Source organism: Nostoc sp., assembly GCF_036917355.1.
Lineage (GTDB): Bacteria > Cyanobacteriota > Cyanobacteriia > Cyanobacteriales > Nostocaceae > Nostoc.
In genome coordinates this window covers 1-115,343 of record NZ_JBALDP010000065.1, presented here as the reverse complement: position 1 = coordinate 115,343, position 115,343 = coordinate 1, and the positions used below count along the sequence as shown (strand labels likewise).

Here is a 115,343-nt window from a genome sequence, read left to right as displayed (position 1 = left end):
CCTGCCCCAACTGAATCACTAAATCTTGCCCCACAGCCAACTCCACCGCCGAACGAGCGATCGCACCATCTTCCCTTCTCACCACCGCATAACCACGCTGTAACACCGCTTTCGGGTCAAGACTAGCCAACTTTTGCCGCAATAATTCTAAATGCTGCGTTGCTTGCTGCGATCGCCCCGTCGTAATTTGCACCAAATGCTGACGCTTCCAAGCAAGCTTTTCCACTTCCTGCTGCACTTGCCGATCTAACCGCAAACGTCGCAAACGATTACGTAATACTTGCAGTTTATTCTCAGCATTTTCTCTAAAGTCATGCACCGCCTCATGTAAAGCGACAACTCGCTGCCGATGCTCAACATACAACTCTGAAAGTGCTGGCACAACCATTTCTGCTGCCGCAGTCGGTGTATGCACACATACATCTGCAACTAAATCTGCTAAAGATTCATCTCGTTGATGGCCGATCCCAGTAATTACAGGAATGGAACAACAAGCAAGCGATCGCACCACTCGTTCATCATTAAAGCAAGCTAATTCTTCCACCGCACCACCACCCCGCGATAAAATTAGCACTTCGGCGCGACCATCTCTTTCCACCCGCTCAATTGCCTTGACAATAGATTCTGGCGCTTGTTCGCCTTGTACGGTCGCGGGAGAAAATAAAACGTGTAAACCTGGATACCTTTGCTTCAGGGTTTTTTGAATATCACCCCAAGCCGCCGCAGTTGGTGAAGTGACGACAGCGATTGTTTGGGGGTGAGTGGGAAGCGATCGCTTTCTTTGCGCGTCAAATAACCCCTCAGCCAGCAAGCGATTTTTGAGTTGTTGATAGCGTAACGCCTGTAAACCCACACCAGCAGGTAGAGTCTGCCAAACTGATAACTGATACTCTCCTCGTTGCGGATAGACGCGAATGCTACCCAAAATGATTATCTGTTCGCCAGGAACAGGCATTTGGGCGAGTTTGGGCAATTGGCTATTCCATACTACACACTTAATTCCGGCGTTGCGATCGGGATCTTGCAGCGTGAAAAATAACCCACTGCGATGGTTGTTAGCGCTAGAAACTTCGCCAGTTACCCAAACTTGCCGCAATTGTTCATCTTGCTCTAACAGCAAGCGGATATAGTCAGTTAATCCAGATACCGAAAGCGCCGTATCGAGAATCAGAGAGTCGGGAAGGTCGAAAGTCATCAAAGATATACGAAAGCAAATGCCTGATCAAATCTTAGCAAATAACATTAATTGATAGCTATTTTGTTGAATAATCAAACTGAAAATATCCAAAAAATCTATTAGACTTAAATTAATCGCTAAACAGAGTTTAAAACCATAATGGAAAAAATAGAACTTGAACTAGACAGACCCACGTTTGAACGAGCAAAAACTCTGGCAATAGTCAATCAATCAACTCTATCAGAATTGATTAGTCACGTAATTGAACGTTTAGCAGAAATTCAGGAGAAAAACGATCCTTTAATGGGATTATATGCTGATGTTCCAGAAATCGTTGATGAAATTGTTGCTGAGGCGATGGAAAAAAGAGGATATACTAGATCGGATGAATAAAGTAGAAAAGTCCCTACTTGATACGGATATTCTTTCAGAAATTATTAAACGAGTAAATCTTCGTATTATTGTCAAAGCCAATAGTTACCTAAACCAGTTTGATAAATATACAATTTCTGCAATTACAGTCATGGAAATTGTAGAAGGCTGGCAAAAACGTAAGCAAGAAAAACGTCTTCAGCAATTTTTAACTATACTGACTTCACAGGAAATATTATCCTTTGACTTAACAGAAGCAGTATTAGCAGGAAAAATCTACGCTGATTTAGAGATAACCGGAAAAAGAATTGGTTATCCCGATTGTATGATTGCTGCAATTGCCATCAGTCATAATATAACTTTAGTTACGGGTAATTTATCTCATTATCAAAGGATTCAGGATTTAAATTATTCACTAAAACTAGATAACTGACGTTTATAGTAACAATGGTAATAGATGAAGTGCCATTAAGTTTTGCCATTAGCTGAATGCTCTAATGCAGATGTATTTTATCACTTAATTTTTATATCCTGCATTACAATATGGATGCGTTATCTGTCCGTTATCTACACTCGCCAATCCGCCATCTTCTTTACGCTGGATACGATCAATCGAATTCTATTTTTATCCCATTCGTTAGTTTCTCTTTGAAAATCAGGTTTTCTGATGTTTGAAAAGAAGAATGAGTCTATCTTAAGGTCTTCAATAGAAATTGTTTCTTTTTTCTTGCCCAGATTAATATTTTCTTCTACATCAAAATCCTCTCTTGGAATCAGAGCATCTAGATTAACTTTAGCCATGATGTTTTCTCCTGTATTGGTACAATTATACGTCAAGCTCATAGGCAGCAAGTACGACTGAGCATCATAGCTTCTCAAAGCTAAAAGTTACCTAAAGCATTGAAAATCCCTTTACTACTACCCTAAAAGCCTTCTACATCAATAGACCTCTTGCAAAAATATGTTTTTGCACTCTTAGGGAAAAGGGTAAAGGTTAATTGAGTTTCTTTACCCTTTCCCCCTTACCCTTTACCCCGACTTTTGCAAGAAGTCTAATCCCGACCCAATGAAGTCGCTCCCAATGAAGTCGCTGTAGATGATATGCTTATTGGAATGGCGATCGCTCCGAATTGAGCAACCTCCGCAAATGCTCACGAGTACGGTTCTACTAACAGTGTTGTTTAGGTAATTTATTTTTTCTTTGAAAACCCTTGCTTACCCAGCCAAAAAAAGCTATCTCTTAATGCAAGTTGGTATCATTGTGCAAAACTACCCTAATCTGGTAGCGATCGAGTTACGATCTTGTCACACCCTTTTTTTGATTTGAGAAGTCCTATTCCAGAATTTTCTGGTTAAAATAGTATATCTGTTCTACTCAAACTCCCAGAGCAACACTCCTTAAAACCATATATTAAGAGGCATTAGAGACAGGAATGGCTATCAACACCGATACTTCAGGCAAGCAAAAAGCACTGACTATGGTGCTAAACCAGATTGAGCGCAGCTTTGGTAAAGGAGCAATCATGCGCTTGGGCGATGCTACCCGGATGCGGGTGGAAACAATTTCTAGTGGAGCGCTTACCCTAGATTTAGCATTGGGTGGTGGTTTACCCAAAGGTCGGGTAATTGAAATTTATGGGCCGGAAAGTTCGGGTAAGACTACAGTAGCGCTACATGCGCTCGCCGAAGTGCAAAGAAATGGCGGTATTGCTGCCTTCGTTGATGCTGAACACGCCCTAGACCCGACTTATGCTGCGGCATTGGGTGTAGATATTGACAATTTGCTGATTTCCCAACCTGACACCGGCGAATCAGCTTTGGAAATTGTCGATCAGCTTGTACGCTCTGCTGCGGTTGATATTGTAGTCATTGACTCAGTAGCAGCGCTGGTTCCCCGTGCTGAAATTGAAGGCGATATGGGTGATGCTCACGTTGGTCTGCAAGCGCGGTTAATGAGCCAAGCCCTACGTAAAATTACTGGTAACATTGGTAAATCTGGTTGTACAGTAATTTTCATCAACCAGTTGCGGCAAAAAATCGGTGTTACTTACGGTAGCCCAGAAACTACTACTGGTGGTAATGCATTGAAATTTTACGCTTCGGTGCGTTTGGATATTCGTCGGATTCAAACCTTGAAAAAAGGTACAGATGAATATGGTAATCGCGTTAAGGTCAAAGTTGCCAAAAATAAAGTAGCGCCGCCTTTTAGAATAGCGGAATTTGACATTATTTTTGGTAAAGGTATTTCTACCTTGGGTTGTGTTGTTGACTTAGCAGAAGAAACTGGCATTATTATCCGCAAAGGTGCTTGGTATAGTTACAACGGCGATAATATCTCCCAAGGACGAGACAACGCCATTAAGTATCTAGAAGAAAAGCCTGAATTTGCTGAAGAAATTAAGAAACTGGTGCGTGAAAAGTTAGATAAAGGCGCTGTTGTTTCTGCTAACTCTGTAGCTAAAGCCAGTGAAGAAGATGAAGAGGAAGAAGTCGATTTAGAGCCAGAAGAATAAAAAATGTGGATTTATTAATCTGCAATTGCTAATAGATGGTGCGTTACCAAAACAGCTAACGCACCTTATTTTTTCTAAAACGAGATAACGAATTACGTCCGTGGAAAATATAAAGGTTTTGTATCCCGGAACGGGACTATGCACGTTTTATTTCCCAAATGGAAGTAGTTTTAGACTTATACTCCCAAGAGCATAGTCAAGAGGAACCCCTGATCTGTATGGATGAGGCTTCTATACAGTTAACTGACCATGTTTTTGAGCCGATTCCTATCACCCCTGGTCATGATACAAAGGAAGATTATCACTACACTCGTTCGGTGAGTTCAAGCTTTATTTATGTTCTTTGACCCCAATCGAGGCTGGCGAAGAGTCAGCAATCGTGACCATCGGACTCGTGTAGATTGGGCTAGTGAAGTCCGTCAACTATTAGATGAAGACTATCCCAAAGCTAACAAAGTTAAATTACTTTGCGATCATCTCAACACTCATAAAATTGCTTCTTTATATGAAGCTTTTCCGGCTCCTGTTGCTCATCGTTTAGCTCGAAAACTAGAGATTTATTACACTCCCCGTAATGGTAGTTGGCTCAATGTTGCTGAGATTAGACCTCTTGCAAAAATATGTTTTTGCGCTCTTAGGGAAAAGGGTAAAGGTTAAAGGGAAAGGATTTTGAGTTTCTTTACCCTTTCCCCCGACTTTTGCAAGAAGTCTATTGAATTAAGCGTCTTAAGCCAACAATGTTTAGATAAACGTATTCCTTGTATTGAAAAACTTTCTATTGAGTTGGCTGCTTGGCAAAAAGAACGCAACTGCACTGCAAGTAAAGTAATTTGGCGTTTTACTACTGAAGATGCTCGTGTCAAACTTAAGCATCTTTATCCGATTTTTGAAACCGATGAGCCAAGTGATTCTCACCTACATTCCACAACTTAAAATTTCACACTACGAATTGTTGGGTTTTGGGTTTTGTCCATAGGCGATCGCAATCCTGTGAGTATTCATTGTATTAGATATAACATTTTATTTCAGTGGATAACCAAAAAAAACGATTGCGACAGTAGAGTGCAGATGTGAATTCTAATGTAACAATCACTTTTACTAACATTTTCTTCCCAATCTGCACAATTTTCTCTTAATAAATTGTTTGAAAAGTATTTTTGGTAACATTAAAGCCTCGCAAACCTAACCTCCATTCCCTATCAGGGAATGGGGGTTTCAAAGCCTTACATATCTCCCTTATATTCTTCTAACAATTGCGGAATGTGATCGTACCCATCTACACCGATAACAGCAATAATTTTCGGGCGATGTTGCTGTAAGAACCTTTGGAAAGCTTCTGCCCCTATTTGTCCTTGTAAAATTGTCAGTAACCCGGCTGCTTGACGCCACTCATTAGAAGCAATTTGCTCTAAAAGATACATTCCCAAGCAACCTGTATAAACAGTTTTTTCGGAATTTTGCAGATGATAATAGGCTTCTGCTAAATAAGCTAAGTTCCGCCCTTGGAGATACAAATCACCGGAAACTTGCGCTGTTTTAAAACCATCTTCCAGATATTTAATTGCAGTTTGGTGTTCTCCGATTACTAAATAGGCAATTCCTAAGCTGCTGACACATAAGGCTTTACTTTGAAGATCGCCTAATTTTTCTGATAATTTTAAACCTTGTTCCAAATAGTTAATTGCAGCTTCATAGGTTTCGGGTTCTAGGTTTTCTAGTTCCTGAGCTTGCATGACCTCGCTGTAACCTAAATTTACCAGCGCATTTGCTTCTCCGGTGCGATCGCCTGCTTGCCGACTTAGTATTAATGCTCGTTGACTGTAGTTAATTGCCTCAGCATAATTTTGCTGTTGCACGTAGGTACGGCTGAGGTGATTGAGATTGGCAATTTCACAGGTGCGATCGCCTGCATTCCTGGCTATCTCTAGCGCCTGCTGATGAAAATCAATTGAGCGCTGGTATTGTCCCAAAGCACGCTGAGAATAACCTAAAAGGGTCAAAATTCGTGCTTTTTCTTGGGTTCCCTCACCTCTTCGCAGTGGTTCATCTAAATAATCTAGGGCATCGCGTAAATAAGTACCAGTAAAAGAGGCAAAAATTCCGCCGTAAAATGGAAAATACGGACGCTGGGCAAAGGTTCGTAAAATCTGGAGCATGATTTGAGAACAGGCATCGCTGTATATTGTCCCAACGCTCCTAAAACCACTTGCTAACTGACTCCAAATCACTGCAAAGGTCAAAAAAGTGGAAATGGACAACTTTGGCCCCGCTTTAACATCGTAAGCTTGTTGGTCAAACCAGTTAATTAGTCCCCGTTGCAAGAATTGTAAAATTAATGCCATTTCCACCCAATCTCTGAGGATGATACCACGCTGTCGCTCGGCAAACTCAATTGCGGATTCTTCCCTAGCTAAGGTGCGAAGTAGTGTTTTGGGTAACTCACTATTAAGTTGTTTAGCCCAACTTGCCCAAGGACCGCGTTCTCCCGGTACACCACCAAATCCCAAAGATTCTTTTTGCTCGTACATCCAACTGAGCAAGTTGTCTTGCAATCGCTGCCAAGAAGCTAAACCACGGGTAATCCCTTCGGAAAATTGTTCTAAATCAGAATTTGCCTGAGCAAATTGCTGCAATGCCTTTGATAACTGCTGTAACTGTTGTAAATTTAGCGGATACTTCTGATTCGGGTCAGTAACCCGGATAAATGTCGCTAGACGATCGCTAGCAGAGGCTGTAGTAATTTCTGTAGCGGCAAAGGCGATCGCTTCTGTGGCTTTATTTTGCTCTTGCCAGCGTTGCCATTGACTTTGAATTGTCTTAATGGCTCTCAAACTGCGAGTCGCCTTGGCTTTCTTGAGTTCGTCTTTTTCGCTATCTACTTGGCTTTGGAGAGAATTCAGGCGGTCGCTCAAAGCTAGCTCAAAGACTTCCCCTGTCCCGGAAGTAATACCTTTTAGCAGCATTTGATACACCTGTTCTACAGAGCTAATTTTGCCCTTGAGGGTGGTTTCGACAATTTCATCGATTAAGGCAAGATAGCGATCGCTTAATGGCAGAGAGTCTGGCACTTTGGCTACTAGGAGAATGTCACGTCAATTCTAATTCTAGTCTTGGCCGCAGAGGTAGGGGAAACAATTGGCCACTTTTGGGCAGTCATGGTCATAACAAATGCGAAATTTAGAAAAAATTTATTTAGCGATTTGTTATCATTCTTTGAGTGATTCGCTGTTTAACTACACGATAAAAAAATAATGGAATACCTAAAATATAACGGTCTGCTAAACGAGTAGGTTCAGTAATTAAGCGTGTTAACCACTCCAGACCATTATCAGTCAACCAACGCGGCCCGCGATATATAGAGTTAGTATAAAAATCTAGACAAGCACCTAAAGGTAAAAATACAGTAGTTTCAATTTTATTGAAGTTATCTAAAATCCAGCGTTCCTGTAATGGCATACCAAAACCAATATATAAAATATCTGGTTGGAATTTATTAATTTTTTCTATTACCAAATTATTCTCTTTTCCTGATTTATCAAAATAACCATGATGTCCCTGTATGCGTAAATTAGGCGCAATTGTTCCTAACTTAATAATTGCCTTATCTACTACGCCAGGTTTTCCTGCTAACAAAAATAAAGAAAGGTTTTCTTGTTCGCACTTTAATGCTAAATCTTCTATGTAATCTGGTGCTGTCATTCGATGTGCAGATTGCATTGAATAACCATTGAATCTAGCTCCTACCATTACACCAAATCCGTCACAAAATACTAAATCAGCTTTATTCAAAAAATCTCGATACCAAGACTTTTCATAAGCGAAATTCATTGCTCTGATATTCACATGCCCTATAACTGTCTTTTTTTTATTTTTTGCTGCTTCTATTAAATAATCAACTAATTCTTGTACTTGAATTTTATGAAATCTTGTATCAAACAATTTAACTTCCGGAAAAGTTTTCATTTCTGCACTCCCTCACTTATTAGCCAGTATACCAAGTTTAGAAGAATCAGAACAACAAAATAATAATACCTTTATCGCTACCTTAAATTTTCCTAATCTTAAATTAAATTCCTACCTTTGTAATACCTATTCTCCTTGCATACAGAATATATTATGTCGTTTTTAAATTTGGTGTTTAATACATAGGCTATGTAACTTAAACCTACTTTCATCAAGATGGTTATCAATTGATAACTGCTGTATAAATACCTCTTAAAGACGTAAGATATTTGTTAATGTCCAAGTGTTTAACTCTGACTCGTGCATTATTTCCCAAAGATATTCTCAGATTTTTGTCTGCAATTAAAGATTGCATTGCCTCTGACAATTGTTGAATATCCCCTGGATTAACTAATAAACCATTCTGATTTTGAGTAACTATTTCGGGTATTCCTCCTACTGGGGTAGTGATAACTGCCAAACCCCAACTCATTGCTTCTAATAGTGCCATAGGCAGACCTTCGTTGTAGGAAGGTAACACAAAGACATCAGCTTTAGTTAAAAGCTCGTCACGTTTTTCTCGATCTACCCAATCAAGAATAGTGATGTAGTCAGTAAGATTTAGAGTTGGTATCAAACTACGAGCTTGTTCTATATCTCCATCCCCCGCTATAACTAACTTGGCTTGGCTTTGTTGAGCAACAGGCATAGAAGCAAATGCTTTAATTAAATCAAAAGTACCTTTGCGCTCACCAATGCGCCCTAAAAATAAGAAAAATATCTGTTTGGAATCTATTCGCTGTGGAATTTGTGCGGGAATTTTTACTGGATTAGGCAGAACAATAACTTGTTCTGATTTCAAGCCAAGATTCTCAATGTAGAATTTTTTCCAGCTATCTGATAAAACAATGAAACGGGTACATTTACAAAACGACCAACTTAGCCACTGCTTAAGCAATTGGGGTAGTTTAGAGTAAAACAAATGAAAATCAGCACTATGAGTATGAATAATTACTGGTTTTTGAAATAGCCAACCAATAAGAGTAGTGATTGAATGACGAAAAGCGCTACCTCTATCTGAAACATGGATGTGAATTAGGTCAGTTCTTTGGTTTAATAAGTTCCAAAATAACTCACCTATTGCCTGCAAAAAAACTAACACTTTATAGACAGTAGAACCATTCGGTAAAGTCGTAATGTGTTTAATTTGAATATCAGAGTTAGTTTCTTCAAGAATGAGCTTTTCCACAGAAACTATTCCACCTTGGCGCTCCAAGCTTTCGCCCAACATAGTAATTTTTATGGGATTCATAATTGCTATTAATATGTTTTGGAAATTGAGTACACGGCTATTTATATAAACTATTGAACGAATTTCTTCTAGTTTATATTCAAAGGCGTACTCCAAGAGCATTTTGAGAATTAATCCTAATAACTCTATCTACTTGAGCGCAGATCCACAAATTTATTCAATGTACACTTTTATGATTTTACAGGATGATCTCCATAACAAAATTTTGTCATGGGAATTGTTATGAGGATGTTTAAAATATTGTTGTTAATAACAGCATTCTAGCACTATCTCATAACTAAAAGCTAAGTAACAATTTTTTGTTTAAGCTAAATCATGTATTTACAAGTCAGAAAAATTAATGAATTTATTTGAGCTTTTAGTAGGAGAAGACAATCATCCAGCCCTAGTTACGTCTGAGGGGCGATCGCTAACTTATAAGCAATTACGCGAGAATGTTATTGGACTGGTATCTCAACTCAACAGCTTTGGATTGAAACAGGGAGAACGCATTGCCATTGCCATGACTAACGGTTCACCAATGGCGATTACCTTTTTGGCTGCTGCCTTATGTGGCACTGCTGCACCCTTAAATCCCAAATACAAACAAGAAGAATTTGCCTTTTACTATCAAGATACCCAAGCAAAAGCACTGATTACGTTGTCTGAGGGGCCAGAAGCAGCCATTGCTAGTGTCACACCCGACATGATGCTGATTAATGCCAAGGTAAATACTGACGGTACATTAAGCTTTGAATTAGTCAAAACAGTCTCAGAACCAGCAGAATCCGCGAATCCCACAGCCCCCAACGCTGATGATATAGCGATGATTCTCCACACTAGCGGCACTACCAGTCGTCCCAAGCGTGTGCCGATTCGTCATCGCAACTTAATTGCTTCAGCCGGCAACCTGATTAGTGCTTACTCACTCACAGCAGCTGATACTACACTTTGCCTAATGCCCTTGTTCCATGTTCACGGATTGGTGGGCTGTTTGCTGGCAACTCTGGCTTCGGGTGGTACATTAGTTTGTCCCAATGGTTTTAATGCCTTGGAGTTTTGGAAACTGGTAGATACCTACAAACCCACCTGGTACTCCGCAGCGCCAACCATGCACCAGACAATTTTGGCGCGTGCTAGTCGCAACCCAGAAATTGTCAAAGCAAACCGCTTTCGTTTCATTCGCTCTAGTAGCGCTTCTTTGCCGCCGATTATCATTGAACAGTTAGAGGCAACTCTGAATGCTCCTGTGGTGGAATCTTACAGTATGACTGAAGCATCTCACTTAATGACCACCAATCCCCTACCGCCAAAAGTCAGAAAACCAGGTACTGTAGGTTATGGCTTTGGCGTAGAAGTGGGCATTATGGACTCCGAAGGCAACCTGTTATCTCAGGGAAGCTTGGGCGAGGTGGTGATAAAAGCACCCAACGTTATAGATGGCTACGAAAACAATCCAGAAGCTAACGCCACTGCTTTTGTGAACGGTTGGTTCCGCACAGGGGATCAGGGTGCAGTGGATGCAGACGGCTACCTCCGCTTGACTGGACGGATTAAAGAATTGATTAACCGGGGTGGAGAAAAAATTTCTCCTTTAGAAGTGGATGATGTCTTGCTGCGCCATCCTGCCGTCGCCGAAGCCTTAGCCTTTGCCGTCCCCCACAAATCTTTAGGAGAAGATATCCACGCGGCTGTGGTTCTGAAAGCGAAAGCTGGCGAAAAAGAACTTTTAGCTCACTGTGCAACTATGCTGGCAGACTTCAAAGTTCCCAGGCAGATTCACATTTTAGATCAATTACCTCGTGGTGCTACTGGTAAACTGCAACGGTTGGCGATGGCGAAATTGCTGAATATAGGAGAGTAGGGAGTGGGGAGATAACGACACAATCTACAAAAACAGAGATTGAACAGTCAGATCCTTCTGGGTGATGCTGAAGTTACGCTGTTCTGCTGTGGCAATAAATGAAACGATCGCTTCACACGCCACAGCAATAGTTAAGATCACCAGGTTTCGTGCCAACGGATAATCACAGACATCATCATTAACCTCCGAAGGAACGCGATAAACGTCATTCCAAATCACTTCTGCATAATCAGCCGATAGCCCAGCATGAAGGCAGGGTACGCTTAATTTTTCAGCATAATCTTTCACTGCTTGACGTGCCACGCTATTGTCAAAGACATCGATAATTAGCTGGCTGTCTTGAAGTAATTGATTTGTATTTGCTGGTGTCAACTCCTTTGTTTTGGCATCAACTTTAGTACCAATTGCTCGATATAAATTGTTCGCCAAGATTTTCGCTTTGAACGCTCCCACATCGGAACGGTAGTAAGGCTGAGTCGAAAGATTGCGCTCCTCAATGCGATCGCGATCTATTACTGTAAGTTTATCAAAACCAGACCGAGCTAAGTTTTCCGCAATGTTAGCTCCTAATGCTCCAGCGCCACAAATTGTTACAGGATAATTTTTTAGCTTTGCCATCACAGCATTGCTGCGGTAAAGCTGTTCGTGAAAAAAGATACTCATAATAATTCTTAATTCGTAATTCGTAATTCGTAATTAACTACTCTTGTTTTGCCATGACACCTACTAAGGATTGCAAGTCAAAATCGCGATCGCGTCCACTCAGACAAATGCCAGAACTGACAACAGTCAAGTCAGCTTTAGCGATCGCACTACTATGGCGAACGCCATCAGCAGTTGTCCAATCGACTGTCCAATAATCGTTGCGATCGTGGAATTGATTTAATTCACCGCCACCCATTTGCAATGCCTTTCTCAATCGCTTTTCATCCTGTTGGGGTTGAGTAAATCCCTCAATGCGCCGCGTTGCTAATTCATACACTGTGCGGATTTCTGGAGTAATGCCCTTAAACTGTAATTCTTCAGCAGGAATGAGTTGCTTGACGGCAGATTGCAGAGTTTCAGAAATTGCCGGATCGGTACGGCGATCTACTTCCTCAAACCAGCATGAATGTCCATTCCATCGGGCAATGATTTGCTCAAAGGTAACGCCCTCGGTAACTAAGTGGACTGCGATCGGCTTAACTACCTTTAACCGTTGACGCATATCTACTTCATTCACGGGGTATGCTAACCAAGTTTGTTTCCGCAGTTGATGTGCTAACCGCAGCCGTATTTGGGGAAAGTGTTGCAGGTATTCTGCAATTTGGGGTAAGTCTGCTTCTTCTACAACCGTTGCTGTTTTCTCATTCACAGGCTGAAAGATGCCCCAACCTTCAAATTTATTAGGCTTTGGACTGAAGGTATAGATCATCCCGGCTACCCGTGTGCGAACTCGTCCACCTTTGATGCAGGGCGCAAGGAATTGGGTTGTAGACAATTGTGCTTCTGCGATCGCAATTTGGTTGATTAGCTTAAATATGTTAGTCATAACTAATACCAATTTTCCAAAATAAGGCTATAAATACAACCCTAAAAACCTTGAGTAAATCTAACTTTATTAATTACGAATTAATATAATTCTGCGTGCAAGTTGGTGGAGCATTGCGTGTTCTAAGTTACTAGAGGGACTCTGCTGGTGAGTTGTTACACACTCTTTCAAGGATGGCTACTTTTAAGCCTACCTCCCAGGTTCTTCGCACTCCCCGTTCACACACGCCCACTGTATTTGACAGTGTTACTTTTCCTCTCGTACTAGTATGTAGGCTCCAAGAGTTGGGGCACGCAGGATATTAATATAATACAATATACTACATAAAATTGGAAGAGATGAAAATAGGGATTTTGGAGTAGAGCGATCGCTGCTAATTTATACGCCTTCTTTATGTCGTTCATCAGTATCACCTGCTTGGGTTGAGCGATCGCTAAATTAATAACAACAGTTTTTACTACAATAAACTACATAACTTAAGATAAAACAATTTAGACTAAGGAGGGAATACTAAATTTTAGTATTGATATCTTTAAGCAGACAGTTATGGGTGAAGCAAAAAGACGTAAGAAAAATGATCCTGATTTTGGTAAACCTAAAGGAGCCAGTGTGCTAGAAAGGAAACTAGATTTGCTTCAAAAACAAATGGAATTAAGGCTACAGGAGATTAGAGCTTCTTATCAACACAAAGGCAACATGGGGAGCAATGTAGAAGAAGTGATCCGTGAGTTCTTGCGAGAATTTTTACCACCTCATAACAGAATTGGCCAGGGAGAAGTAGTAGATTTTGATGGTAATTCATCTACACAACTGGATTTAGTAATTACTAATGAGTATCATCCCTATCTAAACGATTTAACAAAACCAAGTGTTTTCTTCATAGAAGGGATAGCTTGTGTTGGTGAAGTTAAAAGTGTTCTAAACAGCAATGATTTTGATAGCATACTTAGAAATTGTTTAAATTATAAACAGCTTAAAGTAAATCTCCAAGATGGAATGCGTACTTTTATAAATCCATCTGATTTAAAGAGATTTGTTGAAAAGCGCCCATACTTTTTATTTGCATTTGAATCACAGTTGTCATTGAGTACACTCTTAGAGAAAACAAAACGCTTTAATGCTGATAACAATCTTGATTTCTGGCAACAGCTTGATGGTATATTTATATTGAACAGAGGTCAAATTATTAATTTCGGAGATGGTCAAGGTACCTTTCAGTTTGCGGATCATAAAGGCAATACTATACCAGGATTAATATCCATAGATATAGAACATGATCCCAAAGTACTGTTTGGTTTCTTATCCTGGCTAAACTCGGCAATGCCCAGAATTGAGATTCAATTTCCCATCCTAATGAGCTACCTTATGAAAGGGCAAATACCAATTAATGCAGGTAGATAGTTCAGATTAAGCTTTATTGAGGACATTGCCCACTACTTTTGATGAGCAATGTCACAAGCTAAATCTACTTATCCTCTCGTACAGGCAACGGCATATCCAAAATCTCCATTAGCAAATCCAGACGAGAGGGGCGCGTCAGGAGTGGGACGATGTTCGGCAAACTGTAGTAGTCACCCGCGAAAGTGAACGTATCTACAGGTGCTTGCTGCTGCTTCAGTTGACTCTCCACCCAGTTGTAATGAGTACCCACGCGGACAATCACCACATTGGGCATTATCGCCAACTCCCGGCAGTAGTTCTTGTAAACTTCACCAAAGTAAGGAGCAGCATTTTCGCCCTCATCCGTCACCAAAATTATCTGGTCAACTACCTGCTTCTTCTTCCGCATTGCTTCCAATGCACAGCCGATGCTAGTACCACCGCCTGCATTGATATGCTGGAAGGCACGCTCCCAGTCGCTCAACTCCTTGCCTTTTGCCGTAACAGCGTAAGGGATGGTATCGAAGGCGTAGACAAACAGTTCTGCCTTAGTGATACCAGAGATTAGGGCAGCGAGTTGCTTACCGATCGCGATCGCATTTTCCATTGAACCAGACTTATCCACCAATAAAGCAGTTGGACGAGCGATCGCACCACGCCGCTTCACCTGTTCGTTTGTCACCTTTTCCAGTTGGGCAACGGTGTCTGCGTCAAAATCTCCTGCGTCTGTGGCAATCTGTGCTTTGAATGCTGAGACACGCCCACTCTTAGACGCTGCTTCCAGCTTGGAATCAATCAGCTTCTTAACTTGTGGGTGATCCATTGCACCTCTATTCTGGAGAGACTTGAGGTTGTTGATCGCTTCTTGTGGAGACATGCTATTGATTAACGCCACCAATACAACTGGTGTAAGTTGCACGATCGCACCAACTGCGATCGTATAGGGAATTTTGAACTCCACAATCAGCCGTGCCTGTTCTGCGGCATTTTCTGCCTTAGCAAGCTGCTTCAGCACATTTGCTAAGGAACCCTCTGGAGGAGTATCGCGGAACAGAATCGCATTTGCCCGCTCATTTGGCTTGATGTGCAGTGAAGCATATAAGTGCTTCATTGCTTTACGACCTCGCAAAGCGGCGCGATCGAACAGAGCCGGATTGCTTTCTCGTGTCTTCAAGTAACGCCGTACCGCAGTGCGAGCGGAACGAGGCAGTTTATTCTGCTGCTGCTTCATGAAGTCCACCACACGAGCCACCTGATAGGGTGGAAACTCTTGCAGCATCATAAATCCAGCATCTCGGTGTTCAGTCAAATTGCTAGTTAACAAATGAGCAATAAACACCTCCTTGTGGTCGCGGACATCACCATGAAGCTGATACCAAACTGCCAGGTGTCCGTAGAAGATGGGATCGAGTTCAACAATCAACTGATGAATTTCTGCGACTTGCTCAAGCTTGCGGTGAGGAGTTGTGAGCAAACTGTTGAGCATTTCCAAACGCAGGTCACGTTCTGCGGTATTCATTATGAACCTCCTCTAGTTGTGATGGATGAGGAGGCAGATGTTGCACGCGAGGTGATATCACCGCGCAAGTTGTAGAAGCATTGTGTATAACTTGTGCAGAGTTATGTAAGCTTCTGCGATCGGGGCGCGGCAACAACTGCCAATTAAAAATTTGATGTAAAGTATCGAAATCATTGGTACTACTCCCTAAAAGTAGTAGCTGCGTAAGCTGCCATCATATCTGCCGCTATTGCGACAGCACTTTTTGAAAGCAGCGACCAGAACCACAAAGACAAAGGTCATTGTTACCAAGCTTTTCTTGTAGTTCCTTGTCGCCACGAACAAGGCGATTGCCACGTTTAACAGCTTTTTCAGATGGGTAGCCACGACGACGTTTGCTCGATGGTTCAAAAGCAGAAATCGTCAAATTCGTCGAAATCTTCAGGCTCGATGTTGAAAGAATTAATCTTTTTCATCGTTCTCACCTCCATATTGAAATGAAATAAGATCGCTTCGTGCAAGTCGAAAAAGCTGTTGATTCACACACGGGATTTGAACCCGTAGTTGCTTGAGCTTCAGTCAAGTGCCTTACCATTCGGCTAGTATGTAAGCTTTTTCAGTTAGGGCACGAAGTGAAAATTTTAGGTTTTAGAAAGTTGATTTAAAATAAATCGAATTTCTTTCTTGTTACACTGCTGTTTCTTAACAGCGTAAATCATTCGACCTGTATATGCCACAGAACGATGAATTATACCTTTGACAGCATCCGTCACATAATGAATGGGTGGTGATGGCAAATCTTCAAAGGTAATTAAATACCAAATTTCGTTTAGCTTTTGGTATTGATGATAATTATCAATGATGACAATATCAGTTTGTTCCTGCTTTTGCTTCTGCTTTCGAGGTACTTTTTCGGCTGCACAAAGAATTCCAGTTTCAGGATGGATATAGAAGCGATCGCGATAGCTTGTATCTAGCTGATTTGGATACCCTTGGTAAGGCTTGCTATAAAAACCACCATCAATTATTTCTACATGCCGTTCAACATAGTCCCAGACATGATCGATAACATGCCGTCCTGCCATTGTACTGGGATCTAGTCGTTGACACAGTTGGCTGTAAACCTCATTCCAAGGTTGTCCGACTTGCGATCGCAAAAACCGACGCAGAGGGCCGAGATGGTCTGAAAGATACTTAGATTTATTTATTGGTTTAATCAGGTAGGGATTCAACAATCCATCCTGAATTGCATCCTGGGTGATTTTGTATAATTGCTTCTTAAAGCCAGTCACCTTTTTGAGGCTAATTCTTCTCCCACCGCGAGGACGCTCAATCACAATCTCGCTCAAACGATGTTCGCTCATATCTCACGTTCTTTAAATGCAGTTGTACTAATTGAGTTGTTATTAAACATGAGTTAGCTAACATCATTGAACTCACCTCCGTATTGAGTAAAGGTTATAGATAAATACAATTCAAATAATTGAAATTCCGCACAAGTTAGCAAAGCAGTTTTCACAATTGCCTATACCAATTTGGCTACGCTCCCATCAAAGGGAGCGGCAGGATTTGAACCTGCATTCCGTTGCCGGATGGTGTGTGTAGGCTTTACAAGTTAGGGCGCGGAATTAAGTCTTAAATCATTCCGTGCAAGTTCAAGAAGCTTTTTACAGCTACGGCCGCTCTTACCAAATATTGGCAGTGGGCACGCACGCTAAATCTGCGAGAGACTTAGAAATCATGCTTCGCTTAGTCCGATCGCTCGAACTTCACTACCTTAGGGCCGTTATCAATGTGTATGTATGCTTCTTCTGTTAAGGCACGGATGACTCTGGAACTTAACCATAGACAGCTTCAGGGCGAACGATCAAATCGCCACTAGGACGGCGATCGATTACGTAAGCAGAAAGGCGATCGCTATTCACATCTAAATGCCGAGCAACGCGCTCCTTCACTGCCAGATCGTTCATCCCTGCTGCAATTCCCAATTGTGTTTTTGGCACATCAACAGAACGTCCTTCAAATCGAATATGAACCATTACAATCACCTCTTGTTTTAATTACGAATTGATATTAGTGGATCTGATCGGGATTGAACCGATACCCTCCCCGTGAGAGTTACACTCACACCTCGTGCGAGTCGAAAAAGCTGTGGTTACACCGCAGGAATTGAACCTGCAACTTATCGTTTTAGAGACGATCGCTCTACCATTGAGCAAGTATGTAAGCTTTTTCTGTCAGGGCACAAGTGACATCCGGGAACTCTACCGTTAGAGCTACAGACCCAAGGAAAGCATTATTGCAATGCTTTTGAGGAGGCTTTTCTTTTATACTACATTTATACTACATAATTTGCATAATGTCAAGTGTCGGGATGGATCGGGCAATTATCCTTATAAATCAAAAAAAGAACCCCACCCCGCCTTTGACTTACGTCAAATTCTCCCCTCCCCGCCGGCGGGGAGGGGTTGGGGGTGGGGTGTTAGGGGACTTTTGCAAGAGGTCTATTCCATTGCTGTAGGCAAATCGCTCAGTGCCCACCTGCCCCCTGGCTCCTGCCTCCTTCACGACTTTGTTTTTAATTAAAAAGTATTGAATGCGGTTGACAAATTCTTCTAATTCTAAAAGTAAATTAGTAGTACCTTTAAGGTCTCGATCGCTAGCTAGTTGTTCTAGTTTGTCAGTTGCTAAGTACATAGCTGTGGCTCCAATGTTGGCACTAGCACCTTTAAGGTGATGAGTTTCTCGTGCTATTTGCTCAAATTCATTAGCGGCGATCGCTGCTTTAATTATTTCTAAACGGGGTTTAATATCTTCAATAGATATTTGCAATAAATTTAATTCAAATTCTTGATCGTTTCCCGATATCCGATGCAAGTGTTCCCAATCAATTGCTAAGTCAGTGGAAACTGTCTGTTCATACACACCTGCCTCTTGCTGGGAAACAATCACACCTGTCCAATGCTCTAAAGTCTCAGCCAATTTTTCTTTAAATACTGGCTTACTCAAATAGTCATCCATTCCGGCATTTAGACAGGTTTGTTCGTCTTCTTTCATCACATTAGCTGTCATCGCAATCACCACAGGACGATGACCCAATGCAAAAGCATCCTCTTGCCAACGATGAATTTCTTTTGTGGTTTCCAAACCGTCGAGAATTGGCATTTGGCAATCCATTAAAATCAAATCGTAAGGAATTTTTTCTAATAGCTGCAAAACTTCCTTTCCATTGGCAACGACATCGGCTTTATAGCCCAAACTCTGGAGTTGGTTTAGTGCTACTTTCTGATTCACCAAATTATCTTCGGCTAACAGAATTCTTAACTTGGATTTAGTAGAGAGGTTAGAGGAAGAAGTCAGAATATCTGAAGTTTCTGTACTCGGAATTTCTTCTGTAGCCTCTAGCCTCCTGCCTCTAAATTCTTGTTCTGATTCCGGCTGAGTTTCTAAAATATTTATGATGGCATCAAGGAGTCGTGATGGCTTAATGGGTTTGAATAAATAAGTAGCAAATCCGATTTTGAGCGCCTGTTGCACTTCATCGCGTTGATTAGTACAGGCGAGCATAATCAAAGGGATCTTAGCAATTGCAGAATTGGCTGGAATTTGTTCTTTTATTGTCATACCATTTGTTTGGGCTATTTGCATATCAACCAAGGCAACATGATATGATTTACCCTCCTCGCTAGCTTGCTGAATAACTTTAACGGCCCCAGCAATACTGTCAGCTCGATCTACCTCCATTCCCCAATGAGTAGCTTGATGGGAGATAATTTTATAATTAGTAGTGTTGTTATCCACTACCAATAAGCGGCGATTTTGCAAAAGTCCGCGTTCGCATTTTGGTTCAACAGGCTCAACTTGTTTGGTAAAAAGCACCTCAAACCAAAACTTAGATCCTTTGTCCATCTGACTTTCTACCCCGATTGCTCCTCCCATCAAAGTTACAAGTTGTTTACAGATGGCTAATCCCAAACCGGTACCACCATACTTGCGAGTGGTCGAAGCATCCACTTGGGTAAATGGGGTAAAGAGTTTGCGTTGGTCTTCAGGGCTAATACCAAGCCCTGTATCTGTAATGGCAAAATGGATGGTGGCTGTAGTTGAGGAAAGCGATCGCAATTCGGCTTGCACTAATACTTCGCCAACGCTGGTAAACTTGATGGCGTTGCTGATTAAGTTCATCAAAATTTGCCGCAACCTACCAGTATCTCCTTTGAGTTGAGTGGGGACGTTGCGATCGATTAGTGCAGCAATTTCTAATCCCTTGTTATGGGCTGAGGGAGCCAATAATTCCACCACTTCTTCCACACAAGTGGATAGGTTAAAATCTAAAGTTTCCAGAGCCATCTCTCCAGCCTCAAGTTTGGAAAGATCCAAAATCTCGTTGATCAAACTTAAAAGAGCGTCTCCACTACTGCGAATTATTTCAATAAAATCTCGCTGTTCTTCGTCTAAGGGAGTATCTAAGACCAAACTGGTCATCCCCAACACAGCGTTCATCGGAGTGCGAATTTCATGACTGATATTTGCCAAAAAAGCACTTTTCGTCTGCGAAGCTAATTCAGCTTGGCGACGGGCAATTTCAAGTTCTTGTCGCTGACGAGTTTCTGCTGCTAATAGTTGGGCTTGGGTTAAAGCAATACCTACTTGGTCGGCTATTTGCCGCAAAAGATCGGTTTCAAAGTTAGACCAGTGATGGGAATCGTCACACTGATGAACTATGAGCAAACCACGAAGTTCTTCTTTAACAAGAATGGGTACAACTAAATTGACTTTGACCCCAAACTGTTGCATTAATTCCAGATGGCTTTGTTCAACTTCCAGGAGATCCAAGTTATCCAGTCCGAAAATCTTGCCTTGACGGTACTGCTGTAGATAGTACTGTTGGAGATATTCTGCTTCAAAGTAGGGGGCGGTGTTGTTTTGCTCTTTGATTGCTGGTAAGCCAGAAACTACTGCTTCAATAACGGTATTTGCAGACTGATCTGGCAAAAGCTGATAAATTAAAACTCGGTCAGTCTGGAGAATCTTTTGTACCTCTTCGACAGTGATTTGGAGAATTTCTTGGATGTCCAAAGACTGACGAATCTTCAGGGTGATTTCGGTAAATAGTTGCGATCGCAAATTTTGGCGTTGTATTTCTTCTTCAGCCTGTTTACGCTGGATAAATTGCCCTACTTGCTCGCCGATAGAATTCATCGTTTTTACTAAATCTTCGTCAAGGGGCTGGATTTCCCGGTTGAAGCAGGTAATCACACCGAGGATTTTGTTACCGCTGCGGATCGGAAAACCAAAAGCTGCATGCAGTCCTACTTGAGCAGCTATTTTGAAGTTAGGGAAATTAATATCTTTAGCGATATCAGCAATCCAAACCGATTCAGAACTAGCCCAAACCCTTCCAGGTAGTCCAATTCCGGGTGCAAAGGTGGTTTGCCGCTTCAGTATTTCAAACTTTTGCATCTCAATGGATGCTTTATGCCAGATATCGAGAAAATGCAGCACATTTGCTTGCTCATCTACCATCCAAATTTCACCCAAATCCCATACCAAACTCTCACAGATTCCTTGCAATATTTGGCGAGTAGCTTCGCTAATGGTGGCGGACTCTGCTAGGACGCGGGTTGCAGCATATTGTGCAGTCAGATGATGTTGTGTTCGTTTGGCATCGGTAATGTCAATGCCAGTACCAACGATGTATTCAACACAGCCCTCATAGTCTTTTAAGATGGTATTCGACCAGGCAATCAGCCGCCGACTACCATCTTTCATTACCCAATAATTTTCATAATTATTGGAAACTTGACCAGATCGTAACTGCTCAAAAACTGCTTTAACTGGCTCCACTTCTTCAGGAGGTAGAAACAAATTCCAGCTATGCCTACCCCTCACCTCATCAAAGGAGTAACCAGTTATTTGCTCACAGGCTTGATTGAAACGAACGATTTGCCCTTGGGAATCGAGAACTATTACCAACGCACCGACTGTATCAAGAACTGCTGAGATAAAGTTGTGTTCTTGATTTAAGCTTTCTTCTGTCCTCTTCCGCTCAATAACCTCACGATAGATCGAGTAGTAGACTACAGTAAGAACGATAAAACTTAGACAAATAGCGATCGCCAATGTGAGAATTGTGTTGCGAGTCCAAGTCTTTGCTGCTTGTGACTGCTGTCTAATTCGTCCCCTATCCTCGTTTTCCATCTCATCGATCGCCTTGCGGATATCATCCATGAGATTTTCTCGATCGTTTTTCAGCAGTACCTGCAACGCCGCCTCTAATCCCTTGTTCTGGCGCAAATAGATAGTCTGTTTTAGTTCAGTAAGTTTAGCCGTTATCAGAAATTCAAGCGTTGCCATCTGCTTTTGTTGTTTCGCTTGAGCTGCTGTTAAATTCCTCAGCTTGGCAATTTCTCCATCGACGTTATCAAATGCTGTTTGATACGATTTTAGATAAAGTTTTTCTCCAGTGAAGATGTAACTACGTTGTCCAATTTCAGCATCCTTTACCTGGGACAGTATTTTCTCTAGGGTGTTAATTTTTTTATAAGTATGTTTTACTATACCGCGATTAAAATTAGTAAATACTTTTGTATTTTGATAAGAAACCACCCCAATCAGAACCAAAATTATTGACGACAAACCAAAACTTGCTGCAATCTTTTTGAAAAGTTGCTTGCGTACCCTCTGTACTTGGTTGCTTTTCTTGGAAGGAAGTACCAAACTTGCTAAATTTCGGCGCAATTCCAGTTGCTTAATGACTTGACGACCTAAAGTTCGTAATCCCTCTATTTGTTCTGGAGTAAGTTCTCGTGCTACGTAGTCAATTACACACAGGGTTCCGAGGGTGTATCCTTCAGGGTTAGTTAAAGGTACACCAGCATAAAACCGAATATTTGGGTCAGATGTCACTAGTGGATTTGTTGCAAACCGTTCGTCATTTTTTGCATCAGGCACGACCAAAACATCAGACTGGAGAATAGCATGGGCACAGAATGCGAAATCTCGGTGCGTTTCTGGGGAATGCAAACCGACTTTTGACTTGAACCATTGGCGATTTGTATCAATTAGGCTAATTAAGGCAATAGGAGTCTGACAAATATACGAGGCTAAACGAGTCAGATCGTCAAAGGTGGCTTCCGATGGCGTATCGAGAATCTTATACTGCAAAATTGCCTCGATTCTCTGGGCTTCGTTATCAGGTAATGGTGCTTTCATCCTTGAGCCTTATCTACATTCTGGGGAGTGGGGAGTGGAGGGATAAGGGAGCATACTTCTCTACGAGAGGCTGCGCCAACGACTACGCAGTTCGACTGCGCTCACCGTAAACTCAGTAACCGGAGGAGGAGAGGGACAGAAAAGAGAGGAGAAGTTGCAGTAAGTTTCCCCTTTGCCTCTTTGCACCTCTGCCTCTTGTGCCCTATGCCCAATTTGGTCAACAAACTTACCTTTAATTAATGACAATAGTTTACTTAAAAGCGTTAGCGTAATTTTACTGAGTTATATGTTGTTAAATAATCGATCAAATGATTAAGTCCCTGCTGTATTTTTTGTGGGCTGGTTTATTGGAAATTGGGGGCGGCTACTTAATCTGGTTGTGGTTGCGCGAAGGTAAGCCGTCCTGGTTGGGCATATTGGGGGGAATTGCTTTAGCCTTCTATGGGGTTATTGCAACTCTCCAACCAACAAATTTTGGCAGAGTCTATGCGGCTTATGGCGGCGTGTTTATTGCAATGGCAATGCTTTGGGGTTGGAAGGTAGACGGGGTAACTCCAGACCGCTACGACTTAATCGGAGTATGTTTAGCTTTAGTGAGTGTTTTAATTATCATGTTTGCTCCCAGAACTTAAGTAAAATTTCTAGATTATTTTGAACTTTTATAGTGTTCCCTTTTAAACAGATAATAATCTCACGCAAAATTGCAAAAGTTTTTTCGCAACTAACCTGTTAAAAGCAGTCATCTGGATATCTACGTGTTGATGCGGGAGATATGAGAACTCATGATGCAGCATTTGCCACTACATAAGGTATATTTCTCCCAACCCTCATGCTACTTGCTTCTCCCTTCTCTAAAAGAAGATCGCGATCGCACGAGTAAGATATTTCTGTACCTCATATTGGCATAGCCTCTGTCTTTAACAGGGTGTTCGCGTTCGTAGAGAAGTTGAAATCTGCTGCATATTTGGGCGAATTATCTGAAAATACTGACAATAATTTACAATGCTCGTCAAATATCACAATTATTTTGGTTTGTAACAGTAAGTAACTAAAAATTCGTAATTTTGTCCGGTTTGAATAAAGTACTATTCTTCTATTCTTCAAAAAAAAAGATGCAATGTAATGATTGCGTGTTTATACGCTAATTTAAATCTTGGCAACTACAAATCAGGATTATATTTTTGTTAACATTTCAAGAAAATTCAGGTTAAGTAACTTTCAAGACAAAAATGTGTCAATAAAAGTAATCAAATGTAGTTAAGGATACAAATTGTTGGTGCTTAGGAAGAAAAAAAAAGTGTTGAAGAAAGTTGTGATGATTGGAGCTATCACCCTACTATTTTTAGGAGGGCCGTTGATGGGCAATGCTTTTGCCCAAACCCCAACTGCTGCCCCGCCTACTGCTGATACCGGAGACACAGCATTTATGCTGATTTCAGCAGCACTTGTGCTGCTAATGACACCAGGATTGGCGTTTTTCTATGGTGGATTTGTGCGATCGCGCAACGTCCTAAACACATTGATGATGAGCTTTGTGTTAATGGCAATCGTCGGAGTTACCTGGATTCTGTGGGGCTATAGTCTTTCCTTTGCGCCAGGTTTACCGTTTATCGGTGGATTGCAATGGCTGGGGTTGAATGGTGTCGGGTTAGAGATAACCGATTATCTTAAAGGGTCAAACCCGCCGGAAGTCGTCTCTTATGCCGGAACAATACCCCATCAGGCATTCACGATCTACCAGGCCATGTTTGCCATTATCACCCCAGCTTTGATTTCTGGAGCGATCGCAGAGCGGATGAGTTTCCGCGCCTATTCGCTGTTTGTGCTCCTGTGGTCAACCTTTGTTTACGCTCCCCTGGCCCACATGGTCTGGGCGAAAGGTGGATTTTTAGGTTTGTATGGTGGATTAGGTGCCCTGGACTTTGCAGGTGGCACAGTAGTTCATATTAGTTCTGGGGTTTCAGCCCTGGTAGCTGCGATCGTCCTTGGTCCTCGCAAAACCCATCCCGATCGCCTTAGTCCGCCGCACAATGTTCCTTTCATTTTATTGGGTGCTGGCTTGTTGTGGTTTGGTTGGTTCGGTTTCAACGCTGGGAGCGCCCTATCTGTTGCTAGTGGAACCTCTGGTAACTTAGTTACAAATGTGGCAACAACAGCCTTTGTCGCCACCAATACAGCGGCAGCAGCAGCGGCTTTAATGTGGCTAATTTTGGAGAGTGCTTTACGGGGTAAACCAACCGCCGTGGGAGCAGCTACAGGAGCCGTTGCTGGTTTAGTGGGCATCACTCCCGCCGCCGGATTTGTCACACCGCTATCAGCGATTTTAATTGGTTTCATCACCGCCTTTGTTTGCTTCTATGCCATCAGTTTCAAGCACAAGCTACAAATTGACGATGCTTTAGATACCTTTCCCGTGCATGGGGTTGGTGGTACGATAGGGGCAATTTTAACGGCTATCTTTGCCACTACTCAAGTCAATGGAGCAGGTAAAGACGGAGTGCTGCGTGGTAATTTTGGTGAATTGGGAGTTGAACTAGTAGCAATTGCCGTTGCTTATGCGATCGCAGGTGTTGGTACGTGGATTATTCTCAAAGTTATCGATGCTACAGTCGGGCTGCGAGTCAAAGAGGAAGCAGAATTGCAAGGTTTGGATATCAACGAACACGGTGAAGAAGGTTACAACTCCGAGTTTGGCGATCGTCCTACTTAGTAATTAGTGCTGAGTTAGGAGTTAGGAGTTAGGAGTTAGGAGTTAGGAGTTAGTCTGTTTGCTTCCCCTTCTCCTCACTTTCCACTTGAAGATTGGGTAATTTGCGATCGCTAGCGTTAAAATTTGATTCAAATAATTGGTAAATTTCGCTAGTCGTGTCTACATCTGCAAAAACCTTTCCTATCTGGGCATTTTTCTCGCTGTTAACCAACGGCATCTTAATGTTGGCGGTCATTCTGCTAATTTGGCAACAGCAGAGATTGGCCGCTTTTTTTGGGATAATCGCATCCCCACAGCCAATCAACCTGAACAACTCACCGCAAATTGCTACACCTGATTTAGGTCGCCGTCACCAACTCACTTATCAAGAGTGGGTAGATATCCTCAACCAAGAAGCCAAGGTCGCTGCTGACCAACATCCTCCGCATTTAACTATCCTGGCGGGAGATTCCCTAAGTTTGTGGTTTCCCCCTGAGTTATTACCCGAAGGTAAAAATTGGCTCAATCAAGGAATTTCTGGCGAAACCAGCAATGGACTCTTAAAAAGATTAAAAATATTTGACCGCACCCAGCCAGAGGTGATTTTTGTGATGATTGGCATTAATGACCTAATTCGGGGCATGGGCAATGGAGAAATTTTAGATAATCAGCGACAAATTATCAATTACCTACAAAAGACGCACCCCACAGCACAAATTGTTGTCCAATCGATTTTGCCACATGGGGCAGAAGCAGCAACTTGGAAAGGACGAGATAAACTTCTGGCTGTTGCCAATAGTCGTATTCGCGAGTTGAATCAGCAGCTGCAAAGCATATCTACCAAAAAAGGTGTGAAATATCTCGATTTACATCCCCTGTTTACCAATAAGCAAGGAAATCTCCGCCGCGAATTTACTACTGATGGCTTACACTTAAGTCCTGAAGGCTATATGGTTTGGCGTTCTGCATTGCAGATTTATAGTGAGATTGAATTAAAACCCCAGCAAGAAAAAGAAGGGAAAAGGTTAAAGGGTAAAGGGTAAAGGCATTAAATCCTTTTCCCTTTGCCCCTCTCTGATAATATCTTTGAATACAACTCTGTATTAATCGCGTCTAGGCGCGAGAAAATAAGAAATAGTGAGTTTAAGTAGAAAATCTAATGGATACAAAAGCTTTTAAGCGCAGCCTCCAACATTCAGAAAATTACAATCGCAAGGGCTTTGGTCATCAAGCAGAAGTTGCCACCCAGTTGCAATCTGAGTATCAGAGTAACTTGATTCAGGAAATTCGCGATCGCAATTACACTCTGCAACGGGGTAATGTGACAATCCGACTAGCACAAGCCTTTGGCTTTTGCTGGGGTGTAGAACGGGCTGTGGCTATGGCCTACGAAACTCGTCAGCACTTCCCCACAGAACACATCTGGATTACTAACGAGATTATCCACAACCCTTCTGTAAATCAGCGGATGCAGGAGATGGAAGTACAATTCATCCCCATTGAAGGAAAGAATAAAGACTTTTCTGTTGTCGGAATTGGTGATGTGGTCATATTACCCGCTTTTGGGGCTAGCGTTCAAGAAATGCAGATACTTCACGATAAAGGCTGCAAAATTGTTGATACAACTTGTCCTTGGGTATCTAAAGTTTGGAATACAGTAGAAAAGCACAAAAAAATCGATTATACATCAATAATTCACGGTAAATATAAGCACGAAGAAACAGTTGCGACTAGTTCTTTCGCTGGCAAGTATTTAATTGTGTTGAATTTGCAAGAAGCAGAATATGTTGCTGACTATATTATCAATGGTGGCAACCGTGAAGAATTTTTAACAAAATTTGCGAAAGCTTGTTCAGCAGGATTTAACCCCGATCGCGATTTAGAAAGAGTTGGCATTGCTAACCAAACTACAATGCTTAAAGGCGAAACTGAGCAAATAGGCAAGCTTTTTGAGCGGACTATGTTACAGAAGTATGGGCCCACTGAGTTAAATCAGCATTTCCAAAGCTTCAACACCATTTGTGATGCCACTCAAGAACGGCAAGATGCCATGCTGGAATTAGTGGAACATAATTTAGATTTGATGGTAGTAATTGGTGGGTTTAATTCCTCGAATACTACTCAGTTGCAACAAATTGCCTTTGAGCGAGGAATTCCTTCTTATCATATTGATACTGTTGAACGCCTGAAATCAGCATATTCTATTGAACATCGGCAATTAAATGGGCAGTTAATAACTACAGAAAACTGGTTGCCTGATGGGGAAATTGTTGTAGGTATTACTTCTGGCGCTTCTACCCCAGATAAGGTAGTAGAAGATGTAATTGAGAAGATTTTTAGATTAAAAGCAACGGCAGCACTGGTTTAAAAGTTCTCAGAGGGACTTTCAAATAAAAAGCATCCAATTACTTATGAGGTGGGCAGCATTCGCCTGAACGTAGCCGAAGTCTTGCCCGCCTTACAAAAGTATTTTTGCTGTAATAATCCCTGCTTTGAAATAAATTTACTGTGTCTTGGCAGCTGGTTATTTTGGATGATTTACTGCACAGAAAGCATTACTGAGATTGTTAAAAAGTATCAAAACAATTATGGAGATTATTTGTTTGCAATTGCCAAGATAATGAGTGAGGTACAAGAACTGCATCCTTAACCTTTCTTCGCAAGCGAGGAAGGGAGTCTAATGTACCTTCACCATGACGAGGAAATGCTATATATCTTCACACATCGCGCGCTTTGAAAAAATTATAGATAGCAAGGCCAATAGCTATAAGTAGCACTGCATGAATGAGATTTCCGGCAATATGAAGTGCCAGTCCTAATGCCCAAAAAGCAACGAGTATAACAACAATACCCCAAAGTATACTCAACATATTATTTGTTCTGAATTAAATCAGTTTTAATTTATTCAAATATTTTACTCCCTAGCTTCACTTTTATCTATTTGCCTTAAGAAAGATTCCTTTGAGTGAGGCGCACAGTCATTTGCTATGCTTAATCTTTCGTTACTATTTAATTAGATAAAGATAACGGTTCTGAACTGTCAGTTAACTGTCCCCATCACTACAGACTTCTTGCAGAAGTAGGAAAAAGGTGAAAGGGGAAAGGGTAAAGGTATGGAATTTTCCCTTACCCTTTAACCTTTAACATCCACCCCAACATCTTGGCATTTGCTACTTTTGCAAGATGTCTTACCTCAAGCGACAGGATTGCTCTATAGTCAGAGTCTCTGGGAGTCAACTGCAATCGTATAATTGCGTTGTTCCCATTTACTGCTTTCAATCCAGAAAAAGGTAAAGCTGATTGTCTGTTGCTGCTTATCAGAAACAGAAATATCTACAAAATTCACTCCTAACTTTGTAGAAGTAGAAAGCGTATCTTGTGTGGTTTGCCAATCATCATCTGACCAGTGCAATTGAAAAGATGCTAAAGCGTGAATTCGCAATATTTGACCTTTTTTAACTTGGCTGATTTGTCGGTTAAACTTCCAAATTTCCAATGATTTACACTGCTTTCTTTCGCCTAAATAGCGATTTGCCACCTCTGGAATAAAATCAAACACCTTTCCGTCATCAGTTGACCGTAGCAGCTTGATATACTCTGCGTGCGCCCACATTAAAGGCATCGCTGAACCTGTTGGTTTTCCTAAATACATATAGATATCAGGGATATCTGCCTCATCCCAAACCTGTTCTGGTAGCAAACAAGTGTCTGAAGCAAATCCTTCCATCGCCTTGATATATGTTTTGACATCGCCGCCAACAGCTAGTTCATAATGTCCTCGTTCTCCTGTCAACAGAGGCCAAGCGCGTCCCTTACCATAACCAGTATAAGCACTGCCGTCTTCTTGCTGTCCGTAACCGTCGTGGTTGTAACGATGCCAACAAGGCCCAGCAGGTGTATCTACTTTTAAAACTGCGTCAATTACTTTGACAGAATCAACAATAATCGGGTCATCAGGTTTGCGAATTCCATAACGTACTAATTGGAGAAATCCGCCATCGACAATTTCCTTGGCTGGAAATTCTGCTGGTTCGCTAGGTGGTTGACTGCTGATAAAAAGAGTTCCTTGGTTAGGATTTTCGTTGGGGTGAGGATTATTAATATCTGTAGGAGTAATTCGGATATAGTGCCGTTTGATCCCAGGAACTAAAGTTCCTTCAGTAGTAACTGTCCAAGCTTCAATGTGACATTCTAAAAAATCAGCGTATTCTTCTATAAACTTTGCTGTTGCTTCATCGCCACGTTCGCGAACAAATTGAGCAGCACAGATTAAGGCGGCAATATTGGATGCTAGTGTTGATGGTGAATAACCACTGTTTTCTTCCCAACGTTCTTGTTGGGTAGCGGGGCCGTGACGAATTAAATAACCCGCCGCCCGCAAAACCATCGGATAAATATCGAATTTTAAACAAGTCTTCTGCTGGTGCAATAGCCATGCTAGAAGAATCGGAAATGCCACCTCATCTAGTTGAATACCTTGCCAGTAAGGTTTACCATCAACCCAGAAATTTTGGGCAAAACCGCCATCTTCCTGCTGGCTGGTTGCAAGATAAATTAGCGATCGCACTGCTGTTTCTGTTTCACCAGCAGCCACTAAACCTGATACACTGCTAACCATATCCCGCGTCCAGACAAGGTGATATCCTCCTTGGTCTTGGTCGTTTTTGGCTTCACCCCAAGGGATCGCCAGGGATGCAATCAACGCACCGGGATAAGTTTTGTCTTCATGTGCTAACAACAAACTAATGCTGTTGTGATACAACTTTCCATCATTGTATGAAACACATTCTAGCGGTCGGATATTGCGGCGCGATCGCTTCCACTGTTCGTTGTATTGCTGCTTCTGCTGCTCAAAAGGAATATTAAGCGACTGAAATAGCGTGGAAATTGCATTATGCAAGTTCGTACCAAACGCCAGTCCTAAAGTAAACTCTTTAGTGCTATCTAAATTTAATTTTCCAGTCAAAGCAAGATTGCCATCTACAGCATTATCAAACTCCCAATCCATCTGGAAATTATCAGCTAAATCTGTCCAACCATCACTTTCACCGACGTAACCACAAGAAAGGCGGGTAAAGGGAACTGTTGCACCCAGCGCTAGGCATGTTCCTTGTTTCTCGGCTATCAAAATACGATGCCCAGCAACCTCTACAGCGTAACCATTATTACCCATACCTTCAACATCCAGATGCGGCGCACACAAAGCATATAAATGGAGTTGGGAGATAAAATCGCTCTCTCCTGTTAATGTGGTGTGCTGTAAGATACAAGGAAAATGCGGGTCGGCAATCACTTCTTTGATTACGGCATAACGTCCTTGGGGATCGGAATTAGTAATATGGAATCCTAAACCATGAGTCCACATCGGTTCTACTTTGGATTCGAGATGGCGTTTCTCTTCGTGGAAAAAGCTTTTGCCATCAGAAATTAGATACTGCAAATCCCGAATTTGGGGTTTGTCTACTGTGGGATGGTAGATTTCAGTGACAATACCGTTCCAAAGAGTAAACCAAATATTACTAGAGGTAGAGTAAGCTGTTCCGACTCCATCTTTATTAGCATGAGTCCATCGAGGCTCAATACCGGGTGAGCCAAAAGCTTCTGCTTGACTAATAATCTTTACCATACTGCATTTTTGTGCCGATAAGCTTTGAGTGCATTTGGAAAATGCTGTGTTTGATATTTATGTGATTAAAAATTTATTGAGGAGTTGGCGAAAATTTACGAGCGGCAGTTAAGGATTTTGCTTCAATAAAAATTTGTTTGATTTCAGGATGCTTTTGGCGAATTTTTACTTCTAAACTTTCTACAGATAAGGCTATTTCCTCACCTGTAAGATTTTTAGAAAATTGGATTTCTAAGTTGAGTAATACTTCCTGTGGAGCAAGCTGCATTGTTAGTACACGTACAACTTCTTGCACTCCTGGTTCTGTTTTTGATAGAGAGCGGATATTGGCTATGGTTTGAGGATTAGCACTTTCACCAAGTAACAATCCTTTACTTTCTCTCGCTAGTACCACTGCTACTATAGCCAAGATAATGCCAATAATAATTGAGGCAATGCCATCAAAATAAACATTATTAAATAGATGTCCTAAGAAAATTCCGATTAAGGCAACAAATAAACCTAAAATTGCAGCAGTATCCTCAAATAATATGGTAAATACTGTGGGATCTTTACTGTTTTTGATTGCTTGCCAGAAATTTTGTTTCCCCTTGGTCGGCAAAAACTCTTTTAAAGCTACAGTCCAAGAATAACCCTCCAATAATATTGCCATACCTAACACAATATAATTCCACATTGGGTCTTCTAAAGGGCTAGGTTTAATTAAATGAGTGATTCCCTCATAAATTGACATCCCGCCGCCAAGGGCAAAGATCAGGATAGCAACGATGAAAGTCCAGAAATAAAGTTCTTGACCATAACCAAAGGGATGGCTATCATCTGCTGGCTTTTGGCTTCTCCGAATTCCCAGCAAAAGTACTAGTTGATCGCCAGTATCTACCACCGAATGAATCCCTTCAGATATCATGGCGGAACTGCCAGTAATGGAGGCGGCGATAAATTTAGTAATAGCGATCGCTAAGTTAGCGCCCATCGCTGCAAATATAGTTTTATGAGATGAATCAGATGCCATGAGAGTCAATAATAATTATGCAGAAACTTCTAATTCACCATCCAGATGGGTAATTTCCCATTAGGTTTGTTCGACATTGTGCCAAAACGTCTCCTACAGCCAAATTTAATCGTTGATTGTTATCAAAGCAGGATTAACAGTAACTTTTGTAGGCATTATCAATTAACCATTGTCTGCAAAACCTGGATACAAGGTCATACCACCGTCTACAAAAAGAGTTGTACCATAGACATAATCAGAGTCATCAGAAGCTAACCAAACCGCTGCTTTAGCGATATCTTCTACATCACCCACACGTTTTGCTGGAATCAGTTTTAATAACTTTGCTTCTGCCTCTGGAGTATCCCAAGCTGATTTATTAATGGGAGTTTTGATTGCACCAGGGGCAATACTATTAACGCGAATTTTATGGGGTGCAAGTTCTTGAGCAATACTTTGCATCATCATATTTATACCACCCTTACTCGCAGCATAATTAACATGACCTGCCCAAGGAATTACCTGATGTACTGAACTTATACAAATAATCTTACCTGCGGCAGATGAAATATCGGGCTGTACACCCCTGCGTAAGAATTCCTTTGCAGCTTCCCGCGCACATAAGAATTGTCCTGTCAGATTCACCTCAATAACTCTATTCCATTGATCGAGGGTCATATCTACAAACGGTGAATCTTTTTGAAGACCTGCATTGTTTACCAAAATGTCAATAGTGCCGAATTGCTCGATTGTCTGGCTAAACATCGCCTTTATTTCGTCTTCTTTGCTGACATCAGCTTGAATAGCAAATGCTTCACCATTAGCCGCTTTGATCTCATCAACAAGTTCTTGGGCTGACTCAGATCCCGAATGATAATTGATCGCGACTGCTGCACCTGATAAAGCTAAATAACGAGCGATCGCTTGACCAATGCCAGAACTAGCACCAGTCACAAGTGCTTTTTGACCTTTGAGCAGGTAAGGGGAATAGCTCATAATGCTTTCGATATTTTTAAAACTTGTATTCGTTGTGAATATCTCAATATTTGCAAGACCTTCATGATATTTTTGCTTTTTGCGCGTAGCCTTACCCTGACGATTTTAATTTTCTTTCAAATCAGGAAATTCTGGATTAAAAAAGTTTTGCTTCCTTATGATTTTAAAAATCTTTAGTATTTTTCTAATCTATCTAGAGAAAGATAACCAGCATGTTTTTTACTAAAAAATATTGAAATCATTTGTCATTTCTGTGACAAGAGTATGTTTTTATTTTTAAGATTTGTAAAAATATGATTTTCAAGCTTATATCAATCTCAAGAAAAATTTATGGTATATTCAAAACAAGTTTGATTATTGATTAAAGTAAATTTTTTAGTTAATAAAGCTAAGATTTAAGATGACCTAAAGAAGAGAACCATATAAGAGGATGTTTGAAAAGTCCTCTTGTCGGTAGCAAAATGTTCTAGATACCCCTAAATCCCTCTTGTAAAGCTACGGTGTACACATAAGTTATGGAATTACCCCTCCCTAACCCTCCCCTTATAAAGGGGAGGGAACTAGATTTTCCGGTTTCCACCCTTTATAAGGGGGCATTAAGGGGGGTAAGAGAGGATCTAAAAGTGCCCTAAAATCAAAGTGAAACACTTTTCAAACAACCTCTAAGACGTTAAAAAATTTTTAGCCGTCTCTCAAGCCTTTGATTAGATTTGCTATTAGCAATCCCAGCCAATAAAAATAAAATGTTTAGTTTTTGTAAATACCAATCAAGATATGATACCAAGCAGAAATATAGTGGTTTTAGTGAGTTTTGACCTTTGGAGAAAATAATTACTGAAAAATAGTAATTATGTATTTTTGATTTCAAAAGCTACTTAAAAAATTGCAGCGCATCGGAAATTGTCAATGTTTTTTAATTGGTTGAACTGTGACGTTAGCACAGTATTCTGGAAAATATGAATGGTGCGTTAAGCAGATGGCAATTCCATGCAACGCATATATATTTAGACCCATGAAGGAGAAAGCGATGCCTGCTCTGTCTCTGAATAACCAAAATTTACCATACCCTGACCCTCTACATCCGATCGTTGTTCATTTCGTAATCGCGATGGTGCTTTTTTCTTTCGTGTGTGATGTGCTGGGTTATTTTACCCGTAACGTGCGGTTGTTTGAAGTGAGTTTCTGGAATATGTTTGTGGCCTCAGCAGCTATCTTTTTAGCGGTGATTCTTGGTCAGTTTGAAGCAGGTCTGGCGAACATTTACCCAGCAGTCCAACCAACACTGAATTTTCATACGGTGATGGGTTGGTCGCTGGCGGCTATTGTTGTTGGCATTACAGCTTGGCGTTTCGTGATTCGCAAACGCACTCCACGGAAAGTACCGCCAGCTTACTTGGGTGCTGCAACGTTTTTAGTATGCTTAGTGTGCTTGCAAGTCTATCTAGGAAGCAAGCTAGTTTGGGTGTATGGGTTACACATCGAGCCAGTTGTGCAAGCGATGAAGCAGGGAGTTGCACCATGAACTGGCAACTGATTGACCAGTTGAGATTGAGGCTGAATGCCAACGGATTACCTTATGAGATTCCAATACATCCGCAATTTGTGCATCTAACATTGGGTTTATTCATTCTTGCGATTATTTTTGATATTGCCGGAGCGCTTTTTGCTTTAGAAAAACCAATCTTCAAATTTTTGGGTTTGCCTACCCTGCGTTCTGGTTTTTTTGATGTCGGCTGGTATAACCTCATAGGAGCAGCTTTTATCAGCTTTTTCACCGTTGCAGCTGGTTTTTTCGAGCTACTGCTAGCCAATCCACCAATCGATCAAAAGAGCGTTTGGGGGTTAACTGCTGGTTGGACGATGCTTTTGCATGGTTTAGGTGGCGTTTTGCTGTTGGGAGCGATTGCAGGCATGACAATATGGAGAGGTTTGCAACGCTATCGCTGGCGCAAGGATGCTTCTAGGCAGGTGCAGTGGAGTTACTTATTAGCAGGTATTGCAATATTGGGCATCTTGTTTGTCCACGGAACTTTGGGGGCGCAATTGGGAGAAGAGTTTGGAATTCACGTTACTGCTGCGAAGTTACTCCAAGAAGGTAAAAACCCAAATTTACTACTCAAATAATCAAGTGGGAAGTACTCTTAGATGAAATTATTATGTTTAGTTTTTGGGAATATGTACTAATAGCGTTTTATGTAGCAGGGCTGCTAATTGTCAGTCGATGGATTGGACAACAGGCATTTTCTTGGATGCCTCCCCAGGCGACAGCAGAAGCACAACGGGTAGATGATTTATTTAGCTTTTTAGTCTCAATTGGAGCATTTATCTTGCTGGGGCTTGTTGGTGTTATCGTGTATGCGATCGCCTTTCATCGCGCCCGTCCAGAAGACTACAGCGAAGGACACCCTTCTAGAGGTAATGGGAAGTTAGAAATATTGTGGACAGCGACCCCAACTTTATTAGTAATATGGATTGCCTTTCAAAGCTTCAATATTTATCAGCAATTAAATATTCTCGGTTTAAACCAAATTGTGCATTTGCACGCGCCCCTAGAATCTGCACCCGCCTACGCTGCAACCGTTAGCGATGTCCCCAAACCTGCATCTGAAACAATTGATGTTTTTGCTAGGCAATGGGATTGGTCTTTCCACTATCCAAATAATCTTACCAGTAAGGAATTACACTTGCCGCTCAATCGCAGCACTCGGTTAAAGATGCAAGCAGAGAAAGTAATCCACGGTTTCTACGTTCCTGAGTTTCGCTTAAAGCAGGATATTGTTCCAGGGCGGAACATTGACATTGTGCTAACACCCATTCGCCCAGGTAAATATCGGCTGAAAGATTCTCAATTCAGTGGTACTTATTTTGCCTTGATGGAAGCAGATGTATACGTTGAATCCCTCGATCGGTATAACCAGTGGCTCGCGCAAACAGTGTCTAACGAAACTACAAATACTAAAAATCAGGCAATTGCCGAAAATATCCAACCACCAAAGACATTATTCAAAAGCGGCTGGTACACAGTCGCACCGGCTCAACCTGCTGTAGCGAATCAAAGGAAGATAAATAATGACACATGATTTGAGTGAAGCTATAGCCAACAATAGAGAACCTGAGAATAACTGGCGGGAATATTTCAGCTTCAGTACTGACCATAAGGTAATCGGCGTTCAGTACATGGTGATGACCTTCATTTTCTTTCTACTTGGCGGGCTGTTGGCGATGATTATCCGGGCTGAATTGCTCACCCCGGAAGCAAACTTAGTTGACCGCCCCCTTTACAATGGTTTGTTCACCATGCACGGGACAATCATGATTTTCCTGTGGATTATTCCCTTCAACGCAGGTCTTTCTAACTACCTAGTACCGCTGATGATTGGTGCGCGGGATATGGCTTTTCCCCTGCTCAACGCCATCTCTTTTTGGATTTTGCCACCAGCCGGTCTTCTGCTACTGTCTAGTTTCTTACTACCAAGCGGGACTGCACAAGCTGGTTGGTGGTCTTATCCACCAGTTAGTCTGCAAGTTCCAGCCGGTCAGTTGATTAACGGTCAATTTATTTGGATAGTTAGCCTAGTACTAATCGGCATCTCTTCAATTATGGGGGCTGTCAACTTTGTTACTACTATCTTTTGGATGCGATCGCCAGGGATGACATTTTTTAGAATGCCCGTCTTTGTGTGGTCAGTTTTTAGCGCCCAGTTGTTGCAGCTAATTAACTTACCTTCTTTGACAGGTGCATTGATACTCCTGTTGCTTGATCTCTCCTTCGGTACACAATTTTTTAAACCGGAAGGAAGTGGCGATCCCATCATTTACCAACATTTATTTTGGTTCTACTCTCATCCCGCAGTGTATATCATGGCGCTACCAGCCTTCGGTATTATTGCGGAAGTTCTCCCAGCCTTTTCTCGCAATCCTCTATTTGGCTATCGGTCAGTTGCTCTTGCTTCTTTAGGTATTGCTGTAGTCAGCATCTTCGTTTGGGTGCATCACATGTTCACCAGTGCAACCCCCGGCTGGATGCGGATGACTTTCATGGCCACCTCAATGTTAGTTGCCATACCCACAGGTGTTAAAGCATTCGCTTGGACTGCCACAATCTGGAGGAGCAAGTTGCACCTAGAGACACCAATGCTATTTGCGATGGGAGGTGCAGCAATGTTTATTTTTGGCGGTGTCACTGGTGTAATGCTTGCCGCTACGCCATTTGATATCCACGTCAATAATACTTACTTTGTCGTGGGTCACTTCCATTACATCGTTTTTAATACCATCACAATGGCAATCTTTGCCGGAATTTACTTCTGGTTTCCCAAAATAACTGGCAGGATGTACGCCGAGGGTTGGGGTAAGCTGCATTTCTGGTTGACCTTTATTCCTGCCAATATCACCTTTTTCTCTATGCATCCGTTAGGTTTGCAGGGGATGTTACGGCGAATATCCTCCTACGATCCCCAGTATCAGGGATGGAATGTTATCGCTAGTCTGGGATCGTTCTTACTGGGAGCATCCACACTGCCCTTTATTGCTAACATTGTCAGTTCTTGGCTATATGGAGCGAAGGCAGTTAATAATCCCTGGCACGCGACAGGTTTGGAATGGACAACTTCTTCACCACCTCCGCGAGATAACTTTGAAGAGATTCCTGTTGTCACCAGACCTCCTTACGACTATGGCGATCCAAAATATTCATTCGTGGAAAATTCTGATAATGGTGAGTAATTTCGTTTCTTTATAAAGCCGCGCTAAATCCTAGCTTTTTTTTAATGCAAAGGTACGCGGAGGTTTTTGAAAGATAATTCGCTATGTCCGAAAAATCAGATACAACCTGAATTTATTAATTACGAATTACGAACTTGTACTGAGCGACTTGCCTTGAGCGAAGTCGAAAGGAGCCGAAGTATTACGAATTATGCAACATCGCAGCATCCATATAGATGAAAGTCCGATCCGTTTCGATCGGTGGCGGCGACGCTTACCGAATTGGTTACAGCGCTTTCTGCCAAGTGGTGGCGGGAGTCATGAAGATCATCATGGCAAAGGAATGTTCGGGTTTACTGTATTCCTATTGTCAGAAAGTATCATTTTTTTGAGTTTTATCTTTACTTATGTTGCTTTACGACTGAATACCAATAACTGGCTACCACCTGGTGTTTCTGGCCCGGAATTATCTAAACTCGTGATTATTAATACAGTAGTTTTACTTTCTAGTAGCTTTGTGATTCAACCAGCAGAAAATGCCCTCAAACGAAATCAATTGAGTAAATTTCGCGGGCTATGGCTGATAACGATCGCAATGGGAATTTACTTTTTAATTGGTCTATTAATTGAGTGGAAAAATCTCGATTTCAAGCTCACTACGGGATTAGTTGGTTCCACATTTTATTTACTAACAGGTTTCCACGGTTTACACGTTCTAGCGGGTGTTGTGCTTCAGATAATTATGCTGATTCGCTCATTCATTCCAGGCAATTATAATAAAACTCACTTTGGTACAAGTGCGGCTACTCTATTTTGGCACTTTGTTGATGTAGTTTGGGTCTTCCTTTTCTCGCTTCTCTACCTTTGGCGGGCATAAAGATTTTCAGTTCACTAAATATTTTCAGGAGTAACTTTATGAATTTATTCATCCAAGAATTACCAGCCTCAGAACTCGCGCCAAAAGCAGTTCAAGAAACTCCCGCACCAGGTAAAGATCCGCTAATTGCACAAGGGTTACAAAAAGAGCAATATATTGGCATTATTGGGCTAGCGATCGCTCTCATTGCTGCTGTGGGATTTTTTAGCCGCAGAGTCGAATACGCTATTGGTTTTGCTTTATTCCTCAGCGTCTTTTTAATTGCGTTATTTTTATTTATATAGCGAATTTGTCATTGGTCATTGGTCATTAGTATTTTCGTAAAAGTCTAAACTTAAGACTTTTTCTTTCCACTTCTGCGCCTTTGCGTGAGACGAAAAATCTGGATTTAAATGCGTAACATCCTAGAAAATTCCTGAGACTTTGGAGAATATTTTATGAACAGCCCAGTTTATCAAACTGTGATTCTTGGTGGTGGCTTCACTGGCTTATTTACAGCCTTACACTTAGCTCACGAACATTATCCTCGCTCTGTAATTTTGATCGATCGAAATGAAAGCTTTTGCTTTAAGCCATTACTCTACGAATATTTCAGTGGCGAGATGGATGCTTTTCAAGTAGTACCGCGTTTTGCAGAATTGCTTAAAGGTAGTGGTGTAATTTTTGTTCAAGATGCAGTGGAATCGATAGACTTGCATCAACAACAAGTCAAATTAGCTTCGGGAAACTCATACAACTATAGTAACTTAGTCTTAGCTTTGGGTAGTGTTACTGGTTATCATCATCTTGAAGGTGCTAAAGAATACGCTTTTCCTTTTTGGACAGAAGCAGATGCGATCGCTCTCGACCGGCATTTAGGCGATTGTTTGCAAAAAGCAATCAAAACTGAAGATGTAGAACAACGTCGTCAACTGCTAACAGTAGTTGTAGTTGGTGGTGGTGCAAGTGGTGTAGAAATGGCAGCCACCTTAGCTGATTTACTCCCACATTGGTATAGCGCTATGGGAGGAAATTCTAGTGAAATCCGGGTGGTATTGCTCAATCACGGTGAAGAAATCCTCAATGGTGATATTAACAATCCTCTGCGCACAATCGCTGAGAAAGAATTACAAAAACGTACGATTCCAATTGAAATACTTACGGGAGCAGAAGCTACTACTATTCATGCCAATGCCATTGAACATAAGCGCAATGAGCAAATTGAGACATTGCCAACATACACCGTAATCTGGACAGCTGGTACTTCTATTCACCCATTAATTAAAGATTTACCAATTTCTCAAGAACATCGCGATCGCCATAACCGCCTCCTAGTGACTCCTACAATGCAACTACTCGACTTTCCAGAAGTATTTGCAGGCGGGGATTGTGTAGCAGTTCAAGATAATTCACTACCGCCAACAGCCCAAGTTGCTTATCAGCAAGGAGCCAATATTGCCCAAAATTTGAAAGCATTAGCTTTAGGTGAAGACCTCAAACCAGTAAAAGTAAATATACGCGGAACTCTCTTAAAATTAGGTTTAAATGATGCTGCCGCTAACCTTTTCAATATTTTTGAAGTTGCAGGAGAATCCGGGCATTTAATTCGTCAAGGCACTTATTTAACGCTATTACCAACACCAATTCATGACTTTAAAGCAACAACTGAATGGGTGGATGAAGAGATTTTTCATCACCACCTCGATCCTCATGATGTTGGCAAAAAAGTTGTCCAAGCAGTGGAAGTGGTTGGCGCAGGAGTTATGGGCGTTTTAGCTGCCAGAAAATTATTGAAAATGTTGGGTTCGGAGGATAAAAGAGACTAGGGATTAGTAATCTATCAAGTTTAAATTGATGGGTAAATAAGTTCGTAGAGAAGGGGGTTTCCCCGATGAGCGACTAACGATAGCGTAGCGTTAGCGAGGTACGAGCGTCACCCGTTAAGTAAGGACTTTAGTGCTTAGAAAATAAGGACTAAAGTCCTTACTACAAACTCTTTATTACTAGCACAATTTCGTGCGACATAAATTTTAATACATTTAGTCATGGTTTTGTCACAATTTCGCAATAGCTTTGTCAATACGACGTGTGATGCTATAGCTCTGGCTTCGGAAATAGTCTCAGACTAAACCCACACACCAGAATCTACAGAGGAGAATCTCTTAAGGCACAGTACTTTATGAAGATGACTCTTCAAATAGAAATTGCAAAATCTCATACAGTTGAAAGGAACAAAAAAATGAATTGGAAAGTACTTGCTTTGCTCCCTGCTTTGACTCTAGCTACTGCTGTACCTGCTTACTCTTTAACTAATAATAAAAACCAAAATCCGAATACTGCTACCCACATTGCCCAAAGTACTCAGCAAAGCAACACTGTCAAAAAAGCTAATGCTGTACCAAAGCTTAATGCCAAGCACAAGTCTAATCATCTGGCAAAGCGTAGTACTGGTACTGTACTGACAGTAGGCAGCAGAGGAGAGACAGTGAAAACTGTTCAGAATTCTTTAAAGCAACAAGGATTCTATACAGGAAGTGTGAATGGTGTGTTTGATAACAAGACTCGTGCCGCTGCGATCAAATTTCAGAAGTCTAAGGGATTAAGAGCAGACGGAATAATTGGACGCAGAACTTTAGCAGCTCTTAAATAAAATTGTTGTCCCCTCCTCGCTCACTTGCGGCAGGGTGGTTTCATACAAAGAAAGAAAAAACCTTTTGGATTTGATTGACTAAAGCACGTTGAGCTTGAGGGATAGTACGAAAACCAAGAAATCTGGCAAGAGTGATGAAAAAATTATGTAAGATTGCCCAGTTAATTAGAGCATTACCACCTCTTCGCAGTGGAAAATCTTCTGAAAAAGTCACATCACGAACCCAATGGAGTCGGTTTTCAATTCCCCAATGTTTCTGGGTGTAGGTTAAAGCATCTTTAGCCGACACGATCTGACTACAAATATAGAACTGACGCTCTTGAAATGATTGACCATCACGGATACCAGAACGTTCAACTTGGACAAAACTTTTAAGTCCAGCCCATTGACTTTGTAATTTTTCTGGAGCCGCGAATACCTTACAACAACGCAAAACTTTGCGATCGTGAGTATCGTCTTCTATTGTAGTAGCGCTCAAAGGTTCCTGTGTCTGTGACTAAGTTTGAGCCATTTTATAGAGTGTCGGTTGATTTTCTTTTAATCCAATCAGGTAATCATTGCCACTAGTGACGATCAGCGATACAGTTTTTTTTGGCAGTGTAAAGCATCAAGAGTAAAAACAACTTGTTGACCACAAAACTCGGATGTTAATTGTTTTACGATCGCCACTTCACTAATTTTTTTGTTGGACATTGGTTGCATCCTAAGTACAATGCCTCGCTTATGACTATAAACTGATACTGTAATGATAAAGCCTTTTTCTGTTGCTGTTAGTTTTACGTTTAATTACCTCGATTTAGTTTATAAGTTAATCAAATGAATTTGCTTTAGGGCGGGCAAGACTTTCCTGCGGAACGCTACGCGAACGGCCTGAGCGCTCAGTCGAACGCTGCCCACCCCACAAAATTGGATAAGGCTTACCAGTTACCTACAGGTTGAGCATCATGAGAAAACATTGAGGGATCGATTGAAATGCCCAATCCTTCAGCTACACGACGACCATAAGAAATATCTGCCCGGAAGAAGTGGCAAAGTTGGCGCATTTGGATGTCCTCCCTTGCTTGAGAGAGACTACCGACAATATTTTTAGCAAGACGCTCCTGCTGCTCAGGAGTTAGTAACCGATACAGATTACCTGCTTGGGTGTAATCGTCGTTTCCTTCACGATGACTGTAACGATCGACTGTGACATCGCCCAAATGACTAGGTGGTTCTGCATAAGCTGGATTTTCTTTGGGCGTACCCTCAGCACTATTCGGTTCATAGTTAGGAACGCTACCGCCGTTGTTCCCCGATGCCATAAAGCCATCTCGCTGATAATGCATCACTGGACATTTGGGCTGGTTAACGGGTAGTTGCTGATAGTTACCACCCAAACGATACCGTTGAGCATCTGGGTAAGAAAAGATCCGAGCTTGCAGCATTTTATCTGGAGAGAAACTAACGCCAGGAACCACTGCACTAGGGCTAAAAGCGGCTTGCTCTACTTCGGCGAAATAATTCTCTGGGTTACGATTTAGCTCTAATATCCCGACTTCAATTAAAGGATATTCTCCTTGTTTCCAAACTTTGGTCAAGTCAAAAGGATTGTCAGGATGTTTTTCCGCTTGCTCCTCGGTCATCACCTGAATACACATCCGCCACTTAGGATAGTCTTTGTTAGCGATCGCTTCAAACAGATCGTGAGTCGCATGATCTGGATCTTCGCCCTTAATCTTAGCGGATTCTTCCTCAGTCAAGGTTTGATGCCCTTGCAGAGTCTTAAAGTGAAATTTGCACCAAACGCGATCGCCCTGAGCATTAATTAAACTGAAGGTGTGGCTACCAAAACCGTCCATGTGTCGATGGGTTTTGGGTATTCCCCGATCTGAAAAGAGGATCGTCACCTGGTGAAGCGATTCTGGACTGAGTGACCAAAAATCCCACTTTGCATTCTGGTCTTTGCAATTGGTTTGGGGATTGCGCTTTTGGGTATGGATAAAATCAGGAAACTTCAAAGGGTCGCGGATGAAGAAAATAGGGGTATTGTTACCTACAAGATCCCAGTTACCCTCCTCAGTATAAAACTTGAGGGAAAAACCTCTAGGGTCACGCTCGGCATCTGCTGAACCCTTTTCTCCGCCGACTGTAGAGAAACGCAAGAGAACTTCCGTTTTCTTGCCAATTTCAGAAAAAAGTTTCGCTTTACTGTAGCGGGTAATGTCATTGGTAATAGTCAAAGTACCATGAGCAGCCGCACCTTTAGCGTGAACAACCCTTTCAGGAATACGTTCTCTGTTGAAATGAGCCAGCTTTTCTATTAGGTGGAAATCCTGCATTAATACAGGGCCACGCGCTCCAGCTGTGAGTGAGTTCTGATTATCGCTAACTGGAATACCGTCAGCAGTTGTCAAATTTTGGGGTTCAGTCATGGGTAAAGAAGCTCTCCATGTAAGTTACTCAGATTGCCCACAGTACATTTTAGTCAGTAGATGGATGCCTACTGATAGAACAATCTAATTCATAGTCATAACGAGTTTATATAAAAATCATACTCGATATGACTATGAATTACAAGGAATTTTTTTGTATTTTGGTAAGATGTAGAGACGATATATCGCCTCTATACAGCCTTTCAGGTATTTAAATGTTTGAGAATCAACGAGCAAACATCTGTCGCCTCAATTTGATGTGTATCAATTAGGTGACTTTGATGGGTGATAAATAGAGGCCCTTCATCTGGGGAAGTGGTGATATTACCGTGAGAGCCACGCACCAGGGAAGCATCCAAGGGAATTACATCCATTAAGTAGCGAAAACCTAGTTGTTTCTTAAGTAACTTGAGAGCAATTTTTCCTTGAGGAAATTTGATTTGCGGATCGAGAAAAAGTTCTACAGGATCGTAACCCGGTTTGCGGTGGATATCTACAGTTCTAGCAAAATCAGGCGCTTTCGCATCATCGACCCAATAATAATAGGTAAACCAAGCGTCAGATTGTGCGATCGCTACCAACTCTCCCGATCTAGGATGATTGAGATGGTAGGCTTGTTTCCCCTCTTCATCCAACACCTGCGCTACACCTTCAGTCGCTTCTAAAAGCGATCGCACTTTCGGGATGTATGCTGGATCGTTCACATACACATGAGCAATTTGGTGATCGGCAACGGCAAACGCAATGCTAGCACCAAAATCGAGCAGTTCTCGCCCTAATTCTTCCCGCACAGCAATTAAACCATTTTCCCGTAATACGCGGTTCAAATCCACCGCTTTAGAAACTGGCGTAATGCCATATTCAGAAAGAATAATTACTTGAGTATCACGTGCTTGATAATATTCAATTAAATCGCCACAAACAGCATCAATTTCTCGTAAATCTGCTTGAATCTGTGTTTGATTGTTACCAAACTTTTGCAGACAGTAATCTAAATGTGGTAGATAAACTAGTGATAATGTCGGGCTGTAGCGTTCCTCAATCCATTTTGCGGAATTGGCAATCCATTGGCTAGAACTAATGGAAGTTTTTGGCCCCCAAAAATCGAACAGAGGGAAGTTTCCTAAATCAGATTGAATTTGCGATCGCACATCACTAGGATGGGTATAAATATCAGGTAATTTTCTCCCATCTGCGGGATACATCGGTCGCGGCGTAATGGCATAATCTACAGAAGAGTACATATTGTACCACCAAAAAAGGTTGGCACAAGTGAAATTTGGATCGATTGATTTAGCTATTTCCCAAACTTTGGGAGTTTGTACTAGTTTATTAGATTGTCGCCAAAACTTTACTTCACATTCATCACGGAAGTACCAACCATTAGCGACAATTCCATGTTCATCAGGCAATTTTCCTGTTAAATAAGTAGCTTGAACTGAACAAGTTACAGCAGGTAGAACTTTTTTAATGGGAGCCACTTGCCCTTTATCAGCCCAAGAAGATAAAAACGGCGTATTTTCTCCTAGTAAACTGGGCGTTAATCCTACGACATTTATAACAACTATTTTTTTCATAAACTTAGTTTCTTCTTAATTTGCCACGAATTCTTTTAACACCCACTCATATTCACGCTGAATAGAAGTCAGCATATCTATCTTCATTTTTGACGGCAATACATCCCAAGTGTAAGTTTCAATTTCTAAATGTGAACAAGCATTATTTGTCTTAAGTAGATGTAAAACAGTAGCAATGTCATCTTGGGTAGATTGCAATATTTGATAATCATGAATAAAAATTGGGACATGAAAGTGAGTGCGCCATTCTTCAGCTAGAGATTGCTCTAAATGTGGTAATGCAGTTATTAAATCAGGATAGTGATGGAGTGTACCATCGCTGCGACATTCTATTACCTGGTGAAGATAGGTAGACTCAGCAAAAGGACGTAAACGCTCAACTATTAAACTCCGCTTCTCCACCTCAGCAGGTATTTTTACTTTAATTGCAGCGCTGATTTGAATTTTCCCAATTTTAATTCCTGCCGATTGCAAACGTGCAAATACAGATTGTGGTTCCTCATATTCAACTGAAAAATGGCAGGTGTCATAGCAAATCCGAACGTGTTCTAGCAATTTAGTCTCTGCTAAATCCTGCTCAATATTTAATTTTTCTGATAAATAACTACCAGCGATTGGCAATAACCAATTTTGATAAAAATCAATTACCTCTGAGGTATTTTCAATTAAACCATCAGGCTCAGGTTCTAAATCAATATGAAGTATCTTGCCTGTTTCTTCGCCGATGCGAATCATTTTTACAACAACAGATGCGATGTTCAAACAACTCTTTTTCAGAACAGTCTCAAAAGTTGTTTGGTCTTTTACCCACCAAGGCTTATAGGATAATGGTAGTGTAGAAATTCCACCATCAAGTCCTTGGGGTAATAGACTAGCTAAAATATATGCTAAGTTTAATGTATAATTAACCCGTTCTTGTCTAGACCAATCTGGTGCATAAACTTGATCTTTTACTACCTGTCGATGAAATCCGCCATAAGGGAATCCGTTTAAGGTGAAGACATATAAATCTTGTTGAGTTAGCCAAGTTTGAAATTGAGCCAAGTTATTACTTTCTAAAAGTTCTTTTGCAGCAACATCTGCTAACCTCAAGCCAATACCAAAAGGTTCTGTAGGCGATAAACGTGATTTGAGTTCGGGAATATACTTCTGTAAATTGGCAAAAACCTCTAGCCAACTTTCACCAGGATGAATATTGCTGCAATAAGTTAAGTGAAAATTATTGTTTTTTGTAATTTTCATTTTTTTGCTCTATCCCTTGTATATGTAATCTGTTTTCTTTGGCTTAAACTATTTCACAAAATACTTGCTACGTATTCATGGGTAGGGGCGCATATATGTGCGCCCCTACAGCCAATTAATGGTATTACTGCGTGTATACATCCAAATTTAAGTAACAGCAAATACTTTTGCTAACTTCATCGAAATTGGTAGCAAGATTAAAACGAATAAACCGTAATACAAACCAGCAAAACCAGATGCAACTGTTGCATCTAAGACTATTAGAGATAAAACACCTATTTTTACAGCATTTCTGATATTTTCAGCTATCGGTTCCCGCGCTGCTTTAATAAAGTTAGGCAAGATTCTGATAGCCAGGAAAATAGCGAATGGTAGGGCTGCGATCGCTCTATACTCTTCTAATAATCCTAAAGCTAAAACTGCTGTCAAAACTATTGCAATTAGCAGTACTGCTAAAACTCCTGTAATCTTCTTACCTCCGTGAACTTCACCCTGACTAATTGCGGTGATAGCAGCAATATAAAGAACAGGAATCAGTGCTAAATACCAACGTTCTCTGATTATTTCGGGTACAGCACTTACACCTAATAATAAGTTACTGCCACGGCACAAACCCATATTTAAAGGGCCGAAAAAAGGATGATGTTTGGCAAGTGAGTTATAGAGGAGGCATGAAAGAGTTATAAAAATAGCGATCGCAGCACTCAAAAACGATACTTGAAAAGCAGCTATAATCCCGATTGCAAATAGTATACTCCCCAATAAAGTAGCATTTTCACGAGATACGCGACCACTGGGAATTGCTCTATTTGGGCGCTCTTTTGCATCTAATTCGGCATCGAAAACATCGTTAAAAACTATACCGCCACCGTATAAGCCAGTTGTAGCCAATAACAACCAAGCTAATGGAATTAGTATGGAAAAACTTGCTTCTCCATTCATTAATTGAACAAAAATAATTCCAGAACCAGAAGCAGCAAAACCTAGAAGAATATCCGCCCAAGCAGTAACAATATTAGCAGGACGCATCAATTCCAGATAACCCCGCCAGCTTTGAAAATTTAAGCTTGCAACATTCACTTATCTGCCTCCGTGCCTAGTATTTCTCAAAATAAACCGCATATTACATATTAACCAGATATTTATACACTCCTCACCGCCAATTTTCTATTCAATCAACACAAAATCTGCAACTGATTTGATTCCTGGTTCTTGTCCCCGTAGCACAGAATTACCACTGAACATTTGACGTTGATCGATAGATTGAGGATTGAGCCAATCTGAAGCTTTCATCTGCCCAGTTTGACTGTAAGCAGCTAGGGCATTTTCATAACAAACTGCTCGCACATGTTCTTCAGGAATGCCCCTCTCTAACATCAATTGAGCCGTTTTTGGGACTGCCAAAGGATCGCTAATACCCCAATCAGCACTACTATCTACAATGATGCGATCGCATCCATACTTACGGACAACTTCTACCATCCGGGCGTTACCCATCTTCGTTTGTGGGTAAATCGTGAAAGCTGCCCAAAAACCTCGTCCTAATACTTCTTCAACGGTTTCTTCGTTGTTGTGATCGATAACTACTTGTGAAGGATCTAAACCATATTCAATACAGCGATCCATACTCCGACTAGCACCCGCCTTCTTATTACGGTGAGGAGTATGAATTAGTACCAACGTATCGAGTTCTTTGGCTAATTCTAACTGTTGACAAAAGTACTTATCCTCTGCTTCTGTCATATCGTCATAGCCAATTTCACCAATGGCAACAACTCCTTCTTTACAGGCATAAAGTGGTAGCAGTTCCATAACTTCAGCTGCTAGCGCTTCATTGTTAGCTTCTTTCGGGTTTAGTCCGATTGTGCAGTAGTGTTGGATGCCAAACTGGCTAGCACGAAACCGTTCCCAGCCGACAAGACTACTGAAATAGTCTTTAAATGAGCCGGCGTTAGTTCGGGGTTGTCCTAACCAAAAGGCTGGTTCAATAACGGCGACAATTCCATATTCCCGCATTACTAAGTAATCGTAAGTAGTACGGGAACACATGTGAATGTGAGGATCGATAAACATCATGGTTTTAATAATTGGGCATTGGAAAAGAGGAGGCAGAGGCAGGAGGCAGGAGGCAGAAGTACTTTAATTTTGAATTGATTTCTCCCTCATCCCCACTCCCTACTCCCTTTTATTTGTAAACAAAGAGGCGTTAGCGTGGCTCGCCGCAGGCATCGCGACTAAAACTGCTCCAAGTCAGATTACCTTGTTGAATGGATGACTGTAAATCTGGGTAATGCGAAAGTAATGCTTGCGCTTGGGGTAAAGGAGACTCAGCACAAGCTAAGGCTGCTGCTTCTTGCTCGTGTATATCCCCATTAGCTAGTACTTTTTCCAAATCTGTGATGATGGCGCTATCAGCAAACCGTCCTACAGGTCGCCAAAGTTCTGGCGTAACTGAGCGTTTAGCTGCCCAACGTTCATGGGCATAATCTGCCAACATCCTCGCTAATTCTGGATTAGCACGCCGATCTAGACCCCAAATTAGATGCAACGGACTGCCGACAAACACGGCCTTCAGTACCATCTGATTCCAAGCAGCATTATCTAAGTAATTTGCTGGATGAGGGTTACGCAGTGCTATAGCTTGAAATACATTGCTCATATTGCTGCGAATTCCCTCAGCAGTACGATGGCGATGTAACTCTGGATGTGGTAATAACGGCAAACTTTGATAAAGGGCAACTAACTCCCCCATATCGGCAGTGGAGAAGACTCGATCGAGCGATCGCACATAGACCTCAGCATCATCGTGGGGCAAAGCTAAAAGCAAGAGTGTGCGACCTGCTTGATCTACACTCCAATTACCAGGATACCAGCCGGGAATCAGATCCTCTGCTGCTTCCAAGTCTTGGAATGTTAGCTGCAAATCCTGTTTACCTAGATAACGCGGCACAGCACTAAAAGCCGTAAAAAACACTCGTTCAGCAGCGCCGCTAGCAATCTGTGCCTGCTTCTGTTCCAACCAAGTAAAAGCTTTCTCTGAAACAGACTTTAACAGCCAGTGATGCAGTAATTTGTTTACTTTACTCATGATAAATTCAGGATAAGTTGCCCAACTTCTTTGTGACAACCAAGTATAAAATATAGCATTAAACTTGAAATTTTGGGTTTGAAGCAGTTAGATAATATCTTACTGGGATCGTAACTTCATTGAATCTATAAAAATCTCTTGATTTTAAATAAGATACTGTAAAGATACCATTTTGATTAGATAAATCCTAAAATTATCTTACGGAAAAAAATTAGAATTTTATGTAATAATGATCCCCATTACTAACCTCACATATAGAGCATAGGCATTAATATAAATTGTGAATTCATGTTATTTGGAACTTTATATGTTAGGAAAATACACTTGAAAAGTATGATTAATTTAGTAAATAAGTTTGTTTAGTATTTCATTGAAATTTTGAATTACGTAATGGATTTATTTTGTTTATTTTAATTTCAATAGTGTATATATTTACAATTACTTAAAAAGTAATAATATTCAAATGGCTATTCAACAAAAAAGCGCTCTTAATCTACAACCAATTAACCAATGTGTTCGTGTTACCTTCAATTATGATATTCACTTCACTAGAGGTTTGTTTCAGTTAGATAATCCTTTACTTGCACAAGCGATCGCCGCAGATGGGGAGACAACCCCAAAACAAGTACTAGCAGTGGTAGATGGAGGATTTTTACAGTACCAGAATGGGTTGCTAGAAAAATTATCAGCCTATGCCCAATGTTATGAAGATATATTAACACTGAGCAGTGAGCCAATAGTAGTTCCAGGTGGAGAAACAGTCAAAAACGATTCTAGATTTATAGAGCAAATTCATCAGCAGATCAATGCATCTGGATTGTGCCGTCACTCCTACGTCTTAGCAATTGGAGGTGGAGCCGTCCTAGACATGGCAGGATACGCAGCAACCACGGCTCACCGAGGAATTCGGCTGTTACGAGTACCGACAACAGTATTAGGGCAAAATGATTCGGGTGTAGGAGTAAAAAACGGAATCAACGCCTTCGGTAAGAAAAACTTTTTGGGTACATTCATGCCACCTTATGCTGTCTTGAATGACTTTGATTTTCTTACTAGCCTCGACGATCGAGATTGGCGATCGGGTATTGCAGAGGCGGTGAAAGTAGCGCTGATTAAAGATGCATATTTCTTCGATTTCATTATGACTAATGCCGATAAATTGGCTAATCGAGACATGGACATAATGGAAAGACTGATTTATCGTTGTTCTCAGTTGCACTTAGAGCATATTGCTGGTAGTGGCGATCCATTTGAAATGGGTTCATCGCGTCCTTTAGACTTTGGACACTGGGCTGCTCACAAACTGGAACATTTAACTAATTACAGCCTACGTCACGGTGAAGCTGTAGCGATCGGCATCGCTTTAGATACAACCTATTCATATTTAACAGGGCAACTCTTGCAATCAGAGTGGCAAAGGGTTCTAACTACACTCAAAAAATTAGGCTTTACTTTATACGTATCAGCACTGACAGAGCAATTAGATCGACTAGATCATCCGCATTGTATATTTAAGGGGCTTACCGAGTTCCGCGAACATTTGGGAGGAAAATTGACAATTACCCTTCTACAAGGAATCGGAGAGGGAATAGAAGTTAACCAGGTGGATTTGTCTTTGTATAGAGATGCTATTTTGATGCTGCAAGATTGGGAACTTTTGCATTGATTCTCCATTGGCTGCAATTAGCATAAGCGATGTTTAACAACAAGCCTAGAGGTGGAGAGTAAGATTTCCTTCACCTTTGCCTAATTGCGATTATTTTATGCAAATATACTGCTTAATTTTTAAAGCGATCGCTACTTCGTGCTTCTAAATTGCAAAATACTTTTTAGTTCCTCTTCTTCTTCCTTAAGAACGTGGTAAAATTCCCAATTTTGTTGGAGGTTTAACCAAAACTCCGAGCTATTTCCGAAAAATTTTGATAACCTTATTGCCGTACTAGGTGTAATACCTCGATTTTGATTTACAAGCTCATTTATTCGCTGATAAGGAACATGAAGTGCATCTGCAAGTTCTCTTTGGGTTATTCCCATTGGGTCTAGAAAATCTTTAAGTAATATTTCACCTGGATGTGATGGAGGTCTATACTTTGGAACTCTCATCTGTTGTTATCTCGCAATGGTAATCGACTATTTCAACTTCTGATGCACCTTGGAGTGTCCATATAAAGCAAATTCGATATTGGTCAATCGATCAAGTTGCACAGGGTAAACCTGTGATTATTCAAGGCGATCGCGGTAATGCAATTCTGCTTGCAGAAAAAGATTGGTTTGCAATTCAAGAGACTCTTTACTTATTATCTCTCTCTGGAATGCGAGAATCTATAAAAGAAGGACTAGCAACCCCGATCCAAGAATGTGATGGGGAGTTGGATTGGTGAGTTAGCAAGCTTCAGAGGAGCCACTTGCAAACCCCGAAGGAACGAGTTGGAGGTTGATTTACACAAAACAAGTTATTTCCTCAGCCCCCCTTGGTGTTCGCAATGAAAACCTCGAATCTCCCAAGCTTGCATATCTACATCAGTAAGTTTTGTGACATTTGAGCATTGCGGTTGAATAATTTGACTTAAAATCGCCCACAACAAGCTGCGCGTTATATCTAATCCAGTTTTAGTCCAAGATTCCCGATTACCAGGAATACCCAATTCTTGAACAATTTCTGGCTCTACCCAAATACCATGAGCGCCAAAAAGAATCTGTGCCATCCATTTAGCTCTGGGTAAATGACTTGGCGAGGTAATCAACATGACTTTATGCACTCCCCAACGACGCAGAATTGGAATACCATAATAAAAATTTTCAAAGGTAGAATTCGCGCAGTTCTCTAACCAAACGTTTTGTAACTCTGCTAATTCCGCCTCAAAAATTAACCGTATACAGGGATCTGGGGAACCATGAGAAATTAAAATTGGGGTTTGTGGGTATTGTTTTGCTAGTTGGGCAACATAAGTTTCTCGACGAATACTGCCACCTAACACAAAGAAGGCATCTATCGGCTGCGAAGAAGCAAAAACTAAGGTTATAGTAGTAAAAATCAGCCAAACACCCAGGACAACGTACAATCCACCACTGAGTTTTTGTAACAATTGCCACAGATTAGTAGATTTTTTTTTAATAGAAATTAATGATTTGATGGTAAATTTGCGTTTCATGACTTAAGTAAGAAAAACTGATTTTATTGCTGTATAACAGTACTGCAATTCAGTAAGCAAAGTGCTATCTTATAAAAGTAATCTAGAATGCAAAGATGACGCTAATAAAAGTGTCACACGCTCAGTATAGCCTTCCGGAGAAGCCTAACAAACTGAGAAATGATTGTTAATAACTAATGCGGAATTTTTGGCATCATTTAAGGATAAAAATGATGAAGGAACATAGTTGATTCTGGGGTATAAAAACTTAAAAATTTCTGGAAAGCCTGATTGCTAAACTGTCAACAACACAATTATTCCAGCTAAGTATACATGAACCAATCTGCGAAAAGTTACTCACCGCTCCAAGTAGCCTTGATTGGTGGAGCGATCGCCACAACTGCTACCATATCCGTGTTCGGTCTCGCTTGGACTCGTGGTGTCCGTGCTGCTCTAGCCCTACAAGACAGCCCAAAAGTGATAGTTGACCAAGTTTGGCAACTGGTAAATCATGAATACGTTGATGGTAAATTTAATCAACAAGATTGGCAAGCAACCAGGCAAAGCCTGTTGAGCAAAGACTACTCTTCTAAGGAAGAAGCATACACTGCCATCCGCGAAGCTTTACAAAAATTGGGAGATCCTTACACTCGGTTCATGGACCCCCAACAATTTGAAGCCCTGACGAACCAAACATCTGGGGAAGTCTCCGGTATCGGCATTCGGATGGAAGTGAACGAAAAAACTCAGCAGCTCACGGTTGTCGAAGCCATAGAAAACTCTCCGGCGCTGAAAGCTGGAATCAAAGCAGGCGATCAAATTTTGGCAATTGACGGCAAATCCACTCTCAAAATGAAAGTGGATGATGCTTCTAAGCTCATCCGTGGCAAAGCGGGTACTCCCATTAAGCTACGATTGGGACGTACAGGGCAAAATGCTTTTGATTTGAAGCTGACAAGGGCAAGTATTGAAGTTCCAACGGTACGCTATACCCTCAGACAAGAAGGAAATCGCCGCGTTGGCTATATCCGTTTGCGGGAATTTAGCGCCCATGCCGCAGACCAAATGCAGCGAGCCATCCGCGATTTGAACACTAAGAAAGTTGATTCTTATGTCTTGGATTTGCGGGGAAATCCTGGCGGTTTGTTGCAAGCGAGCATTGAAATTGCTCGGATGTGGTATGATAACGGCGGAATTGTCAAGACAGTAGACCGTGTGGGCGGCACTGAGGAAACTAAAGCTAATCGCACTGCTTTGACAAATCGTCCTTTGGCGGTCTTAGTAGATGGGAATTCAGCTAGTGCTAGCGAAATCCTTACAGGGGCACTCAAGGATAATAAGCGGGCGGTAGTCGTAGGTGGTCAAACTTTTGGCAAAGCCCTAGTGCAGTCAGTTCATGAACTCGCAGATGGTTCTGGCTTGGCTGTCACCATAGCCCATTACTACACTCCAGCGGGAACAGATATTAACCACAAAGGGATTGCCCCAGATATCAAGCTAGACTTGACAGAAGCACAAGAGCGTCAATTGGCTTCTAATCCAAATTTAATCGGAACTAAGAGCGATCCCCAATATGCTCGTGCGATCGCAATTCTGTCAAATAACAACTTTGCCCAGCCGCCAGCAAATCAACCGACTCGACCCATGAGCCGCGCCGATAACCTGAAATTTTAGGTGAGTGATTTGTTACCGGGTGTTCATATATTCCCAAATCCAGATTTTTGGAGTTATGGAAACTGCTTGATACTATATCATTCCAGGATTTTGGATTGGGAATACTAGCTAGTAATCCCATCCCCAAAATCTTAGATTTATGAATCATCAGCCATTTGATGCAACCACTGCCACCAGCTTTTTACCAATGGTGTCGGTGGTTGTTCCTATTTATAACGGTGAGGCAGATTTACCAGAGTTAATCAATTGTCTGTTGTCTCAAACTTACCCAAAAGACCGGGTAGAATACTTGTTGGTGGACAACAACAGTAGCGATCGCACTCTCGCCATCCTGAAAACATCTGCCGATAATTGCCCAATTACAATTCGCCCTTTGAGCGAAACCCAAATTCAAAGCTCTTACGCTGCTCGTAATACTGGGATTCGCGCCGCTACAGGTGAAATTATGGTTTTTACCGATGCAGATTGTCGCCCACAACCGCAATGGTTAAACACACTAATTCAGCCTTTTGTCAACGCAGAAGTCGTAATTGTTGCTGGTGAAATTGTGGCACTACCAGGCACAACTCTGCTAGAACAACACGCAGACCGTCAAGAAACTTTATCGCAAAAGCATACCCTGAACCATTCCTTTCGTCCCTACGGTCAAACGGCTAATTTGGCGATTCGACGCATTGCCTTAGAAAAAGTGGGTTTATTTCGTCCCTATCTAACTACTGGTGGCGATGCCGACATTTGTTGGCGGATTTTGGGGGAAAACATCGGGCGTTTAGAATTTGCCCAAAATGCGATCGTTCAGCACCGCCACCGCGCTACACTTCAAGAACTGCAAAGTCAATGGCGGCGTTATGGACGTTCAAATCGCTATCTGCACGAGCTATACGGTGTAGATTTAATGCGAGAGATGACACCCAAAGAATACGGCTATCGTTTGGCGCGTTGGTTATTGAAAGAAGTACCAAGAGATATAAAAAAGGCGTTGGTGCAGCAAGCCACACTTGTCGATTTATTAAGTACTCCCATTGGTTTGTTCACAGCTAAGGCGCGTACTGCTGGACAAAGAGACGCCAAGCTACCAGAGAATGCCAAGATAATTGCTCGACTGTAACGAAGAAAAGAGGGTTGCTGATTTAGATGTGTAAATCTTAGTAGAGAGACGTTGCAATTGCTAGTCTCTACAAAGGTTTTGAAATTACGCAAAATCATTTTCATACCTGAATTCAGCAACGCCTAAGCAAAAACGTTCTTGTCAGTCCACAAGCATTGACTACAAAAGCGAATGTATCTTAAGAAGTATTTTCAAAAATAGGTAAAGCAAATATGCTGTTATTAATCTTTTAACTTTAGTACCTTCTATTTAATAAAATAAAAATTCCAGTAGGTAGGGCTTGTTGCCACATAGCATTTTAGTCGTTATTAGACAAGCTTGTGGCACTAAATAAGGCTAAAAGTTGATTGAGGCTACACAAATTTGATTGCTTACTCATTATTAAGAAATAAGTTAGTAAATCAAAAAACCAAGTTCTGTCATATTTATTTATAGAGTGTCCGCTCTTTCAAGTAACCTTCTCTCCTTACCTGCTCAATAGCGTCTGAAGTCTTGAAGAAAGCATGGGGTTTGCTTAGCCTGCTCTTTTCATTCACAGCTACGCTTCATAGTTTTGTGAGTTGAGCAACATGAAAGTGGATGGATTTAATCAACAGATAGATAAATTATGCTCACAGATACAGGGACTATTAAAATGCGATGGAACTAAGCTGAACTCACCACAGGAGATGATAACAGAGGCTTTCGAGGAACTTAACACCGCAATGGAAGAACTATTAACAGCTTCCGAGGAGTTAAAGATAACACGAGCGGCAGTAGAGAAAGAGCGCCAGCGTTACCAAGATTTATTCGAGTTTGCTCCAGATGGTTACTTGGTAACTGATATCAACGGGACAATCCAAGAGGCTAACCATGTAGCAGCAACTTTGCTTGGTGTCCAACAAAAGTATTTAGTCGGTAAACCATTAATTCTTTTTATTGCTCAACAAGACCACCAGTCCTTTAACTCTCAAATAAACAATTTGCAGGAGATACTGAACTGGGAAATTCACCTACAGCCACGGAGAGGAAAGCCTTTCCCTGCTAATGTGAAAGCGTCTGTAGTATACGACGTTGACGAGAAGTACGTTGGCTGGCGTTGGCTGCTGTGCAACATCAGTGAACGCAAACAAGCTGAAGAAATGTTGTACCGAGCTTACAGTGAGTTAGAAATACGAGTGGCGGAACGGACAGCGGAACTGGTAAAAGCAAATCAGAAATTGTTAAATGAAATTACAGAACGTAAAAGAGTCGAGTCACAACTACTGCACCTTGCTTTTCACGATACACTGACGGGTCTGGCAAACCGCGTTGCATTTATGAGCCGCCTAAAACATGCGATAAATTATTCAAAACGGCATTCAGATTATTTATATGCTGTGCTATTTATCGACCTAGATCGGTTTAAGGTGATCAATGACAGTCTTGGACACATAAATGGAGACCAACTGCTGCTTGCTATTGCAAGTAGACTAGAAATATGTGTACGCTCCATAGATACAGCGGCACGGCTTGGGGGAGACGAATTTACAATCCTGCTTGAGGGAATCCAGGATGTGTCAGACGCCATCAAAGTAGCTGAAAGGATTCAGAAGGAACTGGCATTACCTTTTAAACTTGGCGGACAAGAAGTCTTTATCACGGCAAGTATTGGCATCTCGTTGAGTTCGACAGTAGATTATCAACACCCAGAAGAACTATTGAGGGATGCAGATACAGCAATGTACCGAGCCAAGGTGCTAGGCAGAGCGCGTTATGAGTTATTCAACTCAGATATGTATGCTGATGCTCTAGCAAGATTGCAGTTAGAAACTGATTTGCGCCGAGCAATTGAACGCGAAGAATTTCGGGTTTATTACCAACCGATTGTTTCGCTCACTAGTGGGTCTATTATAGGTTTTGAGGCTCTACTGCGCTGGCAGCACCCAGAGCGTGGTCTGCTGAATCCAACAGATTTTATTCCCCTAGCAGAGGAAACTGGACTAATTTTCTCCATTGGCAAATGGGCCTTGCATGAAGCCTGCCGCCAGATGCAAGTTTGGCGAGTATGCCATTGTTCTAAATTACTAGAGAAAATTAGTGTTAATCTCTCCGTCAAGCAATTTTCTCAGCCGGATTTGATAGAGCAGATTGGGCAAATTTTGCACTCAACTGGCCTTGATGCTGGCACTTTAATCCTAGAGATTACTGAAAACGCAATTGTGAAAAATGGCAATAAGGTAACTGCCACAATCTTACAACTTCGAGAAATGGGCATTGAGTTATCAATTGATGACTTTGGTACAGGCTACTCTTCATTAGGTGGTCTTTATAACTTTCCGATTAGTGTATTGAAAATTGACCGTTCTTTCATCAGCTTGATGGGCACTAATAGTAAGAATTTAGAAATTATTGAGATAATTGTCACCTTGGCACACAAGCTAGGTGTGTATGTTCTTGCCGAAGGGGTAGAGACAAAAGAGCAACTACTACTTCTAAGAAAGTTAAACTGCCAATATGCCCAGGGACATTTTTTCTCAGTTCCGTTAAATAGCTCGGCAGCAGAGGCATTAATTATGGAAAATCCTCAATGGTAAGGGTTATTTAATTAATTCACTCAAGTCGAAATAATAGCGATCGCACAAAATTATCGGGTTATAGAAAGTGCGATCGCATCACAGTGTCAGCGATATTTAGTACTGTTACTTATTGATATCAAACGCTGATTCTTCTGTGGAAAAATCATTAATTTTCAACAACGGATCAATTTATCAAAATTTTAGTTCAGTCTTTACTAAGAGAATAATTTTGCTAGCTTAGGAGCTGCTGTAATCATTGAGGGAACTGCTTTCTTGGCATTGCCATCTTTCAAGTACTTGAAGGTATCTACCAGTTCGCTGACTCCATCTACTAGCGATAGTCCCTCGTAGAAAGCATTGATTGGATCTCCCTGCCTTAGTGCCAAAGCTGCCTTCGCTAGATTCTCACCCTTCTCAAACCCAGCTACTTTGAAACCTGTTGAAAGGGCGCTGAAGTAATCATCTCGCTGCAATGCACCTGCCATGGCTGTTTGGTAATTGTCATCCTTGACACCCCAAGCAATATCTACAAACTGATTGGCGTTGCTAAAGCCAGCACTGCTCAACCCTTCATCTAGAACATCTTTAAAATTGCCGTCTTTCAGCGCCCAGGCAGTCTTTACAAACGTGTCTGCCACTTTAGGCTCTACATTGAAGTTAGATAATGCAGCTGCGATCGCACCTTTGTAGTCTTCGTCTTTTAGCTCCCAATAGATGTCCACAAGCAACGAAACTAACGGCATTAGAGCCACCATAGAATGCCAGTGCGCTATCGATAGAATTCTTGAGTGTTTCTTTCCAGTCTCCTTGAGAAGCGTAATAGAGTCTCTCTAGTCCACCGACTGCCGTACCCAGCATCGGAACTCTCTTGAGAGTATCGAGTACAGGCCCAACTTTGCCCTCTTTAACACCATCAATCAGTCCCTCTGCAATTGCAACACCGATCGCAGCCCCCAGATTGACCAAAATCAAGTACTGCTGGTTCTCATCGTACAGTTGCTTAAGCTCTTGCGTCGCAGTTTCTACGCGATCGCCCACATTTCGCGCTTCATCGCCGATGCTCGCTGTACTGTTTGAGGTTGTCGCCGATTCGACTAGACGTTTGAGTAATGTCCGTCGTGGAGTCACTGACTGCGTTACGAGCGATACGAGTTGCTTCATTGATTGCACTTGTCGTACTCTTGATCTGATTCTTCACATTAGTCGCACCTGTTGTCACCTCGGAGATAAGTCGGTTCTGCTTTTCTTTGAAGTAAGCTTTACCATTTTGATAGGCACTAGAAGTGTCTTGATTAAGTTGTTTCAATTCAGACTTTCTCTCAGAGAAGAACTTTCTACCACTGCTAATCAATCCTGAGAAGGGATTACCACCTGAGTTGCCGCCACCGCTTCCAGATGAACCGCCAGCAAACTGTGTTGGAGGGTTAAAAAGTATAGCTTTAGCGCCTTGACCAACAGCATTACCGAATTGCTGAAGTCCATTACCGACGGATTTTAGAGAGAAGGCTTCTCGTTCGGTCGCCACCGCATTTACGAGTTCGGAGCGAGTAGTTACACTGCCATCTGCGTTGGTTTGAGTGAGGTCAAAGCTGAGGTTAATTACTGCATTAGGCTGTTTGGAAGCGATCGCCGCAATCACAAAATCAATCAATGACTGTGCCCAATCCATCGATCCTACGGCACGCCCTAACCATAAGGGAGAACGATCGTTGATGCCATCAATGCCAATGCCATCATTTCGGGTTGCGGCAATTACCTCTAGAATCTGAGATCGCTTGATTTACATTCGTCTCGTTTCCTGGGGAATTGATTTGCCCCTTGTAAGGCTTTTCACTTGCTGTTTCATTGAGTATCTCTAACACGCGCTCGTACCTTTTGTGCATCTTTAAAGACTTTCTTCTCTACAATCGCCCTTTCTAAACGCCGATAACTGAAGTGCGACGCATCCCAATTCCAAACCACTAGTCATAAAAAACCAGCGAACGAATGAGTATCGTCGCTCACAACTGCTATGACTCAACTAGCTGAAAAATTTATTGCACTCGAAGTTTTTCAGTATTTGGATAAATACTTTACCTGTGTTTAATCATTGAGCAAATTTATGTACTACAACTGAGTGACATAAATACTCTACAGCCTTATATAAACTTTGACGGTCGAAAAAGGTAGGCAAAAGGTCAGGAAAAAGTCGCATCTTTTTGGTATTTTTACCTAAACTTCAAGAAAAAATAAAGATTTTAGTGAGAATATCGTAGTTTAACTAGTATTAATACATATATAAGTGACGGTAGAAGATGCGATGCCTACGGCGTAAGCCTACGCACTAGTTGAGCAATTATTGAAACGGGGACGCTTAACAAAAGTTCAAGGAATTGTGTTCCGTTATTCTTGGGAAGGGAAAACTTACTTAGAAATGGCCAAAAAATTCAAGTATGACCCAGGTTATATCAAAGATGTTGGTTTGCAGCTATGGCGATCGCTCTCTCAAATTTTAGATGAAAAAGTTACTAAGAATAATCTGTACGGAGTCGTGAAGCGAACCGGACAGGAGCAGAATGCTGAAGGGGTGACAAAGAGGTGACAAAGCAGACTGGATAAAAGCGATCGCTTTTAGCTCAGACGGCAAAACTCTCTTCACCTCAGTGGTAGCCAGGATGAAGCCATTAACAGTTGGGATCTGGCGATAGGGAAATGTTGGACAATTTTGCGGGCAACCCGTCCCGATGAGGGCACGATGGTTAATTCAGCAACAGGGTTGACGAAGGCAGAGATGTCAACTTTAAAAGCTTTAGAGGCGGTAGAGGTGAATTCAATCAAGTTGCTCAATGCCTACCAACTTTCGCTAAATTGGAAAAAGGAAAACTCAAGGGAATTTTAAATGTCAGCACAATTGTTACTGGTGGATGATGAACCAGGGATACGGGAAGCCGTGAAAGACTATTTGCAAGAGAGCGGTTTCAGCGTTCAAGTCGCCAGTAACGCCCTTGAAGGTTGGGAATGGATGCAGATGAATACACCTGACTTAGTGATTTCCGATGTGATGATGCCTCAAGTGGATGGCTATCAGTTCCTGAAGCAACTACGGGAAGACCCCCGTTTCCAAGCACTACCGGTAGTATTTTTAACTGCTAAGGGTATGACAGGCGATCGCATTCAAGGTTATCACGCTGGTGTTGATGCCTATCTACCCAAACCCTTCGATCCAGACGAGTTAGTGGCTATAGTCGAAAATTTGCTAGCCCGCCGCGCCGCTAAGGCTGCAAATACGGGAGATGACTCTGAAACCCCCGATCTTGCTGAACTAGCTAATCAGATTGCCCAAATAAAGGCATTGTTAACTCAAAGAAATGCTATTTCCCAATCGCCAGCCCCTTTTAAAATTGATTTGACTCCCAGAGAACAAAGTGTTTTAAATTTGGTTGCAGAAGGGTTGATGAACAAAGAAATCGCCCGTCGCTTAGAAACCAGCGTCCGTAATGTAGAAAAATACGTCAGCCGTTTGTTTAGTAAAACCGGTACCAATAGCCGTACAGAGTTAGTTCGTTTTGCTCTCGAACACGGTCTTGCTAAATAGGGATTGGGAATTATTGTACTGAGCGTTTGTGTCGTAGCGTCCCGTAGAGAAGCCGTTGGCGCAGCCTCTCCAAGAGTTGTATTGGGTATTGAGAAGATGACAAGGTGGACAAGGAAGAAGGGAGAGACTTGTCCCCTTGTCTCCCTCATCTCCTTTGCCTATGGGTAATCGGTAATAGCTAACTGGCTGCTAAACCATGACCTATTACCAGTAATAGATAAAACATAAGTATTTCAGCAAATCAGGCACTTAGCTTAAGCAAAAAGCTAAAAGAAAGGTTATTTATTTTACTTTTGTCTTTTAGATTTTCATTTGATTTGCGCCTGTTATCCGATTCCCCATCTGTAAAGACACAGGGTTTTATTATTCTGCAATGTTTTGATAAAAACTCGGTAAAATGCACCCGGCTGAATTTGCTTTCAGATTCTACCAGTACCCTTTGCTACAAAGTTTTTAATAGCGGAAACTGTTCCTGGGACTTTGTGCTGCTAAATAAGACTTTCACAAGGTAGAAATCAAAATATTTGATGAAATCTACTGACTGCTTAGTTTTTATGGCAACGGGGGTATGGGATCAACATTTGATTTGATGCCCAATTCACGTTTTTCACTACTTAAATTACACCTTTAGGTTGGAGAATTTTCCGCTACATTACGCAAACGCATTAGCTGACGTCGCATTTGAGGCGAGGCTTTAAACTCAGATACTTCCTGAGCTTTAACGGACGCTTGGAGCGTTTCTAGAAAGTCATCAGAACCTTCGGTTAAAGCATCAAGTAGCACCTGTAAGAGTTGCTCGCGATCGCTCAATAGACTCTTTTCCTCAATCAACCGGAATTTGAGATGTATTTCACACTCATAAACACCTACTTCGAGATTATTTATCTGGCGTGGTAATGCTTTGGAGTTCATAACTATTGAGATTCCTTTACTTGGTTGTCATGAGGGTAAGGAGGTAGATGTCCAGCAAAATTCTTTATATCTCTTTTGAATCCAAAGTGCTTGAATTAAGAATTTTTCTTCATCAATCACCTTTGTATTCCATTTCACTCTCCTGTGGTGTATTTTCAAGCTAGATTTTCAGTGTCTAGATTTTGACGTTTCTGTGCCAGATGTAGCTTATGGTAAGCCATAACTATTATTCAGTTTTTAAGATTCTACACAATAAAGTTTCTGTAAGAAGTTGTTCAACCTTTTTAAAGGTTTTTACATCAACTTTATGTGAACGTCAATAACAGTTTGACTTGTTACTCTAATTTTGGTGTTTATACGTAAGTAAAACCGCTTAACTTTTTTGAGTTTCTTAAAGCCAGCAGTCGATGTAGCGCTATTCAGTGAAATTACTTGATGTACGTTTTTTGCGATAGAAAATTCAGGATAAATTGCTCGGCATAATTATTAATTTCAAAACTTTTGTTCTCTACAAAAAAAGTACACAGATCAAATTATTCCTGCTGAGTACCTTGTTTTACTGGCATTTGGGATTGATTGAGTCCAAAAATCTTAGCAGTAAGTCAGATTTGTAGACTAAATGAAAATACTATATCAATTAATTTTTACAGAAAAATAATTCGACTACTGTCAGTACTAGCAGTTAAATATATCTTCAACTCATAACAGTAGTAGCAAACTCATCAGTAAAGGTGATATTTTTACTTATGACCATTCAATGTACCCTTTTAAAACAGCATTCAAAGCTTTTAAATTGAGAGCATTCAAGCTCGGATATAACGTCTACAATAATTTCAGTGTAATCCACGCAAATCTTACACCTTTTTATGGATAACCCGATGCTGCTCAAGTCCACAACCCGGCATATCCGCATTTTTGCAGGTGAAATTGACCGGGATGGCGATCTAGTTCCTAGTCAACAAGTCTTAACCTTAGATGTTGACCCAGATAACGAATTTAATTGGAATGAAGATGCACTGCAAAAAATTTATCGAAAATTTGATGAACTAGTAGAAGCATCTAGTGGCGCAGACCTTACGGACTATAACTTGCGCCGTGTAGGGTCAGATTTAGAGCATTATCTGCGATCGCTTCTGCAACTCGGCGAAGTAAGCTACAATCTTTCTGCCCGTGTTACTAATTACAGCATGGGAGTCCCTCAAGTTGCCATTGACGACAAACAATAAGCCAGTGAGTTGGTAGCGGGCTGCCCAAACCCTTCTGTACAAAGAGTGCTGAGTTAAAAGTGTTTCGGCTTAGAGTGGAAAAATTCATAAGTCTACTTCTTAACTCAGCACTAGCTAACCCCGCCGCTGCCACTAACAGCAGTCCTCAAGAGCTTCTTAGAGTCACTGCATTTATCAGGTACTTTTGCCAAAATTAATATTTGCTATTCTTAATTATTAAATTAAAGTTAATTCTTGCTATCCTACTTATAAACTAAATAAATACCAATATTCTCTGCCTGTTAATGATGGGGTAATTTCGCAAAAACAAATCGCGCAGTTATGCTTGGGTTATGCTGTGGTGACAGGGTTGGAGTTAGTTGCTTTGGCGATGGAGAGTCACAGGGCAATAGAAGCTATGATTAGGCTGTAGGGTTGAGTTAGGAGCGTATTTTTTGGATTCGGATAAGTATTAGCACCTGCTGATATCCGCCAGCTAAAATCATCATCTAAAGTCTGGGTATGTCAAGTTTAAGAAAGATGAGCGGTCTAGATTGTCCCTACTAATGCTATTAAAGAAATTGCCAATCGCTGATCGGTGCGAAAAATATGGAAAATGACGCGGCAACGCTCTACTGTCCAAACGAAAATTGTCAGGCTGCCAACCCCCTGACTCACAAGTTTTGCCAGCGATGTTCGACGCCTCTACCCAAAAATTATCTCTGGGCTGTGGTAGATAGCCCAAGCGTGGGTAGCCCTGGAGAAATATTAGCCGATCGCTATTTAATCCTTGATAAATTTCTTCTTTTAGATACGAAGCCTGGTTTATTAGCGCTAACGCCTGAGTTAGATAATTTGCAGCCTCTAAAAGCGTACCTGAGACTGATTCCCTACCGTCTACACGTACCGCAGGTATATGGAGTGCTTTTTGTTGCTGACGGGTCTTCCCACCGAGAAATATTACTCTTAGAAAAACCGCCACTATTAGTAGATGACACTATCCAACAAGTACATTTAGGCAGCGAGTTAACCACCGCTTGGCGTGATGCAACATCAATGCGCCAACTAAATTGGTTATGGCAAATAGCTCATCTGTGGCAACCTCTGGTAAGTGAAGGTGTCGCCTCTAGCTTACTTGACTCTGATGTATTACGGGTAGAAGGCTCGTTAGTCCGGTTGTTGGAATTGCGTTTTGACAGCGCCACATCACCAGAATTGCCCCAATTAGGTGAATTTTGGCAGCAGTTGGTCAGCACTGCTAAACCAGCGATCGCGGAATTTGTCGATCGCGTTAGCTTGGCTTTAATTCAGGGAGAGATTAATTCCACCGATCAATTAATCGGTGTTTTAGATCGGGGACTGGCTGGGTTAGGGCGATCGCAAACACCCACGATCCAAATTATCACCAAAACCGACACCGGGCCCAGTCGTCAACGTAACGAAGATGCCTGTAGTCCCCCCAGTGGAACTCCAGTGAGCAAGCCACCCCAGCCAACAGCCTTAGCAATTGTCTGTGATGGCATCGGTGGACACGAGGGTGGCAATGTCGCTTCAAATTTAGCCATTGAAACAATCCAACAGCAGGTACAGCAACTAACAAAGGTTCCTTACGACCACATAGACCCTGCAATGCTGCTGAATGACCTAGATAAGGCAGTGGCAATGGCCAATGACAAAATCAGTCAACGCAATGACAGTGAAAATCGCCAAGGGCGTCAACGCATGGGCACGACTTTAGTCATGGCATTGCCTGTTGCTCATGAAATGTATATTACCCACGTTGGCGATAGTCGTGCCTACTGGATTACACGCCACGGCTGTTATCAAGTTACTCTCGATGATGATGTCGCCTCACGTGAAGTGCGGCTAGGTTATGCCATTTACCGCGAGGCAGTACAACAGAGTGCCGCTGGCTCTCTCGTCCAAGCTTTGGGGATGGGTTCTAGCACTTCATTGCATCCCACATCGGGAAGGTTTATGCTCGATGAAGATGCTGTTTTCTTGCTCACATCCGATGGTTTGAGTGACTTCGATCGGGTAGAGGAGTACTGGGAAACAGAAATATTGCCGATTTTAGCTGGAGAAGCAAATATAGCAACTGTTGCCGATCGATTAGTCGAAATTGCTAATACTAAAAATGGACACGATAATGTCACCGTCGCTTTAGTTCACTATCAAGTCCAATATTGGGAACCAGAAATCACCATCCAAGCAGTGATTCCCCAGAGTTATTCTGCCAAAACTGTTGATTTAGCATCCAGAACCACAGATGCGACCGTTTTAGGCAGCCCAAACCACAAAACTCAGGTGATTCCAGACACTGAACCTGCTAAAACTCGTCAATTCCCCCTACAGTGGATAGTTCCATTAATATTTGTGGTGGCAGCAGGTTTTTTAGGATTGTTCGTCAGGCAACTGCGAGGGACCTCTCCAATTTTTTCCAATCCCTTACAAACTCAAAATCCTACCAGCGAAGCGACACCTACACCGCGATCGCTTGATAACCTTTCTCCTGGTTCGGTAATTAAAACCAACAAGCAAATATCCTTTGGAAACAACCAATTTATTCCCCCTGAGACTTATTTAATTCTTGAGAAAAAATTAAATCCCCAATCGGCTCCTGGGAATTTTCTAGTGCCTATGCGAGTCTGTGCTGATAAAAGCACGCCAGGTTCAGCTAATACTAATAAATCAGCAGTAACTACCTCAGTAGCACCAAATCCCAAAGCTTTGCCAGCAAAACTATCGCTAGACTCCTCCAAAATAAACCCTTCGAGCTTCTCTGTTTTACAACCAGACGCACCAAATCCATGTAAAGCTGTTATTACACAACCGCCAGCGACTCAATCACTTCCACCCGTCATCAGCCCAACTCAATGAAATACTCGATAAACTTGTAAAAACCTGGAATAATAACAGGTAACAATTAGAGTAAGAAATTTACAAGGTCAAAAAAATAGAAAATTTTCACCTTGAAGAATTTTTATTTGAAATTATTTGTTTTTAGCTTTTAGTTTAATGAATCCATGCCATCCCTGAATTTGGCGATCGCCCGTCTCTTAAACACTGGCACTGACAACTTCGCCATTTGGGTGGTCAAGGCTCCGTATCCCAGTGGCTACGTTTTACGTGACTGTGTATGGCCTGTTGAACTCACCCAACTCTGGCACGAATGGCAGCAGATGTTTGCTGGTCATGGTCGCCTAGATATTTCCCCTAACTCAACATCTCAAAAGAGCAACCCATTCCCCATAGATTGGATTTCACCCCCTTCAGGTCAACCTACTGGCCCCTACAGCAGTCGTCTGATGCAATACTTGGGAATGAATTTATGGCGCTGGGTATTCGACGGGCAAATTCTTGGTAGTCTAGAACGCAGTCGCGGTATTGCTATGGGTCAGCATACACGTTTGCGCTTTAGACTAGAAATTCGCGACCCGGATCTGATCGCTTTCCCTTGGGAAATTATGCAGCGTGAGCCTGGTCAATCGGCGATGTCTCTCTCGCAAGATTTGTTATTTAGTCGCACCAGCACTGAAGTTGAGCCTTTACCGCATTTGCGAACTGACCAGGCTTTAAGTATCTTGCTGGTTTTAGGTCATGATGACAAGCTGCAACTAGAACAAGAAGCCGCTATCTTACAGCAAGCTCTTGCAGATACACCTGGTAATTCCCAAAGATATGCACCTTGCGTAGTGAATCAACTCATTCAACCAACTCCACAACAGTTGATTGATGAATTAGAAACCAAAGAATACAATGTTTTCTTTTACGCTGGACATGGTTTGCCAGACCCAGACGGAGGGTTACTATTTTTGCGATCGGATATGCCCCTCAATGGGATAGAATTGGCGCAAGTATTGACCCGTACAGGTGTGAAATTAGCGGTTTTCAATGCCTGTTGGGGCGCACAACCAGCCGCGATCAATCATCAAGCTATCCCTGCCAGTAGTTTAGCAGAAGTATTGATTCGTCATGGTGTGCCTGCGGTTTTAGGGATGCGCGATGAAATAGCTGACCATGAAAGCCACAGTTTTATTCAAGCCTTTACCGAAGCTTTACGATCGCACAAGCCAATTGATGAAGCCGTAGCACAAGCTAGGCAAGAGTTGTTAACACTGTATAAATTTAATCAACCTGCTTGGACTTTGCCTGTTCTCTATCTGCATCCAGATTTTAATGGCGAACTGATTAAAAATCTGGATGAAGGTATTACCGAACTTCCAGATACAGCAATTCCTGAGGTCGGTTCCTCGCTTCCGACTGCAAGTTTACGATCGCTCACTCCAAAAGGTAAAACCTGGCTACTGCGTTATGGAGTTACCCGCATCGGCCGCACGAAAGATAATGATATTGTCATCCCCGAACCATCTGTATCCAAACGCCACGCCGAAATCTTCTGCCGCAACACTCTTACAGATGCTACACTAATGCGAACTTATTACTTGCAAGATTTTTCCACCTATGGGACAACCTGGTTTTTAGGCCCTAATGGCTGGCAACAAATCCTCCGAGAGGAAGTCCCTTTGAAATCGGGGATGCAGTTAAAGTTTGGAAGTGCTAGAGGGGAAACCTGGGAGTTTGTGATTGAAGACTCCTAGCAGAGCTATTGCATAAATGAATTTGAGCCTTTAGCATTAGCTTTTAAAATCTGTTTTTTTAGAGAAAAAATCAACAGTTTTTGCGGAAATCTCCTCTTAGAACTTGTAGCTGTCAATACCACCAAATAATCATGAGGGAAGAAAATATGGCTCACAAAATTAATGGCTCAGACACTTTCTCATCTTTACCATCTCAAGTAGATTTAGAGTTATTAGAAGCGTTACTAGAACCAGAGGATGCTAACTATCCCTGGAATCCAGGTGATGAGGAATCAGAAGCTTATTTTCAAGAACTGGAACAACAGTTCGGAATGGAAGATTTGCAGGGCGTTGAACTAATGAGGCGATCGCAAGATTTTTACGGACATCTAGATACACTTTGGTCTAGTATTACTCCTACATACGACCACAACGATAACCTACAACAGGCAGTAGTGCTTAACCTTCAAGAAACATTACGTACTAATTTCTCCGCCTGCGTGCCCCAAATATTGCTCAACACCATCGCTACCAAAGCTGCTGAGATATTTGCTGCTCGCCAATTAATCAGCGAGCAACTGGTTGAGTGCGTTCAGACAGTACTACCAGCTTGGGGAACAGAGGATCTGATCGTTTTGGCTCGTCCTTTTGCTTATGCTATGCGAAGTAGCGAATCGCAAAACGCGGCATTTGCACTCAGTAATCTTCAAAATAGCGAGTGGACAGGTTTATCAGAAGTAGATAAAGCAAAGGTTAGTTTAGCGATCGCTTCTTATGCTTTTACTGAACTTAACAAGTCTCAGCCAGAACTATGAAGGGTGAATGGGGAGTAGAAAGTAGGGAGTAGGAAAAGTTTTCATTATGCGTTGTGTTCGTGTAACCCGCGCTTTGCGTTCACTCAATTTAGAGGTGTTTTTTGCAAAGATGTTGGTTTCCCTTACGCAAGGATATAGAGTCGAAAATCAAGACTTTTTGCAAGACGTTTAATGATTTTTATTTTTATAAATACATTTACCCCACAATAAATTAACAGTACGCTGATTTTCAAATGAGGACATCTATCCCAAGAGGTAAATACTCAAGCATTGGTTGTTCTCCCCCTGCTCCCCTGCTACCCTGCTCCCCTGCTACCCTGCTCCTCTATTTTGGACCAAGAAATCGGGTAGCAAAATTTTGCGATCGCGTCGGTGACAGCGCCCGTGCCTTAAGAATTGCCGCCATCAAAAAGGCGTAAGATAACACTCCAACAACTACCAAAAGCAAGGCATTGATTGACCCTGTAGCATTCCAGAGAGCGTGGAGCGCAGAGGCGCTCAGATAACCAATAGATAGAATTTGCCAACTTCTACTAGGTTTGAGGACAGCCAATCCGATAAAATAACCCAGGTAGCCACTATAAGCCATGTGTCCAGCTACAGAGCCTAAAATTCGCGGAATGAGCAGTTGTAAACCTGCCAGTTGGCCAGCAGCCCCGATACCCACCTGTTGCGTAACATTTTGAGTGATATCAGGTACATACTGACCGAGGGTTTCCAAGAGAGTAAAGCCAACGGCAGAAGCCGTACCCAGGAGAATACCATCTAGAGGTTCCCAGATGCCGATACGTTCTCGCCAAGGTGAAGACAACATTCTACCGATGGCAAAAGCTGCTAGTACAGGTAATGCCTTGAGTAATTCCTCCATCAGCCCAGCGCCAAAAAACATCCGCACCAGCAACTCTGTGAAGGTGATAGATTCTTGGGGTGTGGGCAAGCTTCCAGGCAGGATGCCACGAAAGACGAAAATAAATAGATCCAACAGCGGACTGAGCAAAACCAGGATTGTACCCAATGACGTAGCCATTAGCACCCACCAAGGTTTCTGTTTACCGCAAAGCTGGTAAACAAAATAGTAGGCCGCGAAGGCGATGTAACTTGCGACAATCACTTGATTAGCTTGGGGCCGACCGACTGTAGCAAACATCAGCACCACAAAAATTACGGTCAGTATTCCCGGTACGAGGTAAGCTTTACTAGTTAAATCTTTACCAGTGGAAATAATTGGAAAAAGCTGGGTGAAGCTAACAGAATCTGGCTGCTTTAGTTGCGTGTGGTTGTGGTAGTTCGTCGCCGAAGGCAGTGGTATGACTTGGTTTACTGTTGTCGCCGGAGTCAGTGAGGTATACTCGTATTCAAAAATGTATTGTGGCCCATCAGCACCTAGAGAAATGCGATCGCCTGGGTGCAATTCCTGACATTCATATAAGCGTTGTCCATTCAAATAAGTGCCATTAGCACTATTCAAGTCACAAAGCACCCAGCTAAATTTGCTATCTGGGGATAGAGAGAGGGGACGAACCACTGCATGACGACGAGATACCATTCGGTACATCATGGCATCCAAGACAACTTGGCAGCTGGGGTCGCGTCCAATTACCATCTCTTTACTGGGGGGCAGCGAGTAGCGAGATTCTGCTCCCAAAGCTGCCCCATTACCAGACACTAGCCGCAGAAATGCATTATGTCTTGCGTTTTTGCCTGTCATCGAGTTAGAGTGCTTTTCTAAACTAATTCTTCACATAATTTGGCAGCAGGACTAACCTTAGCCACATTAGCAGCAGCATTGCTAAATCCACTATAGCTTCACTTACTGCTAAGAAATTTAAAATTATTGATGCAAAATTTCAAATTGTTTCACCTCGTGTCAAGAAGTATTCCATCTGCTGAGAGTTTGTCCTAAAACTGGCTTGTTAGGCAGATAAATCAGATTGTCTCGATGCTGTACTTTTGACATCGTAGCTGTAAATTAAACCCACTGCAATTTATTAAAAAATAGTATTTTTTACTGCATTTAGTTCCATTTCAAAAATATATAATTTTCAGTCGTCTGTTGTCAGTTGTTTTTGCCAAAGCTCTTTTGGAGTAGGGAGTAGGGGAAGAAACTATTATGAAATGAACCAAAATATTGCCGGTATCTTGCCTCAAACAACTGTAGTCAGTTCTGGGTGTTCAATCTTAGTTCCAAGTACTTTGAGGAATTCTGCTAGCCAATGTGGGTGAGCAGGCCAAGCTGGTGCTGTCACTAAGTTACCATCAACTATTGCCCGATCGACAGGGATATCAACATAGATTCCTCCAGCACTCTTGATATCTGGGCTACAAGCAGGATAGCCTGTACATCTTTTGCCTTGCAGTACATCAGCAGCCGCTAATAACTGCAAGCCGTGGCAGATGGCGGCAATTGGTTTATTCGCTTGGGCAAAGTGACGGGTGATTTCTAGTACTGGCTGATTCAGGCGGATATATTCTGGTGCCCGTCCTCCAGGAATGACTAAGGCATCGTAGGTTGCGGCTTCTACTTCTGCAAACGTTGCATTTAAAGTAAAATTGTGTCCGGGTTTTTCGCTGTAAGTCTGGTCTCCTTCAAAGTCATGAACTGCTGTCCGCACCTTATCGCCAGCTTTTTTGCCGGGGCAAACTGCATGGACAGTGTGTCCCACCATTTGCAACGCCTGGAAAGGAACCATCACTTCATAGTCTTCTACATAGTCGCCAACCAGCATCAAAAGTTTCTTTGCAGCCATATATTTGTTACCCTCACTTATTAGTCATCAATAGTTGTTTCTAAAGTAAATATTAATTTAGAGTCAGCTTTTTTCGGCGTTAGTTTATATACGAGTTTTTGATACATGACATCAATAACTGTGCTGTCATGTATAATTTCAGAGCGGCAAGTTAACAAAATGTAATGCATTTTACAAGAATCATAGTTAACGCCGTTAATATCATAGCCTCCACAATCCAGCAGCGCTGCCTTAAGTGGGCTTGGCTGCAAAGCAGGTCGGATACCAAGCTTGTCTGCATAGACGGGATTCGCGCTCAATGCCGCAATTTATGACGCAATCTGAGCGCCGGAGGAGTCACCTGCTAACACCATACGGTTCGTATTTTGTTGAAGATAGGCGATCGCAAACCAGTACTGCCTATAATCAATAAATAAATTTAAATATCTGCCTCAGTTTTAGATGAAAATTTTATATTTATAGGTATGTTCTATTTGTATAAGATTAATTATTAATTTTCGGGTTATGGAGCGCCTAAAAAAGTTTCTGGAATCAGGTCACGCTCGAAATTAATATTTTATACTGATTCAGTCAACAATTAACTAGTTGAAGAGGTAAGGATATAGCTGCAAAATATTGGAGACACATAATGGACGTACTCCTACCTTGAGAATTGTCCTCTTTTACTACGATTTTCAACAGATGGATATTCTCAGAAAGAGGAATGTTACATTATCTAAAGAATAGGGAATCCTAGATTTAAGAAGCAAACAAATCTATTAGTCAGTTAGACAGGATGAACTTTCAACAGCAAGGTATTCAATCCGATAATAATTGTTCTGTAAACCAAGTACTAAAAGTTGATGAAGTCAGTAGAAATAGTCAAGAAATTGAACATCAATTAGTAGAGCCAGATTTGAAACAGTTGCAAGATAAAATTTTATTACTTATAGAACGTAATCCTTTACCTTTAATTGAGTGGAATACAGCGTTTCAAGTAATACAATGGAATCCGGCTGCTGAACAACTATTTGGATACAGCAAAAGTGAAGTACTCGGTTGTCAGGTACCAGAAATAATTGTGCCAGAAAGTGAGAGAGTACAGGTCATCAAAAGAATGGAGTTATTAATTGAAGAGAAAGTGGGAGGTAATAATCTCAGTAAAAACCTGACAAAACATGGAAGCGTGATTATTTGCGATTGGTGTCACACTCCGATAACTAACGTTGATGGCAAGGTAATTAGTATTGTCTCAACAGTGCAGGATATTACAAAAGTAAAGTCTTTTGAAAGCGCTCTGCGCGAAAACGAAAAGACCTATCAGCAAATTCTTGATGCAATTACAGATATGGTGCTGGTTAAAGGTGCTAAATCTCGAATTATTTGGGCAAATAAGGCATTCTGTGATTATTACGGTATGAATGAAGAACAGCTTCAGAATATGATTGATGCACCCTTCAGCGAAGCAGATCATACCCTGCAATACATCAAAGATGATGCTTACGTATTTGAAAGTGGACAGACCCTAGAAATTCCCCAAGAGCCAGTAACTCGGTACGATGGCGAAGTACGCCTATTCCATACAATCAAATCTGCTATTCGTAACGAATTAGGTCAAACGATCATGACTGTTGGTGTATCTCGTGATATTAGCGAGCATAAACAAGCTCAGAAAGAACAGGCGAAGTTATTGGCAATTCTAGAAGCAGCACCAGACTTTATCAGCACTGCTGACTTAACTGGGCGAGTTCTTTACTTTAATAAAGCAGCTCGCAAAATATTAGAACTGGGGGAAAAAGAATCTTTTCAGGAGAGAAATTTGTGCCAAAATCATCCGAAATGGGCAAATGACATTATCCAAAATGAAGGATTACCAGAATCAGTTCGAGTCGGTGATTGGGTTGGGGAAACGGCTCTTTTAAAAGCAGATGGACGAGAAATTCCCATATCCCAACTTATTATTGCTCACAAATCACTTGATGGAAAAGTTGAATATTTTTCGACAATTGCAAGGGATATTAGCGAACTCAAAGCTGCGGAAGAAACTTTAGTACAAAAAGCGGAAGATTTAGAGTGCGCTCTGAAAGAACTCCAAAGCACCCAAGCTCATTTGCTCCAAAGCGAAAAAATGTCCTCTATTGGTCAATTGGTTGCTGGAGTTGCTCACGAAATTAATAATCCTACAAGCTTCATCTACAGCAACATTCAACCTGCTAACGAATACATTAACGATTTGCTACTTTTGATTGAGCTTTACCAAGAACATTATCCGAATCCGGTCAAGGTCATTCAAGAACAGATGAAAGCCATTGACCTAGAATTTTTAATGGCGGATTTGCCCAAGTTACTCTCGTCAATGAAAATGGGGGCAGACCGAATTAAACAAATTGTTCTTTCATTGCGAAATTTCTCCCGTATGGATGAAGCGGAATGTAAAGCCGTGGATATTCACTTAGGGATTGACAGTACTTTAGTAATTTTAGAACATCGCCTCAAGGCACAACATAACCGTCCAGCAATTGAAATTATCAAGGAATATGGCAAGCTACCTTTAGTGGAATGCTATGCAGGGCAGCTCAATCAAGTTTTTATGAACATTCTGGTTAATGCTTTAGATGCACTAGAACAACGGGATGCAAAGCGGTCTATTGAACAGATGCAAGAAGCACCAAGTACTATCCGTATTTGTACACAAGTATCTCCTGATGGGAAGGTCGTGATTCGGTTTGTTGATAATGGAGCAGGAATACCAGAGAATGTACTAAAAAGATTGTTTGATCCCTTCTTCACGACTAAGCCAGTAGGGATAGGTACAGGGTTAGGGTTGTCAATTAGCTATCAGATCATAGTAGAGAAGCATAAAGGAAAACTTACGTGTTTATCAATACCAGAACAAGGGGCTGAGTTTCATATTGAGATTCCTATTAGCTTGCCTTTAGGAAACTAAGAAGACGATAATTCAACAATTACGATCGAATGGTAAATTAAAGCAGATGAAATTCTGCGATCGCTCTAGGAAAATTTTTGTTTTCATGTCCTGGATGGCTGAGTTTAATCAAAGCAAAACGCTGTAAGGGTGTTAAAGCTGCCCAACTTTGCTGTGTCAGGGTTACACCTATTTCTTGAGCTTTTTCCTGAAGGCTAGCTGGTACAGTGGCAGAGTCTAGCCATGCAGGATGAGGCTCGATGGGCAATTTTGTAGCTGGTACACCTGTGCGTTGTATGATTAATTGCTCGATATGCTCGCGGTAAGACTGAATTTCTGTTTCTGTAGTGCAAGGTAATTCTACTAAAGCTTGCCGCTCGGTTGTAGTCATTTGATTCCAGTCAGGCAATTTTAGCTTGATGCCACAGGTATCTAATTTACAACGCACCTGCATGGGGATGCAACGCAGAGAATCAACAAAGTCTGCTTCAAATTCAAAGAAATCTGTCATTGTTCGACAAACCCAAAGTTGATGGGGGAGTATGGGGAATAGGTAATGGAAAAAGTGGCAAGTTTTGTGGTGGGGTATAAATCACCATTACGAATTATGAATTACTTCAACTTCCATCTTTGGAATTACTGAGACGAATTATCAAATAACTAATTGATAAGGCAAGAATAGCTACACCTAGACCAATTATATCAAGACCTCCAATTTTTTCTAAGTCAAGAATAATAATTTTTCTAGCAACAGCAATTAAAGAAGTGACAATCACTAATTCAACTTGAAAAACGTGTCTTCTTAAATAGGCCGTAATATTTTCTAGAATTTCTAAGGCTATTAAAATATTTAAAAATAAACCGAAAACCTTATATAGGGTTGTGTTAAACTTGCCATAAGGTATTGTAAATAATTCTTTAAAAATAAATATTCCTAAATCTGCGATCGCTACCAAAATTACGATCACCATAAAAATAGATAGAACTTTAGAAACTAGCACTTCTATGTTTTCAATGATGTGCATAAAGTTCTGATCTTTGGTAGCTCCTAGAATTCGCCTAACTAGCTTTTTCATCTGCTGCACCCGATTCTAAAATAAAATAAAATCCCATAGATAAATCTAGAGGATTGAAAAAAGATTACTTGCTGATATTTTGTAAGTTTTCTATCTTTGTTTTATTCTTCATCCATAGCTAAAATTAACTCTAGTAAAATTTATTGTTACTAAAAATTTACCTCTTTAGATATAGTAATTGGTAACAGTCAAAATTAGAGAGTTATAAAAAATGATAATAACTATTGACTATTGATTATTGACTAAATTACCTGTTGCTGGTTATAAATTACCAGTTTCGAGCTACACTTTGCGACTTTGCGGCTTACCATAGTGAAGACTGGAGTTGATGATTTTTGATGGGAACTTCCACCGAAATTGGTATCAGCTGCACAGCACAGGCTTTTAATTCTGGTTGTAGTGAATCGGGGCACGATTCTGGATGGGTGAGGGCGTTGGCTTCGGCATTATCTGCCCATAGCGAACCCCAGTGCATGGGGACAAAAACTGTACCAGGTGCGATCGCTTTTGTTACTTTAGCAGGAAACTTGGCTTTACCACGACGCGATCGCACTTCCACATCCATACTATCGACAATACCCAACCGAGCAGCATCACGGGGATGAATTTCGATAAACGGTTCGGGATGCATTTTGCAAATTTTTTCAATTCGACCGGTGCGTGTTTGCGTATGCCAATGTCCGTAAAGTCTTCCATTAGTTAGCACAAACGGATAATTTGGGTCTGGCGGTTCTGCCAATCCCTTGGAGTAATATGCCCCAAATCGAGCACGTCCATCAGGGGTGTGGAAGCGGAGATTGGTGTAGAGGCGTTTGGAGTTAGGAGTTAGGAGTGAGGAGTTAGAAGTTGAAGATTCTAATTCATAACTCCTAACTTCTAACTCAGTACTTTTTTCTGGATGAGGCCATTGAGTTGGGCCTTCTGCTTGTAATTGCGTGTGACTCAGACCTGTCATATCGCAGGGGCGATTTTTAGTTAGTTTGACAAACTCAGCGTAAACTTCAGCAGAGTTAGCAAAGGCAAATTCTCTCTCAAAACCTAATCTACGTCCAACTTCGGCAAAAATTTCCCAATCGGCTTTAGCTTCTCTTGGCGGTTGGCGAAATGCTGAACACAGAGTTACTACCCGTTCGGAGTTTGTCATCACGCCAGTTTTTTCACCCCACTGGGCTGCTGGTAGTAGAACGTGAGCGTAAGCAGAGGTTTCTGTGGGATAATATGCGTCTTGGTAAATAGTGAAAGGCGATCGCAACAATGCCTTTTTAGTCCGCTCTAAGTCTGGCATACTCACAGCGGGATTGGTAGCTGCAATCCACAGTAACCCTACAGCATCATTTTCTAACCCAGTAATCATGTCCCAAGCAGTCAAACCGGGATTCGGCGAAATCTGTCCCGGCTTAAGTCCCCAAAACTCTTCAACTTCTGCACGGTGCTGCGGATTTTTCACTGCCCGATAACCCGGTAATAAATGTGCCAAACCTCCGGCTTCCCGTCCTCCCATCGCGTTCGGCTGACCAGTGAGGGAAAAAGGACCAGCTCCAGGTTTGCCAATCTGTCCAGTCATCAGGTGCAGGTTAATAATCGTTCTGACTTTAGCCGTCCCTTCTGAGGATTGATTCACACCCATTGACCACAAAGACAGTACCCGCTCAGATTTACCCCAGTAATGTGCTGCTGTTTCTAAATCTTCAATACTGATTCCACATTGACGAGCCACTACTTCTGGCGGATAGTGGCGAATTACTTCAGCATAAGCGGGAAAATTGGTGGTGCAGTCGTCCATGAACATGGTTTCAATGTAGTTCCAGCGCATCAACAAGTGGGCGATGCCGTTCAATAAATCGATATCTGTACCGGGACGAATGGCTAAATGCAAATCAGCGGCTTCTGCGGTTGGTGTGCGCCGGGGATCGACCACAATCATTTTGACTTTGCGGTTCTTTTTGTGATATTTCTCTAGTCGATTAAAAACGATGGGGTGACATTCGGCTGTATTAGTACCAATTAAAAATGCACAGTCGGTTAACTCCAAGTCTTCGTAACAGCATGGAGGCCCATCTGAACCAAAGCTTTGAATGTACCCAGCCACAGCACTAGACATACATAAGCGAGAGTTGGCATCAAAATTATTAGTACCCAGACAGCCTTTCATGAGTTTCTGGGCTATGTAATAATCCTCAGTTTGGAACTGACCGGAACCATACATACATAGGGCTTCTGGTCCTTGGGTGAAGCGGATAGTTTGAATGCGTTTGGCGATCAGATCGAAAGCTTCATCCCAACTAACGCGGCGAAACTCTCGATCTAAGGAGTCTCGCACCATTGGGTAATGTAATCTATTTTTATCTAAAGATTCTGCGATCGTTGCACCTTTGACGCAAACCATACCCTTACTAGATGGATGGGCTTTATCACCGCGCACCCGCCAAGTTGGATTTCCTTGGCTATCTCGATTAGTTGCTTTGCCAAGTTGGGCTGGAGGTGAAACTTCTAAACCGCAGCCAACACCACAGTAGGGACAGAGAGTTTTGGTAAATTCACTCATGGCAGTTGTACCATTTTGTTATTTTGATTGTGCAACCTCAGATGTAGCGGCAGGTTGAGGGTTTGTAGTAAACAGTGGAGGCTCAGATCCCCGACTTCTTGAAGAAGTCGGGGATCTTTTTGATGACTGCAAGGATTGCTATAGTGAGTTTCCTATTTCATCCTTGAATTGATTATTCTTCAGTTAACAAGATAGGGTTTTTCGTTGCGGTTTCTGGTAATTCACCCTCAAATGTAGCGGCAAAGGAACCTTTTGGTTCTTTGAGGAAGAAGGCACACATAAAAGCACAGACTAGTGCAGCTAAACCCATTGTGGAAAATAGGGTTGGGGCGTCGGTTAAGCTGAAAATTGTCAGGTAAACTACGCCACCAAAATTACCGTAAGCTCCGACGTTACCGGCGATTTGTCCAGTGGCTTCTTTTTTAATTAGGGGGACGATGCTATAGGTTGCACCGCAGCCAGCCTGAGCAAAGTAGGCGGCTAACATTGTGACTGCGATCGCTACCGGAATCGGCCAGCTACTACTAATAAAATGTGCCATCAAATAACTAACACCAATGCCAGCACTGATAATTGTCATTGTCCATTTCCGGGAGCTAAATTTATCAGAAATTAAGCCACCACTAGGACGAGAAATCAAATTTAAGAATGGATAGGTAGCGGCAATCATCCCAGCGGCAACATGTTCTAAAGCAAAGGTTTTTTCAAAGAATGCTGGGAGCATAGAAACGGCTGCCAGTTCGCTGCCAAAGTTAGTTATATAAGTGAATTCAAGTAAGGCTACTTGACCAAATTGAAAGCGCTCTGATGGAGCATAAGTTTTTTTACCAATTAAAAGTTCTCGGTTTACTTCCCAGGCTTTGTAACTTTGGTAAGCAAATAATCCTGCTAATAGTAACCAAGTCAAATACATTTGGCTCAAAGTTAGGAAGTGAATGTTCTTTTGTTCCAAACGCCAAGCTAATAAACCTAGAGCGAAAATTAAACCAAAATTCGAGACAATCATCGCCCAGAAGCTTTTAACACTGGTTACTTCTAAAGAACCATTTTTCTTAGGTTTTTTGTAGACTTTACCTGTGGGTGTATCTTGGACGTTGTTGTAATAAATTACGCCGTAGATAGCTGTAATAATCCCTGTAAATGCGATCGCAAATCGCCAGTTAGAAGCACCACCAGCAAAAAAGCTCGTAGAAACTGCAATCATCGGCAAGGCAAACTCTGCACCAAAAGCCCCAAAGTTGCCCCAACCTCCATAAATACCTTGAGCAATTCCCATCTCCTTCGGCTGGAACCATTCGGACACCATACGGATACCCACAACAAACCCAGATCCGACAATCCCCATCAGTAAGCGACTGATGACTAGTTGATTAAAGTCTTGCGCTAGCGCCGTCGTTAAACAAGGAACTACCGCAAACATCAGCAGCATTGAGTAGGTGATTCTGGGGCCAAAACGATCCAGAAGCATCCCAATAATTAGTCGTGCGGGAATTGTGAGAGCAAGGTTACAGATGCCTAAAGTTTTGATTTGCTCTGGTGCTAAATGTAGTTCTCTGCCAATGGTTGTAGCGAAGGGGGCAAAGTTAAACCAACAAACAAAGGTGAGAAAGAAAGCAAACCAAGTCTGATGTAAGATGCGGTAGCGATCGCTGAATGAAAATAAGTTTTTAAGCATTGCAATCTTTCTAATTAAATAAAACACCGAGAAGAGGTAGCCGAAGTTGAGCCTTTAAGGTCGAAAGTTGAGCCTTTAAGGTTGGAAGTTAAGTCTTTGAGGTCGGAAGTTAAGTCTTTGAGGTCGGAAGTTGAGGCTTTGAGGTCGGAAGTTGAGGCTTTGAACTCGGAGGTTGCACCTTTGAGACTGAACATTGAACCTTTAAGGTTGAAGTATAAGTTTTGCCCAATACCGAATACCCCCGATAAGTACTAGCAGTTACCAACTAGTAAGGCTTCTTGCTTGAGTTTCGCCCCAAAGTTTTTGATTAGTAAATCTTGCAATATTGGTTGTAAGTCTTCGCAGGGTATACCTTTGATAACACAAGTTCCTAAATGGGCATCTTTGCCAACTTTGCCACCCATATATATGTCAACACCTTCCAAAGTTTTGCCATTTTTGCGAGTTTTAGTTCCCATCAAGCCGATGTCTGCAACTTGTGGTTGTCCGCAGGAGTTGGGACAACCTGTCCAGTGAATTCGCACTGGGTTAATGAAGGTTAACTCTTCTTCTAAGGCTTTAATCATTGCCAGGGCGCGGTTTTTGGTTTCAATCAGGGCAAAGTTGCAAAATTGTGCGCCTGTACAAGATACTAGCGATCGCGCCAGTAAACCTGGATCGATAGAAAATCTTTCCAGCAAAGGCTCTGTTAAAAATGTTGCTAAACGCGAGTCAGCAATGTTGGGTATAACAATGTTTTGCTCAACTGTGAAACGGATTTCGCCAGTGCCGTAAACTTCTGCCAGACGAGCGATTTCAAACATATCTTCGGCATACAACCGACCGACAGGAATGTTCAAGCCTGCGTAATTTAATCCTGCTTGTTTTTGTTTATATACCCCAATGTGGTCGCGTTTTTCCCAGTCGATCTCGTCTTTTGCTGCTGCGGGTAATAATGATTTACCCAAACGGCTTTCTACTTCTGCTCGAAACTTATCTAAACCCCATTCATCGATTAGCCACATCAAGCGCGATTTTTGCCGATTAGCACGTGGGCCATGGTCTCGAAATACTTCCAAAACCGCTCTACATAGAGCTACTACATCTTCTGGAGCCACCCAAGCATTCAGAGGAATCGCCGCCTCACAACGTTTAGCTGAGAAAAAGCCACCGACGAGGACGTTAAACCCGAAAATTTTGTGTTCGGAATGGGCAGAGGGGCAGAGGAGCAGAGGGGCAGAGGGGGAATTTTGCTCCTCTGCTCCCCTGCTCCCCTGCTCCCCTGCTTCCTTAAATGCTGGCACAAAAGCCAAATCGTTAATTTCAGCGTGAACCGAATTGTCTCGTCCACCTGCGATCGCAATATTAAACTTCCGTGGTAAGTTGCTAAATTCTGGGTTTCCTTCCCCTTTGTTGGTGAGCATATCTTGAATTTGCTGTACCAACTCTCGCGTGTCGTACAACTCATCTGCATCTAACCCCGCCACGGGATCGCCTGTGATATTGCGAACGTTATCCATCCCTGACTGAACGCTGGTTAAACCAACTGCGTGAAATCTATTAAAGATATCTGGTAAATCTTCAATCCTAATCCCCCGTAATTGAATATTCTGTCTGGTAGTAATATCAGCGCAACCATCATCACCGTAACGCTGCACTACTTGCGCCAAAACACGCATCTGGCTGCTGGTAAGAATACCGTTAGGCATCCGCAACCGCATCATAAACTTGCCTGGGGTAACTGGGCGAAAAAACACGCCTACCCATTTGAGTCGATGATCGCGATCTGTTTCGTTCATCGCCTCCCAACCCAGGGCAGCAAATTTCTCTATCTCACTCTTGATGGCAAGTCCATCTTTTTCTGCTTTTAATTTCTCGAATTTATTAAGGCTAGTGGTAATTGCTGTGTCTGTCATGAGGCTGAATCTCGTTGCAAATTACTGATATGATCGGGAACTGTGGTCGTAATTTATCAATACCAATCAATCCGTAGTTACATTAGGTGTTGTATCTACGAGGGTTAGGGAATAAAAACTTAATATTTAACTACGGCTGATTATTTTTACTCAAGAACATTCCTACGCGAAACTCCAAATCCGTGGTTAGCTAAGGAAAATTTGTGGCCATTTACATCTTGGGAATTTGTCAAGCAGGTTTAGATAATGTTCATGTAACAATTTCGATACTCATAACTTAAGATGATTTTTTTGTTAAAATCGTATAAATTGTTACGTTTTTTGGGAAAATCTACGAAAAACGCATGAATACTATGCATTTTTTACATTAAAGTCACCAATGAACGATGTAGAACGCTTAATCAACGGTATTTGAGATGACTAAAGCAATTTTGGATCGCCATAGATTAATCTCAAATCTAAAATCCAAAATTGAATGGCAGATGTTAGCTAAAACTTAGATATTATTTCAGCAGCTATGAAACGTCGTGACTTTATTAATTGGGTAGGTTTGGGTTTGATTGTGAGTTCTCTACCTGTAGCGATCGCAGCTTGTTCTTCTCAAACAACTCCAGCATCTAAAGATTGGCAAACAGTAGGTACATCGGTAGAATTAGATAAAACAGGTCAATTGCTAGCAAAAGACTCACCTGCTGGGCCTGTGCTGGTAGTCGGCACATCTAAAGCCGGAACTCTAACTGCTGTTAACCCTACTTGTACTCACGCAGGTTGCACTGTAGCATGGAAAGCTGATGCTAAAAAATTCGCTTGTCCCTGTCATGGTTCGGAATATGGAGCCGATGGTAAAGTGCAAAAAGGCCCAGCGACAGATCCACTGAAAACTTACGCCGCCAAGATTGAGGGTAATTCGGTTGTGGTCAAGCCAACTTAGCGGAGGTAGGGGGCAGAAGGCAGGGATAGAAGATGATAATTAAAGCAAGATATTGTGAGTAACATCAAACAGCTATTGGTGCAAGCTGAGGCAGCATATTATGCGGCTGATTGGTCATCACTAATTCAATATTTACAACAGTTAATTTTAGGTGCAAACTCGGAAGATCCAGAGATAGTTAAAAATCGAGAATATCTCCTGAAATTAACACTTTCAATCTTAGAGATGGGGGATTTTGAACAACGCTGGGAAATTACCAAAGTGTTGATTCACTTGGGAAATATTGCTATACCACCACTGATTGAAATATTAGAAGATGAGGATGCAGAAGACGAATTACGCTGGTATGCAGCAAGAACTTTGGGTGAATTTAAACACCCAGAAGTCATCGCGTCAATAGTTGAACTGCTGAAAAATGATGAGGATGAAGAACTCAAAGCGATCGCAGCTACAGCACTGGCACAAATGGGTACTGTTGCCATTGCTTCACTAACTGAACTTCTATTAGATGAAAATACACGATTGTTAGCAGTGCGATCGCTTTGTTGTATTCGGCAACCAGAAACCATCGCTCCGCTGTTAAGTGTAGTGCAAGATCCACAAGCAACAATCCGCGCCGCCGCAATTGAAGCCCTCAGCAGTTTTCATGATGAACGTGTACTGCCAGTATTGTTAAAAGCTTTGGACGATCCAGCCGCCACAGTGAGGCGTGCAGCAGTGCTTGGTTTAGGTTTTCGCCCCGACTTACACCAAGCATTAGATTTAATAACGAGACTGCAACCCAAACTTTACGACTTTAACCTTGATGTTTGTTGTGCAGCCGCAGTTACCCTTTCTCGGATTGGTGGTGATGACGCTGCTAAATACTTGTTTGATTTGTTGATTTCACCCCAGACACCGATAACGCTGCAATTAGAAACCATCCGCGCTTTAAGTTGGGTGGGGACGTTATCGAGTTTGGAATATTTGCAAACAGCACTGAATCAAAGTACATCAGAAACAGTATGGCAAGAAATTGTCACAGTTTTGGGACGAGTCGAAAAATCGCAGTTAACTACACCAGCGACAGAAATTTTACTGCAAATACTGCGATGCCTTTCCTGCGGAACGCTGCGCGAACAGCAAGCTTCTCTACAAGACGCTCCGCGTAGCTTGCTTCCCCGGAGGGGTACGCTAACGCAACATCCAGCCACAGAGATTGCTAGCATCAAAAGTGCGATCGCTTTATCTTTAGGACAGTTAGGCGAAATGCAGGCAATTGAACCATTGATTTCGCTGTTAGGCGATTCTAATGCATCGGTGAGACTACATGCGATCGCAGCGCTGAAAAATCTGGATGGAGAAGCCACACATCAACAATTGCAGCAGTTAGCCAATAATGATGCAATCACACCAGATTTAAAACAAGGAATAGCGATCGCTTTAGCCGAATGGTAAATTTCAGTGTCAACTTTTAATCGCGTAGCGTCTAGTTGGCGTGGTTACTGAACTTCTTGTACTGAGCGCAGTCGAAGCATGTCGAAGTGCAGCCTCTCATAAATCAGAGAGGACTGAAATCCTTATTACAAACCTTTAATTATTTACGCCGTTCTACTTAACTGACAATAAAAGTATTCCTTAAGTCTAAAGCAAGACACATCTGAAGTATGAAGTTATAAGTTCTCAAGTGAAATAATATTGTGAAGTATTCTTAATAGAGTCTCAACTGCTAGCAGCATCTGGCTGTATAAAGTTTTTAGTTAAGTATAAGTCCGGCGAAAAACTAACACTCATGCTATCTAACAGGAACAAAATAATTCACAATAAGTAATTAAATAAAATGGCATGAATAGAAGTAAATATAATATTTAGTTTCTATTTTTTTGAATAAGCGAATTTTTTCGTAGTTTCTGAATGCTGAAGTAGTAATTACTGATTATGAGTTATTTTGCTAAATGTGACGAATAGTAAGTTGTTGTGGGATTTCCAAATCCCTTTCGACTTTTCGAAAAGAAGCTAAGTAAAACACTCTTTAATCTATCTTGTCAGAATTTACCTAATTTAGCAGTGGATTGAAGAGACATACTTTTGTAAATCAATTAACCACACAAATCTAGAACATAAAAGGAACCATAAGCATGAAGCCTTTCGATTTATCTAAAGCTGTTTTAGCTACTGTTTTTGCCATCAGTTTCGCTTCTGTATCCTTACCTCCTTCAGTTTCTGCCCAAAGTGGAGGTTCCGGCAGTGGAGGCTCCGGTAGCGGAAGTTCCAGTGGTAGCACTGGCTCAGGCACTGGAACAACAGGCACTGGAACAACAGGCACTGGAACAACAGGCACTGGAACAACAGGCACTGGAACAACAGGCACTGGCACAACAGGTACTGGAACAACAGGCACTGGCACAACAGGTACTGGCACAACAGGTACTGGCACAACAGGTACTGGCACAATAGGTACTGGCACAATAGGTACTGGAACAACAGGCACTGGCACAACAGGCACTGGCACAACAGGTACTGGAACAACAGGTACTGGAACAACAGGTACTGGAACAACAGGCACTGGCACAACAGGCACTGGCTCAGGTACTGGAACAACAGGCACTGGCTCAGGTACTGATAGCACAGGCACTGGCACAACAGGTACTGATACTACAGGTACTGGCACAACAGGTACTGATACTACAGGTACTGGCACAACAGGCGCTGATACTACAGGCACGGGCACTGATGCCACAGGTACTAACAGGAATACAGGCGTCGTAACTTCCGAAAGACCTAGCGATCGCGGTTTCAATTTGGGTTGGCTAGGTTTGCTAGGTTTAGCTGGTCTAGCTGGACTAGCTCGTAATCGCGAAAAAGTCCGGGCTTATAGCGATCCTGATGAAGTAGCAGGTTCTCGCTCCAGAAAATAATATTCACCACACTCTAGGAGGGTACAAATGTTATTTGTGCCCTCTATTATTTTTTTGGCGAAATTTACCGAAAAAATCGGTGCAAAGCGCATCATTCAGGACAAAGGCGGTCAAATCTGATTTACTTAAATGTCAATCAGATAAAAAAAGCTGTAACAAACTATACTAAAATGTGGATAAAAATCCGTTAACTTAATAAAACTGATAAATGTAATTCAGGCTACATAAAAATGCGCCTAGAGCAGTTGCAAGCCTTTCTAGCGATCGCCCAAACTGGCAGCTTTCAACAAGCAGCGCGAACATCTGGTGTTACCCAATCGACGATTAGTCGCCAAATCCAAGCATTAGAAGCAGATTTGGGGATAGAACTGTTTCACAGAAGCACTCATGCCAAGCTAACGCTAGGAGGTGAACGTTTGTTACCCCGCGTCCGCAAAATTTGCCAAGAGTGGCAGACTGCTACAGAAGAATTGGCTGATTTAATCGCCGGAAAGCAACCAGAACTTTGCATTGCCGTGATTCACTCCCTATGTGGATCTTACTTACCACCAGTGTTGCAAAAATTTTGTCATGATTATCCAGATGTGCAATTGCGAGTGACTTCATTGGGGAGCGATCGCGCCTTAAAAGTCCTCAAAGATGGATTGGTAGATTTAGCAATTGTGATGAATAATCGCTTTTTAACCACCAGTAGAGAAATGGTGGTAGAAGTCCTTTATGATGAACCTATAGAAGTTTTAACCGCAGTTAATCATCCTTTGGCACAATATGAATTCATCCCTTGGTCGGAGCTAATTCGTTATCCCCAAGTGGTTTTTAAAGATGGTTATGGGATGCAACGCTTAATCCAAGATAGATTTGAGCGAATGGAAGCTACACTCCAGTCGGCTTTAGAGGTAAATACCCTAGATGCCTTCCGGGGAGTAGTGCGCCAAGGGAAATTGATAGCTTTGCTACCTCAATCAGCATTACTGGAAGCACGTCTTGACCCTACGCTGGCGATTCGTTCTTTAGCTAGCAATAACACTAGTGGTTTAGTAGATGGTTCGAGTTTGACTCGTCGGGTAGTGATGGTGACAACTCAAGACCGTCTGCAAATTCCCCCAATTAAGCACTTTTGGCAACTAGTGCAGGAAAATATTCCACTGCAAATTGACCAGCAGCGATCACCTTTGTCACCTGCCATTTTGTTGGACAACGTGAGTTAACTCATGGGCAAGTAATTCCTTCCCTCCATGACTCTCTGGAGCATATTCTCCTTGACGGAAGAAGATATCCTGCCCTGTGGTAAAAGCACGAGCTTGGATGGATTGATTGAGTTGGTCAGAGCGGTTATCTGTGTGGATTTTGACAGCGCTGAAGTCAGTTCCAAAAGCTTGCTCCATTGGTTGCCGGATATTGTCTGAGAGTGGCTGTCCGCTTCCCCGTTCCTGTTGGATTGAAGTTTCCAGGTCAGATGTGGCTGCAACTCCACCACCCTGACGTTGCAGCGAAATATTGGTATCTGCCAGAGATTTCATTTGTAATTCTTCTTCCTCTGGTAATGCTTCCCGTTGTAGTGAAATATTGGCATCCGCCAGGGATTTCATTTGTAATTCTTCTTCTTCCTCTGGTAATGCTTCCCGTTGCAGCGAAATATTGGTATCTGCCAGAGATTTCATTTGTAATTCTTCTTCTTCCTCTGGCAATGCTTCCCGTTGCACAGACTGCTTACTTACAGGCTCACTCATCGTCTGCATTACCTGCTGTGCTACTTTATCAGCTTCCTGCTCGTAAACATCTCCTGGCTGGTTAACAGTCAGTTTTGTTTGGGGACGTAATGATATACGACTAATGTCATGCATTAGTGGTTTGTTGAAGGGTTGCACCGATGGAACTGCTTGGGACGAAGCACTAGGGGAATCTAAACCAAAACCACGCGTCGGTTGTTTGAGTGCAGGTATTGAGAAGGAAGCAGTGGTTGCTTTTTTGGGCTGACTTACGCGTTCTCTCATGTACTTCTCCTGATGCCCGATCAGTTCGGTGGATAAATATCTATGCTAGTTGATATCTTTAATTAGAGTACATCGATCGCACTTTTAATACAATTCATCAAAAGTCTAAATTTGCGGCAACCCAATTTTTATAGTATCGGGCGATCGCACGTATTCAAGTTGAAGCTTCAGCAGGCGCATTATCTATCAGCCATGCCTCACCTGCTTTTTCACTGCTGCTATATCCCGTTGTATAGCCCCAAGGTGCTGACGATACGCCCATAGCAATTAAGATACTTGGCACCAGCTTTTCATCTAATTCAGCAACCTGGAATTCGTTCTTTAGTTTCTCCAAGATAAATTGCCGTGGATATTCTGGCATCATACTTAAGGTCTCCCGACTCTTCTTCATTTCTTTCCAAATCTGATTGAAAGCAAACTTTTGACCAAGCTCCTTCCATTGCTCTTTACGTTTTCCATACTCTGCCTGAGCAGCAGCCAATCTTGTTTTGAGATCCGCTTCGCTTATTCCGCCCTTATTGTCTTTATTTTGTTGCATGAAGGCTAAAGTGCCAAGATCAAGAGAAGGATAGGTAACTTCTGCAAAATTGCTAACTTTTAAAGACCAATTATCCTTCGTGTAAATATGGTCAACACTATCTGAGGCTGTTAGGTCTAGCCATGCAATATAGTTGCTTCCTTTTTTTAACCGCAAAACTAAATCAGGACGGGTTCCACCCACCGTTACCTGTGTATCCACTGAATACTCTCCAGAGATTTTGGGGTGAAACTCCGAGTTTGAGTCACTCACCAACGATTCGATGACATATCCAAAGGCTGCTGCCATCAACTTCGGGCGCTTTTGCGATAAATGTTCATTCCACTTTTGAACCCAAAGTTTGGTATAACCGTTCAATTCCCCATAAGCTCCTAAACTAGGTACGGTGAGTGCATAGTTATATGCCTTTTGAACAGTTTCATTATAGGCTGTGAAGAAAGCCCTAGATGCCTCGGCGCTTGTTGGATCGGATTTGTCATAGGTAGCATTTTCGATATCTCGCTGGATTATAGGTTCTCTTTTTTCGCTACCTATCATTAACATCGGCGATCGCTCCACCATCGGCTTCATCTGTAATTCTTCCTCATCCTCTGGCGCTTGTTGTCGTTGTATGCCCAGAGATTTCATCCGCTGTGCTACGCTATCGGCTTCCTGTTCGTAAATGTCTCCAGGCTGGCTAATTGAGAGTTTTGCTTGGGTATGAAGTGGTATGCGACTGATATCGTGAGTCAGTGGTTTATGGAGTGGTTGTATTTTTGGAATTGCTTGGCGTGAAATTGCCGACGGCTTCAAACCAAAACCGTGTGTCGGGTGTTTCAGGGATGGAATTGAGAAGCCTGTAGTAGTTTTTTTCTCTCGGCTGACGTGTTCTCTCATTTTCTTTTCCTGGTTGCCCAAGCAGTAGCTAGATAAATATTTTGCTGTTACTAAGAATCTAGAGTACTGCGATCGCACTCACAACACAATTCCTCTAAAGTCGAAATCCAGGCAAAAACTAAGTTCGACTTTTGGCTACTTTTGATTCTGATGCACTACCTTTAGGCTGGATTTAGGGAGAGTTTTTTTATTTATGGACTCAAATCAGCAAAAAACTTTTTTCACGTTCGATGGAGATATTGGCAGTACTGCTGGCTACGCTGGGATTGCAGTGACTTCTGATGCTAGCAAGGTTGCTAAAACTGCAAGTAAATACCTCAATGATTCACTGCTGCTGAACCAACTCACAGAGCAGGTGTATAAACTCTTGCTAGAAGATATGCGATCGCAGCGAGAAAGGGTAGGCAATTATAATTCCCAAAGGTGGTTTTGATGGCTACAGGCGCTAATAACGGCAACATTACTCACGAATTAAATTATGTCGCTACTAATCGTTTCTACGTAGAAATAGACAGTTCTATTGCTGCCTCTTTTGCGGAATGTACAGGATTAAGTATTCAAATTAAGAAAAATGTTTTTCAGGAAGGTGGTGTCAACGACCAACAAAGAATTTATTTAGGTCATACAGAATTTGCAGATATAACACTTAAACGTGGAGTTACTGACCATCCAGGTTTTTGGAACTGGATGAATGCAGTTTTTGATGAAAAAAAGAAAACATCTCGACGCAATGTCAATATTCTGATTTTCAATCAAGCTGGTGAAACGATGATGAGTTGGACTTTGATTGGTGCTATTCCTATAACCTGGAAAACACCTGCACTCCAAGCAGATGGTAAGGCAGTTGCCATTGAAGAATTAACTTTAGCTTATGAAGGCTTACAAGTTGCAAGGTCTACAGGAGGAGGCACTTCTGTACAACGGAATCAAAAAAGTGGATATTTTGTTTCTAGCTAAGTGGCTATTTTTAAACGAGAACTATGCAAATTATTCAATCTCCACTAGGAAACAATATTCATCCCCTTGGGGTAATATCATCCTTATCTACTTCTGATAGAATGGTATTGAGAAAACAGTCTCATTCTCTACATTTACGAAGTAATTTTATTAGTCCTATACAAACGAAACTACCATTAGTTACATCCTCTAAATTTTTATTATCTCGTGAAAATGAACCATCAATACAACCATTAATAGGTTGGGATAATCAAGATATAAATAGTGATTTGCCATTACTTGAATCTGATTTTTTTGATTCAATAGCTCTACCTGAAAATACTCATGTCAATACTAGTGAAATAGTAAAAGATAGTATTCCGGAGATAGTGCCAAATCGAATTGATAAAAAAACTAGTGATGATACCTCGCAACAATTAAATACTAAAAGTAAATCTAAATCAAAAAAAATAAATAAATCTCAAAAGCCACTTGAGAAGAAATCTAAACCCAAATCTAAAAAAGTAGTCAAATCATCATCTGTGGCTAAGAATATTGTTCAAAGCAATGTTACTATTAATGGTAATGAAGATAGCTTATTAGCATCAGATGAATCTCTGTTGGTTGAGGCTAATTTAGAAATACCTAAATTGCAGCTAGATAATGCTGTCGTTGATAATTCTCTATCTTTGCCGTCAGCACTTACCTCACCCGATCTAGATGATGCACCTTCTTTACTTCATCGTTTAGCGAATGATGAAAATACTGTAGGAGCGCATATTGCTGTACCTAATTCTGAGTCTTCATTTGCAAAAAATCCTATTGCAATACAGCAAGAAATTGATTCCAGTGTTTCAAGTGAATATCCAGCGAATATCCCTGTTCAGTTAACACCTACCCCAGCCAATATTGAAGATACACCTAGCTTATTCAGAAACTCTGATAAGAATGAACCGTTAGTAATTTCAGAGTCACAGTCTGGTATGGTGGTTAATGTCTCAGATGTCTCAGCCAATCTGACTTCACTGCAACGTGACAGCTATCTTGAGAGTACTACTAACGAGTTTACAGAAAGTCAGCGCATTTTAGTACCACCTGAGATTTCTGAAACAACAATAATTACCGCCATATCACCTGAGATGGGTGAAAATGCGATCGCACCACTTACCGCCAAATCACCTGAGATTTCTGGAACACCAATAATTACCGCCACATCATCAGAGATTGGTGAAACTGCGATCGCGCCACTTACCGCCACATCACCTGAGATTGTTAGAACACCAATAATTACTCCTACATCGCCTGAGATAGGTGAAACTGCGATCGCACCACTTACCGCCACATCACCTGAGATTTCTGGAACACCAATAATTACCGCCACATCATCAGAGATTGGTGAAACTGCGATCGCACCACTTAGCGCCATATCATCTGAAATTGGTGAAATACCAGCAATTAGCGCCATATCGCCTGAGATTGGTGGAAGTGCGATCGCACCAATTAGCGCCACATCACCTGAAATTGTTGAAACTGCGATCGCGCCAATTAACACCACATCACCTAAGATTGTTGAAACACCAAAAATTAGCGCCATATCGCCTGAGATAGGTGAAACTGCGATCGCACCACTTAGCGCCACATTACCTGAGATTGTTAGAACACCAATAATTACTCCTACATCGCCTGAGATAGGTGAAACTGCGATCGCACCACTTAGCGCCACATCACCTGAGATTGTTGGAACACAAATAATTACCGCCACACAACCTGAAATTGGTGACGCACCACTTAGCACCACATCACCTGAGATTGTTGGAACACAAATAATTACCGCCACATCGCCTGAAATTGCTGAAACTGCGATCGCGCCACTTAGCGCCACATCACCTGAGATTTCTGAAACACCAATAATTAACGCTACATCACCTGAAATTGCTGAAACTGCGATCGCACCACTTAGCGCCACATTACCTGAGATTGCTGAAACACCAACAATTAACGCTACATCGCCTGAAATTGCTGAAGTACCGACAATTACTCCTACATACCCTGAGATTGTTGAAACACCAACAATTATCGCCACATCGCCTGAAATTGTTGAAACTGCGATCGCACCACTTTCCGCTACATCGCCTGAGATTTCTGAAATACCAATAATTACTCCTACATCACCTGAAATTGTTGAAGTACCGATAATTACTCCTACATACCCTGAGATTGTTGAAACACCAACAATTACCGCCATATCGCCTGAGATTGGTGATGCGAGTATTTTCAGAGAAATTATTGACAATGAACAAATAGTAGAATCAGAATTTACCTATGCGGTAACAAATTCTGAAATATCAACCTTTGTTGATACCTCAGATAATCCAACTTCCCCACAAAATGAGGTAAACACACTACCTGAAGTTGAACAAGATGCGATCGCAGAAAATTTGCCAGCACCTAAAGGTTATGCTACTGGTGGTCATGTGACAGACTCCCACGTTAAAAATCGTCAGCAGATAGCACCCTCAGATACTGTACCTGCAATGCTTACACCTGGGGAGTTTGTGATTAATACCAGGGATGCACAGAAGAATCTACCCCTACTACATCACATCAATACTGGTGGGACACCGCAGGATATTATCCTTCCAAGTTTACAGACATCCAATCTCACAGAACCAGAAGAAACAATTTCTCCAGAGACTCCGACTAAAGTCGATTCTTTTTCAGACACTTCATTACAACTAAAAAGCGCTGAGACTGATTCCCCAGAGATATCCAATTCTTTAATTCCTTCTTCCTTGGGGTTGAATATTAGTAAACAGAAACTTTCTATTCTCAAGTCTCCAGAGATTCATACCCTTCACAATGAAACAATTGATGTAGGTGAATCTTCACCCCAATACTCATCGCCTCCCCTGATTTTCCGAAAAGCAAATTCCACCACTAATACATCTTCCCAATGGTCAAATACACCTTCTCAATGGTCAAGTGTGGAAGATTTACTAAATGGAAATGATGATGAATTTACTAGCTTTAATTTTAATGATGGAGAATCTAATAGCCAAAATTATGAATTTTCTCATGTTTCAGAATCACCACAAGTTTTTGCTAAACATCTTCCTTCAGCTAGAGGCTTTGCTAATGGGGGAGAAGTTACTCCACCCGACATATCTAGAGAAATAGCACCAGTAACTGAGACGATAGAGAGCGCATCCTCATTTTCTCAAGAAGATGATAAAGATGATACAGCCGATCTTGAAGCTCTAGCTCGTGAAGTTTATAGCAGATTACGACAACGGATAGAAATTGAGCGAGAACGACATGGTGGTTCCTCTGGTAGATTACCTTGGTAAATTTGTATTCAATAATTAATTTTAGGAGAATACTCAAGTGGCAAGTCCAGCAATTATTGTTATTCAAAAACGTCAACCGCAGCTTGAAAAAGCCAAACTTGTAGCTTATAACGGTGAAGCGCCAGATATTGAATTAATGTTTAATCCTACAGATATTAGTTTCTCTCGGACTGTTAAGTGGGAAAGTAAGGATGGTAATAGAGGAACTACTCTACTTCCGAAAGTAAACTTTTCTGGCGTCGAACCTTACAAGTTCACGCTCAAACAGTTACTTTATGATACTTATGAAACAAAAGAGTCGGTGATGAAAAAATATATAGATAATATTAAAAAAGGTGTAGAAACTATCAGTAAAGCAACTGATAAACGACCACCTGTTTATATATTTACCTGGGGAAATGAGTATTTTTATTGTGTAATTACGAGTTTAACCTACACTTTAAATATGTTTTTGAGTGATGGTACACCAGTAAGGGCACTGGTAGATATAGCCTTGCAAGAAGTAGATAAGAATAACCTTCCTGGAGGACGTGAATCTGCTTCTAAAGGCAATGCTCGTGCGGGAGATCAAAAGGGACAAACACTGAGTAAGACAAAATAAGTAATACCAATTTGAAAAAAGAATGCGACAAATACACTATTTGTAGAGACGCGATTCATCGCGTCTTTAGCCAAGGATGTGTTGCAATCATTAATTGAATTGAATAGGTATAAAGTGATAAATTAGTATTTACTTTCTCATTAAAAGCTGCTCTGAACATTTCATAAATTATAAAGTAATAATTATGCCTGCAAAAAAAAGCCTTTATTTAAGCGAACCTAAAATACAGATAGATGGAAGACAGGCTTCTCCTGAATTAATGAAGGATTTGTTGCAAATAACAATCGAAGAAAGCCTTCATTTACCAGCAATGTTTACGCTAGTAATTCATAATAGCTATATTCCCGCATCTGACCGACCAGAAAACAAGACTTGGCGACATGAGCCTTTATTTAAAATTGGGAAAAAAGTGAAATTGGGTTTTACTTCGAGTACGACTCTAGATAATAACTTCCAAGAGGAGGTAGGAGAATTCCTGATTGAAGGCGAAATTACAGCGATGGAAGTTCACTTCAATGAAAAATCTGAAGCTGATATCATTGTTCGCGGTTATGATATTTCTCATCGTCTGCACAGAGGTCGTTATAATCGTTCTTTTTTAAATAAAACTGATAGCGATATAGTTAAGCAAATAGTTAAAGAAGTAGGCATAAACCTTGGTAATATAGATGCAACTGGTGAAGTTCATAAGTATGTCTTCCAAGAAAATCAAACTAATATGGAGTTTTTGCGAGAAAGGGCTGCTCGCATTGGTTTTGAGTTATTTATTACAGAGGAGAAGCTAAATTTTTGCAAACCAAAAACTCAGAGAGCTTTATCACTCAAATGGCTAGTTGATATTAATAAATTTAGTACCCGCGTTACCAGTGCTGAACAGATAAGTTCTGTAGAAGTACGCGCCTGGGACTATACCCAGAAACAATTGATTAGTGGAACAGCCAAGAAAGAAAAGCAAATAACCGAGACAGGTAATCGGCTAGGAAGTAGTACTAGTAATGCATTTTCTAATCTTAAATCTCCCAAAATGATTGTTGTAGATAAACCTGTTGCCAGTAAAAAACAAGCAGATACGATGGCTCAGGCTTTATGTGATGAACTAGGAGGAGAATTTGTTTATGCTGATGCCAAAGCAGAAGGGAATCCTGAGATTCGTCCTGGACGGGTTATTAATCTTGAGGGTATGGGCGATCGCTATAGTGGTAAGTATTATGTTACAGAAACCCGCCATTTCTTCAGTCAGCGCGTTTATGAAACTTATTTCAGCGTGCGGGGACTACGTTCTGGTAGCTTATTCACAACTCTATCTCCAGAAAAACGCTTACAGCCATCTGAGACTTTATTAGTCGGAATTGTGACTGATAACAAAGACCCAGAGGCATGGGGTAGGGTGAAGGTTAAGTTTCCCACTCTCACAGAAGAACATACAAGTGACTGGGCGAGAGTTGTAGCTGTGGGAGCAGGCCAAAATAGAGGTTTTGACTGTTTACCAGAGGTAAACGATGAAGTTTTGGTAGGTTTTGAACATGGCGATATTCATCGTCCCTACGTTATTGGCGGGGTATGGAATGGTAAGGATGCACCACCGGAAAAGGTAAGGGATTCAGTTACAAGTGGTGTAAGATTACGCACCATTAAAACTCGTGTAGGTCATACTCTACAGTTTGTTGAAGAAGATAAAGGAACTAGCAAAAAAGGTATTCGTGTAGAAACTGAATACGGTCACAAAATATATCTCAATGACAGTCAAAGGTGTATAGAGATTGAAACCAAGAGCGGTCATAGAATAAAAATGGACGATATGGCTAAATCTGTTTCAGTGGAGTCAAAAGGTAATCTGTCATTGGATGCTGTTGGAAATATAGACATTTCAGCCAAGGGTACGATTACAGTCAAAGGTGCGTTGATTCGACTTAATTAATTCGTAATTCGTAATTCGTAATTCGTAATTCTAATTAACACAATAGGAGGTTGTCGTGGGTAGACCAGCAGCAAGAATTACCGACAATGTGGCGCACCCTTTACCCCCAGTTTTAACAGGAGGGCCGGGTAGTCCTAATGTTTTGATTGGGTCTTTACCTGCGTGGCGGGGTGTACTTGCAGCAGCAGTACCAGGTTTACAGTCTGCCAAAACATCTTCTGATATAGCTATCAAAGCGGCTGAGGCTGCTACTTTAGCGGCGGCTGGTACACCAGGGGCACCTGCTGCCTTAGCTGCTGAACAAACTACAAAGACAACAGCAGCATCTACTATGGGTAGTGCAATTACCGCCGCCGCTGCTGGTGCTGATATTCATAATTGCGCCACACCTTTACCCTTACCTCCTCACGGCCCTGGGGTTGTGATTGACGGTAGTCAGACAGTGCTGATTAACAATCTACCAGCCTCTCGGATGGGCGACACCGTTTTAGAAGCATTGGGGCCACCGAATAAAATTATCAAAGGTAATCCCACTGTTTTGATTGGCGGCTAATTGGAGAGGCAGAGAGCAGGGGGCAGGGGAATACTGCGCCTACGAGTATCAAAGACTCGTCCGCGAGTATTAAAGACTCGTTCACGAGTATCAAAGACTCGTCCGCGAGTATTAAAGACTCATTCACGAGTATCAAAGACTCGTCCGCGAGTATTAAAGACTCATTCACGAGTATCAAAGACTCGTCCGCGAGTATCAAAGACTCGTTCACGAATATCAAAGACTCGTCCGCGAGTATCAAAGACTCGTTCACGAATATCAAAGACTCGTTCACGAATATCAAAGACTTGTCTATGAATTTTAATTTATACCAAATTAGAGTTACAAATCATTCTCCCTTCGCCCCCTGCCCCCCTGCCCCGCCCCTTCATCCTCGACCTTTGGCGAATAGGCTTAAACCTTCTGTGCCGATATCTTTGAAGATATCCATGTAACAGCTGTCTAAGTGCCAGATATGGTTTACGGTCGTCAACGAGCCTATTTGGGAACAGGTTGGGCTTATCCACTGCATTTAAGTGTGCAAGGTGGGATACAACTTAGCCGTGAAGATCAAAAAGTTAAAGAATCTATTTGGATTATCCTCCGCACGGGAGTAGGTGAGCGGGTTTACCGACCTACCTTTGGTTCGCGCTTATCGGAACTGGCGTTTGCGCCTTTAAATAGCGATACCCTACTGCGAATCCGTCTTTATGTTTTGGAAGCTTTAGAAGTTTGGGAACCACGCATTACTATCGATGAGGTTGTCACCGACCCTGACCCTGTGCGTGGCAGAGTAGACATAATCATCAATTATCGACTTAAAGACGGGCCCGATATTTATAGTTTTGTTTATCCTTATTATTTGGTGTCAGCTGGGGAGGAATCGTGATACCAATTAAAAATTACAAATTAAAAATTAAAAATTCAGAAAGTTAAATTTCGTCTCGGTTTCTAGGTTGTATCTGTCACATTCTTTTTTTAAATTGGTATGAACTTTGATTTTTTACCGAAATTACCTTCTTCCAACTTAGACGATCGCGCCTTTGATGATTTGGTGCAAGAATGTATCATGCGTATTCCTCGCTACTGTCCAGAATGGACAGACCACAATCTCAGCGACCCAGGAATTACGCTCATTGAATTATTTGCTTGGTTAACTGACCAGATGTTGCTCAGATTCAACCAAGTACCCCGAAAAAATTATGTTGCTTTCCTAGAATTACTAGGTATTCGTCTCCAGCCTCCCGCCCCAGCCCGTACAGAATTAACTTTTTATTTAAGCGCTGCACTTCCTGAAGCCTACACGATTCCCGCAGGATTAGAAGCTTCAACTATCCGCACTGAAACCACAGAAGCGATTACCTTCAGCACAGATTCTCCTCTAATTATCGGCAAACCCCGCATCCAACATTTCTTAACTGCCCAAACTACCGAAGATATTCCCCAATCTCTGCGCGAAAGAGTCACAACTTCCTGGACTCGTCAATCTAACGGTTACTGGACAGGTAACGAACAACCGATTTTTGAAGAGGAACCCCAGCCTGGTAACTGCTTTTATTTAGCAATTAATTCTGACGATCCTTTAGACGCTAATGTTTTAGAAATTATTTTCCAAGGGGCTGCGGCTACCCCTGCTGGGATTAACCCCAATCAACCACCCCGGAGATGGGAAGCTTGGGACGGGGAAAATTGGCAATCAGTTTTATTGCAAGAATCAGATGATAAAACTCGCGGCTTCAGTTTTTATGAAATCGCCCAAGAAGGTGAAAACCCCTCTCAAGGTGCAGAGGTACGTCTGCATTTACCTCAAATTTGGCCTGTGGCTAATTTTACCTCTTACCGAGGTCGTTGGTTACGCTGTAGCTTTGTTTCCACGGAAGCGAATGAAACTGGTTACAATCGTCCGCCACGAATTATTGGTTTAGCAGTCCGTTCAATTGGCGGTACTGTTAGGGCTAGCCATAGTACGCTGATTCAAGATGAGCGATTGGGAATTAGTGATGGTACGCCCGGTCAAAGTTTCCAATTACAAACAGCACCAATTTTAGAACGTCGAGAAAATGAGTATATTTTAGTTACTCCCGCTGGTGGTTTGCCTCAAAAGTGGACTGAGGTGAGAGATTTTGCTGATTCTGGGCCGCATAACTTCCATTACACCATCGATTCCATTACTGGTACAATCCAATTCGGGCCGCTGATTCGGGAACCGAGCCAACTTAAACAGCAAACACAGGTGCGATCGCGAATACAGCAACCATCACTAGATGACACATCTGTACAAGTTCTGGAAAATAATCAGTCGGAACACCAATATGGGGCGATTCCTCAGCGTGGTGCAGAGATTAGAATGGTTAGTTATCGTACAGGCGGTGGTAGAGAAGGCAATGTTCAAGCTGGGGCAATCCAGTTTTTGAAGTCTGCATATCCTTATGTTGCTAGTGTGGTCAATCGTGTACCAGCAATCAATGGAGCGGATGCAGAATCGCTAGAACAAGCTGTAATGAAGGCTCCCCGCATCCTCCGCACACGCGATCGCGCCGTCACTGCTGAAGATTTTGAAGTTTTGACTCAACAGGCAGGTGCTGGTGCGATCGCTCGCGTCCGTTGTTTACCAGCAAATTCTCGGAGGCAAGCTGGTATAGTTAGCTTACTGGTAGTACCTTATGCAAATACAGATGCGATCGCGCAAGGCAATGGCATGACACCAGAAGATTTTGCCCTCAGTAATGCCCTCCAAGAGCAAATTTTGAGTTATTTAGATGAAAGACGCTTATTAGGGGTACAAGTAGAGTTACAAGAGCCGAATTACGTAGGTGTTTCTGTACAGACAGAAATTGCTTTAGAGCCAGCATACAACAATCCTTTTGCCAGCGAAGAAATTCGTCGGAATTTAAGGCGATCGCTGTATAAATATTTAAATCCCTTAACTGGAGGAATCGACGGCAAAGGTTGGCCATTTGGGCGACCAGTTTATACATCTGATATTGTGGCATTACTGCAACAAACCCCAGGCGTGCGTCATTTAGGCCCCGTCTTGCTATTTCCCATCCGCAAGCAAGGAGAAAACTGGCGACGACAACCATCCCCAGAACAATTGATCGATCCGGGATCGGAAGGTTTGATATGTTCCTGGGCTGATACAAATCTGCGTTCAAATCACGACATCCAAATCATTAATCGCTGATTTGTCATTTGTCATTTGTCATTGGTCATTGGTCATTAATTTATCTATCCTCCTCTGCTCCCCTGCCCCCTGCCTCTTCTTACCCCCAATCCCCAATCCTATGGTTCAAAGTCGCTCTAGTCCAGCTGTAAGCATTCAATTAACGCCAATGCAAATTCCCGAAGCTTTACCTGTGGCAGGTTTAGCATTTGCAAATGCAGAAAACATCGATGTAGCTGGACGTAGTTTGCTCTTGCATCCTGGACATCCCAGCGAGATGATTGTGCAAGTACAAAACTTAGAACAACGTCCTTTGCGGGTGAGCTTAAGCGTTGAAGGAAACTTCCCGTCTCAGTGGTGTCAGATTGGCACAGAAGGCAGTGAGATACCGCCTCATGGACAAATGGATGCTGTTCTCTACTTCTCAATCCCCGACACATTTTTTGAAGACCAAGAAGCGATTTCCCCTGGAAAAAAAGGCAACCTAACACTCAATTTTCGTAGCCTAATTACTCTACATATAGACCCAGGCACAGACAACGAACAAATAGAGAGAAGCGAGTATTTCGATTTATACATCCGTCCCTACACTGCCTACATGGAATTCTTGCCAATTTTGTATCGGGAGGTGGACTTTATTGGTCGCTTCATGAAGATATTTGAGCAAGCTTTTCAACCAATAGTTAATAGTTACAATGTCATGTGGGCAAACCTCGACCCCTTGACAGCACCACAAGCATTACTACCCTTTATGGCTCATTGGGTTGCTTGGCAAGTAGATTCTGTTTGGGATCTCCAGCAACAACGGCGTTTAATTCGCCGAGCCGTAGAACTTTATCGCTGGCGAGGAACTCGTAAAGGATTGCGTCTCTATTTGCATCTTTATACAGGTTTACCGCTAGACGAACATTTACCGAATGAAGCTGATAAACATATTAGTATTACAGAACCTTTTGGGCCAAGTTTCATTATAGGAGATGCACAACTAGGAAATGCAGTTTTAGCTGGTGGACAACCGTATCACTTTATAGTGCGTTTGCGTTCAAATATTTCTAGTGGCATCATCAACGAGCAACTTATTCAAAGAATCATAGAGCAAGAAAAACCAGCTTTTTGCACCTATGAGTTATCTATCGAAAATTCATCTAATTAAATAGTTCGTAATGGGCTACGCCCCGCTTCTCTACGAGACGCTACGCGAACGCTAACGTAATTCGTAATTCGTAATTTTTTAAAATTAAACAGACTATTAATCCAAAATCTAAAATCTAAAATCCAAAATTGCTATGTCTCATCCTTTCCCACCACCACCAATTAAATCCTTGGAACGCTTGCAAGCCGCAGACGGTTTACTAATTAATGCGGAACGTTGGCGCACAGCCCATGAATATCACCGTAATCGGCAAAATGCTCAATATCAAAGTTTAAATCAACCAGGAATTGTCTGCGGTTTAGGTGTGCGAGATGTGACCGCCCCAAGCCAAGTAGAAGCTAGATATCGAGATGGACGTTGGGTACAAATTCAACCTGGGATTGCAATTGATTTAGCAGGTAATCTAATTGTTGTACCGACTTCTTATGACTTTCCCATCGATTTAGAAGTAGTAAGTTCTGAACCGCTCATGATCTACTTAGTAGTTAGCTATGTAGATCCTGATGAATTGCGGCGCGGACAGCAAAGAGATATTGTTCAAGAAACTTATCGAATTGACCAAATAAACTCTACACCAGCTAGTTCAGAAATAGAAATATGTCGAATACTCCTACAACCAGGACATACTGAAATTACCCAACCTGCGGATGCTTTTTTCCCTGGATATAATAATATTGATTTGCGTTATCGTCGTCAGGCACAAATGCGTCCTCAAGCACTTGTATGTATGGCGCAGGCGACTCATAGCGATCCTGAATGTGCGCGTAATTTTTTCAGCCTTTCATATTTATTACAAGCAGTAGAACCCCTGTACCCAAGTTTGCGCGGGGCTGATGAACCAGGTCAGGTTTCTTTAGCAGAAAATATCCAAGACTATGACATACTTTATCTCACAGGTGGACAAGCAATTTCTTTAAATAGTCTCGAATTTGAATCTCTCAGAAATTACTTAAATTTAGGTGGTGTACTTTTTGTTGATGCGCCAACAAATGCAAATCCTCTAATTGAGAGTACTCAAGCTTTGGCACAACAGTTAGAGAGTCCTTTAAGACCTTTAGAAGAATTGCAACGGAGTCATCCTTTAAGGACAAAACCTTTCTTATTTGCTGCCTTACCAATGGTTAATCAACAACAGATAAAATTGTTAATTGGTGGAGGAATTATTTTAGCAATTGGAGATTTAGCAACTGCTTGGGGATTGGATAGAGATTTGAGTTTACCCAGATTGACCATTCGTACAGCTCAGGAATTAGGAATTAATATTCTTCACTATGCTTGGAAGCGACGACAGTTAATTGGGTTGCAACAAGAAGATAATTCAGGACAGTGGTGAAAAGCAAGTTAGTAAGCTAGATATTGCTGTTCAAACCCAAGACTCTAAAGCGAAAGGGCGAATCTGGTGAATACGTTGGAAATCATTGTTCGTTGAGACTGATTAGTGTCAAGCAGATACATCAGAATTCAGCCTGCGAGCGGGCGTCATAAACAGACTGGAGACATTTTTCAAAGTCCTCACCTTGCCAAGTACCAGCAAATTTCAGCAAATCTTTAGCTTTGGAGCCACGCAGTATTGGTTCGCCATCTTGGATAATGGCACTTGCTGGTTGAACACCAGAGCGATTTTTTCTGGTTTTGAGGTATTCGAGATAGTCGAGAGTTTCCTCTAGAATCGATTCTGGAGCGGTTTCGATCGCAGCAATGAGTTGTTCCTTAATAGTGGTCATGGGGGCGCTGGAAGATTGATTGTGGATATCTTGATTCTGCATCATTTCCCACCATTATTTCTGAAACCAAAGATAGCGATGCCTGCGGTGGTAACAGAGCTTGGGTTGCCGTGAGCTTTGTCGTACCACTACGGGGAAGCAAGCTACACGTACAGTCTCCAAGAGTTGGGTCGAAGTGTAAACCTACGCACTTCATTATCCAAAGGAAGCGGTGATAGTTAGTAGTTTGGACATTGCTTTAAATCATTTTAAAATAGATGCCAACATTTTTGAGCAATTTCCACCTACAATATCAAGTTGGAATTATTGAGTTTGGTCGTTGGCGATCGCACTATTATTTTTGTCGTGTTCGAGTTCTCTCATTAGAGAATCAAAACCACTGGTATTGTTTCCGCTTTGGGCAAATAAAGACCGAATTTTATTGATTATCGTACTCATACTATTGGAGAAAAACCGACCGAGATTATTAACAAAGTTTTTCAGTTTTTCAAATATCGAAACCTCTACAGTGGAGTATTTATTAACAATTGGATATACAATTTTCCCTTTTTCTGTTTGATAGTATTCTTGTTCAGGCATCAACATTGATGTGAGTGGTTGCACCTGTTTTGCCATATCAGCTTCGGTTCGTTTATTGCTGAGGAATAAAACATCATAAATTTTTCCATTCCAGCTAGCCCAATAATGGTTTTGGAAAAACCATCGTTTTCCGTCATCACAATTGGGCTTTTTACCTTGGTATGGGGTAGTCCCAGCTTCACTCAAAAAAGGTTTGGCGATACTTTCAATTGTGATTTTTTCAATGCCAAAATATTCTTCTGCAACTTTTTTAAAAGCACGGGCTAATGTCTGACAATCTCCTTCTGGAGAGCCTTTTAAGAGCGTTTCTGGACTCTTGCTCACCATTGTGTATTGAAATTGGATATTTACAAAGTTTTTGAAAAGTTGTTCCAGTATTTTATCTTGTGGCAATGTGTCATCTATACCATTGACTAGTGTTTTGGCTAATGAATATTCTTGTAAAAATTTTTGTTTTTTATCTGCTGAGTTATTTGCTGCTAATATTTCTTCAGACTTTACTTGTTCGTTCTTATTAGCTGGTATTGTCTGCTGTGCATCCTGGTTTTGCAGAGGAGATCGATTAATTTGGTTAACTACAGAAGTAGCGACACTATCCGCCTCTTGCTCATATCGATCTCCTGATTGACCAATAGTCAATTTTGGCTGTATTTCTCCTATTGACACGTTATCAGCACGTTTTATCGCCATTTTGCTCAAGTTATGACCAAACTGCGAAGAGTGTTCCTTGCCTTGCTGCAAAGACTCATTCATCTTTGTTTGCAATACAGTGAGTCGTTCTTGTCCCTCTGGGGCGATCGTGCCATGTTTGGCTTGTATTTGGAGTTTCGTTGCCTCAAACTGATATTGTTGAAATTTCTGATTTTCTACCTTTGCCTGTACTATAGGCTTCTTGGAGCCAAGTTGAGAGTGAGTAGTGAATAAATACGATTGCAACTGACTTTGCTCTGACGAATAAGCGGATGAGTCAGCTTTTTTGTGGATTTGTAGCCGTTCTTTCATCGCTAGTTTTAAAAGTCAATAGTGGGTAATCTATATATTATGTCACTTACTTAAAGATCCCCGGCTTATTTGAGAAGTTGGGGATCTAATTGTTTACGAATAATTTAGGATGACGATAATTTATACCGAATTAAGAACGCCGTACATTTAAGCAACACCATTCTTTGCGTTTCCACAGGGTAGCGACAACCCAGCCATTTTCTTCTAAAGCATCAGCAACAGCTTTAGATTGTTCCAGTAAAATACCACTGAAGATAGCCCAAGTTTCAGGTTTAGCGATCGCACTCATTTCTGGAAGCAATTCAATAATCACATGAGCCAAAATATTGCAGACAATACCATCCACTGGGCTTTCAATTAGTTTTTTCAAAACGTCTATACTTCCCAGTGCTGGTAGTAAACGTTCTGGACTAATTTCGTTCAACGCACCATTACTGATAGTTGATTGCACCGCTAAAGGGTCAGTATCTACTGCATAGACTTTCTCGGCTCCCAGTAATAGCGCCCCAATCGAAAGAATACCAGAACCACAGCCAATATCCGCAATTACTAGATGTTCATGTTTGCCACTATTACCCACAAATGACTGCGAAACTCCACTTAGCCGCATTTCTAGGGATTCCAAACATAGCTGAGTGGTGGCATGGTTGCCCGTTCCAAATGCTACACCAGGGTCGAGGCGAATTACTAACCGTTCCGTTGTTTCTGGTAATGGTAGCCAAGCGGGGTTAATTAAGAAGCGATCGCCTATTTCTTGCGGATGCCAATATTGTTTCCAGCTAGTCGCCCAATCTTCCTCATCAATTAATTGCCATTGCAGTGAGGGAGATGAAACTCCTACACAGAGGGCATCTTGACGCAGCCACAGCGACAGTGCTGCTAAATCTAGCAGTTGCGTTTGAATTGTCGATAAATAAGCCCTGACTAAAGATGAATTTCCTTTGCTTTCACTAGCTGTCCCACGACAGCCAAAATCTTCCAGTCGCCAAAAGATTGAATCTTCTAGGTCTGGCTCACATAAAATCTGTAGTTCCCACCAGGTGTTTGCCATTTTTCAGAATTCAGGAGTCAGAATTCAGGAGTCAGGAGGAATTATTTATTCTGACTCCTGGCTCCTGACTTCTGACTTCTAAAGTGTTACTGTATACGCGTCCCGGATACCAGGGACTTTTATAATCTCATTCAAAATGCCCTCTGGTAAAGGGTCATCTATACTCAGAGCCATGACGGCATCACCACGGACGATTTTACGACCTACTTGCATACTGGCAATATTCACATTAAAACTGCCGAGTAGGGAACCAAGTTTGCCGATAATCCCTGGCATATCGCGGTGCAGGGTAAACAACATATATTTGCTGGGTGGGACGTTAATCGGGAAACCGTCAACGTCAGTGAGGTGGATTTCCCGCTCACCCAACAAAGCACCTGTGACAGAATGAGTACCTAAAGTACCCGTGGCTTCTAGATGCAGTGTGCCGGCATAGTCTCGAATGGAAGCATCGCGGGTTTCAATTACCCGAATTCCGCGTTCTTTGGCTTCTATGCTGGCATTTACGTAATTTACTCGTTCGCGCAAAGCTTGATAAAGTAATCCTTTGAGGGCAGCGACGATTAAAGGCTGACTTTTGTTGGTTGCGAGTTCCCCTTGGAGTCGAATATTGAGTACTTCTACCCTTCCACCAGCTAGTTGTCCCACTAGATTACCTAGAGTTTCTGCTAGTTGCATATAGGGTTTGAGTTCTTCCAACACATCGGGGCCGAGTCCGGGAATGTTGACGGCTGAACGCGCCGGTAGTCCTAAAAGGACATCGCGAATTTGTTCGGCAACATCAATGGCCACATTCACTTGAGCTTCTGTAGTAGAGGCTCCCAAGTGGGGAGTGAGGATGATTTCTTTACCTAGCGATCGCAACTCAGATTCACCCAATGGTTCTGACTCGAACACATCCAAGGCTGCACCGCCGATTTTACCCGCTTTTAGAGCTGCTGCTAAAGCTACCTCATCAATGATCCCACCACGAGCGCAGTTGATAATCCGAGCTGTGGGTTTCATTTTTGCCAAGGTTGTGGCATTGATTAAGTGGGTAGTTTCTGGGGTTTTCGGGATGTGGAGGGTGATATAGTCTGCTTGCTGGAAAAGTAAATCTAGCTCCACCAACTGACAGCCAAGTTGTTCGGCTCGTTCTGTAGAAATAAATGGGTCATAAGCTAGGAGTTTCATCCCCATTGTCTTAGCTACCGCCGCAACATGGGAGCCAATTTTACCCAAACCGACAACACCGAGAGTTTTTTTGTAGACTTCCGCACCGACAAAGCTATTGCGATCCCACGCACCGCGTTTCACCGAAGCATTAGCATCGGGGATGTGGCGAGACAAAGCCAAAATCATTGCTAGCGCGTGTTCGGCGGCGGCAATTGTGTTTCCCTCTGGAGAATTGACTACCACAATTCCTCGGCGTGTGGCAGCGGGAACATCCACATTATCCACACCCACACCAGCACGACCAATGATTTTTAGCTGGGTGCCGGCATCAATGATTTCTTGAGTGACACGCGTACCAGAACGAATCATCAGCGCGTCATACTCACCAATAATTGCGATCAGTTCCGCTGGTTTTAGACCTAATTTGACATCAACGGTTGCAACTTGCGAAAGAATGTCAATTCCAGCTTGGTCAATCGAATCAGAGACAAGAACCTTAGACATGATTACTTCATTTAAAGCTACAGGTTTTGCTGCACAAGACTTTTTAGTTTAGTCTTTATCTGTCGCAATTCAGCAAAAATTATTCGTTTGAATATCGACTTAACCTTAACTTACACTATCTGGTGGTGGTATCAAAGCATGAGTTGCTTTCGGTGGATACTGCCTCCTAAGTATTTGAAGGTGAGTGGCTATTTACATCATCACTGTCGCTAAATATAAAGCATGAATAGCACTAAGCACCGATATATTTATTAATAGTTAAGAGTTACCAAAATTTTATCGGCTGAAGCAACTTTCTGAGCGGGGTAAAAATGCCTGTATTATTGACTGGGCTGCAACTTTAGATTGGGAAATGCTATAAACAACCACGAAACGAGTGAGTAACTATTGTATCTATCAAATCTTGGCTATTTGTAGATACCACAAGTGGTATCCCTTAGTCAAAGCAAAATATTGCAACTTTTATCCCAAACAGGCGTTTAAATTCACCAACCGATCGGCTTTTGATTTGTTCGTATCGCATATTACCAGAGTTAGCTTTCTGGTAAGAGCGGAGTCTTACCAGAAAATATTTGTTCAAGAGTCTAAGGGAGTCGTGAAAGCTTTCTGGGAAGTTTGATCTTCTCTTGAAGAGGAATAAAGCTCAATTAACTAAAAATTATCTTTTAAGTCATTCAATAATATTGAAGCTAAAACTCAAAATATTTACTTCCAAAAATTTGAAGGCAAACAGGATCGTATCTATCTTTGGAAAAAGTCATTTTGAATTTTTTATTCCTAAAGATTAAGCTTAATCAAGGCAAATTGCAGATAAAAATATGTCAATAATCTTGTATGATTCTTTCAGTAAGGTTAGCCATAAAAAACAACAATAAATAAAATAACAAATGCCTAGACTAGTAGGACAACGCTCTAATACTGGAGCAAATATCACCAGCTTAATCATTCTGATTGCCATATTTGGCGCACTTTCCGAATACTTTGGTGTGATTGATATAGTTCCCGGCTTTGGACGAGAGGGACGATATTTTCAGCTTAAGTTTCAGGCGACTAACGAACAAATGATTCAAAAACCAAATCAATAAAAATACCAGGGATATATATAATGCTTAAAGGTAGTGATGTTATCGATAAAGTGGTCGTCACCTACGACACAGGTAAGAAAATTGTCCGAATTATAGATTTAATTTTTGATCGGGAACGCAATCAACTTTTGGGTTTTCTAGTTGCAGAGAAGGGACTGTTTCGAGATGCAAAAGTGATTCCTCTACAAGAGGTACAAGCCATCGGGTCAGATGCGATCGTAGTTAACTCGAAAAAATCTGTTGTGAATGCACATCGTGTCCCTGTAATTAAAGAGATTCTGCACCAGAATATCGTGTTGAGAAAAAAGAGAATTCTCACTACAGAGGGACTCGACCTCGGTGGATTGGTCGATTTGTTCTTTGATGAGCATAGTGGACTGGTGGAAGGATACGAAGTTTCTGGCGGTGTATTTGCCGATGCTTATTCGGGGCGATCGTTCGTTCCTGCTAGCGAAGCACTGAAAATTGGTGACGATGTTGCCTTTGTACCTCCAGAAACTGCTCAACTGATGGAAGAACAGGTTGGTGGTATCCGAGGAGCCGTTCAGGCAACTGGAGATAGATTACAGGATTCAGCCCAGACTACCAACCGTAGACTACAAACAGCAGCTCAAACTGTGAATGAGCAACTGCAAAGCTCGGTAGAGAAAGTGAACCGCGGGCTACAGTCAGCAAGCCAGAATGCAGGCGAGCAATTGCAAGCCGCAACTGATGCTACTGGCAGCAAACTACAAGACTTCAATAGAGATGCAACTGCTTCCCTGACAAACAATTTGGTCGATCCTGCCGAACAAAAGGTATATGTAATTGGCAAGTGTGTCGAGCGGGATGTGCTAAGTCCAGATGGGAATGTACTGCTACTAAAGGGTCAAGTAGTCACCCTAGTCAATGCAGAAGCGGCCGATCGCTTGGGTATCCTTGATGAACTCTATCGAGCCACGGGTGGTAGTCTGACTGCCAACATCAGCCGCAATTTACAAGCAGCAACAGAATCTGTTGGCAATCGAATTGGCAGCGTAACTCACAGCAGCGCCCTTAGTCTGCGTCACTCGGTTGATTTCTTGGCAGCAAATGTGGCGATCCAGCAGGCAAGAGGGCGCAGAGTCTTGCGAACAGTGCGTACTGACGATGGCTTAATTATTGCGGCATCTGGGCAGATTGTGACAGAATCCCTTGTCGATCGCGCTCAGATTTACGCTAAAGAAACAGAATTGCTGAACGCTGTCGGTCTGAATCTGGCAACCGCAGTCCGTTCTACTGCAAGTGACAGATGGTTAGAAAACAAAGTTCAACTGGACGATCGAGTAAGCATCGCTCAAGAGAATCTCAACACTTTCTGGCAAGCCTTAAAAGCGAAAGCAGAAAAGTTACAAGGACGCAGCAGACGGGCAATGAAAAATCAACGGATTGAACAAGCATTGGGTCGTCCAGTTACCCGTGTCATTCTCGATCCAGAAGACAATGTGATATTGAATGTAGGTGAATTGATTACACATCGCGCCGTTAGTCAAGCTGAAACAAGTGGAGTTCTGAATATCTTACTAAGTTCGGTCTATAGCAAGGAGCCACAAATCTCTGACAAGGAGTTACGTGCTTCAGAACATGGAACGGCAGCCTTAGTGCATCATGGTAATGGGCGATCGCAACTTGAATCTAAATCGTTCTTGTGACTTTGGCCATCAAATAACCAAAAAAGTCAAGATGGTTATTTATCGTCTGCAAGTAAATTAGGTAGGGGACTTCCAACAAATAAATTACCCAATCTTGTGGGGTGGGTGACACGAGTGCCCTTGTATATCGGCGCTTATGTTGCCCACCCCACAAGAAGTAGTTGAGTATTTTTTTATTTGGAAGTCCCTAGTACAAAAATATGCACTAACGACTGATTTCTGCGAAGACATCGCTAGCAGATAAATCGCTATAATTCTGGTGAGCCAAATAGAGCCAAATATCCTTTGAGTTTTGGGGAAACCAGCCATGTTAGAGTACAACTTGCCAAGGTACTTGCCCTCAGCCGAGGAACTACCAGACTCTGATGAAACGCCTGTGGATAATGAACTGCAAGAATTAATACCAGGCTTGCTGAAGGCTATTCTGCTGATACTTTGGTCAGAACGCATGGATTGGCTCTTTGCCATAGATATGGGTATTTATTATCACCCAGATAAACCGCCAATTGTGCCGGATGGGTTTTTGAGCTTAGGGGTAGAGCGGTTCTATGATGAGGAACTGCGTCCCAGTTATGTGCTGTGGGATGAAAATGTTGTACCGATTTTCGTCCTAGAAGTAGTTTCCCAAAATTATCGCAAGGAATATACTACTAAATTGGATGAATACGAGGCTTTGGGTGTACTTTATTACGTAATTTATTTCTCTCGTCGCCGCCGCAAACCGCATCTAGAAGTACATAAGTTAGTTAATGGTAAGTATGAATTGCAAGAGGGAAACCCCATTTGGCTACCAGAAATTGGACTAGGGATTGGTTGCGAAAGGGGAAATTATTGCGGTGTAACACGCGAATGGATGTATTGGTATGATGAACAAGGACAACGGTATCTCACGCCCGCAGAACAAGTAAAACAAGAGACACAACGCGCTCAACAAGAAGCACAACGCGCTCAACAAGAAGCACAACGCGCTGAAGTTGCAGAACAACGGGTGCAACAATTGACGGAACAATTAAGAGCGCTGGGAATAGATCCAGATAATCTGGATTAACTGAAATATTGTGCAATATTTTCAACAAGACTGAAAATCAGGTTTTTCAGATTTATGCATTTTCCATAAATCAAGATTTGCTACTGGAAGCTATCAGTAAAAAACTATTGCTTTTTAGGAATAACGTTCCTGATTCCACTTTTAGAGCCAACAATATCACCTTTGTAACGAGGGATGATATGAATACTGGCGTGCATAATATTTTGACCTGCGGCTCTATTGATGTTCATTCCTACATTAAAGCCATCAGGTTTAAATTCTGCTTTGAGAATTTCTTGTACTTTGTTCACCATGAACCAGCAAGCAGATTGTTCTTTAAATGGTAGTTCAAAATAACTGCCGACATGACGTTTGGGAATAATCAAAATATGTCCTTTACTTATAGGATAGCCATCAAAAATAGCATAAGCAGTTGCTGATTCAGTTAATAGTTTGAGACTTTTATGAGGATTACAGAATATACAATAATTAGATGAATTACGCTGATGATTATAGTGAATGTACTCATATAACTCACGATGCTCATCTAAACAAAGTGAAGTAAAAGGAAGTTTTACAAGACATTGATAGGTAGGCTTTTTGTGGACATAATGTTCTCGGAATCCTTCTCTTTTGATATCCCTTCTTACAGCATAATAAGCTTTTCCTCCTGGTTTTAATAAATCTGATATTTCCATAAGAACATTAGTTTGTTCTTCTGTAAATAAAACATTTAAAACATAAAAGCAAATTATTGTATCAAACTTAGTATCAGGATATTCTGGAAAATAATAAGGGTCATAGCCTGTAATATCACAGCCTTTTTGGCGCAATATTTTAACATCATTACCAAGGCCACAGCCAAAGTCTAGTATTTTGCCTTGGAGAAGGTTTTGATTTAATAAAAACTGTGCTGGAAATGATAGATAACTTCTTTCGATCGCAGTAAGATGACTGAACTGATTTTTTTGCTGTTTCATGGAATGAATTTTGGTGCTGATGTCCCAAAATTATTATTCCCAGCATTTCTTTAGGTTATGCGATGTCTACGACGGGCTATTCGGTGTCGCATCAGGGTCAATACCAAGCTCACGTAACTTAGCTGCTAATATATCAGCACGGCGGCTTTCCTGTTCAGCGCGTTGGCGTTCTTGTTCAGCTTGTTCGCTGCTCCACAACAGTAAATTTCCTTGTGTATCCCACCAACGCAGCCAATTCATGGTTTGGCATAATCTTTCACCTTGCCAAATTCCAAGAAATAACTCTAACTCAGGAATCCAAAAGCGTCCATTAGCATCTGCTTGCTGCAAGGTATATTGTCCATTTTGCAAGCATCGTACTTCTATGCTTGGTTCGTAAGGATCGTAGGTTACGTAGGTTGGAACTTGGAGAATCTTTTCGTAATAATAGAGTTTACCGTAGGGTGGAGTTGAGCGGACTGATAGTTCTCCCCCTTCTGTGTCTGAGAGAAATTCCATTACTACAGCCACAGCAGCACCTTCTAAATTCGAGGTATAGCTGCGACGAACTACATTTGTTCCTACAGACTGCACCTGAGGAACATAAAACCAGTCTGGTGCTTTGACAACGATTTTTTTGTTGACTGTGGCTACAAGTCCAAAATTAGAGCCAATCAGCATTTGAGGCTGGATGCGTCCTGCGCTTCCCAAAGCATCGGTAAGCGCAGCAGCGATCGCAGGTTGTTGAATATTTTCCACTGGATCGTCAGGTAAAATGAAGTCGGCTGGAAGTGCTTCCCAAGTAACAATTGGTTCTTTTTGGATGGGGTTAACTTGTAGAACCATAAAATTATTCCTAATATCCATGCACAGTATATTAGTTATTTTTAACAAATCTTCAGTCAGCATCGCTTTTAAGCTAAAAACTCAGAAATCTGGAAAGATTTCTCTGACAGGTGTATATACTCGTAGTCAAGCACTTAGCAGGCGTGAGTATGATAGTTGAGTGGTTCACTCTCTGGATAGGTCAAAAAGCGGTTGGATTTCTTGTCAAAACTATTATTAGCGAAGAATTTTTCAAAGATTTAGTCAAGGACTACGCTAAAGATTTTTTCAAACATATTTTTAATAATGCTGTAACCGCGCCCTTCAAGCAAGAACCGCTTCAGAAAGCTGTAGTTATGGCGCTGACAGAATTTTTGCAAGCAATGCAGCAACAGTTAAAGGTTCGTTGCAGACTTTCTGAAGCTGAAATTCAAAATTACGCTGAAGATATCAATAAATTTATCCGTGATAAGTCGGTTAAAGAAATTCTTGGTCAGGCTTTTGATATTAAATGTGATTCTCTAGATTTTAAAACACTAGCAGATAGTTGGACAAGACTTCAACTCCAACCTCTACCACCTAAATTTAACTGGCAAACAATCACAGAACAGTATCTCATACAAGTTCAAGATATTCTTTCTGATTCAGAAGAGTTACGCTATATCTTGGAACTTCAAAAATTATCCAGTATTGATAAGACTTTAAAAGAAAACGCAGATATCCCCAAGGATTTTAATTTACCGAAATATTTAGAAACTATTCGTGAACGCTACGGCAATCTGAAGTTAGATAGTTTAGAAACTACTTCCCGCGAACATCCGGTCAATTTATGGCAAATGTTTATTCCGCAAAATGTGCGCCAAGTTTATCAGGTTTTACCAGAACTGCCTAAAGAACATCTCCGCAGGCTACAAGATAGTAACCAATTAGATGCGGAGTTTGAAATAGAAAAACTTCAAGAAGAAACAGAACGTTATCAACGCAATTATTTTGAACAGCCAATACGTTCAGTATTAGATGTTATCCAAGATAAGCAACGCAAAAATTATCTAGTTATTTTAGGCGATCCTGGTTCCGGCAAGTCTACATTGTTGCAATATCTAGCGTTAGATTGGGTAGAAAAAACTCTCGAACAGAATGATTTTAATCTGCCAATTCCTTTGCTGATTGAATTACGCAATTATATGCGCGATCGCGATGCGGGTAGTTGTAATAATTTTCTCCAATTTTACCATAATAGTCCCAATTGTTTTTATCACCTCAATCAGCATAAATTGCATGAGCAGCTAAAGGCTGGTAACGCTTTAGTCATGTTTGATGGTTTGGATGAAATTTTTGAACCGGCGAAGCGGGAGGAAGTAATTACCTGTATTCATCGCTTCACTAATGAATATCCCGATGTGCAGGTAATTGTCACTTCTCGGATTATCGGCTATAAGCAACAACAATTGCGAGATGCAGAGTTTCGCCACTTCATGTTACAAGATTTAGAACCACCACAGATTCAAGATTTTATTGAGCGTTGGCATGATAAAACTTTTAGTCCAACCGAAGAAAGAGATAAAAATATCAAGCGAGAGCGTCTACAAAGAGTAATTAATGAATCGAAAGCAATCGCAGAACTCGCACAAAATCCTCTGCTGTTAACCATGATGGCAATTCTCAATCTCAAGCGAGAATTACCCAGAGATAGAAGTGAACTGTATAAAGATGCTTCAGAGGTTCTGCTGCATAATTGGGACGACGGACGCAATTTAAAGCCGGATGAACGTCTGGACATTATTGATTATAAAGATAAACAGGCAATGTTGCGTCAAGTTGCTTATCAAATGCAAACCAGTGAAAAAGGTTTAGCTGGCAACATTATCTATGCGGATGATTTAGAAGGAATCTTCACTAAATATCTGCAAAGCATACCAGTGAGTGATGCCAGAGATAAAGCCAGACGGTTGATGAAACAACTGCGCGATCGCAATTTTATTTTATGTTTCTTGGGTGCAGATTACTATGCCTTTGTACATCGAACTTTTTTAGAATATTTCTGTGCTTGGGAGTTTGTCTGGCAGTTTGAGAAAGAACGCAGTATTACAATTGAGTTTCTCAAAACTGAAGTTTTTGGCAAACACTGGCAAGATGAAACTTGGCATGAGGTATTGCTATTAATTGCGGGAATGATTGATGTTAAGTTTGTTGGTGAAATTCTTGATTACTTAATAGTGCAAGATGGCGAAGAGGAAAAATTTATCAACTTGTTTTTAGGGGCTAAGTGTCTTGCAGAGGTGAGAAATCGCTCGGTGATTGAATCAGTGGCTAATAAATTGCTTGACAAGCTAAAAGACTTAACTAAATATGATCTCTGGTACTATTACAAACCTATATTAAATTACGAAGAAACCAGGTTAGTTAGAAAAATTCGCACTCAAGCAGTTGCAATGATCGCCACAATTTGGAAAGATAATAGCGATACTATATACTGGATCAAAGAACGTGCCACTACTGATAATGAACGACATGTGCGAGGTGCAGCCATCGAAGCATTAGTCAGCAATTTTAAAGAAGACCCGGATACCCACTCATTTCTTAAAGACCTCGCCACTGTTGATAATGAATGGTATGTGCAATATACAGTCATGGAAGCATTAGCCAGCAATTTCAAAGAAGTGGACACCCGCTCGTTTCTTAAAGACCGCGCTACCGCTGATAATCATGAGTATGTGCGAAGTGCAGCCATCGAAGCCTTAGCCAGGAATTTCAAAGATGACCCAGACATCCGCTCGATTCTCAAAGACTGTGTCACTGCTGATAATCATGAGTTTGTACGACAAGTTGCCATCGAAGCATTAGCCAGCAATTTCAAAGATGACCCAGATATCCGCTCGTTTCT

At 41.7% G+C, this 115,343-nt stretch carries 95 protein-coding genes, 1 tRNA gene and 2 pseudogenes (1 of these 98 running past the window's edge); 50 read left to right on the top strand and 48 right to left on the bottom strand.

Annotated features, from left to right (window positions below):
• Positions 1-1,195, bottom strand: partial view of an exodeoxyribonuclease VII large subunit gene (gene xseA / locus V7K53_RS21725; RefSeq protein WP_335199617.1) — the 5' portion only. Its footprint begins 74 nt before the window's first position; the window shows 1,195 of its 1,269 coding nt (coding positions 1-1,195); it begins with the start codon at positions 1,193-1,195; its stop codon lies off the left edge, out of view.
• A 141-nt stretch (positions 1,196-1,336) separates the two neighbouring features.
• Here xseA and V7K53_RS21720 point away from each other — a divergent pair, with 141 nt between their 5' ends.
• Both V7K53_RS21720 and V7K53_RS21715 read left to right on the top strand, forming a co-directional pair.
• On the top strand, positions 1,337-1,570 hold the full coding sequence (locus V7K53_RS21720; protein WP_335199616.1) for a hypothetical protein: 234 nt from the start codon (positions 1,337-1,339) through the stop codon (positions 1,568-1,570).
• Entirely contained in the window at positions 1,563-1,982 is a 420-nt protein-coding gene (locus tag V7K53_RS21715) for a type II toxin-antitoxin system VapC family toxin (RefSeq protein ID WP_335199614.1), read from the top strand. The genes V7K53_RS21720 and V7K53_RS21715 overlap by 8 nt, the downstream gene beginning before the upstream one ends.
• A gap of 134 nt (positions 1,983-2,116) precedes the next feature.
• Here the strand turns inward: V7K53_RS21715 and V7K53_RS21710 are convergent, their stop codons facing one another.
• A complete protein-coding gene (locus V7K53_RS21710) occupies positions 2,117-2,350 on the bottom strand; it encodes a hypothetical protein (protein WP_335199613.1) in 234 nt (77 codons plus the stop codon).
• A gap of 632 nt (positions 2,351-2,982) precedes the next feature.
• Between V7K53_RS21710 and recA the strand changes: the two genes are divergently transcribed.
• The 3 genes and pseudogenes from recA to V7K53_RS21695 form a co-directional block, all read left to right on the top strand.
• Complete coding sequence (recA, locus tag V7K53_RS21705; RefSeq protein ID WP_012409437.1) at positions 2,983-4,062, top strand: recombinase RecA; 1,080 nt, start codon at positions 2,983-2,985, stop codon at positions 4,060-4,062.
• 86 nt (positions 4,063-4,148) lie between these two features.
• Positions 4,149-4,662, top strand: a pseudogene (locus V7K53_RS21700) (transposase); the annotation flags it as partial.
• 111 nt (positions 4,663-4,773) lie between these two features.
• Positions 4,774-4,995 (top strand): annotated as a pseudogene (locus V7K53_RS21695) (IS630-like element ISMae25 family transposase); the annotation flags it as partial.
• Between the two features lie 290 nt (positions 4,996-5,285).
• On the opposite strand, the gene V7K53_RS21690 reads toward V7K53_RS21695, so the two are convergent.
• From V7K53_RS21690 to V7K53_RS21680, 3 genes are all read right to left on the bottom strand, one after another.
• Positions 5,286-7,130, bottom strand: a complete 1,845-nt coding sequence (locus V7K53_RS21690) for a tetratricopeptide repeat protein (RefSeq protein ID WP_335199612.1) — start codon at positions 7,128-7,130, stop codon at positions 5,286-5,288.
• 124 nt (positions 7,131-7,254) lie between these two features.
• Positions 7,255-8,025: a WecB/TagA/CpsF family glycosyltransferase gene (locus tag V7K53_RS21685; protein ID WP_335199611.1), complete on the bottom strand. Its 771-nt coding sequence runs from the start codon at positions 8,023-8,025 to the stop codon at positions 7,255-7,257.
• A 223-nt stretch (positions 8,026-8,248) separates the two neighbouring features.
• Positions 8,249-9,418: a glycosyltransferase family 4 protein gene (locus V7K53_RS21680; protein ID WP_335199608.1), complete on the bottom strand. Its 1,170-nt coding sequence runs from the start codon at positions 9,416-9,418 to the stop codon at positions 8,249-8,251.
• A gap of 238 nt (positions 9,419-9,656) precedes the next feature.
• Here V7K53_RS21680 and V7K53_RS21675 point away from each other — a divergent pair, with 238 nt between their 5' ends.
• Complete coding sequence (locus V7K53_RS21675; protein ID WP_335199607.1) at positions 9,657-11,159, top strand: acyl--CoA ligase; 1,503 nt, start codon at positions 9,657-9,659, stop codon at positions 11,157-11,159.
• Positions 11,160-11,183: 24 nt separating this feature from the next.
• Here the strand turns inward: V7K53_RS21675 and V7K53_RS21670 are convergent, their stop codons facing one another.
• Both V7K53_RS21670 and V7K53_RS21665 read right to left on the bottom strand, forming a co-directional pair.
• Positions 11,184-11,822, bottom strand: coding sequence for a HesA/MoeB/ThiF family protein (locus V7K53_RS21670; protein ID WP_335199606.1), 639 nt, complete (start codon positions 11,820-11,822; stop codon positions 11,184-11,186).
• A 37-nt stretch (positions 11,823-11,859) separates the two neighbouring features.
• Positions 11,860-12,690: a hypothetical protein gene (locus V7K53_RS21665; RefSeq protein ID WP_335199604.1), complete on the bottom strand. Its 831-nt coding sequence runs from the start codon at positions 12,688-12,690 to the stop codon at positions 11,860-11,862.
• Between the two features lie 546 nt (positions 12,691-13,236).
• On the opposite strand from V7K53_RS21665, the gene V7K53_RS21660 reads away from it, so the two are divergent.
• On the top strand, positions 13,237-14,091 hold the full coding sequence (locus V7K53_RS21660; RefSeq protein ID WP_335185775.1) for a DUF6602 domain-containing protein: 855 nt from the start codon (positions 13,237-13,239) through the stop codon (positions 14,089-14,091).
• Positions 14,092-14,155: 64 nt separating this feature from the next.
• On the opposite strand, the gene V7K53_RS21655 is transcribed toward V7K53_RS21660, so the two are convergent.
• The 5 genes from V7K53_RS21655 to V7K53_RS21635 form a co-directional block, all read right to left on the bottom strand.
• Complete coding sequence (locus tag V7K53_RS21655; protein ID WP_335199603.1) at positions 14,156-15,589, bottom strand: vWA domain-containing protein; 1,434 nt, start codon at positions 15,587-15,589, stop codon at positions 14,156-14,158.
• Positions 15,590-15,815: 226 nt separating this feature from the next.
• Complete coding sequence (locus V7K53_RS21650) at positions 15,816-15,995, bottom strand: hypothetical protein (RefSeq protein ID WP_335199601.1); 180 nt, start codon at positions 15,993-15,995, stop codon at positions 15,816-15,818.
• A gap of 113 nt (positions 15,996-16,108) precedes the next feature.
• Positions 16,109-16,177 (bottom strand) — tRNA-Phe (locus V7K53_RS21645).
• Between the two features lie 32 nt (positions 16,178-16,209).
• Positions 16,210-16,932: a hypothetical protein gene (locus tag V7K53_RS21640; protein ID WP_335199599.1), complete on the bottom strand. Its 723-nt coding sequence runs from the start codon at positions 16,930-16,932 to the stop codon at positions 16,210-16,212.
• A 474-nt stretch (positions 16,933-17,406) separates the two neighbouring features.
• Entirely contained in the window at positions 17,407-17,607 is a 201-nt protein-coding gene (locus tag V7K53_RS21635; RefSeq protein WP_099100993.1) for a hypothetical protein, read from the bottom strand.
• Between the two features lie 112 nt (positions 17,608-17,719).
• Between V7K53_RS21635 and V7K53_RS21630 the strand changes: the two genes are divergently transcribed.
• On the top strand, positions 17,720-17,842 hold the full coding sequence (locus V7K53_RS21630; protein WP_335199598.1) for a hypothetical protein: 123 nt from the start codon (positions 17,720-17,722) through the stop codon (positions 17,840-17,842).
• A 156-nt stretch (positions 17,843-17,998) separates the two neighbouring features.
• Here the strand turns inward: V7K53_RS21630 and V7K53_RS21625 are convergent, their stop codons facing one another.
• The gene (locus V7K53_RS21625; RefSeq protein ID WP_335199597.1) at positions 17,999-22,783 is read right to left on the bottom strand and encodes a GAF domain-containing protein; all 4,785 of its coding nucleotides are present in this window, start codon (positions 22,781-22,783) and stop codon (positions 17,999-18,001) included.
• A 308-nt stretch (positions 22,784-23,091) separates the two neighbouring features.
• Here V7K53_RS21625 and V7K53_RS21620 point away from each other — a divergent pair, with 308 nt between their 5' ends.
• The 4 genes from V7K53_RS21620 to V7K53_RS21605 all read left to right on the top strand — a co-directional run bounded on the left by V7K53_RS21620 (position 23,092) and on the right by V7K53_RS21605 (position 27,840).
• Entirely contained in the window at positions 23,092-23,415 is a 324-nt protein-coding gene (locus tag V7K53_RS21620) for a YnfA family protein (protein ID WP_094350754.1), read from the top strand.
• Between the two features lie 725 nt (positions 23,416-24,140).
• Positions 24,141-25,493, top strand: coding sequence for an ammonium transporter (locus V7K53_RS21615; protein ID WP_442940506.1), 1,353 nt, complete (start codon positions 24,141-24,143; stop codon positions 25,491-25,493).
• Between the two features lie 155 nt (positions 25,494-25,648).
• The gene (locus tag V7K53_RS21610) at positions 25,649-26,515 is read left to right on the top strand and encodes an SGNH/GDSL hydrolase family protein (RefSeq protein WP_335199595.1); all 867 of its coding nucleotides are present in this window, start codon (positions 25,649-25,651) and stop codon (positions 26,513-26,515) included.
• Between the two features lie 116 nt (positions 26,516-26,631).
• Positions 26,632-27,840, top strand: a complete 1,209-nt coding sequence (locus V7K53_RS21605) for a 4-hydroxy-3-methylbut-2-enyl diphosphate reductase (protein WP_335199594.1) — start codon at positions 26,632-26,634, stop codon at positions 27,838-27,840.
• A 349-nt stretch (positions 27,841-28,189) separates the two neighbouring features.
• Here V7K53_RS21605 and V7K53_RS21600 read toward each other — a convergent pair whose 3' ends face one another.
• The 4 genes from V7K53_RS21600 to V7K53_RS21585 all read right to left on the bottom strand — a co-directional run bounded on the left by V7K53_RS21600 (position 28,190) and on the right by V7K53_RS21585 (position 33,085).
• The gene (locus V7K53_RS21600; RefSeq protein WP_334841545.1) at positions 28,190-28,342 is read right to left on the bottom strand and encodes a lmo0937 family membrane protein; all 153 of its coding nucleotides are present in this window, start codon (positions 28,340-28,342) and stop codon (positions 28,190-28,192) included.
• Between the two features lie 347 nt (positions 28,343-28,689).
• Complete coding sequence (locus tag V7K53_RS21595; protein WP_335199593.1) at positions 28,690-31,098, bottom strand: glycoside hydrolase family 15 protein; 2,409 nt, start codon at positions 31,096-31,098, stop codon at positions 28,690-28,692.
• 73 nt (positions 31,099-31,171) lie between these two features.
• Positions 31,172-32,110 carry a cation diffusion facilitator family transporter gene (locus V7K53_RS21590; protein ID WP_335199591.1) on the bottom strand — a complete coding sequence of 313 codons (939 nt, stop codon included), beginning with the start codon at positions 32,108-32,110 and terminating at the stop codon, positions 31,172-31,174.
• 162 nt (positions 32,111-32,272) lie between these two features.
• A complete protein-coding gene (locus tag V7K53_RS21585) occupies positions 32,273-33,085 on the bottom strand; it encodes an SDR family oxidoreductase (RefSeq protein WP_335199589.1) in 813 nt (270 codons plus the stop codon).
• A 1,027-nt stretch (positions 33,086-34,112) separates the two neighbouring features.
• Between V7K53_RS21585 and V7K53_RS21580 the strand changes: the two genes are divergently transcribed.
• The 8 genes from V7K53_RS21580 (at position 34,113) to V7K53_RS21545 (ending at position 41,295) form a co-directional block, all read left to right on the top strand.
• Positions 34,113-34,607 (top strand): DUF2231 domain-containing protein, encoded by a 495-nt coding sequence (locus V7K53_RS21580; RefSeq protein ID WP_335006827.1) that lies wholly within the window; start codon positions 34,113-34,115, stop codon positions 34,605-34,607.
• Complete coding sequence (locus tag V7K53_RS21575) at positions 34,604-35,209, top strand: DUF2231 domain-containing protein (RefSeq protein WP_335199587.1); 606 nt, start codon at positions 34,604-34,606, stop codon at positions 35,207-35,209. Before V7K53_RS21580 ends, V7K53_RS21575 begins: the two co-directional genes overlap by 4 nt.
• A 32-nt stretch (positions 35,210-35,241) precedes the next feature.
• Entirely contained in the window at positions 35,242-36,165 is a 924-nt protein-coding gene (locus V7K53_RS21570; RefSeq protein WP_335199585.1) for a cytochrome c oxidase subunit II, read from the top strand.
• Positions 36,155-37,810 carry a cytochrome c oxidase subunit I gene (gene ctaD, locus V7K53_RS21565; protein WP_335199584.1) on the top strand — a complete coding sequence of 552 codons (1,656 nt, stop codon included), beginning with the start codon at positions 36,155-36,157 and terminating at the stop codon, positions 37,808-37,810. The genes V7K53_RS21570 and ctaD overlap by 11 nt, the downstream gene beginning before the upstream one ends.
• 190 nt (positions 37,811-38,000) lie before the next feature.
• On the top strand, positions 38,001-38,666 hold the full coding sequence (locus tag V7K53_RS21560) for a cytochrome c oxidase subunit 3 (protein ID WP_335199583.1): 666 nt from the start codon (positions 38,001-38,003) through the stop codon (positions 38,664-38,666).
• Between the two features lie 38 nt (positions 38,667-38,704).
• Positions 38,705-38,950: a hypothetical protein gene (locus V7K53_RS21555; RefSeq protein WP_334841529.1), complete on the top strand. Its 246-nt coding sequence runs from the start codon at positions 38,705-38,707 to the stop codon at positions 38,948-38,950.
• Between the two features lie 153 nt (positions 38,951-39,103).
• Positions 39,104-40,471, top strand: a complete 1,368-nt coding sequence (locus V7K53_RS21550) for an NAD(P)/FAD-dependent oxidoreductase (RefSeq protein WP_335199582.1) — start codon at positions 39,104-39,106, stop codon at positions 40,469-40,471.
• Between the two features lie 413 nt (positions 40,472-40,884).
• Positions 40,885-41,295: a peptidoglycan-binding domain-containing protein gene (locus V7K53_RS21545; protein ID WP_335199581.1), complete on the top strand. Its 411-nt coding sequence runs from the start codon at positions 40,885-40,887 to the stop codon at positions 41,293-41,295.
• Between the two features lie 40 nt (positions 41,296-41,335).
• On the opposite strand, the gene V7K53_RS21540 is transcribed toward V7K53_RS21545, so the two are convergent.
• The 7 genes from V7K53_RS21540 to V7K53_RS21510 form a co-directional block, all read right to left on the bottom strand.
• Positions 41,336-41,773: an ISAs1 family transposase gene (locus tag V7K53_RS21540; protein WP_335199580.1), complete on the bottom strand. Its 438-nt coding sequence runs from the start codon at positions 41,771-41,773 to the stop codon at positions 41,336-41,338.
• A 439-nt stretch (positions 41,774-42,212) separates the two neighbouring features.
• Entirely contained in the window at positions 42,213-43,706 is a 1,494-nt protein-coding gene (locus tag V7K53_RS21535; protein ID WP_335199579.1) for a catalase, read from the bottom strand.
• A 203-nt stretch (positions 43,707-43,909) separates the two neighbouring features.
• Positions 43,910-45,283 carry an alkaline phosphatase family protein gene (locus V7K53_RS21530; protein WP_335199578.1) on the bottom strand — a complete coding sequence of 458 codons (1,374 nt, stop codon included), beginning with the start codon at positions 45,281-45,283 and terminating at the stop codon, positions 43,910-43,912.
• Positions 45,284-45,298: 15 nt separating this feature from the next.
• On the bottom strand, positions 45,299-46,525 hold the full coding sequence (eboE, locus tag V7K53_RS21525; protein ID WP_335199577.1) for a metabolite traffic protein EboE: 1,227 nt from the start codon (positions 46,523-46,525) through the stop codon (positions 45,299-45,301).
• 147 nt (positions 46,526-46,672) lie between these two features.
• Complete coding sequence (gene eboC, locus V7K53_RS21520) at positions 46,673-47,605, bottom strand: UbiA-like protein EboC (RefSeq protein WP_335199576.1); 933 nt, start codon at positions 47,603-47,605, stop codon at positions 46,673-46,675.
• Between the two features lie 87 nt (positions 47,606-47,692).
• On the bottom strand, positions 47,693-48,601 hold the full coding sequence (locus tag V7K53_RS21515; RefSeq protein WP_335199575.1) for a TatD family hydrolase: 909 nt from the start codon (positions 48,599-48,601) through the stop codon (positions 47,693-47,695).
• A gap of 130 nt (positions 48,602-48,731) precedes the next feature.
• Positions 48,732-49,613 carry an EboA family metabolite traffic protein gene (locus tag V7K53_RS21510; RefSeq protein WP_335199574.1) on the bottom strand — a complete coding sequence of 294 codons (882 nt, stop codon included), beginning with the start codon at positions 49,611-49,613 and terminating at the stop codon, positions 48,732-48,734.
• A gap of 463 nt (positions 49,614-50,076) precedes the next feature.
• Here V7K53_RS21510 and V7K53_RS21505 point away from each other — a divergent pair, with 463 nt between their 5' ends.
• A complete protein-coding gene (locus tag V7K53_RS21505; RefSeq protein WP_335199573.1) occupies positions 50,077-51,279 on the top strand; it encodes a 3-dehydroquinate synthase in 1,203 nt (400 codons plus the stop codon).
• 131 nt (positions 51,280-51,410) lie between these two features.
• Here V7K53_RS21505 and V7K53_RS21500 read toward each other — a convergent pair whose 3' ends face one another.
• Positions 51,411-51,716 (bottom strand): HigA family addiction module antitoxin, encoded by a 306-nt coding sequence (locus V7K53_RS21500; protein ID WP_335199572.1) that lies wholly within the window; start codon positions 51,714-51,716, stop codon positions 51,411-51,413.
• A gap of 29 nt (positions 51,717-51,745) precedes the next feature.
• On the opposite strand from V7K53_RS21500, the gene V7K53_RS21495 reads away from it, so the two are divergent.
• On the top strand, positions 51,746-51,994 hold the full coding sequence (locus V7K53_RS21495; protein ID WP_335199649.1) for a type II toxin-antitoxin system Phd/YefM family antitoxin: 249 nt from the start codon (positions 51,746-51,748) through the stop codon (positions 51,992-51,994).
• Positions 51,995-52,066: 72 nt separating this feature from the next.
• Here the strand turns inward: V7K53_RS21495 and V7K53_RS21490 are convergent, their stop codons facing one another.
• On the bottom strand, positions 52,067-52,765 hold the full coding sequence (locus V7K53_RS21490; RefSeq protein ID WP_335199571.1) for a YdcF family protein: 699 nt from the start codon (positions 52,763-52,765) through the stop codon (positions 52,067-52,069).
• 312 nt (positions 52,766-53,077) lie between these two features.
• Between V7K53_RS21490 and ctpB the strand changes: the two genes are divergently transcribed.
• The 3 genes from ctpB to V7K53_RS21475 all read left to right on the top strand — a co-directional run bounded on the left by ctpB (position 53,078) and on the right by V7K53_RS21475 (position 58,081).
• The gene (gene ctpB, locus V7K53_RS21485; protein WP_335199570.1) at positions 53,078-54,418 is read left to right on the top strand and encodes a carboxyl-terminal processing protease CtpB; all 1,341 of its coding nucleotides are present in this window, start codon (positions 53,078-53,080) and stop codon (positions 54,416-54,418) included.
• 139 nt (positions 54,419-54,557) lie between these two features.
• Positions 54,558-55,526, top strand: coding sequence for a glycosyltransferase (locus V7K53_RS21480; protein WP_335199569.1), 969 nt, complete (start codon positions 54,558-54,560; stop codon positions 55,524-55,526).
• Between the two features lie 569 nt (positions 55,527-56,095).
• Entirely contained in the window at positions 56,096-58,081 is a 1,986-nt protein-coding gene (locus V7K53_RS21475; protein ID WP_335199567.1) for an EAL domain-containing protein, read from the top strand.
• A 197-nt stretch (positions 58,082-58,278) separates the two neighbouring features.
• Here the strand turns inward: V7K53_RS21475 and V7K53_RS21470 are convergent, their stop codons facing one another.
• The 3 genes from V7K53_RS21470 to V7K53_RS21460 are packed head-to-tail and all read right to left on the bottom strand — an operon-like array spanning position 58,279 to position 59,732.
• Complete coding sequence (locus tag V7K53_RS21470; protein WP_335199565.1) at positions 58,279-58,785, bottom strand: hypothetical protein; 507 nt, start codon at positions 58,783-58,785, stop codon at positions 58,279-58,281.
• Positions 58,721-59,101: a hypothetical protein gene (locus V7K53_RS21465; protein ID WP_335199564.1), complete on the bottom strand. Its 381-nt coding sequence runs from the start codon at positions 59,099-59,101 to the stop codon at positions 58,721-58,723. Before V7K53_RS21465 ends, V7K53_RS21470 begins: the two co-directional genes overlap by 65 nt.
• Positions 59,102-59,111: 10 nt before the next feature.
• On the bottom strand, positions 59,112-59,732 hold the full coding sequence (locus tag V7K53_RS21460) for a hypothetical protein (protein WP_335199563.1): 621 nt from the start codon (positions 59,730-59,732) through the stop codon (positions 59,112-59,114).
• A 705-nt stretch (positions 59,733-60,437) separates the two neighbouring features.
• On the opposite strand from V7K53_RS21460, the gene V7K53_RS21455 reads away from it, so the two are divergent.
• Positions 60,438-60,644, top strand: coding sequence for a hypothetical protein (locus V7K53_RS21455; protein ID WP_335199562.1), 207 nt, complete (start codon positions 60,438-60,440; stop codon positions 60,642-60,644).
• A 53-nt stretch (positions 60,645-60,697) separates the two neighbouring features.
• Here V7K53_RS21455 and V7K53_RS21450 read toward each other — a convergent pair whose 3' ends face one another.
• Positions 60,698-60,889: a hypothetical protein gene (locus V7K53_RS21450; RefSeq protein ID WP_335199561.1), complete on the bottom strand. Its 192-nt coding sequence runs from the start codon at positions 60,887-60,889 to the stop codon at positions 60,698-60,700.
• Between the two features lie 52 nt (positions 60,890-60,941).
• Between V7K53_RS21450 and V7K53_RS21445 the strand changes: the two genes are divergently transcribed.
• On the top strand, positions 60,942-61,637 hold the full coding sequence (locus tag V7K53_RS21445; RefSeq protein WP_335199560.1) for a response regulator transcription factor: 696 nt from the start codon (positions 60,942-60,944) through the stop codon (positions 61,635-61,637).
• 627 nt (positions 61,638-62,264) lie between these two features.
• Here the strand turns inward: V7K53_RS21445 and V7K53_RS21440 are convergent.
• Positions 62,265-62,549: an Npun_R1517 family heterocyst differentiation transcriptional regulator gene (locus V7K53_RS21440; protein WP_094350942.1), complete on the bottom strand. Its 285-nt coding sequence runs from the start codon at positions 62,547-62,549 to the stop codon at positions 62,265-62,267.
• Positions 62,550-63,415: 866 nt separating this feature from the next.
• Here V7K53_RS21440 and V7K53_RS21435 point away from each other — a divergent pair.
• From V7K53_RS21435 to V7K53_RS21420, 4 genes are all read left to right on the top strand, one after another.
• Positions 63,416-63,775, top strand: coding sequence for an NAD(P)H-quinone oxidoreductase subunit M (locus V7K53_RS21435; protein ID WP_094350943.1), 360 nt, complete (start codon positions 63,416-63,418; stop codon positions 63,773-63,775).
• Positions 63,776-64,363: 588 nt separating this feature from the next.
• Positions 64,364-66,634: a protein phosphatase 2C domain-containing protein gene (locus V7K53_RS21430; protein ID WP_335199559.1), complete on the top strand. Its 2,271-nt coding sequence runs from the start codon at positions 64,364-64,366 to the stop codon at positions 66,632-66,634.
• Between the two features lie 146 nt (positions 66,635-66,780).
• A complete protein-coding gene (locus V7K53_RS21425; RefSeq protein WP_335199558.1) occupies positions 66,781-68,355 on the top strand; it encodes a CHAT domain-containing protein in 1,575 nt (524 codons plus the stop codon).
• 146 nt (positions 68,356-68,501) lie between these two features.
• Positions 68,502-69,149, top strand: coding sequence for a hypothetical protein (locus V7K53_RS21420; protein WP_335199557.1), 648 nt, complete (start codon positions 68,502-68,504; stop codon positions 69,147-69,149).
• A 325-nt stretch (positions 69,150-69,474) separates the two neighbouring features.
• Here V7K53_RS21420 and V7K53_RS21415 read toward each other — a convergent pair whose 3' ends face one another.
• The 3 genes from V7K53_RS21415 to V7K53_RS21405 all read right to left on the bottom strand — a co-directional run bounded on the left by V7K53_RS21415 (position 69,475) and on the right by V7K53_RS21405 (position 72,195).
• The gene (locus V7K53_RS21415; protein ID WP_335199556.1) at positions 69,475-70,857 is read right to left on the bottom strand and encodes a PrsW family glutamic-type intramembrane protease; all 1,383 of its coding nucleotides are present in this window, start codon (positions 70,855-70,857) and stop codon (positions 69,475-69,477) included.
• Positions 70,858-71,293: 436 nt separating this feature from the next.
• On the bottom strand, positions 71,294-71,896 hold the full coding sequence (locus tag V7K53_RS21410; RefSeq protein ID WP_335199555.1) for a DJ-1/PfpI family protein: 603 nt from the start codon (positions 71,894-71,896) through the stop codon (positions 71,294-71,296).
• A 20-nt stretch (positions 71,897-71,916) separates the two neighbouring features.
• The gene (locus V7K53_RS21405; RefSeq protein WP_335199554.1) at positions 71,917-72,195 is read right to left on the bottom strand and encodes a hypothetical protein; all 279 of its coding nucleotides are present in this window, start codon (positions 72,193-72,195) and stop codon (positions 71,917-71,919) included.
• 476 nt (positions 72,196-72,671) lie between these two features.
• Here V7K53_RS21405 and V7K53_RS21400 point away from each other — a divergent pair, with 476 nt between their 5' ends.
• Positions 72,672-74,822 (top strand): PAS domain-containing sensor histidine kinase, encoded by a 2,151-nt coding sequence (locus V7K53_RS21400; protein ID WP_335199553.1) that lies wholly within the window; start codon positions 72,672-72,674, stop codon positions 74,820-74,822.
• A 37-nt stretch (positions 74,823-74,859) separates the two neighbouring features.
• On the opposite strand, the gene V7K53_RS21395 is transcribed toward V7K53_RS21400, so the two are convergent.
• The 6 genes from V7K53_RS21395 to V7K53_RS21370 form a co-directional block, all read right to left on the bottom strand.
• Positions 74,860-75,312 (bottom strand): nitrate reductase associated protein, encoded by a 453-nt coding sequence (locus V7K53_RS21395; RefSeq protein ID WP_335199552.1) that lies wholly within the window; start codon positions 75,310-75,312, stop codon positions 74,860-74,862.
• 106 nt (positions 75,313-75,418) lie between these two features.
• Positions 75,419-75,877, bottom strand: coding sequence for a phosphate-starvation-inducible PsiE family protein (locus V7K53_RS21390; protein ID WP_335199551.1), 459 nt, complete (start codon positions 75,875-75,877; stop codon positions 75,419-75,421).
• A gap of 304 nt (positions 75,878-76,181) precedes the next feature.
• On the bottom strand, positions 76,182-78,422 hold the full coding sequence (locus V7K53_RS21385; RefSeq protein WP_335199550.1) for a molybdopterin oxidoreductase family protein: 2,241 nt from the start codon (positions 78,420-78,422) through the stop codon (positions 76,182-76,184).
• A gap of 172 nt (positions 78,423-78,594) precedes the next feature.
• Entirely contained in the window at positions 78,595-80,097 is a 1,503-nt protein-coding gene (locus V7K53_RS21380; protein WP_335199549.1) for a NarK family nitrate/nitrite MFS transporter, read from the bottom strand.
• Positions 80,098-80,111: 14 nt separating this feature from the next.
• Positions 80,112-80,291, bottom strand: coding sequence for a hypothetical protein (locus V7K53_RS21375; protein ID WP_335199548.1), 180 nt, complete (start codon positions 80,289-80,291; stop codon positions 80,112-80,114).
• A gap of 57 nt (positions 80,292-80,348) precedes the next feature.
• Positions 80,349-81,992, bottom strand: a complete 1,644-nt coding sequence (locus tag V7K53_RS21370; RefSeq protein WP_335199547.1) for a ferredoxin--nitrite reductase — start codon at positions 81,990-81,992, stop codon at positions 80,349-80,351.
• A 517-nt stretch (positions 81,993-82,509) separates the two neighbouring features.
• Between V7K53_RS21370 and V7K53_RS21365 the strand changes: the two genes are divergently transcribed.
• From V7K53_RS21365 to V7K53_RS21350, 4 genes are all read left to right on the top strand, one after another.
• A complete protein-coding gene (locus tag V7K53_RS21365; protein ID WP_335199546.1) occupies positions 82,510-82,923 on the top strand; it encodes a QcrA and Rieske domain-containing protein in 414 nt (137 codons plus the stop codon).
• A gap of 51 nt (positions 82,924-82,974) precedes the next feature.
• Positions 82,975-84,360 (top strand): HEAT repeat domain-containing protein, encoded by a 1,386-nt coding sequence (locus V7K53_RS21360; RefSeq protein ID WP_335199648.1) that lies wholly within the window; start codon positions 82,975-82,977, stop codon positions 84,358-84,360.
• A 680-nt stretch (positions 84,361-85,040) separates the two neighbouring features.
• Positions 85,041-85,820, top strand: coding sequence for a WGxxGxxG-CTERM domain-containing protein (locus V7K53_RS21355; protein WP_335199543.1), 780 nt, complete (start codon positions 85,041-85,043; stop codon positions 85,818-85,820).
• A gap of 230 nt (positions 85,821-86,050) precedes the next feature.
• A complete protein-coding gene (locus tag V7K53_RS21350; protein WP_335199542.1) occupies positions 86,051-87,028 on the top strand; it encodes a LysR family transcriptional regulator in 978 nt (325 codons plus the stop codon).
• Here V7K53_RS21350 and V7K53_RS21345 read toward each other — a convergent pair.
• Together V7K53_RS21345 and V7K53_RS21340 are read right to left on the bottom strand one after the other, a co-directional pair.
• Positions 86,996-87,814 (bottom strand): eCIS core domain-containing protein, encoded by an 819-nt coding sequence (locus V7K53_RS21345; RefSeq protein WP_335199541.1) that lies wholly within the window; start codon positions 87,812-87,814, stop codon positions 86,996-86,998. The genes V7K53_RS21350 and V7K53_RS21345 overlap by 33 nt on opposite strands.
• A 154-nt stretch (positions 87,815-87,968) precedes the next feature.
• Complete coding sequence (locus tag V7K53_RS21340; RefSeq protein ID WP_335199540.1) at positions 87,969-89,228, bottom strand: hypothetical protein; 1,260 nt, start codon at positions 89,226-89,228, stop codon at positions 87,969-87,971.
• A gap of 193 nt (positions 89,229-89,421) precedes the next feature.
• Between V7K53_RS21340 and V7K53_RS21335 the strand changes: the two genes are divergently transcribed.
• The 10 genes from V7K53_RS21335 (at position 89,422) to V7K53_RS21290 (ending at position 102,211) form a co-directional block, all read left to right on the top strand.
• Complete coding sequence (locus tag V7K53_RS21335) at positions 89,422-89,661, top strand: hypothetical protein (protein ID WP_335186098.1); 240 nt, start codon at positions 89,422-89,424, stop codon at positions 89,659-89,661.
• Entirely contained in the window at positions 89,661-90,185 is a 525-nt protein-coding gene (locus V7K53_RS21330) for a phage tail protein (RefSeq protein WP_335186100.1), read from the top strand. Before V7K53_RS21335 ends, V7K53_RS21330 begins: the two co-directional genes overlap by 1 nt.
• A gap of 23 nt (positions 90,186-90,208) precedes the next feature.
• The gene (locus V7K53_RS21325; protein WP_335199538.1) at positions 90,209-93,511 is read left to right on the top strand and encodes a hypothetical protein; all 3,303 of its coding nucleotides are present in this window, start codon (positions 90,209-90,211) and stop codon (positions 93,509-93,511) included.
• A 37-nt stretch (positions 93,512-93,548) separates the two neighbouring features.
• Entirely contained in the window at positions 93,549-94,112 is a 564-nt protein-coding gene (locus tag V7K53_RS21320; protein ID WP_335199536.1) for a CIS tube protein, read from the top strand.
• 184 nt (positions 94,113-94,296) lie between these two features.
• On the top strand, positions 94,297-96,030 hold the full coding sequence (locus tag V7K53_RS21315) for a VgrG-related protein (RefSeq protein ID WP_335199535.1): 1,734 nt from the start codon (positions 94,297-94,299) through the stop codon (positions 96,028-96,030).
• 55 nt (positions 96,031-96,085) lie between these two features.
• The gene (locus V7K53_RS21310; protein ID WP_335199534.1) at positions 96,086-96,583 is read left to right on the top strand and encodes a PAAR domain-containing protein; all 498 of its coding nucleotides are present in this window, start codon (positions 96,086-96,088) and stop codon (positions 96,581-96,583) included.
• Positions 96,584-97,037: 454 nt separating this feature from the next.
• Positions 97,038-97,451: a GPW/gp25 family protein gene (locus tag V7K53_RS21305; RefSeq protein WP_094350967.1), complete on the top strand. Its 414-nt coding sequence runs from the start codon at positions 97,038-97,040 to the stop codon at positions 97,449-97,451.
• Positions 97,452-97,550: 99 nt separating this feature from the next.
• Entirely contained in the window at positions 97,551-99,746 is a 2,196-nt protein-coding gene (locus V7K53_RS21300; protein ID WP_335199533.1) for a putative baseplate assembly protein, read from the top strand.
• 100 nt (positions 99,747-99,846) lie between these two features.
• A complete protein-coding gene (locus V7K53_RS21295; RefSeq protein WP_335199532.1) occupies positions 99,847-100,878 on the top strand; it encodes a phage tail protein in 1,032 nt (343 codons plus the stop codon).
• A 133-nt stretch (positions 100,879-101,011) separates the two neighbouring features.
• Positions 101,012-102,211, top strand: coding sequence for a DUF4159 domain-containing protein (locus tag V7K53_RS21290; RefSeq protein ID WP_335199531.1), 1,200 nt, complete (start codon positions 101,012-101,014; stop codon positions 102,209-102,211).
• A gap of 121 nt (positions 102,212-102,332) precedes the next feature.
• Here V7K53_RS21290 and V7K53_RS21285 read toward each other — a convergent pair whose 3' ends face one another.
• From V7K53_RS21285 to serA, 4 genes are all read right to left on the bottom strand, one after another.
• Entirely contained in the window at positions 102,333-102,602 is a 270-nt protein-coding gene (locus tag V7K53_RS21285) for a hypothetical protein (protein ID WP_335199646.1), read from the bottom strand.
• Between the two features lie 303 nt (positions 102,603-102,905).
• Positions 102,906-104,183 carry a hypothetical protein gene (locus tag V7K53_RS21280; protein WP_335199530.1) on the bottom strand — a complete coding sequence of 426 codons (1,278 nt, stop codon included), beginning with the start codon at positions 104,181-104,183 and terminating at the stop codon, positions 102,906-102,908.
• 130 nt (positions 104,184-104,313) lie between these two features.
• Positions 104,314-105,234 (bottom strand): 50S ribosomal protein L11 methyltransferase, encoded by a 921-nt coding sequence (gene prmA, locus V7K53_RS21275; protein WP_335199529.1) that lies wholly within the window; start codon positions 105,232-105,234, stop codon positions 104,314-104,316.
• Positions 105,235-105,312: 78 nt separating this feature from the next.
• Positions 105,313-106,893: a phosphoglycerate dehydrogenase gene (gene serA, locus V7K53_RS21270; protein ID WP_322694067.1), complete on the bottom strand. Its 1,581-nt coding sequence runs from the start codon at positions 106,891-106,893 to the stop codon at positions 105,313-105,315.
• 887 nt (positions 106,894-107,780) lie between these two features.
• Between serA and V7K53_RS21265 the strand changes: the two genes are divergently transcribed.
• The 3 genes from V7K53_RS21265 to V7K53_RS21255 all read left to right on the top strand — a co-directional run bounded on the left by V7K53_RS21265 (position 107,781) and on the right by V7K53_RS21255 (position 110,696).
• Entirely contained in the window at positions 107,781-107,978 is a 198-nt protein-coding gene (locus tag V7K53_RS21265; RefSeq protein WP_335199528.1) for a hypothetical protein, read from the top strand.
• A gap of 20 nt (positions 107,979-107,998) precedes the next feature.
• Positions 107,999-109,648, top strand: coding sequence for a PRC-barrel domain-containing protein (locus V7K53_RS21260; RefSeq protein ID WP_335199527.1), 1,650 nt, complete (start codon positions 107,999-108,001; stop codon positions 109,646-109,648).
• Positions 109,649-109,955: 307 nt separating this feature from the next.
• Positions 109,956-110,696 carry a Uma2 family endonuclease gene (locus tag V7K53_RS21255; RefSeq protein ID WP_335199526.1) on the top strand — a complete coding sequence of 247 codons (741 nt, stop codon included), beginning with the start codon at positions 109,956-109,958 and terminating at the stop codon, positions 110,694-110,696.
• A gap of 104 nt (positions 110,697-110,800) precedes the next feature.
• On the opposite strand, the gene V7K53_RS21250 is transcribed toward V7K53_RS21255, so the two are convergent.
• Together V7K53_RS21250 and V7K53_RS21245 are read right to left on the bottom strand one after the other, a co-directional pair.
• On the bottom strand, positions 110,801-111,655 hold the full coding sequence (locus V7K53_RS21250) for an HIT family protein (RefSeq protein ID WP_335199524.1): 855 nt from the start codon (positions 111,653-111,655) through the stop codon (positions 110,801-110,803).
• 66 nt (positions 111,656-111,721) lie between these two features.
• Positions 111,722-112,480, bottom strand: a complete 759-nt coding sequence (locus V7K53_RS21245) for a Uma2 family endonuclease (RefSeq protein WP_335199523.1) — start codon at positions 112,478-112,480, stop codon at positions 111,722-111,724.
• Positions 112,481-112,629: 149 nt separating this feature from the next.
• On the opposite strand from V7K53_RS21245, the gene V7K53_RS21240 reads away from it, so the two are divergent.
• A partial coding sequence (locus tag V7K53_RS21240) for an NACHT domain-containing protein (RefSeq protein ID WP_335199521.1) occupies positions 112,630-115,343 on the top strand: 2,714 nt, incomplete at its 3' end.

Bases quoted from the DNA above. Each gene is read 5' to 3' on its own strand.
- V7K53_RS21415 (WP_335199556.1), bottom strand. From the start codon at position 70,857: ATGACAGGCAAAAACGCAAGACATAATGCATTTCTGCGGCTAGTGTCT.
- V7K53_RS21260 (WP_335199527.1), top strand. From the start codon at position 107,999: ATGCTTAAAGGTAGTGATGTTATCGATAAAGTGGTCGTCACCTACGAC.
- V7K53_RS21325 (WP_335199538.1), top strand. From the start codon at position 90,209: ATGCAAATTATTCAATCTCCACTAGGAAACAATATTCATCCCCTTGGG.
- V7K53_RS21715 (WP_335199614.1), top strand. From the start codon at position 1,563: ATGAATAAAGTAGAAAAGTCCCTACTTGATACGGATATTCTTTCAGAA.
- V7K53_RS21425 (WP_335199558.1), top strand. From the start codon at position 66,781: ATGCCATCCCTGAATTTGGCGATCGCCCGTCTCTTAAACACTGGCACT.
- V7K53_RS21710 (WP_335199613.1), bottom strand. From the start codon at position 2,350: ATGGCTAAAGTTAATCTAGATGCTCTGATTCCAAGAGAGGATTTTGAT.
- V7K53_RS21530 (WP_335199578.1), bottom strand. From the start codon at position 45,283: ATGAAAAAAATAGTTGTTATAAATGTCGTAGGATTAACGCCCAGTTTA.
- prmA (WP_335199529.1), bottom strand. From the start codon at position 105,234: ATGGCAAACACCTGGTGGGAACTACAGATTTTATGTGAGCCAGACCTA.
- V7K53_RS21720 (WP_335199616.1), top strand. From the start codon at position 1,337: ATGGAAAAAATAGAACTTGAACTAGACAGACCCACGTTTGAACGAGCA.
- V7K53_RS21430 (WP_335199559.1), top strand. From the start codon at position 64,364: ATGGAAAATGACGCGGCAACGCTCTACTGTCCAAACGAAAATTGTCAG.
- V7K53_RS21685 (WP_335199611.1), bottom strand. From the start codon at position 8,025: ATGAAAACTTTTCCGGAAGTTAAATTGTTTGATACAAGATTTCATAAA.
- V7K53_RS21665 (WP_335199604.1), bottom strand. From the start codon at position 12,690: ATGACTAACATATTTAAGCTAATCAACCAAATTGCGATCGCAGAAGCA.
- V7K53_RS21490 (WP_335199571.1), bottom strand. From the start codon at position 52,765: ATGAAACGCAAATTTACCATCAAATCATTAATTTCTATTAAAAAAAAA.
- V7K53_RS21245 (WP_335199523.1), bottom strand. From the start codon at position 112,480: ATGGTTCTACAAGTTAACCCCATCCAAAAAGAACCAATTGTTACTTGG.
- V7K53_RS21420 (WP_335199557.1), top strand. From the start codon at position 68,502: ATGGCTCACAAAATTAATGGCTCAGACACTTTCTCATCTTTACCATCT.
- V7K53_RS21675 (WP_335199607.1), top strand. From the start codon at position 9,657: ATGAATTTATTTGAGCTTTTAGTAGGAGAAGACAATCATCCAGCCCTA.
- V7K53_RS21550 (WP_335199582.1), top strand. From the start codon at position 39,104: ATGAACAGCCCAGTTTATCAAACTGTGATTCTTGGTGGTGGCTTCACT.
- V7K53_RS21395 (WP_335199552.1), bottom strand. From the start codon at position 75,312: ATGACAGATTTCTTTGAATTTGAAGCAGACTTTGTTGATTCTCTGCGT.
- V7K53_RS21250 (WP_335199524.1), bottom strand. From the start codon at position 111,655: ATGAAACAGCAAAAAAATCAGTTCAGTCATCTTACTGCGATCGAAAGA.
- V7K53_RS21595 (WP_335199593.1), bottom strand. From the start codon at position 31,098: ATGGTAAAGATTATTAGTCAAGCAGAAGCTTTTGGCTCACCCGGTATT.
- V7K53_RS21375 (WP_335199548.1), bottom strand. From the start codon at position 80,291: ATGTTCAGTCTCAAAGGTGCAACCTCCGAGTTCAAAGCCTCAACTTCC.
- ctaD (WP_335199584.1), top strand. From the start codon at position 36,155: ATGACACATGATTTGAGTGAAGCTATAGCCAACAATAGAGAACCTGAG.
- V7K53_RS21315 (WP_335199535.1), top strand. From the start codon at position 94,297: ATGCCTGCAAAAAAAAGCCTTTATTTAAGCGAACCTAAAATACAGATA.
- V7K53_RS21535 (WP_335199579.1), bottom strand. From the start codon at position 43,706: ATGACTGAACCCCAAAATTTGACAACTGCTGACGGTATTCCAGTTAGC.
- V7K53_RS21670 (WP_335199606.1), bottom strand. From the start codon at position 11,822: ATGAGTATCTTTTTTCACGAACAGCTTTACCGCAGCAATGCTGTGATG.
- V7K53_RS21385 (WP_335199550.1), bottom strand. From the start codon at position 78,422: ATGAGTGAATTTACCAAAACTCTCTGTCCCTACTGTGGTGTTGGCTGC.
- V7K53_RS21350 (WP_335199542.1), top strand. From the start codon at position 86,051: ATGCGCCTAGAGCAGTTGCAAGCCTTTCTAGCGATCGCCCAAACTGGC.
- V7K53_RS21555 (WP_334841529.1), top strand. From the start codon at position 38,705: ATGAATTTATTCATCCAAGAATTACCAGCCTCAGAACTCGCGCCAAAA.
- V7K53_RS21390 (WP_335199551.1), bottom strand. From the start codon at position 75,877: ATGAAAAAGCTAGTTAGGCGAATTCTAGGAGCTACCAAAGATCAGAAC.
- V7K53_RS21370 (WP_335199547.1), bottom strand. From the start codon at position 81,992: ATGACAGACACAGCAATTACCACTAGCCTTAATAAATTCGAGAAATTA.
- V7K53_RS21475 (WP_335199567.1), top strand. From the start codon at position 56,096: ATGAAAGTGGATGGATTTAATCAACAGATAGATAAATTATGCTCACAG.
- V7K53_RS21355 (WP_335199543.1), top strand. From the start codon at position 85,041: ATGAAGCCTTTCGATTTATCTAAAGCTGTTTTAGCTACTGTTTTTGCC.
- V7K53_RS21600 (WP_334841545.1), bottom strand. From the start codon at position 28,342: ATGTTGAGTATACTTTGGGGTATTGTTGTTATACTCGTTGCTTTTTGG.
- V7K53_RS21280 (WP_335199530.1), bottom strand. From the start codon at position 104,183: ATGAAAGAACGGCTACAAATCCACAAAAAAGCTGACTCATCCGCTTAT.
- V7K53_RS21500 (WP_335199572.1), bottom strand. From the start codon at position 51,716: ATGAGAGTTCCAAAGTATAGACCTCCATCACATCCAGGTGAAATATTA.
- V7K53_RS21480 (WP_335199569.1), top strand. From the start codon at position 54,558: ATGAATCATCAGCCATTTGATGCAACCACTGCCACCAGCTTTTTACCA.
- V7K53_RS21545 (WP_335199581.1), top strand. From the start codon at position 40,885: ATGAATTGGAAAGTACTTGCTTTGCTCCCTGCTTTGACTCTAGCTACT.
- V7K53_RS21295 (WP_335199532.1), top strand. From the start codon at position 99,847: ATGGTTCAAAGTCGCTCTAGTCCAGCTGTAAGCATTCAATTAACGCCA.
- V7K53_RS21655 (WP_335199603.1), bottom strand. From the start codon at position 15,589: ATGAATACCGCAGAACGTGACCTGCGTTTGGAAATGCTCAACAGTTTG.
- V7K53_RS21635 (WP_099100993.1), bottom strand. From the start codon at position 17,607: ATGGTTCATATTCGATTTGAAGGACGTTCTGTTGATGTGCCAAAAACA.
- V7K53_RS21680 (WP_335199608.1), bottom strand. From the start codon at position 9,418: ATGCTCTTGGAGTACGCCTTTGAATATAAACTAGAAGAAATTCGTTCA.
- V7K53_RS21365 (WP_335199546.1), top strand. From the start codon at position 82,510: ATGAAACGTCGTGACTTTATTAATTGGGTAGGTTTGGGTTTGATTGTG.
- V7K53_RS21335 (WP_335186098.1), top strand. From the start codon at position 89,422: ATGGACTCAAATCAGCAAAAAACTTTTTTCACGTTCGATGGAGATATT.
- V7K53_RS21340 (WP_335199540.1), bottom strand. From the start codon at position 89,228: ATGAGAGAACACGTCAGCCGAGAGAAAAAAACTACTACAGGCTTCTCA.
- V7K53_RS21605 (WP_335199594.1), top strand. From the start codon at position 26,632: ATGGATACAAAAGCTTTTAAGCGCAGCCTCCAACATTCAGAAAATTAC.
- V7K53_RS21400 (WP_335199553.1), top strand. From the start codon at position 72,672: ATGAACTTTCAACAGCAAGGTATTCAATCCGATAATAATTGTTCTGTA.
- V7K53_RS21460 (WP_335199563.1), bottom strand. From the start codon at position 59,732: ATGGATTGGGCACAGTCATTGATTGATTTTGTGATTGCGGCGATCGCT.
- V7K53_RS21285 (WP_335199646.1), bottom strand. From the start codon at position 102,602: ATGACCACTATTAAGGAACAACTCATTGCTGCGATCGAAACCGCTCCA.
- recA (WP_012409437.1), top strand. From the start codon at position 2,983: ATGGCTATCAACACCGATACTTCAGGCAAGCAAAAAGCACTGACTATG.
- serA (WP_322694067.1), bottom strand. From the start codon at position 106,893: ATGTCTAAGGTTCTTGTCTCTGATTCGATTGACCAAGCTGGAATTGAC.
- V7K53_RS21440 (WP_094350942.1), bottom strand. From the start codon at position 62,549: ATGAACTCCAAAGCATTACCACGCCAGATAAATAATCTCGAAGTAGGT.
- V7K53_RS21625 (WP_335199597.1), bottom strand. From the start codon at position 22,783: ATGAAAGCACCATTACCTGATAACGAAGCCCAGAGAATCGAGGCAATT.
- V7K53_RS21570 (WP_335199585.1), top strand. From the start codon at position 35,242: ATGTTTAGTTTTTGGGAATATGTACTAATAGCGTTTTATGTAGCAGGG.
- V7K53_RS21255 (WP_335199526.1), top strand. From the start codon at position 109,956: ATGTTAGAGTACAACTTGCCAAGGTACTTGCCCTCAGCCGAGGAACTA.
- V7K53_RS21265 (WP_335199528.1), top strand. From the start codon at position 107,781: ATGCCTAGACTAGTAGGACAACGCTCTAATACTGGAGCAAATATCACC.
- V7K53_RS21660 (WP_335185775.1), top strand. From the start codon at position 13,237: ATGGGTGAAGCAAAAAGACGTAAGAAAAATGATCCTGATTTTGGTAAA.
- V7K53_RS21580 (WP_335006827.1), top strand. From the start codon at position 34,113: ATGCCTGCTCTGTCTCTGAATAACCAAAATTTACCATACCCTGACCCT.
- V7K53_RS21305 (WP_094350967.1), top strand. From the start codon at position 97,038: ATGGTTTACGGTCGTCAACGAGCCTATTTGGGAACAGGTTGGGCTTAT.
- V7K53_RS21300 (WP_335199533.1), top strand. From the start codon at position 97,551: ATGAACTTTGATTTTTTACCGAAATTACCTTCTTCCAACTTAGACGAT.
- V7K53_RS21435 (WP_094350943.1), top strand. From the start codon at position 63,416: ATGGATAACCCGATGCTGCTCAAGTCCACAACCCGGCATATCCGCATT.
- V7K53_RS21445 (WP_335199560.1), top strand. From the start codon at position 60,942: ATGTCAGCACAATTGTTACTGGTGGATGATGAACCAGGGATACGGGAA.
- ctpB (WP_335199570.1), top strand. From the start codon at position 53,078: ATGAACCAATCTGCGAAAAGTTACTCACCGCTCCAAGTAGCCTTGATT.
- V7K53_RS21505 (WP_335199573.1), top strand. From the start codon at position 50,077: ATGGCTATTCAACAAAAAAGCGCTCTTAATCTACAACCAATTAACCAA.
- eboE (WP_335199577.1), bottom strand. From the start codon at position 46,525: ATGAAAATTACAAAAAACAATAATTTTCACTTAACTTATTGCAGCAAT.
- V7K53_RS21330 (WP_335186100.1), top strand. From the start codon at position 89,661: ATGGCTACAGGCGCTAATAACGGCAACATTACTCACGAATTAAATTAT.
- V7K53_RS21615 (WP_442940506.1), top strand. From the start codon at position 24,141: ATGGGCAATGCTTTTGCCCAAACCCCAACTGCTGCCCCGCCTACTGCT.
- V7K53_RS21345 (WP_335199541.1), bottom strand. From the start codon at position 87,814: ATGAGAGAACGCGTAAGTCAGCCCAAAAAAGCAACCACTGCTTCCTTC.
- V7K53_RS21620 (WP_094350754.1), top strand. From the start codon at position 23,092: ATGATTAAGTCCCTGCTGTATTTTTTGTGGGCTGGTTTATTGGAAATT.
- V7K53_RS21575 (WP_335199587.1), top strand. From the start codon at position 34,604: ATGAACTGGCAACTGATTGACCAGTTGAGATTGAGGCTGAATGCCAAC.
- V7K53_RS21410 (WP_335199555.1), bottom strand. From the start codon at position 71,896: ATGGCTGCAAAGAAACTTTTGATGCTGGTTGGCGACTATGTAGAAGAC.
- V7K53_RS21515 (WP_335199575.1), bottom strand. From the start codon at position 48,601: ATGATGTTTATCGATCCTCACATTCACATGTGTTCCCGTACTACTTAC.
- V7K53_RS21590 (WP_335199591.1), bottom strand. From the start codon at position 32,110: ATGGCATCTGATTCATCTCATAAAACTATATTTGCAGCGATGGGCGCT.
- V7K53_RS21510 (WP_335199574.1), bottom strand. From the start codon at position 49,613: ATGAGTAAAGTAAACAAATTACTGCATCACTGGCTGTTAAAGTCTGTT.
- V7K53_RS21560 (WP_335199583.1), top strand. From the start codon at position 38,001: ATGCAACATCGCAGCATCCATATAGATGAAAGTCCGATCCGTTTCGAT.
- V7K53_RS21585 (WP_335199589.1), bottom strand. From the start codon at position 33,085: ATGAGCTATTCCCCTTACCTGCTCAAAGGTCAAAAAGCACTTGTGACT.
- V7K53_RS21380 (WP_335199549.1), bottom strand. From the start codon at position 80,097: ATGCTTAAAAACTTATTTTCATTCAGCGATCGCTACCGCATCTTACAT.
- V7K53_RS21290 (WP_335199531.1), top strand. From the start codon at position 101,012: ATGTCTCATCCTTTCCCACCACCACCAATTAAATCCTTGGAACGCTTG.
- V7K53_RS21640 (WP_335199599.1), bottom strand. From the start codon at position 16,932: ATGAGCGAACATCGTTTGAGCGAGATTGTGATTGAGCGTCCTCGCGGT.